The 112,085-nt window shown below is 75.3% G+C and carries 113 protein-coding genes and 4 tRNA genes (1 of these 117 running past the window's edge); 63 read left to right on the forward strand and 54 right to left on the reverse strand.

The window, feature by feature from the left end; genetic code table 11:
- Positions 1-617, forward strand: a 617-nt coding sequence (locus BM158_RS15855; RefSeq protein ID WP_207506687.1) for a cytochrome c oxidase subunit I, incomplete at its 5' end; no start/stop codon positions are given.
- Between the two features lie 85 nt (positions 618-702).
- Positions 703-1,929 (forward strand): phosphoserine phosphatase SerB, encoded by a 1,227-nt coding sequence (gene serB / locus BM158_RS15860; RefSeq protein ID WP_207506689.1) that lies wholly within the window; start codon positions 703-705, stop codon positions 1,927-1,929.
- A gap of 12 nt (positions 1,930-1,941) precedes the next feature.
- Here serB and BM158_RS15865 read toward each other — a convergent pair whose 3' ends face one another.
- Both BM158_RS15865 and BM158_RS15870 read right to left on the reverse strand, forming a co-directional pair.
- Positions 1,942-2,520, reverse strand: a complete 579-nt coding sequence (locus BM158_RS15865) for an isochorismatase family protein (RefSeq protein ID WP_091561467.1) — start codon at positions 2,518-2,520, stop codon at positions 1,942-1,944.
- 41 nt (positions 2,521-2,561) lie between these two features.
- A complete protein-coding gene (locus tag BM158_RS15870; RefSeq protein WP_229827850.1) occupies positions 2,562-3,839 on the reverse strand; it encodes a nicotinate phosphoribosyltransferase in 1,278 nt (425 codons plus the stop codon).
- 24 nt (positions 3,840-3,863) lie between these two features.
- On the opposite strand from BM158_RS15870, the gene clpS reads away from it, so the two are divergent.
- Positions 3,864-4,160: an ATP-dependent Clp protease adapter ClpS gene (clpS, locus tag BM158_RS15875; protein WP_091063156.1), complete on the forward strand. Its 297-nt coding sequence runs from the start codon at positions 3,864-3,866 to the stop codon at positions 4,158-4,160.
- Positions 4,157-4,636 carry a DUF2017 family protein gene (locus BM158_RS15880; RefSeq protein ID WP_091561468.1) on the forward strand — a complete coding sequence of 160 codons (480 nt, stop codon included), beginning with the start codon at positions 4,157-4,159 and terminating at the stop codon, positions 4,634-4,636. Before clpS ends, BM158_RS15880 begins: the two co-directional genes overlap by 4 nt.
- Here BM158_RS15880 and BM158_RS15885 read toward each other — a convergent pair.
- A complete protein-coding gene (locus BM158_RS15885; RefSeq protein WP_091561470.1) occupies positions 4,575-4,934 on the reverse strand; it encodes a hypothetical protein in 360 nt (119 codons plus the stop codon). The two genes, BM158_RS15880 and BM158_RS15885, sit on opposite strands and share 62 nt — an antisense overlap.
- Positions 4,935-5,022: 88 nt before the next feature.
- Between BM158_RS15885 and BM158_RS15890 the strand changes: the two genes are divergently transcribed.
- From BM158_RS15890 to BM158_RS15920, 7 genes are all read left to right on the forward strand, one after another.
- Complete coding sequence (locus tag BM158_RS15890) at positions 5,023-5,496, forward strand: M67 family metallopeptidase (protein WP_091561473.1); 474 nt, start codon at positions 5,023-5,025, stop codon at positions 5,494-5,496.
- 99 nt (positions 5,497-5,595) lie between these two features.
- Positions 5,596-5,871 (forward strand): MoaD/ThiS family protein, encoded by a 276-nt coding sequence (locus BM158_RS15895; RefSeq protein WP_091561476.1) that lies wholly within the window; start codon positions 5,596-5,598, stop codon positions 5,869-5,871.
- Between the two features lie 5 nt (positions 5,872-5,876).
- Entirely contained in the window at positions 5,877-6,827 is a 951-nt protein-coding gene (locus BM158_RS15900) for a PLP-dependent cysteine synthase family protein (RefSeq protein WP_091561479.1), read from the forward strand.
- The gene (locus BM158_RS15905; RefSeq protein WP_207506691.1) at positions 6,818-7,492 is read left to right on the forward strand and encodes an HAD-IA family hydrolase; all 675 of its coding nucleotides are present in this window, start codon (positions 6,818-6,820) and stop codon (positions 7,490-7,492) included. The genes BM158_RS15900 and BM158_RS15905 overlap by 10 nt, the downstream gene beginning before the upstream one ends.
- Before the next feature lie 11 nt (positions 7,493-7,503).
- A complete protein-coding gene (gene murI, locus BM158_RS15910) occupies positions 7,504-8,310 on the forward strand; it encodes a glutamate racemase (protein ID WP_091561482.1) in 807 nt (268 codons plus the stop codon).
- Complete coding sequence (locus tag BM158_RS15915) at positions 8,307-9,047, forward strand: MBL fold metallo-hydrolase (RefSeq protein WP_091561486.1); 741 nt, start codon at positions 8,307-8,309, stop codon at positions 9,045-9,047. The genes murI and BM158_RS15915 overlap by 4 nt, the downstream gene beginning before the upstream one ends.
- Entirely contained in the window at positions 9,047-9,979 is a 933-nt protein-coding gene (locus tag BM158_RS15920) for a DNA polymerase domain-containing protein (RefSeq protein WP_091561490.1), read from the forward strand. The genes BM158_RS15915 and BM158_RS15920 overlap by 1 nt, the downstream gene beginning before the upstream one ends.
- Before the next feature lie 129 nt (positions 9,980-10,108).
- Here BM158_RS15920 and BM158_RS15925 read toward each other — a convergent pair whose 3' ends face one another.
- Positions 10,109-10,651, reverse strand: a complete 543-nt coding sequence (locus BM158_RS15925) for a GNAT family N-acetyltransferase (RefSeq protein ID WP_091561493.1) — start codon at positions 10,649-10,651, stop codon at positions 10,109-10,111.
- 97 nt (positions 10,652-10,748) lie between these two features.
- On the opposite strand from BM158_RS15925, the gene BM158_RS15930 reads away from it, so the two are divergent.
- Positions 10,749-12,542 carry a DUF222 domain-containing protein gene (locus tag BM158_RS15930; RefSeq protein WP_091561497.1) on the forward strand — a complete coding sequence of 598 codons (1,794 nt, stop codon included), beginning with the start codon at positions 10,749-10,751 and terminating at the stop codon, positions 12,540-12,542.
- Between the two features lie 23 nt (positions 12,543-12,565).
- On the opposite strand, the gene gndA is transcribed toward BM158_RS15930, so the two are convergent.
- The 3 genes from gndA to BM158_RS15945 are packed head-to-tail and all read right to left on the reverse strand — an operon-like array spanning position 12,566 to position 14,965.
- Positions 12,566-14,002: an NADP-dependent phosphogluconate dehydrogenase gene (gene gndA, locus BM158_RS15935; RefSeq protein WP_091561501.1), complete on the reverse strand. Its 1,437-nt coding sequence runs from the start codon at positions 14,000-14,002 to the stop codon at positions 12,566-12,568.
- 30 nt (positions 14,003-14,032) lie between these two features.
- Positions 14,033-14,518 carry a thioredoxin-dependent thiol peroxidase gene (bcp, locus tag BM158_RS15940; RefSeq protein ID WP_091561503.1) on the reverse strand — a complete coding sequence of 162 codons (486 nt, stop codon included), beginning with the start codon at positions 14,516-14,518 and terminating at the stop codon, positions 14,033-14,035.
- A gap of 42 nt (positions 14,519-14,560) precedes the next feature.
- On the reverse strand, positions 14,561-14,965 hold the full coding sequence (locus BM158_RS15945; RefSeq protein WP_091561506.1) for a secondary thiamine-phosphate synthase enzyme YjbQ: 405 nt from the start codon (positions 14,963-14,965) through the stop codon (positions 14,561-14,563).
- A 36-nt stretch (positions 14,966-15,001) separates the two neighbouring features.
- On the opposite strand from BM158_RS15945, the gene rph reads away from it, so the two are divergent.
- A complete protein-coding gene (rph, locus tag BM158_RS15950; protein ID WP_091561510.1) occupies positions 15,002-15,724 on the forward strand; it encodes a ribonuclease PH in 723 nt (240 codons plus the stop codon).
- A complete protein-coding gene (rdgB, locus tag BM158_RS15955; RefSeq protein ID WP_091561513.1) occupies positions 15,721-16,338 on the forward strand; it encodes an RdgB/HAM1 family non-canonical purine NTP pyrophosphatase in 618 nt (205 codons plus the stop codon). Before rph ends, rdgB begins: the two co-directional genes overlap by 4 nt.
- Here rdgB and BM158_RS15960 read toward each other — a convergent pair.
- From BM158_RS15960 to BM158_RS15970, 3 genes are all read right to left on the reverse strand, one after another.
- Positions 16,316-16,804: a hypothetical protein gene (locus BM158_RS15960; RefSeq protein WP_091561518.1), complete on the reverse strand. Its 489-nt coding sequence runs from the start codon at positions 16,802-16,804 to the stop codon at positions 16,316-16,318. The genes rdgB and BM158_RS15960 overlap by 23 nt on opposite strands.
- Positions 16,801-19,038, reverse strand: coding sequence for a glycosyltransferase (locus tag BM158_RS15965; RefSeq protein WP_109504861.1), 2,238 nt, complete (start codon positions 19,036-19,038; stop codon positions 16,801-16,803). Before BM158_RS15965 ends, BM158_RS15960 begins: the two co-directional genes overlap by 4 nt.
- A 63-nt stretch (positions 19,039-19,101) precedes the next feature.
- Positions 19,102-19,182 (reverse strand) — tRNA-Leu (locus tag BM158_RS15970).
- Between the two features lie 55 nt (positions 19,183-19,237).
- Here BM158_RS15970 and BM158_RS15975 point away from each other — a divergent pair.
- The 5 genes from BM158_RS15975 (at position 19,238) to BM158_RS15995 (ending at position 22,775) form a co-directional block, all read left to right on the forward strand.
- A complete protein-coding gene (locus BM158_RS15975; protein WP_091563184.1) occupies positions 19,238-19,468 on the forward strand; it encodes a DUF3618 domain-containing protein in 231 nt (76 codons plus the stop codon).
- Between the two features lie 126 nt (positions 19,469-19,594).
- Positions 19,595-20,014, forward strand: a complete 420-nt coding sequence (locus BM158_RS15980) for a DUF427 domain-containing protein (protein ID WP_229827849.1) — start codon at positions 19,595-19,597, stop codon at positions 20,012-20,014.
- Positions 20,015-20,044: 30 nt separating this feature from the next.
- The gene (locus BM158_RS15985; protein ID WP_091561526.1) at positions 20,045-20,338 is read left to right on the forward strand and encodes a metal-sensitive transcriptional regulator; all 294 of its coding nucleotides are present in this window, start codon (positions 20,045-20,047) and stop codon (positions 20,336-20,338) included.
- 17 nt (positions 20,339-20,355) lie between these two features.
- Complete coding sequence (locus BM158_RS15990; RefSeq protein ID WP_091561528.1) at positions 20,356-20,562, forward strand: heavy-metal-associated domain-containing protein; 207 nt, start codon at positions 20,356-20,358, stop codon at positions 20,560-20,562.
- Positions 20,559-22,775, forward strand: a complete 2,217-nt coding sequence (locus tag BM158_RS15995) for a heavy metal translocating P-type ATPase (protein WP_091561531.1) — start codon at positions 20,559-20,561, stop codon at positions 22,773-22,775. Before BM158_RS15990 ends, BM158_RS15995 begins: the two co-directional genes overlap by 4 nt.
- Before the next feature lie 66 nt (positions 22,776-22,841).
- On the opposite strand, the gene BM158_RS16000 is transcribed toward BM158_RS15995, so the two are convergent.
- Positions 22,842-23,462 (reverse strand): TetR/AcrR family transcriptional regulator, encoded by a 621-nt coding sequence (locus BM158_RS16000; protein WP_091561534.1) that lies wholly within the window; start codon positions 23,460-23,462, stop codon positions 22,842-22,844.
- A gap of 146 nt (positions 23,463-23,608) precedes the next feature.
- Between BM158_RS16000 and BM158_RS16005 the strand changes: the two genes are divergently transcribed.
- Positions 23,609-24,688 (forward strand): EAL domain-containing protein, encoded by a 1,080-nt coding sequence (locus BM158_RS16005; RefSeq protein WP_229827848.1) that lies wholly within the window; start codon positions 23,609-23,611, stop codon positions 24,686-24,688.
- Here BM158_RS16005 and BM158_RS16010 read toward each other — a convergent pair.
- Complete coding sequence (locus BM158_RS16010) at positions 24,685-25,269, reverse strand: histidine phosphatase family protein (protein WP_091561539.1); 585 nt, start codon at positions 25,267-25,269, stop codon at positions 24,685-24,687. The genes BM158_RS16005 and BM158_RS16010 overlap by 4 nt on opposite strands.
- On the reverse strand, positions 25,262-26,470 hold the full coding sequence (locus BM158_RS16015; protein WP_091561543.1) for an MFS transporter: 1,209 nt from the start codon (positions 26,468-26,470) through the stop codon (positions 25,262-25,264). Before BM158_RS16015 ends, BM158_RS16010 begins: the two co-directional genes overlap by 8 nt.
- A gap of 61 nt (positions 26,471-26,531) precedes the next feature.
- On the opposite strand from BM158_RS16015, the gene BM158_RS16020 reads away from it, so the two are divergent.
- Genes BM158_RS16020 through BM158_RS16030 form a run of 3 tightly spaced genes read left to right on the forward strand, consistent with a single transcriptional unit; the run spans position 26,532 to position 29,241 of the window.
- Complete coding sequence (locus tag BM158_RS16020) at positions 26,532-27,389, forward strand: aldo/keto reductase (RefSeq protein ID WP_091561546.1); 858 nt, start codon at positions 26,532-26,534, stop codon at positions 27,387-27,389.
- A 27-nt stretch (positions 27,390-27,416) separates the two neighbouring features.
- Entirely contained in the window at positions 27,417-28,571 is a 1,155-nt protein-coding gene (locus BM158_RS16025; RefSeq protein ID WP_091561549.1) for an acyl-CoA dehydrogenase family protein, read from the forward strand.
- Complete coding sequence (locus BM158_RS16030; protein WP_091561553.1) at positions 28,564-29,241, forward strand: PaaI family thioesterase; 678 nt, start codon at positions 28,564-28,566, stop codon at positions 29,239-29,241. The genes BM158_RS16025 and BM158_RS16030 overlap by 8 nt, the downstream gene beginning before the upstream one ends.
- Here BM158_RS16030 and BM158_RS16035 read toward each other — a convergent pair.
- From BM158_RS16035 to BM158_RS16045, 3 genes are read right to left on the reverse strand one after another with little or no spacing between them, the layout of a single operon-like run.
- A complete protein-coding gene (locus BM158_RS16035; RefSeq protein WP_091561556.1) occupies positions 29,238-30,293 on the reverse strand; it encodes an NAD-dependent epimerase/dehydratase family protein in 1,056 nt (351 codons plus the stop codon). The genes BM158_RS16030 and BM158_RS16035 overlap by 4 nt on opposite strands.
- Before the next feature lie 17 nt (positions 30,294-30,310).
- A complete protein-coding gene (locus tag BM158_RS16040; protein WP_091561559.1) occupies positions 30,311-31,381 on the reverse strand; it encodes a winged helix DNA-binding domain-containing protein in 1,071 nt (356 codons plus the stop codon).
- The gene (locus BM158_RS16045; protein ID WP_229827847.1) at positions 31,378-32,289 is read right to left on the reverse strand and encodes an alpha/beta fold hydrolase; all 912 of its coding nucleotides are present in this window, start codon (positions 32,287-32,289) and stop codon (positions 31,378-31,380) included. Before BM158_RS16045 ends, BM158_RS16040 begins: the two co-directional genes overlap by 4 nt.
- Here BM158_RS16045 and BM158_RS16050 point away from each other — a divergent pair.
- Both BM158_RS16050 and BM158_RS16055 read left to right on the forward strand, forming a co-directional pair.
- Positions 32,288-32,683, forward strand: a complete 396-nt coding sequence (locus BM158_RS16050) for a VOC family protein (RefSeq protein WP_091561563.1) — start codon at positions 32,288-32,290, stop codon at positions 32,681-32,683. The genes BM158_RS16045 and BM158_RS16050 overlap by 2 nt on opposite strands.
- A gap of 40 nt (positions 32,684-32,723) precedes the next feature.
- Positions 32,724-33,437, forward strand: a complete 714-nt coding sequence (locus BM158_RS16055) for a uracil-DNA glycosylase (protein ID WP_229827846.1) — start codon at positions 32,724-32,726, stop codon at positions 33,435-33,437.
- Here the strand turns inward: BM158_RS16055 and paaZ are convergent.
- From paaZ to BM158_RS16075, 4 genes are all read right to left on the reverse strand, one after another.
- Entirely contained in the window at positions 33,434-35,479 is a 2,046-nt protein-coding gene (gene paaZ, locus BM158_RS16060) for a phenylacetic acid degradation bifunctional protein PaaZ (RefSeq protein ID WP_091561565.1), read from the reverse strand. The two genes, BM158_RS16055 and paaZ, sit on opposite strands and share 4 nt — an antisense overlap.
- Positions 35,476-36,093 carry a TetR/AcrR family transcriptional regulator gene (locus BM158_RS16065; RefSeq protein WP_091561568.1) on the reverse strand — a complete coding sequence of 206 codons (618 nt, stop codon included), beginning with the start codon at positions 36,091-36,093 and terminating at the stop codon, positions 35,476-35,478. The genes paaZ and BM158_RS16065 overlap by 4 nt, the downstream gene beginning before the upstream one ends.
- Entirely contained in the window at positions 36,090-37,421 is a 1,332-nt protein-coding gene (gene paaK, locus BM158_RS16070; protein ID WP_229827845.1) for a phenylacetate--CoA ligase PaaK, read from the reverse strand. Before paaK ends, BM158_RS16065 begins: the two co-directional genes overlap by 4 nt.
- 68 nt (positions 37,422-37,489) lie before the next feature.
- Entirely contained in the window at positions 37,490-38,104 is a 615-nt protein-coding gene (locus tag BM158_RS16075; RefSeq protein ID WP_091561575.1) for a dihydrofolate reductase family protein, read from the reverse strand.
- Between the two features lie 139 nt (positions 38,105-38,243).
- Between BM158_RS16075 and paaA the strand changes: the two genes are divergently transcribed.
- The 6 genes from paaA to idi all read left to right on the forward strand — a co-directional run bounded on the left by paaA (position 38,244) and on the right by idi (position 42,696).
- On the forward strand, positions 38,244-39,197 hold the full coding sequence (gene paaA, locus BM158_RS16080; protein WP_091561578.1) for a 1,2-phenylacetyl-CoA epoxidase subunit PaaA: 954 nt from the start codon (positions 38,244-38,246) through the stop codon (positions 39,195-39,197).
- Complete coding sequence (gene paaB / locus BM158_RS16085) at positions 39,194-39,568, forward strand: 1,2-phenylacetyl-CoA epoxidase subunit PaaB (RefSeq protein ID WP_091561582.1); 375 nt, start codon at positions 39,194-39,196, stop codon at positions 39,566-39,568. The genes paaA and paaB overlap by 4 nt, the downstream gene beginning before the upstream one ends.
- Before the next feature lie 92 nt (positions 39,569-39,660).
- On the forward strand, positions 39,661-40,572 hold the full coding sequence (paaC, locus tag BM158_RS16090; RefSeq protein ID WP_091561585.1) for a 1,2-phenylacetyl-CoA epoxidase subunit PaaC: 912 nt from the start codon (positions 39,661-39,663) through the stop codon (positions 40,570-40,572).
- Positions 40,569-41,066, forward strand: coding sequence for a 1,2-phenylacetyl-CoA epoxidase subunit PaaD (gene paaD, locus BM158_RS16095; RefSeq protein ID WP_229827844.1), 498 nt, complete (start codon positions 40,569-40,571; stop codon positions 41,064-41,066). Before paaC ends, paaD begins: the two co-directional genes overlap by 4 nt.
- Positions 41,066-42,142 carry a 1,2-phenylacetyl-CoA epoxidase subunit PaaE gene (gene paaE, locus BM158_RS16100; protein ID WP_207506699.1) on the forward strand — a complete coding sequence of 359 codons (1,077 nt, stop codon included), beginning with the start codon at positions 41,066-41,068 and terminating at the stop codon, positions 42,140-42,142. Before paaD ends, paaE begins: the two co-directional genes overlap by 1 nt.
- A 20-nt stretch (positions 42,143-42,162) precedes the next feature.
- Positions 42,163-42,696 (forward strand): isopentenyl-diphosphate Delta-isomerase, encoded by a 534-nt coding sequence (gene idi / locus BM158_RS16105; RefSeq protein WP_091561589.1) that lies wholly within the window; start codon positions 42,163-42,165, stop codon positions 42,694-42,696.
- Between the two features lie 6 nt (positions 42,697-42,702).
- On the opposite strand, the gene BM158_RS16110 is transcribed toward idi, so the two are convergent.
- Positions 42,703-43,683 carry an ATP-binding protein gene (locus BM158_RS16110; protein WP_165628977.1) on the reverse strand — a complete coding sequence of 327 codons (981 nt, stop codon included), beginning with the start codon at positions 43,681-43,683 and terminating at the stop codon, positions 42,703-42,705.
- A gap of 107 nt (positions 43,684-43,790) precedes the next feature.
- Here BM158_RS16110 and BM158_RS16115 point away from each other — a divergent pair, with 107 nt between their 5' ends.
- The 3 genes from BM158_RS16115 to BM158_RS16125 are packed head-to-tail and all read left to right on the forward strand — an operon-like array spanning position 43,791 to position 46,643.
- On the forward strand, positions 43,791-44,816 hold the full coding sequence (locus BM158_RS16115; protein ID WP_091561594.1) for a methylenetetrahydrofolate reductase C-terminal domain-containing protein: 1,026 nt from the start codon (positions 43,791-43,793) through the stop codon (positions 44,814-44,816).
- On the forward strand, positions 44,813-45,583 hold the full coding sequence (locus BM158_RS16120) for a class I SAM-dependent methyltransferase (RefSeq protein WP_229827843.1): 771 nt from the start codon (positions 44,813-44,815) through the stop codon (positions 45,581-45,583). The genes BM158_RS16115 and BM158_RS16120 overlap by 4 nt, the downstream gene beginning before the upstream one ends.
- A gap of 28 nt (positions 45,584-45,611) precedes the next feature.
- Positions 45,612-46,643 (forward strand): FAD-dependent oxidoreductase, encoded by a 1,032-nt coding sequence (locus tag BM158_RS16125; RefSeq protein WP_091561597.1) that lies wholly within the window; start codon positions 45,612-45,614, stop codon positions 46,641-46,643.
- A gap of 15 nt (positions 46,644-46,658) precedes the next feature.
- On the opposite strand, the gene BM158_RS16130 is transcribed toward BM158_RS16125, so the two are convergent.
- From BM158_RS16130 to BM158_RS16140, 3 genes are read right to left on the reverse strand one after another with little or no spacing between them, the layout of a single operon-like run.
- Positions 46,659-49,028: a SpoIIE family protein phosphatase gene (locus tag BM158_RS16130; RefSeq protein ID WP_091561600.1), complete on the reverse strand. Its 2,370-nt coding sequence runs from the start codon at positions 49,026-49,028 to the stop codon at positions 46,659-46,661.
- On the reverse strand, positions 49,025-49,690 hold the full coding sequence (locus BM158_RS16135; RefSeq protein ID WP_091563201.1) for a biliverdin-producing heme oxygenase: 666 nt from the start codon (positions 49,688-49,690) through the stop codon (positions 49,025-49,027). Before BM158_RS16135 ends, BM158_RS16130 begins: the two co-directional genes overlap by 4 nt.
- Complete coding sequence (locus BM158_RS16140) at positions 49,687-50,823, reverse strand: PucR family transcriptional regulator (RefSeq protein ID WP_091561604.1); 1,137 nt, start codon at positions 50,821-50,823, stop codon at positions 49,687-49,689. The genes BM158_RS16135 and BM158_RS16140 overlap by 4 nt, the downstream gene beginning before the upstream one ends.
- A 95-nt stretch (positions 50,824-50,918) precedes the next feature.
- Here BM158_RS16140 and BM158_RS16145 point away from each other — a divergent pair, with 95 nt between their 5' ends.
- Both BM158_RS16145 and pruA read left to right on the forward strand, forming a co-directional pair.
- Complete coding sequence (locus BM158_RS16145; protein ID WP_091561610.1) at positions 50,919-51,845, forward strand: proline dehydrogenase family protein; 927 nt, start codon at positions 50,919-50,921, stop codon at positions 51,843-51,845.
- Positions 51,846-51,858: 13 nt separating this feature from the next.
- A complete protein-coding gene (pruA, locus tag BM158_RS16150; RefSeq protein WP_091561613.1) occupies positions 51,859-53,484 on the forward strand; it encodes an L-glutamate gamma-semialdehyde dehydrogenase in 1,626 nt (541 codons plus the stop codon).
- On the opposite strand, the gene BM158_RS16155 is transcribed toward pruA, so the two are convergent.
- On the reverse strand, positions 53,472-54,014 hold the full coding sequence (locus tag BM158_RS16155; RefSeq protein WP_091561617.1) for a gluconokinase: 543 nt from the start codon (positions 54,012-54,014) through the stop codon (positions 53,472-53,474). The two genes, pruA and BM158_RS16155, sit on opposite strands and share 13 nt — an antisense overlap.
- Positions 54,015-54,054: 40 nt before the next feature.
- On the opposite strand from BM158_RS16155, the gene BM158_RS16160 reads away from it, so the two are divergent.
- Positions 54,055-55,209, forward strand: a complete 1,155-nt coding sequence (locus BM158_RS16160; RefSeq protein ID WP_091561623.1) for an MFS transporter — start codon at positions 54,055-54,057, stop codon at positions 55,207-55,209.
- On the opposite strand, the gene BM158_RS16165 is transcribed toward BM158_RS16160, so the two are convergent.
- Together BM158_RS16165 and BM158_RS16170 are read right to left on the reverse strand one after the other, a co-directional pair.
- Positions 55,196-55,552, reverse strand: a complete 357-nt coding sequence (locus BM158_RS16165; protein WP_091561632.1) for a hypothetical protein — start codon at positions 55,550-55,552, stop codon at positions 55,196-55,198. The genes BM158_RS16160 and BM158_RS16165 overlap by 14 nt on opposite strands.
- A 69-nt stretch (positions 55,553-55,621) precedes the next feature.
- Positions 55,622-55,694 (reverse strand) — tRNA-Lys (locus BM158_RS16170).
- Between the two features lie 156 nt (positions 55,695-55,850).
- Here BM158_RS16170 and BM158_RS16175 point away from each other — a divergent pair.
- Entirely contained in the window at positions 55,851-57,140 is a 1,290-nt protein-coding gene (locus BM158_RS16175; protein WP_229827842.1) for a L,D-transpeptidase, read from the forward strand.
- 55 nt (positions 57,141-57,195) lie between these two features.
- On the opposite strand, the gene BM158_RS16180 is transcribed toward BM158_RS16175, so the two are convergent.
- Together BM158_RS16180 and orn are read right to left on the reverse strand one after the other, a co-directional pair.
- Positions 57,196-57,271 (reverse strand) — tRNA-His (locus BM158_RS16180).
- Positions 57,272-57,340: 69 nt separating this feature from the next.
- The gene (orn, locus tag BM158_RS16185) at positions 57,341-57,985 is read right to left on the reverse strand and encodes an oligoribonuclease (protein ID WP_229827841.1); all 645 of its coding nucleotides are present in this window, start codon (positions 57,983-57,985) and stop codon (positions 57,341-57,343) included.
- Positions 57,986-58,121: 136 nt separating this feature from the next.
- Between orn and BM158_RS16190 the strand changes: the two genes are divergently transcribed.
- From BM158_RS16190 to budC, 3 genes are all read left to right on the forward strand, one after another.
- Positions 58,122-59,312, forward strand: coding sequence for a hypothetical protein (locus BM158_RS16190; RefSeq protein ID WP_091561645.1), 1,191 nt, complete (start codon positions 58,122-58,124; stop codon positions 59,310-59,312).
- A gap of 86 nt (positions 59,313-59,398) precedes the next feature.
- On the forward strand, positions 59,399-61,210 hold the full coding sequence (locus BM158_RS16195; protein ID WP_091561649.1) for a hypothetical protein: 1,812 nt from the start codon (positions 59,399-59,401) through the stop codon (positions 61,208-61,210).
- Positions 61,211-61,267: 57 nt separating this feature from the next.
- The gene (gene budC / locus BM158_RS16200; protein ID WP_091561652.1) at positions 61,268-62,041 is read left to right on the forward strand and encodes a meso-2,3-butanediol dehydrogenase; all 774 of its coding nucleotides are present in this window, start codon (positions 61,268-61,270) and stop codon (positions 62,039-62,041) included.
- Between the two features lie 3 nt (positions 62,042-62,044).
- On the opposite strand, the gene BM158_RS16205 is transcribed toward budC, so the two are convergent.
- On the reverse strand, positions 62,045-62,641 hold the full coding sequence (locus BM158_RS16205) for an SACE_7040 family transcriptional regulator (protein WP_191328737.1): 597 nt from the start codon (positions 62,639-62,641) through the stop codon (positions 62,045-62,047).
- Between the two features lie 68 nt (positions 62,642-62,709).
- Here BM158_RS16205 and BM158_RS16210 point away from each other — a divergent pair, with 68 nt between their 5' ends.
- On the forward strand, positions 62,710-64,323 hold the full coding sequence (locus BM158_RS16210) for a carboxyl transferase domain-containing protein (protein WP_091561655.1): 1,614 nt from the start codon (positions 62,710-62,712) through the stop codon (positions 64,321-64,323).
- Positions 64,324-64,330: 7 nt separating this feature from the next.
- Here BM158_RS16210 and BM158_RS16215 read toward each other — a convergent pair whose 3' ends face one another.
- Entirely contained in the window at positions 64,331-64,855 is a 525-nt protein-coding gene (locus tag BM158_RS16215) for a ferritin (protein ID WP_091561658.1), read from the reverse strand.
- 95 nt (positions 64,856-64,950) lie between these two features.
- Here BM158_RS16215 and BM158_RS21855 point away from each other — a divergent pair, with 95 nt between their 5' ends.
- From BM158_RS21855 to BM158_RS16225, 3 genes are read left to right on the forward strand one after another with little or no spacing between them, the layout of a single operon-like run.
- Complete coding sequence (locus BM158_RS21855) at positions 64,951-65,097, forward strand: hypothetical protein (protein ID WP_165628978.1); 147 nt, start codon at positions 64,951-64,953, stop codon at positions 65,095-65,097.
- Positions 65,098-65,118: 21 nt separating this feature from the next.
- On the forward strand, positions 65,119-67,140 hold the full coding sequence (locus BM158_RS16220; RefSeq protein ID WP_091561661.1) for an acetyl/propionyl/methylcrotonyl-CoA carboxylase subunit alpha: 2,022 nt from the start codon (positions 65,119-65,121) through the stop codon (positions 67,138-67,140).
- A gap of 3 nt (positions 67,141-67,143) precedes the next feature.
- A complete protein-coding gene (locus BM158_RS16225; RefSeq protein ID WP_229827840.1) occupies positions 67,144-68,304 on the forward strand; it encodes an acyl-CoA dehydrogenase family protein in 1,161 nt (386 codons plus the stop codon).
- 141 nt (positions 68,305-68,445) lie between these two features.
- Here the strand turns inward: BM158_RS16225 and BM158_RS16230 are convergent, their stop codons facing one another.
- The 6 genes from BM158_RS16230 to BM158_RS16255 all read right to left on the reverse strand — a co-directional run bounded on the left by BM158_RS16230 (position 68,446) and on the right by BM158_RS16255 (position 76,839).
- On the reverse strand, positions 68,446-69,456 hold the full coding sequence (locus BM158_RS16230; protein ID WP_091561664.1) for an NADPH:quinone reductase: 1,011 nt from the start codon (positions 69,454-69,456) through the stop codon (positions 68,446-68,448).
- Between the two features lie 149 nt (positions 69,457-69,605).
- On the reverse strand, positions 69,606-71,264 hold the full coding sequence (locus tag BM158_RS16235; RefSeq protein ID WP_091561666.1) for a DUF885 domain-containing protein: 1,659 nt from the start codon (positions 71,262-71,264) through the stop codon (positions 69,606-69,608).
- A gap of 34 nt (positions 71,265-71,298) precedes the next feature.
- Positions 71,299-72,780, reverse strand: a complete 1,482-nt coding sequence (locus tag BM158_RS16240; RefSeq protein WP_091561669.1) for a glycosyltransferase family 2 protein — start codon at positions 72,778-72,780, stop codon at positions 71,299-71,301.
- Positions 72,777-73,445 (reverse strand): hypothetical protein, encoded by a 669-nt coding sequence (locus BM158_RS16245; RefSeq protein WP_131802068.1) that lies wholly within the window; start codon positions 73,443-73,445, stop codon positions 72,777-72,779. The genes BM158_RS16240 and BM158_RS16245 overlap by 4 nt, the downstream gene beginning before the upstream one ends.
- Before the next feature lie 257 nt (positions 73,446-73,702).
- A complete protein-coding gene (locus BM158_RS16250) occupies positions 73,703-76,303 on the reverse strand; it encodes a bifunctional FO biosynthesis protein CofGH (RefSeq protein WP_091561674.1) in 2,601 nt (866 codons plus the stop codon).
- 17 nt (positions 76,304-76,320) lie between these two features.
- Positions 76,321-76,839 carry a flavin reductase family protein gene (locus tag BM158_RS16255; protein ID WP_091561677.1) on the reverse strand — a complete coding sequence of 173 codons (519 nt, stop codon included), beginning with the start codon at positions 76,837-76,839 and terminating at the stop codon, positions 76,321-76,323.
- Between the two features lie 34 nt (positions 76,840-76,873).
- On the opposite strand from BM158_RS16255, the gene BM158_RS16260 reads away from it, so the two are divergent.
- Positions 76,874-78,292: a dihydrolipoyl dehydrogenase family protein gene (locus tag BM158_RS16260; protein WP_229827839.1), complete on the forward strand. Its 1,419-nt coding sequence runs from the start codon at positions 76,874-76,876 to the stop codon at positions 78,290-78,292.
- 1 nt (position 78,293) lies between these two features.
- Here the strand turns inward: BM158_RS16260 and BM158_RS16265 are convergent, their stop codons facing one another.
- Positions 78,294-79,079, reverse strand: coding sequence for a transglutaminase-like domain-containing protein (locus BM158_RS16265; protein WP_091561685.1), 786 nt, complete (start codon positions 79,077-79,079; stop codon positions 78,294-78,296).
- Between the two features lie 43 nt (positions 79,080-79,122).
- Here BM158_RS16265 and BM158_RS16270 point away from each other — a divergent pair, with 43 nt between their 5' ends.
- Entirely contained in the window at positions 79,123-79,878 is a 756-nt protein-coding gene (locus BM158_RS16270) for an SGNH/GDSL hydrolase family protein (RefSeq protein WP_229827838.1), read from the forward strand.
- A gap of 3 nt (positions 79,879-79,881) precedes the next feature.
- On the opposite strand, the gene BM158_RS16275 is transcribed toward BM158_RS16270, so the two are convergent.
- Positions 79,882-81,615, reverse strand: a complete 1,734-nt coding sequence (locus BM158_RS16275) for a putative bifunctional diguanylate cyclase/phosphodiesterase (RefSeq protein ID WP_229827837.1) — start codon at positions 81,613-81,615, stop codon at positions 79,882-79,884.
- Positions 81,616-81,816: 201 nt separating this feature from the next.
- On the opposite strand from BM158_RS16275, the gene BM158_RS16280 reads away from it, so the two are divergent.
- Together BM158_RS16280 and BM158_RS16285 are read left to right on the forward strand one after the other, a co-directional pair.
- The gene (locus BM158_RS16280; RefSeq protein WP_091561693.1) at positions 81,817-82,893 is read left to right on the forward strand and encodes an alkene reductase; all 1,077 of its coding nucleotides are present in this window, start codon (positions 81,817-81,819) and stop codon (positions 82,891-82,893) included.
- A 107-nt stretch (positions 82,894-83,000) separates the two neighbouring features.
- Positions 83,001-84,020 carry an LLM class flavin-dependent oxidoreductase gene (locus BM158_RS16285; RefSeq protein WP_091561694.1) on the forward strand — a complete coding sequence of 340 codons (1,020 nt, stop codon included), beginning with the start codon at positions 83,001-83,003 and terminating at the stop codon, positions 84,018-84,020.
- Between the two features lie 43 nt (positions 84,021-84,063).
- On the opposite strand, the gene BM158_RS21860 is transcribed toward BM158_RS16285, so the two are convergent.
- Positions 84,064-84,363 (reverse strand): Fe-S cluster assembly protein HesB, encoded by a 300-nt coding sequence (locus BM158_RS21860; protein WP_165628979.1) that lies wholly within the window; start codon positions 84,361-84,363, stop codon positions 84,064-84,066.
- Between the two features lie 167 nt (positions 84,364-84,530).
- Positions 84,531-84,603: transfer RNA gene (locus BM158_RS16295), tRNA-Arg, on the reverse strand.
- Positions 84,604-84,776: 173 nt separating this feature from the next.
- Between BM158_RS16295 and BM158_RS16300 the strand changes: the two genes are divergently transcribed.
- Positions 84,777-85,241, forward strand: coding sequence for a single-stranded DNA-binding protein (locus BM158_RS16300; RefSeq protein ID WP_165628981.1), 465 nt, complete (start codon positions 84,777-84,779; stop codon positions 85,239-85,241).
- 152 nt (positions 85,242-85,393) lie between these two features.
- Positions 85,394-87,064: an energy-dependent translational throttle protein EttA gene (gene ettA / locus BM158_RS16305; protein ID WP_091561700.1), complete on the forward strand. Its 1,671-nt coding sequence runs from the start codon at positions 85,394-85,396 to the stop codon at positions 87,062-87,064.
- Positions 87,065-87,170: 106 nt separating this feature from the next.
- On the opposite strand, the gene BM158_RS16310 is transcribed toward ettA, so the two are convergent.
- Positions 87,171-87,584, reverse strand: a complete 414-nt coding sequence (locus tag BM158_RS16310; protein WP_091561703.1) for a protein-tyrosine phosphatase family protein — start codon at positions 87,582-87,584, stop codon at positions 87,171-87,173.
- 32 nt (positions 87,585-87,616) lie between these two features.
- Here BM158_RS16310 and BM158_RS16315 point away from each other — a divergent pair, with 32 nt between their 5' ends.
- The gene (locus tag BM158_RS16315; protein WP_091561705.1) at positions 87,617-88,039 is read left to right on the forward strand and encodes an acyl-CoA thioesterase; all 423 of its coding nucleotides are present in this window, start codon (positions 87,617-87,619) and stop codon (positions 88,037-88,039) included.
- Here the strand turns inward: BM158_RS16315 and BM158_RS16320 are convergent.
- The 3 genes from BM158_RS16320 to BM158_RS16330 are packed head-to-tail and all read right to left on the reverse strand — an operon-like array spanning position 87,975 to position 89,967.
- Positions 87,975-88,676: an energy-coupling factor transporter transmembrane component T family protein gene (locus tag BM158_RS16320; protein WP_091561709.1), complete on the reverse strand. Its 702-nt coding sequence runs from the start codon at positions 88,674-88,676 to the stop codon at positions 87,975-87,977. The two genes, BM158_RS16315 and BM158_RS16320, sit on opposite strands and share 65 nt — an antisense overlap.
- On the reverse strand, positions 88,673-89,407 hold the full coding sequence (locus tag BM158_RS16325) for an energy-coupling factor ABC transporter ATP-binding protein (protein WP_191328736.1): 735 nt from the start codon (positions 89,405-89,407) through the stop codon (positions 88,673-88,675). The genes BM158_RS16320 and BM158_RS16325 overlap by 4 nt, the downstream gene beginning before the upstream one ends.
- Positions 89,404-89,967: a biotin transporter BioY gene (locus BM158_RS16330; protein WP_091561713.1), complete on the reverse strand. Its 564-nt coding sequence runs from the start codon at positions 89,965-89,967 to the stop codon at positions 89,404-89,406. Before BM158_RS16330 ends, BM158_RS16325 begins: the two co-directional genes overlap by 4 nt.
- A gap of 357 nt (positions 89,968-90,324) precedes the next feature.
- Here BM158_RS16330 and BM158_RS16335 point away from each other — a divergent pair, with 357 nt between their 5' ends.
- Positions 90,325-90,693, forward strand: coding sequence for a hypothetical protein (locus BM158_RS16335; protein WP_091561715.1), 369 nt, complete (start codon positions 90,325-90,327; stop codon positions 90,691-90,693).
- A gap of 120 nt (positions 90,694-90,813) precedes the next feature.
- On the opposite strand, the gene BM158_RS16340 is transcribed toward BM158_RS16335, so the two are convergent.
- The 6 genes from BM158_RS16340 to BM158_RS16365 all read right to left on the reverse strand — a co-directional run bounded on the left by BM158_RS16340 (position 90,814) and on the right by BM158_RS16365 (position 98,972).
- Positions 90,814-92,370 (reverse strand): ATP-binding cassette domain-containing protein, encoded by a 1,557-nt coding sequence (locus BM158_RS16340; protein ID WP_091561719.1) that lies wholly within the window; start codon positions 92,368-92,370, stop codon positions 90,814-90,816.
- A gap of 113 nt (positions 92,371-92,483) precedes the next feature.
- The gene (locus BM158_RS16345; protein WP_191328734.1) at positions 92,484-94,046 is read right to left on the reverse strand and encodes a glycoside hydrolase family 13 protein; all 1,563 of its coding nucleotides are present in this window, start codon (positions 94,044-94,046) and stop codon (positions 92,484-92,486) included.
- A gap of 63 nt (positions 94,047-94,109) precedes the next feature.
- Positions 94,110-94,535, reverse strand: a complete 426-nt coding sequence (locus BM158_RS16350) for a globin (protein WP_091561725.1) — start codon at positions 94,533-94,535, stop codon at positions 94,110-94,112.
- Positions 94,532-95,755 carry an MFS transporter gene (locus BM158_RS16355; protein ID WP_091561728.1) on the reverse strand — a complete coding sequence of 408 codons (1,224 nt, stop codon included), beginning with the start codon at positions 95,753-95,755 and terminating at the stop codon, positions 94,532-94,534. Before BM158_RS16355 ends, BM158_RS16350 begins: the two co-directional genes overlap by 4 nt.
- Before the next feature lie 50 nt (positions 95,756-95,805).
- Positions 95,806-96,816: a mechanosensitive ion channel family protein gene (locus BM158_RS16360; protein WP_091561731.1), complete on the reverse strand. Its 1,011-nt coding sequence runs from the start codon at positions 96,814-96,816 to the stop codon at positions 95,806-95,808.
- A 74-nt stretch (positions 96,817-96,890) separates the two neighbouring features.
- On the reverse strand, positions 96,891-98,972 hold the full coding sequence (locus BM158_RS16365) for a prolyl oligopeptidase family serine peptidase (RefSeq protein ID WP_091561736.1): 2,082 nt from the start codon (positions 98,970-98,972) through the stop codon (positions 96,891-96,893).
- Between the two features lie 118 nt (positions 98,973-99,090).
- Here BM158_RS16365 and BM158_RS16370 point away from each other — a divergent pair, with 118 nt between their 5' ends.
- Positions 99,091-99,696: an HNH endonuclease gene (locus BM158_RS16370; protein WP_229827836.1), complete on the forward strand. Its 606-nt coding sequence runs from the start codon at positions 99,091-99,093 to the stop codon at positions 99,694-99,696.
- Positions 99,697-99,786: 90 nt separating this feature from the next.
- Here the strand turns inward: BM158_RS16370 and BM158_RS16375 are convergent, their stop codons facing one another.
- The gene (locus tag BM158_RS16375; RefSeq protein ID WP_091561739.1) at positions 99,787-101,052 is read right to left on the reverse strand and encodes a kynureninase; all 1,266 of its coding nucleotides are present in this window, start codon (positions 101,050-101,052) and stop codon (positions 99,787-99,789) included.
- A 32-nt stretch (positions 101,053-101,084) separates the two neighbouring features.
- Here BM158_RS16375 and BM158_RS16380 point away from each other — a divergent pair, with 32 nt between their 5' ends.
- Genes BM158_RS16380 through BM158_RS16390 form a run of 3 tightly spaced genes read left to right on the forward strand, consistent with a single transcriptional unit; the run spans position 101,085 to position 103,327 of the window.
- On the forward strand, positions 101,085-102,509 hold the full coding sequence (locus tag BM158_RS16380) for an amidase (protein ID WP_229827835.1): 1,425 nt from the start codon (positions 101,085-101,087) through the stop codon (positions 102,507-102,509).
- 34 nt (positions 102,510-102,543) lie between these two features.
- Complete coding sequence (gene ctaJ / locus BM158_RS16385; protein ID WP_091561742.1) at positions 102,544-102,849, forward strand: aa3-type cytochrome oxidase subunit CtaJ; 306 nt, start codon at positions 102,544-102,546, stop codon at positions 102,847-102,849.
- Between the two features lie 37 nt (positions 102,850-102,886).
- Positions 102,887-103,327, forward strand: a complete 441-nt coding sequence (locus BM158_RS16390) for a DUF5130 family protein (protein ID WP_091561744.1) — start codon at positions 102,887-102,889, stop codon at positions 103,325-103,327.
- Between the two features lie 52 nt (positions 103,328-103,379).
- Here BM158_RS16390 and pepN read toward each other — a convergent pair whose 3' ends face one another.
- Positions 103,380-105,935 carry an aminopeptidase N gene (gene pepN / locus BM158_RS16395; protein WP_091561747.1) on the reverse strand — a complete coding sequence of 852 codons (2,556 nt, stop codon included), beginning with the start codon at positions 105,933-105,935 and terminating at the stop codon, positions 103,380-103,382.
- A 136-nt stretch (positions 105,936-106,071) separates the two neighbouring features.
- Here pepN and BM158_RS16400 point away from each other — a divergent pair, with 136 nt between their 5' ends.
- Genes BM158_RS16400 through BM158_RS16415 form a run of 4 tightly spaced genes read left to right on the forward strand, consistent with a single transcriptional unit; the run spans position 106,072 to position 108,642 of the window.
- Complete coding sequence (locus BM158_RS16400; RefSeq protein WP_091561749.1) at positions 106,072-106,737, forward strand: mycothiol-dependent nitroreductase Rv2466c family protein; 666 nt, start codon at positions 106,072-106,074, stop codon at positions 106,735-106,737.
- Between the two features lie 26 nt (positions 106,738-106,763).
- Positions 106,764-107,525 (forward strand): SDR family oxidoreductase, encoded by a 762-nt coding sequence (locus tag BM158_RS16405; protein ID WP_091563214.1) that lies wholly within the window; start codon positions 106,764-106,766, stop codon positions 107,523-107,525.
- Between the two features lie 12 nt (positions 107,526-107,537).
- Complete coding sequence (locus BM158_RS16410) at positions 107,538-108,026, forward strand: ribose-5-phosphate isomerase (protein ID WP_091561753.1); 489 nt, start codon at positions 107,538-107,540, stop codon at positions 108,024-108,026.
- A 58-nt stretch (positions 108,027-108,084) separates the two neighbouring features.
- Complete coding sequence (locus BM158_RS16415; RefSeq protein ID WP_091561756.1) at positions 108,085-108,642, forward strand: hypothetical protein; 558 nt, start codon at positions 108,085-108,087, stop codon at positions 108,640-108,642.
- Between the two features lies 1 nt (position 108,643).
- Here the strand turns inward: BM158_RS16415 and BM158_RS16420 are convergent, their stop codons facing one another.
- Complete coding sequence (locus tag BM158_RS16420; protein WP_091561759.1) at positions 108,644-109,921, reverse strand: GNAT family N-acetyltransferase; 1,278 nt, start codon at positions 109,919-109,921, stop codon at positions 108,644-108,646.
- Positions 109,922-110,070: 149 nt separating this feature from the next.
- On the opposite strand from BM158_RS16420, the gene BM158_RS16425 reads away from it, so the two are divergent.
- On the forward strand, positions 110,071-111,564 hold the full coding sequence (locus BM158_RS16425) for a hypothetical protein (RefSeq protein ID WP_091561763.1): 1,494 nt from the start codon (positions 110,071-110,073) through the stop codon (positions 111,562-111,564).
- A gap of 7 nt (positions 111,565-111,571) precedes the next feature.
- On the forward strand, positions 111,572-112,085 hold the 5' portion of the coding sequence (locus tag BM158_RS16430; RefSeq protein WP_091561766.1) for a sigma-70 family RNA polymerase sigma factor. Its footprint extends 491 nt past the window's final position; the window shows 514 of its 1,005 coding nt (coding positions 1-514); its start codon is at positions 111,572-111,574; its stop codon lies beyond the right edge, outside the window.

Below are 112,085 nucleotides of genomic sequence, written 5' to 3' on the forward strand. Positions count from 1 at the left end.
CGCTGGACTGGCACCTGTCGGACTCCTACTTCGTGGTGGCGCACTTCCACTACGTGGTCTTCGGGACGGTGGTGTTCGCCGCCTACGCCGGCATCTACTTCTGGTTCCCCAAGATGTGCGGCCGGATGATGGACGAGCGGCTGGGCAAGGTGCACTTCTGGCTGACCTTCGTCGGGTTCCACGCCACGTTCCTGGTGCAGCACTGGCTGGGCAACGAGGGCATGCCGCGCCGCTACGCCGACTACCTGCCCACCGACACGTTCACCACGCTGAACACGATCTCCACGATCGGGTCGTTCGTGCTGGGGGCCTCCACCATCCCGTTCCTGTACAACGTGGTGAAGTCCTGGAAGTACGGGCAGCTGGCCCTGCGCGATGACCCCTGGGGCCACGGCAACTCCCTGGAGTGGGCCACCAGCTCACCCCCGCCGCGGCACAACTTCATCGAGATCCCCCGCATCCGCTCCGAGCGCCCGGCCTTCGAGCTGCACTACCCCCACCTGCGCGAGCGCCTGGAGGCCGAGGCCCACGCCGGCAAGAAGCACGGGCCGTACGCCAGCGAGCTGCTGGAGGGCACCGGCACCCGCGCCGGGGCCAACGACCCCGACCCGTTCTAGACCGCAGCACCACCCGAGCACCACCCAGGACGCCCCCTCGGCCCGGCCGAGGGGGCGTCCTGGCGTTGCGGCACCATGAGCACCCGTGACCGGCCCCGATCCCGAGACCGACGCCGTGCCGCACGCGGGCGCGCTGCTCACCGTCACCGGTGCCGACCGGCCCGGTGTCACCGCCCGGCTGTTCGCCGCGCTGGCCGGCGTCCCCGCCCTGGAGGTCGTCGACGTCGAGCAGGTGGTCGTGCACGGCCAGCTGGTGCTCGGCGTCGTCGTCCACGAGCACGGCGGCACCGCCGACGACGACCTGGTCGCCCGGCTGCAACCGCTGGCGTCCGAGGTCGGCGCGGCCAGCGGCGTGCAGGTCGTCGTCGAGCCGGCCTCGGGGGCGACCGGTCTCGGGGCGGACGGGGTGCGCCGCCACCACGTCATCGTGCTGGGCCGCCCGGTGCCCCCGGACGCGGTCGGCGGCGCGGCCCGGGCCATCGCCGACGTGGGCGGCAACATCGACGCCATCCGCCGGCTCTCGGACTACCCGGTGACCAGCTTCGAGCTCACCGTGTCCGGCGCCGAGGCCGGCCCGCTGCGCGCCGCCCTCGGTGCGGTCGCCGCCGCCACCGGGGCCGACGTCGCCGTGGAGCAGGTGGGACTGGCCCGGCGCAGCAAGCGGCTCATCGTGCTCGACGTGGACTCCACCCTGGTGCGCGGCGAGGTCATCGACGAGCTCGCCGCCCGCGCCGGCCGCGCCGCCGAGGTCGCCCGGATCACCGCGGCCGCGATGAACGGCGAGCTGGACTTCGAGCAGTCCCTGCGGGCCCGCGTCGCCGCCCTGGCCGGGCTGCCGGTCGGCGTCCTGGACGAGGTCCGCGAGCACCTGGTGCTCACCCCGGGCGCCCGCACGCTGATCCGCACCCTGCAACGGCTGGGCTTCCGCTGCGGCATCGTCTCCGGCGGGTTCAGCCAGATCACCGACCGGCTCGCCGACGACCTGGGCCTGGACTTCGCCGCCGCGAACACCCTGGAGGTGGCCGACGGCGTGCTCACCGGGGGACTGGTGGGCGAGATCGTCGACCGGCCCGGCAAGGCCCGCGCGCTGGCCCGCTTCGCCGCCGAGCACGGCATCCCGCTGGAGCAGACGGTCGCGGTCGGCGACGGCGCCAACGACCTGGACATGCTCACCACCGCCGGCCTGGGCATCGCGTTCAACGCCAAGCCCTTCGTCCGCGAGCAGGCGCACACCGCGCTGAACCAGCCCTACCTGGACGCCGTCCTGCAGGTGCTCGGCTTCACCCGGGACGAGGTCCTCGATGCGGTCTAGGGGCGCTGCGGTCTAGAACCGCTGGGGCTCGCCCTCCAGGTGCACGCCCGCCGTCCGCAGCTGGTCCAGCGCGGCGTCCGTCGTGCCCTCGGCGACGCCGGCGGTCAGCGGCAGCAGCACGTGGGTGGTGAACCCGGCACCCACGGCGTCCAGCGCGGTGGCCCGCACGCAGTGGTCGGTGGCGATGCCCACGACGTCGACCTCGTCGACGCCGTGCTGCCGCAGCCAGTCGGCCAGGCCGACGCCGTCGGCCGCGCCCTCGAAGCCGGAGTAGGCGGCGGCGTGCTCGCCCTTGTCGAACACCGCGCGCAGCAGCCCGCGGTCCAGCTCGGGGTGCAGCTCCACGCCCCCGGTGCCCACGACGCAGTGCCGCGGCCAGGTCTCCACGAAGTCGGGGGCGTCGGAGAAGTGGCCGCCCGGGTCGACGTGGTGGTCCCGGGTGGCGACGACGTGCGCGTACTCGCCCCGCTCCAGGCCCTGGCCGGCGTGCGCGGTCACCGCGCGGGCCACCGCGGCCCCTCCGGCGACCGCGAGGCTGCCACCCTCGCAGAAGTCGACCTGGACGTCCACCACGATCAGCGCCTTGCTCATGGCGTCATCCTGCCTCGGCTCATGGCCCCATCCTGCCGGGTTCAGGCAGTGAGCGTGTCGAGGGCCGGCTCGCCGCGGGACAGCGCCCACGCCTCCTGCGGCAGCGCGGCGCGCACCCGCTCGTGGTGCTCCCGGGCCGACCGCAGCCAGGCCGCGGGGTCCAGGTCGTGCACCGGCCGGCCGGCGCGCACCAGCGGGACGAGCAGGTCGCGGTCGCCCTCCTGCGGGGTGATCGGGCCCGGGACGACCACCTCGGCGGTCGCCGTCCCCGAGGCGTCGTGCCGGCGGACGGCGGACTTGCGCCCGCCGACCGACCGCTTGCCCTCGGCGTTCTTGGCCACCGGCACGCCGTCGCGCTCGACCAGCTTGTAGACCATCCCGGCCGTGGGGGCGCCCGAGCCGGTGACCAGCGAGGTGCCCACGCCGTAGCCGTCCACCGGCGCGGCGGCGAGCGCGGCGATGGCGTACTCGTCCAGGTCGCTGGTGACCGTCACCCGGGTGCGGTGCGCGCCGAGGGAGTCCAGCAGCGCGCGGGCCTGCCGGGCCAGGTCGGCCAGGTCGCCGGAGTCCAGCCGCACCGCACCCAGCTCGGTGCCGGCCACCTCGACCGCCGTCCGGATGCCCTGCATCGTGTCGTAGGTGTCCACCAGCAGCGTCGTCCCGGTGCCCAGCACCTCGACCTGCGCGCGGAAGGCGGCGGCCTCGTCGTCGTGCAGCAGGGTGAAGGCGTGCGCGCTGGTGCCCGCCGTCGGCACCCCGTAGCGGGCCCCGGCCGCCAGGTTCGACGTCGAGCCGAAGCCGACCAGGTGCGCGGCGCGGGCGGCGGCCACCGCGGCCTCCTCGTGGGTGCGCCGGGAGCCCATCTCGATGCACGGCCGGCCGCCGGCCGCGCCGACCATGCGGGCGGCGGCCGAGGCGATCGCGCTGTCGTGGTTCAGGATCGACAGGACCAGCGTCTCCAGCAGCACCGCCTGGCCGAACGGGGCGCGGACGGTCAGCACGGGGGAGCCGGGGAAGTAGACCTCGCCCTCGGCGTAGCCCTCGACGTCCCCGGTGAACTCGAACGCGGACAGGTGGTCCAGCAGGGCCGGGTCGGTGAGGCCCTGCGCGCGCAGCGCGGCCAGCTCGGCGTCGCCGAACCGGAAGTCGGCCAGCTGCTCGAGCAGCCGGCCGGTGCCGGCCAGCACCCCGTAGCGGCGACCGTGCGGGAGGCGGCGGGCGAACACCTCGAACACGCAGTCGCGGCCGGCGGTGCCGTCGGCGAGGGCAGCGGCGAGCATGGTGAGCTCGTACCGGTCGGTCAGCAGCGAGGGGCGCACGACCCCGGAGCCTAGAGTGGCCCGGTGGCCGCACCGCTCGCGCCGGAGATGACCCCCGGCACCGTCGTGCGGGAGGAGTCCGAGCTCGACCGGCCCTGGGTGACCGTCGTCTGGGACGACCCGGTCAACCTGATGACCTACGTGACCTTCGTGCTGCAGGAGCTGTTCGGCTACGACGAGGCCACCGCCACGAAGCTGATGCTGCAGGTGCACCACGAGGGGAAGGCGATCGTGAGCTCGGGCCCGCGCGAGCGGATGGAGCACGACACCAGCCGGCTGCACGCCTACGGCCTGTGGGCCAGCTACCAGCGCGACTCGTGAGGCCCTTCCGCCGCCGCGGCGACCAGGTCGTCGCCGGCCTGACCGACGCCGAGTCCGCCGTCGTCACCCTGCTGCTGGACCAGCTCGAGGAGCTGCTGGCCGAGGACGCCCCGGCCGACGACCCCGTCGTGGGCCGGCTGTTCCCCACCGGCCACGCCACCGACGCCGAGCTCGCCCGCGACTACCGCGAGCTGACCGGGGCCGCGCTGCGGCAGGGCAAGACCGAGGACCTGGCCACCGTGCGGGCCACCCTGCCGGAGCACGGCGGGGACGTCGCGCTGGCCGAGGACCAGGCGCGGGCCTGGCTGCGCACCACCAACGACCTGCGGCTGGCGCTGGGCACCCGGCTGGGCATCACCGCCGACGTCGACCACGAGGCGTCGACGTCGCAGGAGATGACCGTCTACTCGTGGCTCACCGCGGTGCAGGGGTCGCTCGTCGACGCGCTCGTGGCGGGCGGGGGGCGGCGGAGGTGAGCACCACCAGCGCCGCCAGCAGCAGGTCCAGCACGAAGGCGACGTAGACCAGGCTCGGCAGGTCGTCCAGGTCGCGGACCAGCGCGCCGACCGTGGCCACCAGCACCAGGGCCGACAGCAGGAGGATCAGCAGCAGACCCAGCAGCCGGCCCACCAGCACCACGACGAACTCCGACGTGCTGCCGCCCGGGCTGCGCAGGCTGCGGGGCCCGCGCCTGGTCAGCCGCCGGCTGCCGACGACGAGCGCGGGCAGGGCGAGGAGGACGACGCCGGCGGCCATCAGGACCTGGATCAGCACGCGCACACCACGATCCGGGACGCTACCGTCCCGGGGGCCCCGGTCGGCGCACTGCGTGCGGGTCCCGGGCCCCCCGTAGAGTGGGGCCGTGCTGCGCATCGACCGGGCGTCCTACGACGCGATCGTCGCGCACGCCCGTCGTGACCACCCCGACGAGGCCTGCGGCGTGGTGGCCGGGCCCGACGGCAGCGACCGGCCCGAGCGGTTCATCCCGATGCTCAACGCGGCCCGCTCGCCCACGTTCTACGAGTTCGACAGCGCCGACCTGCTCAGGCTCTACCGCGAGATGGACGACCGGGACGAGGTGCCGGTGGTCGTCTACCACTCGCACACCGCCACCGAGGCCTACCCCTCGCGCACCGACATCAGCTACGCGTCCGAGCCGTTCGCGCACTACGTGCTGGTGTCCACCCGCGAGCACGGCGACCAGACGGGCCTGGTCGGCGACGACGTCGAGTTCCGGAGCTTCCGGATCGTCGACGGCGAGGTGACCGAGGAGGACGTCGACGTCGTCGAGTCCTACCTGTTCGGGCACTCGCCCACCACCGTCGTCTACGACTGAGCGACGGAATCCCCGCCGCACCCGCGGCGTTCCCCCAGCACGAGACCACCCTCGCTGCGTGCTGCGCGAGGTGACCCCACCCCACGGAAGGCACTACCCATGGCCATCGAGGTCCGGATCCCGACCATCCTGCGCACCCACACCGGCGGCAACAAGACCGTCTCCGGCTCCGGTGCCACCCTCGGCGCGCTGGTCGACGACATCGACGGCCAGCACCCCGGCATCAAGGGCCGCCTGGTCACCGACGAGGGCAAGCTGCACCGCTTCGTCAACGTCTACGTCAACGACGAGGACGTCCGGTTCACCGGCGCCCTGGACACCGAGCTCAAGGACGGCGACTCGGTCACCATCCTGCCCGCGGTCGCCGGCGGCTGATCGCGATGGCCCGGTTCGCCTCCCTCGTCGACTCCCTCGGCGGCACGCCCCTGGTGGGGCTGCCGTCGCTGTCGCCGACCCCCGACGTCCGGCTGTGGGCCAAGCTCGAGGACCACAACCCGACCGGGTCGATCAAGGACCGGGCGGCCATCGCGATGGTCGAGGCCGCGGAGAAGGAGGGCCGGCTGCAGGCCGGCTCCACCATCCTCGAGCCCACCAGCGGCAACACCGGCATCTCGCTGGCCATGGTCGCCCGCCAGCGCGGCTACCGGCTGGTCTGCGTGATGCCGGAGAACACCTCGGTCGAGCGGCGGCAGCTGCTGGAGATGTACGGCGCGCAGATCATCAGCTCGCCGGCCGCGGGCGGCAGCAACGAGGCCGTGGCGGTGGCCAAGCGGCTGGCGGGGGAGAACCCGGACTGGGTGATGCTCTACCAGTACGGCAACCCGGCCAACGCCGAGGCGCACTACACCGGCACCGGCCCGGAGATCCTGGCCGACCTGCCGTCGATCACGCACTTCGTGGCGGGGCTGGGCACCACCGGCACGCTCATGGGCGTGGGGCGCTACCTGCGCGAGCACAAGCCCGGCGTCCAGGTGATCGCGGCCGAGCCGCGCTACGGCGAGCTGGTGTACGGCCTGCGCAACATCGACGAGGGCTTCATCCCCGAGCTGTACGACCCGGAGATGCTCGACAGCCGGTTCTCCGTGGGCCCCGACGACGCCGTGCACCGCACCCGCCAGCTGGTGGAGCGCGAGGGCATCTTCGCCGGGATCTCGACCGGCGCGATCCTGCACGCCGCGCTCGGCATCGCGGACAAGGAGGTGGCGGCCGGCCGCAGGGCCGACATCTGCTTCATCGTCTGCGACGGCGGGTGGAAGTACCTGTCCACCGGCGCCTACGCGGGCACGCTGGACGAGGCCACCGCCGCCCTGGAGGGCCAGCTGTGGGCCTGAGCCCCGACCTGCACGTCCCCGCCCGGGGCATCCTGTTCGACAACGACGGCGTGCTCGTGGACTCCCTCGCCTCGGTCGAGGGGTCGTGGACCCGCTGGGCGCAGGTGCACGGCATCGAGCCCGCCCGGGCGCTGGACATCGTGCACGGCCGCCGCGCCGCCGACACCGTCGCCCTGCTGGTCGCCGAGGACCAGCGGGCCGCCGCGGTCGACCTGATCGAGGCGATCGAGCTCGAGGACGCCGAGGTGTGCGCCGCGATGGCCGGCGTCCCCGCCCTGCTCGCCCAGCTCCCGCCCGGCGGGTGGGCCGTGGTCACCTCCGGCACCCGCCGGCTGGCCACCGCCCGGCTGCAGGCCGCCGGCATCCCGGTGCCCGAGGTCTTCGTCACCGCCGACGACGTCACGGCCGGCAAGCCCGACCCGGCCGGCTACCTCGCGGCGGCGTCCGGGCTGGGCCTGGCGCCGGCCGACGCGCTGGTCGTCGAGGACAGCCCGAGCGGCATCGCCGCAGGCCTGGCCGCCGGCTGCCCGGTGCTCGGGGTCGGCGAGGAGGCCCTGGCCACCGACGCCGCGGTCGTCGTCCGCGACCTCGCCGGTTCCCGCTGGGCCGGCGACGGGCTGCTGCTCCCGGCCGCCACCGTGCTGCGCGGGCCCACCCGGCACTAGCCTTCCCCCCGATGGGGAACGCAGCGAGCGCCGACGCACCGATCGGGGTGTTCGACTCCGGCGTGGGCGGGCTGACCGTCGTCCGGTCGATCCTGGACCAGCTGCCGCACGAGGCGGTGCGCTACGTCGGCGACACCCGGAACGGCCCCTACGGCCCGCTGCCCATCGCGCAGGTGCGCGCGCACTCCCTGGCCGTCATGGACGACCTGGTCGAGGCCGGCGTGAAGATGCTCGTGGTGGCCTGCAACTCGGCCAGCGCGGCGTGCCTGCGCGACGCCCGGGAGCGCTACGACGTCCCGGTGGTCGAGGTCGTGCTGCCCGCTGTCCGCCGGGCGACGGCGGCGACCCGCAACGGCCGGGTCGGGGTCATCGGCACCCAGGCCACCGTCACGTCGGGCGCCTACGCCGACGCCTTCGCCGCCGCGCCGCAGATCACCGTGACCAGCGCGGCGTGCCCGAGCTTCGTCGACTTCGTCGAGCGCGGGGTCACCAGCGGCCGGCAGCTGCTGGGCCTGGCGCAGTCCTACCTGGACCCGCTGCTGACGGCCGGCGTGGACACCGTGGTGCTCGGCTGCACGCACTACCCGCTGCTCACCGGCGTCCTGTCCCTGGTGCTCGGACCGGAGGTGACCCTGGTGTCCAGCGCCGAGGAGACCGCGCAGGACGTCTACCGGGTGCTCACCGGCGCCGACCTGCTGCGCCCCGACGACGCCCCGCCGCCGCGGCACGCCTTCCTGGCCACCGGCGACCCCGAGCCCTTCGCCCGGCTCGGCCGCCGGTTCCTCGGGCCCGAGGTGGAGACGGTGGTGCCGGCGTGAGGCTGACCGTGGTGGGCTGCTCCGGGTCCGGCCCGGGCCCGGACTCGCCGGCGTCCTGCTACCTCGTCGAGCACGAGGGCTACCGGCTGCTGCTGGACCTCGGCAGCGGGTCCTTCGGCGTGCTGCAGAAGGTGCTCCCGCCCGACGAGGTGGACGCCGTCCTGCTCTCGCACCTGCACGCCGACCACTGCCTGGACGTCGCCCCGTTCGTCGTGTGGCGGCGCTACTCGGGCCTGGCCACCCGCAACCCGCTGCCGCTCTACGCCCCGGTCGGCGCCGACCGCCGGCTGCGGCTGGCCTACGACCTCTCCGACGGGCCCATCGACGACGTCTTCGAGGTGTTCGGCATCGGCGCGGGCTCCTTCGACCTCGGCCCCTTCCACGTCGAGACGGCGCGCACCGCGCACCCGGTCGAGTGCTACGCCTCCCGGCTCACCGCGGGCGGGCGGTCGCTGGTCTACACCGGTGACACCGGCGCCTGCCCCGCCGTGGTCGAGCTGGCACGGGGGGCCGACGTCCTGCTGGCCGAGGCCGCGCACCCCGACGTCCCCGGCCTGCCGCCGGACCTGCACCTGACCGGCCGAGAGGCCGGGGAGCACGCCCGGGACGCCGGGGTGGGGCGGCTGCTGCTGACCCACGTGCCGGCGTGGGTCGACCCGGCGGCGCAGCTGTCCGCCGCCCGGTCGGTGTTCGGGGCCGCGGAGCTGGTCCGCCCGCTCGGGGTCTACGAGGTCTGATGGACGAGGTCCGCTTCTCCTCGCTGGACGACGAGCTCGGCGACGGGCTGGGGGTGACGAAGCGGGCGCTGGTGGAGCACTACGACGCCTTCGCCGACCGCCTGGTGCCGCTGCTGTCGGGCCGGCCGCTGACGATGGTCCGGATCCGGCCGGGGGCGGCGGCGTTCGTGCAGCGCGACATCCCCAAGGGCGCCCCGGACTGGGTGCGCACGGTGGCCACCTGGTCCGACCGCACGCGGCGCGAGGTGCACCAGGTGCTGGTGGAGGACCGCCGCACCCTGCTGTGGCTGGCCAACCAGCGGGCGGTCGAGCTGCACGTGCCGTTCTCCCCGGTGGTCGACGGCGCGTTCGCCGAGCCGACCGGTCTCGTGCTGGACCTCGACCCGCCCGAGGACGGCGACTTCGCGCAGGTCGTCGCGGTGGCGAGGCTCGCCCGCGAGGCACTGGCCGCGGCGGGGCTCGCGGGCGCGGTGAAGACCAGCGGGTCGAGCGGCCTGCACGTGGTGGTGCCGGTGTGCGGGTCCTCGCACGAGGACGTCGCCGCCGCGACCCGCGCGCTGGCCGCCCGCACGGCCGCGCTGGACCCGGCGGTGGCGACGACGGAGTACGTGGTGGCCGACCGCGGCGGCCGGGTGTTCGTCGACTCGACGCGCTCCGGTCGGGGGACGATCGCAGCGGCCTACTCCCCGCGCGCCCGCCCGGGGCTGCCGATCTCGGCACCGGTGGCCTGGGACGACCTGGACGGCGTCACCCCGCGCGGGGTGACCGTCGCCGACGCCGCTGCCCGCATCACCGGTGACCCCTGGGCCGATTCGATGCCCGCCCCGCAGGAGCTGCCCGCCGACCTGGTCGCCGAGGGCCACACCATCCCGGTGGCCCGGGTGGCCGCCATGCACGAGGGCAAGCGCCGCAGGAAGGCCGCCGAGGGCTGACCTGCTGCGGGGACCCTCGCTGCCCGGCGCCGTGCTGGTGGTGGCGCTGCTGACCGCCGGGGTGCACATCGGGCTGGTGGCGGTGGGCGCGGCCGGCTGCCACGGGGTGGCCGGGGTGCTTGCCCGCCGTCAGCGGACCGCGGCGTAGAGCACCATGTCCCGCCCGGTGCCGCCGATCTCGGTGTGGCTGCGGAGCAGCCCCTCGCGTGAGTAGCCGGCCGCCTCGGCGGTGCGCACCGACGCGGTGTTCCAGGGCTCGACGTGCAGCGCGACCCGGTGCAGGCCCGCGATCGTCCAGGCGAAGGCGGTCAGCGCGGTGAGGGCGGCTGCCGCGTACCCGTGCCCCCGCCGGGAGGGGAGGACGGCGTAGCCAGCCGTGGCCCGGCCCTCGCCGAGGTCCCGCAGGTGCAGCCCGACGGTGCCGACCATGCGGTCGTCGAGGTCGGTGGCGGCGACGGAGAACCCGGCGCCGGTGGTCCACCGGTCGTGCTGCCGGGTGATCCAGGCCCGGGCCTGCGCGTCGTCCGCGTGGGCGGGGAGGCTGCCGATCAGCGGGACGTAGAGGTCGGCGGCCAGCTCCCGGACGGCGGCCAGGTCGTCGTCCCGGAACGGCCGGAGGGCCACCGGGCCGCACCGTGGCGGCTCGGTGGGCCACGGCGGCAGCGGGGTCACGCGCCCACGGTCCCCCTCAGGGGCAGCTCGTGTCCACGGCGGCACGGGCCTGCTCAGAACTCCGAGAACTGTCGTACCCCTGTGGTGAGGTGCAGGTATGGCGTTGCAGGGGCGGTTCGGGGTCGAGGTGACCACCCGGTTCACCCCTGCCGGCTGGGCGCCGCCGGACCTGCCGCCGGCCGCCCCGCTGCCGCGGCTGACCGAGACGGCCGCGGCGTTCGATCTGACCGGCGCCGCCCTGGATGCCGAGATCGTGTCGGTGCGGGCCAAGCGGTCGGAGCTGGCCGCCTACGAGGCCGGGCTGATCGAGCGCAAGGCCACCCAGGGCGCCCAGCACGTGCTGCCGTTGCTGCCCGGCGCCCGCACCGACGTCGGTGGCGGGGAGGGCGAGGCGGAGCTGCAGGCGGCCGATGACTTCCTGCCCGACGAGGTGGCGGTGCTGCTGCGCTGCAGCGTCACCTCCGCCCGGCACCTGGTCGAGCACGCCCTGGTGCTGGTCCGCCAGCTCCCGGTGGTGTGGCACGCGCTGGCCGACGGCCGCATCGACGAGGCGCGGGCCCGGGTCGTCGTGCAGGAGCTGCGCTGGCAGGCGGCCTCGGTGGGCGGCCCGTTCGCCGACGAAGCCCTCGACGAGCTGGCCGCCCGGGCGGTCGGGTGGGCCGAGCGGGGCTGCCCGCCCACCACGCTGCGGGAGCGGCTGCAGGCCGGGCTGGTAGGCCTGGACCCCGAGGCCGCCGACCGGCGGCGGGAGCAGCGGGTGCGGGCCGGTGACGTGACCAGCGCTCCGACCGGTGACGGCACGTCCCAGCTGCGGGCCACCGGCGTGACGACCGAGCGGGCCGCGCTGATCCGAGCCCAGCTGACCGCCTACGCCCGCAAGCTCAAGGCCGACGGCGACCCCCGACCCCTAGGCGCGCTCCGCAACGCCGTCCTGGACGCGCTGATCACCCGCCCCTGGGAACGCCTCGACCCGGCCGTGGCGCACGTGACCATCACCGCCGACCTGGCCGACCTCATCGACCCCGACCAGCTCACCGCCCTGCGCGACCTCATCGCACCCCCTGACCAGTCCGCCGACGGGTCGCACGCCGGGGACCCGCCCGCCGAGGCCGACGCCGCAACCACCAAGCCGCACGACCCGGCCAAGAGCGACCCGGCCGAAGCCACGGCCAGCAGCAACCCGGCCGAAGCCACGGCCAGGAGCGACCCGGCCGAGGCCACGGCTCCCACGAGCAGCGCCGACGCCACTGCGCCGGGTGGCACCCCCGCCCCGAGCAGTAGCGCCGCTGCCCCGGACGGCTGCGCCGGTGGGGTGGGGGACGTCGGCGGCCAACCGGTCACCCCGGCTGCCGTCCGGGAGCTGCTGCGCCGCATCGACGCCCTCGGCCTGGTCGACCCGGCCTTCGGGGACCTCGGCCTCACCCTCACCGACCGCGGCCGCACCCTGGCCGTGGCCTCACCCGCCGAGCTGCTCACCACAGCCCGCACCGGGGCCGGGCTCGGCCCACCACCGCCGACCGCCGGCTACACCCCCACCGCCGCGCAGTACCGCTACCTACGCGCCCGCGACCGGCACTGCCGCTTCCCCGGCTGCCGCCGCACCGCCCAGGCCTGCGACGCCGACCACGTCATCCCCTACGACCACCACGACCCGGCTGCGGGCGGACCGACGTGCGTCCGCAACCTGGCCCTGCTGTGCCGGCACCACCACCGGCTCAAGACCCACGCCCCCCGCTGGGCCTTCCGCCTCGACCCCGACGGCACCCTGCACGTCACCACCCCCGGCGGCACGAGCCTCACCACCCAGCCACCCGGTGCCGACCAGGTCCTCGACCCCGGCCGGCCGGAACCGCCACCGCACGACCCCGTCGCCGACCCGGCACCGTTCTGAGGGCGCCGGGCCGGGCAACGGGATCAGGCAGAGACCTCGCGGCGGTCCTCGGACCACATCGTGTGGAACGAGCCCTCGGCGTCGACCCTGCGGTAGGTGTGCGAGCCGAAGCGGTCGCGCAGGCCCTGGATCAGCGCGGCGGGGGAGCGCTCGGCGCGCAGGCCGTCGTAGTAGGCCAGCGCGCTGGCGAACCCGGGTGCGGGCACCCCGTGCCGCGCGGCACCGGCCACCACCTGCCGCCAGCCCTCCTGCGCGTCGGCCACGGCGTCGCGGAAGTACTCGTTGGTCAGCAGCGTGGTCAGGTCCGGCTCGTCGGTGAACACCTGGCGCACCCGGTCCAGGAACGCCGCCCGGATGATGCAGCCGTCCCGCCAGATGGCCGCCAGCGCCGCCCGGTCGACGTCCCAGCCGTTGGCCTCCGCGCCCCGCGCGATCTGGTCGAAGCCCTGCGAGTAGGCGACCACCTTGGCCGCGTACAGCGCCTGGCGCACGCTCTCGACGAACCCGTCCCGGTCGGCGACCTGGTCGTCCCAGTCCCGCCCCGGCCCGGGCAGCACCTTCTGCGCCGCCTTCCGCTGGTCGACGTGCCCGGACAGCGCCCGCGCGAAGACCGCCTCCGCGATCCCGGACACCGGGGTCCCCAGGTCCAGCGCCGACTGCACCGTCCAGCGCCCGGTGCCCTTCTGCTCCGCCTCGTCGAGCACCACGTCGACGAACGGCTTCCCCGTCTTGCCGTCGGTGTGCCGCAGCACCTCCGCGGTGATCTCGATCAGGTAGGACTGGAGGTCGCCCTCGTTCCAGGTGGCGAACACGTCCCCGATCTCGGCCGGCGACAGCCCCAGCCCCTGGCGCAGCAGGTCGTAGGCCTCCGCGATCAGCTGCATGTCGGCGTACTCGATGCCGTTGTGCACCATCTTCACGAAGTGGCCCGCGCCGTCGGTGCCCACGTGCGTGCAGCACGGCTCGCCGTCCACGTGCGCGGAGATGTCCTCCAGCACCGGCCCGACGATCGCGTAGGCCTCGGCCGACCCGCCGGGCATGATGCTCGGCCCGTTGAGCGCGCCCTCCTCACCACCGCTGATGCCGCAGCCGACGAAGTGGACGCCCCGGCCCCCGAGCTCCTCGGTCCGCCGGATGGTGTCGGTGTAGCGGGCGTTGCCGCCGTCCACCAGCACGTCGCCCTCGGCCAGCAGCGGGGCGATCTCGGAGATGACGGCGTCCGTCGGGTCGCCCGCCGCGACCATGATGACCACCGTGCGCGGCTGCTCCAGCTTGTCGACCAGCTCCTGCGGGGAGTCGGCGCGGACGAAGTCGCCCTCGTCGCCGTGCGCCTCCAGCAGTGCGTCGGTCTTGGCCGCCGTGCGGTTGTGCACCACCACCTGGTGGCCGTGCCGTGCCAGGTTGCGGGCCAGGTTGGCCCCCATCGTCGCGAGGCCGGTGACCCCGATCTGTCCGCTCATGGGTTCGGTCGTGCCCGACCGAACCGGCGGCTAACCGAGACCGAGGTCTCGCCGCAGCTTGGCGACGTGACCGGTGGCCTTGACGTTGTAGGCGGCCCGCTCGACCTTGCCCTCGGCGTCGAGCACGAAGGTCGACCGGATCACGCCGACGACCTCCTTGCCGTACAGCTTCTTCGGCCCGTACGCCCCGAACGCGGCCAGCACCGACTTCTCCTCGTCCGAGACGAGGGTGATCGACAGCCCCTCCTTCTCCCGGAAGCGCATCAGCTTGTCGGGGGCGTCGGGGGAGATGCCGACGATGTCCAGCCCCGCCTCGGCGAACTCGCCCGCGGCCGCGGTGAAGTCGACCGCCTGCGTCGTGCAGCCCGGGGTCAGCGCAGCCGGGTAGCAGTAGACGACGACCCGCCGGCCCCGGTAGGAGGCCAGAGACACCGGGTTGCCCTCGGCGTCGGGCAGCGTGAAGTCCGGCGCCTGGTCGCCGGGGGACAGGCGCGTGGCGGTGGGGCTGTCGGTCATGCGGGCATGGTGGCAGACCCCACCGACGACCCGGGTCCGGGGTCAGCCGGCCAGGAAGCTCAGCCGCACGTGCCGCGTGGGGTTGTCGCCGTTGGTGTCCACGAAGCAGATCCGCTGCCACGTGCCCAGCGCCAACCGGCCCTCCAGCACCGGCACGGTCGCATGCGGCGGCACGAACGCCGGCAGCACGTGGTCCCGGCCGTGCCCGGGCGAACCGTGCCGGTGCCGCCACCGGTCGTCGGTGGGCAGCAGCTCGTCGAGCTGGGCGAGCAGGTCGTCGTCGCTGCCGGCGCCGGTCTCGATGATCGCCACCCCGGCGGTCGCGTGCGGCACGAACACCTGCAGCAGCCCGTCGGCCTCGCCGCGGACGAACTCGGCGCACTCGTCGGTCAGGTCGACGACGGCCGGGGTCCGTCCGGTGCGGACCTGGCGCAGTTCCGATCGCATGGGACCAGTCTTCCCCGCCCACTACCCTCGACCCACGTGACCCGCCCCGACGGCCGCAGCGCCGACCAGCTCCGCCCGGTGACCATCACCCGCAACTGGCTCGACCACGCCGAGGGCTCGGTGCTCGTCGAGTTCGGCCGCACCCGCGTGCTCTGCGCGGCCAGCGTCACCGAGGGTGTGCCCCGCTGGCGCCGCGGCTCGGGCCTGGGCTGGGTGACCGCCGAGTACGCGATGCTGCCGCGCGCCACCCACACCCGCAGCGACCGCGAGTCGGTCAAGGGCAAGGTCGGCGGCCGCACGCACGAGATCAGCCGGCTCATCGGCCGCTCGCTGCGCGCCTCGATCGACCTGGGCGCCCTCGGGGAGAACTCCATCGCCCTGGACTGCGACGTGCTGCAGGCCGACGGCGGTACCCGCACCGCCGCCATCACCGGTGCCTACGTGGCCCTCGCCGACGCCGTCGCCCACCTCGGTGCGCGCGGCAAGCTGGCGAAGAAGGAGCCGCTCGCGCAGTCGGTGGCCGCGGTCAGCGTCGGCGTCGTCGACGGCGAGCCCCGCCTGGACCTCGCCTACGAGGAGGACGTGCGGGCCGGCACCGACATGAACGTGGTGTGCACCGGCGACGGCGGGTTCGTCGAGGTGCAGGGGACGGCGGAGGGCGCGGTGTTCGACCGCGCGACCCTCGACCAGCTGCTCGACCTCGCCGTCGCGGGGTGCGCCGAGCTCACCCGCATCCAGGCCGAGGCACTGGGCCGATGAGCCGGCTCGTCCTCGCCACCCGCAACGCCGGCAAGCTCGCCGAGCTGCAGCGGCTGCTGACCGCCGCCGTCCCCGGTGTCGAGGTGCTCGGGCTGCGCGACGTCCCCGAGTACCCCGAGGCGCCCGAGACCGGTGCGACCTTCGCCGACAACGCGCTGCTCAAGGCGCGGGAGGCGGTCCGGTACACCGGGCTGCCCGCGGTCGCCGACGACTCCGGCATCACCGTCGACGCGCTCAACGGCATGCCCGGCATCCTGTCCGCCCGCTGGTCGGGCCGGCACGGCGACGACCCGGCGAACACCGCCCTGCTGCTGGGGCAGCTGGCCGACGTCCCCGACGAGCGGCGCGGGGCTGGCTTCGTCTGCGCGGCGGCCGTCGTCCTGCCCGACGGCACCGAGCGGGTGCTCGAGGCAACCTGGCGGGGCAGCGTGCTGCGCGAGCCGCGCGGCAGCAACGGCTTCGGCTACGACCCGGTGTTCCTGCCCGAGGGCCTGGACCGGACGTCGGCCGAGCTCGAGCCCGCGGAGAAGGACGCGCTCAGCCACCGCGGCCAGGCCTTCGCCGCGCTCGTCCCCGTGCTGGCCGAGCTGCTCAGCGGGTCGCCGTCCAGCTGACGAAGGCGACCGCGCCGGTGACGAACACGGGCGGGAAGGCCAGCACCAGGAACGCCGCGACCACCCGGTCGGTGCGCCACCGGGGGGCCGGCGCGGCCGGACCGGCCGACCGCGCGGCCTGCCAGGCCTCGACCCGGGCCCAGGCCGGGGCCACCCCGCAGAGCAGGGCGGCTCCCGCCGTCCCGGCGAGTACCAGCGGCAGGTGACCCGGCTCCAGCGCGGCGACGCCGGCGGTCGCGGCGCCGGCCGCGAAGCCCGAGACGGTGATCGCGCCGAGCACGAACACCGCCCCGAACACCAGCGCGGCGAGCAGGCACAGCCCGGGCCACAGCAGGGCCGCGGGGACGTCGGTGAGCAGCCCGACCCCGGCGGCGACGGCCAGGCCGGCGAGCACCAGCACCAGCACGACCGCCATCGGCAGCCGCACCGGCTCCCGGACGGCGACGGGCCCGGTGACGGTGCTCATGGCCGGTCCAGGGCCCACCCGAGCAGGCCGGTGGCGGGGGCCGGTGCCGCGGCGTGCCGGGCCCGGCGGGGGGACGGCGCGGGCACCGGCGGCGGCTCCTCGACCACCCGCGTGGGGGCCACCGGGGGCAGCGGACCGGTCCGGCGGACCACCCGCTCGGCCGGCGGCGGCACCGGCGGCAGCGCGCCCTCGGTGGGCCGCAGCGCCGGCACCGCGACGGCCGCCGGGGCCAGCTCGGCGATCAGGTCGTGCTCGTCGAGCGCCTCCAGGGCCGCCTGCAGGGCGGTCAGGTCGTCCAGGTGCAGCGGGGCCATCGGGTCCTCCGGGGTGTCGGGGGTCAGGGACGCGGGGGAGTGGCTGGTGAGCCCGTGCTGGGTCTTCTCCCAGTAGAAGGGCTTGGTGACCAGCTGCCAGGCGGCCTTGTAGGAGGCGACCGAGTGCAGCAGCCAGTAGAGGGGGGACAGCAGCGCGTAGCCGACCAGGCGGTAGCTGCGGCGCTTGAACCCGGCGAGCAGGCTGAGGTAGACGATCAGCCCGTTGCCCAGCAGCAGGTTGGCCAGGCTGACCACCTGCAGCCACGCCGGCAGCGGGGCGAACAGGTGCGGGAAGGCCAGCCACAGCCCGAACACCGCCCACAGCGGCGGGGTCAGCAGGAAGGTGGCCGGGGTGCCGCCGATGGTGAGCAGGAACCCCAGTGCCTGCCGCGGCCCGATCGCGCGGACCAGCCGCACCGGGTGCCGGCTGTGCACCAGGAAGGTCTGCATGTAGCCCTTGATCCAGCGGCTGCGCTGGCGGACCCAGTTGCCGAGGGCCATGTTGGCCTCCTCGTAGGTGGTCGAGTTGACCACCGCCACCCGCCCGCCGCGGGCCGAGGCGCGCACGCCGAGGTCGGCGTCCTCGGTGACGTTGAAGGGGTCCCAGCCGCCGAGCTCGCGGAGCATGCCGGCGCGGAAGTGGTTGCTGGTGCCGCCGAGCGGGGTCGGCAGCCGCAGCGCGTCCAGACCGGGCAGCGTGTAGTCGAACCACGAGCTGTACTCGAGGGTGAACATGCGGGTGAGCAGGTTCTCCTCGGCGTTGAAGTAGTTCAGCGCCGCCTGCACGCAGACCAGGTCGTCCCCGCCCTGGGCGAAGGCGACGACGGCCTTCTTCAGCTGGTCGGGGTCGGGCCGGTCCTCGGCGTCGTAGATGACCACCAGGTCGCCCCGGGCGAACGCCAGCCCGACGTTGCAGGCCCGCGGCTTGGTCTTGGGCATCGAGTGCGGCACGACCAGGATGCGGACGACGTCCGGCGGGGCGGCGGCCAGCGCGGCCTGCAGGGTCTCCGGGTCGTCCTCCTCCAGCAGGAGCAGGATCTCCAGCTTCTCCCGCGGGTAGTCCAGCCCGGCCAGGTTCTGCATGAGCAGCCCGACGATCCCCGCCTCGCGGTAGACGGGGACCAGGATCGTGTAGCGCGGCAGGTCGGCGTCGGCGAGCGCCGCGACGTCGGCCGCGGTCACCTGCTCGACGGTCTCCGACGCCGTCCCCACCGTGCTGATCAGTGCCTTCGCGCCCACGGCCAGGCCGATGACGACGTTGACCACCGCGAGCAGGACGACGACGGTCGCGGGTGCGTCCAGCACCAGCCCCACGGCGATGGCCAGGACGGCGACGACGGCGCAGGCGACCTGCGGCCAGGTGAAGACGGTGGACGCCGACTCCTCGGGCCGGCGCTCGGCCAGCCCGGACACCGCCTCGTGCACGACCTCCTCGCGCCACACGGTGCGCAGCGCCCGTTGCACGTCCCAGTCGGTGGTGACCAGCTGCTGCACCCGGGTGATGCCCGTGCGCTCGGCGACCACCTGCTGCACGTGCGCGCTGGGCCGGCCCGACGAGGCGACGACGACCTGCGGTTCGCCCTCCGGCCCGGTCTCCGTGCGCAGCGGCACCCACATCTCGCGGGCCAGCTCCGGGTAGGGGAACAGCCGGGCGAGGTCGGCGTCGACCTCGACCGGGTCGACGAAGGTCATCTCGGTGCCCCACACCTCGGCGAGGGCCAGGTACAGGCGGCGGCGGGTGATCCAGCCGCGGGCCAGCAGCACCGACCCCAGCGGTTCGCCCACCTCGCGGGAGGCCGTCAGCGCCTCCGCCAGCTGCCCGGGGGTGATCGAGCCGTCGCCGACCAGCACGTCGCCCAGCCGTCGCTCGACCGCCGGCCGCGGCGCGGCGGGGTCGGGTCGGCGAGCGGTGGTGGTCACCCCAGGGGCTTCGGCACCCGACCGCCGCGACCCCAGCGCGTTCACCCGTCCGGGTGGACACCGTGCGGGAGAGGGGAGTCGAACCCCTACGCCCGAAGGCACCAGGACCTAAACCTGGCGTGGCTGCCGTTACACCACTCCCGCGCTGCCCCGGAGTCTAGGAGCGGTGCGGGGGACCGGGACGTGGCACGCTGTGCGGGTGCCCCGCAGCCCCGAGCAGATCCAGCAGGAGATCGACGCCGCCCGCGAGTCCCTGGCGGCCACCCTGGACCAGCTGGTCCACCGGGGCAGCCCGCAGCGCCTGCAGGCCCAGGCGCAGGAGCGCATCAAGCACTGGCTGAGCACCCCCGCCGGGCAGGCGACCCTCGCCGCGGCCGGCCTGTTCGTCACCTTCGTCGTGGTGCAGAAGGTCCGGCACGCCCGGCGCTGACCGCGCACACTGGCGGGTGTGATGCACCCGCGCCCCGGCCGCCGCCCTGCCCCCGGACCCCACCCGGACCCCGTCGGCCCCGGCCAGGAGTCCGTCTGGGCCTACCCCCGCCCCCCGTCGGCCGAGGTGACGCCCCGCCGCGTCCAGGTCGTGCTGGGCGGGGTGGAGATCGCCAGCACGGACCGGGCGGCGCGGGTCTGCGAGACCAGCCACCCGCCGGTGTACTACGTCCCCCGCGAGGACGTCGCCGACGGCGTGCTCCAGCGCGGCGAGGGCGCGAGCTGGTGCGAGTGGAAGGGCGTGGCCACGTACTGGGACGCCGTGGTCGAGGGCACCCGGTACCCCGCCGTCGGCTGGTCCTACGAGGACCCGACCCCGGGCTACCGGCACCTGCGCGGGGCGGTGGCGTTCTACCCGTCCAAGCTCGACCGGGCCACGGTCGACGGCGAGGTCGTGCGCGCCCAGGCCGGTGACTTCTACGGCGGCTGGATCACCGACGAGGTGGTCGGCCCGTTCAAGGGCGAGCCCGGCACCCGCGGCTGGTAACCCCTACCCCCTAGGGGTACCCTCGACCGCATGGCCGGCTACGAGGGCAACAAGGAGCAGGTGCTCGCGCGGCTCAAGCGCGTCGAGGGCCAGGTGCGGGGCATCTCCCGGATGGTCGAGCAGGACACCTACTGCATCGACGTGCTGACCCAGGTGTCGGCCGCCACCAAGGCGCTGCAGGCCGTGGCCCTCGGGCTGCTCGACGACCACCTCGGGCACTGCGTCCGCCACGCGGTCGCCAGCAGCGCCGAGGACGACGGCGCGGCCGCCGACGCCAAGATCGCCGAGGCCTCCGCCGCCATCGCGCGGCTGGTCCGGTCCTGAGACGGGAGGAACCCCCCATGAGCACCCTCGACTTCACCGTCACCGGCATGACCTGCCAGCACTGCGTCGCCTCGGTCACCGAGGAGGTCTCCGAGGTCCCCGGCGTCTCCGCCGTCGACGTCGACCTGGCCAGCGGCGCGCTGCGGGTCACCGGTGAGGGCGTCGACGGCGACCAGGTGCGCGCGGCCGTGGCGGAGGCCGGCTACTCCGCCAGCGCGGCATGACCACCGCCGCCGGGCCCCGCGAGGAGGTCCGGCTCGACATCACCGGCATGACCTGCGCCAGCTGCGCCCACCGGATCGAGCGCAAGCTCAACAAGGTCGACGGCGTGCAGGCCAGCGTCAACTACGCCACCGAGGCCGCCACGGTCACCTACGACCCGGCCGCCGTGGACACCGACACCCTCCTGGCCACCGTCTCGGCCGCCGGCTACGCGGCGACGCTGCCCGCGCCCCCGGCCGCGGACGACGCCCCCACCCCGGACGACGAGCCCACCGAGGACCGCGACCTGCGGCAGCGGCTGGTCGTCTCGGCCGCCCTCGCGCTGCCGGTCCTGCTGCTGTCGATGGTGCCGCCGCTGCAGTTCGACAACTGGCAGTGGCTCGCGCTCACGCTGGCCAGCCCGGTCGCGGTGTGGGGCGCCTGGCCCTTCCACCGCGCCGCCGCGGTCAACGCCCGGCACGGCGCCAGCACCATGGACACCCTGGTCTCGATCGGCATCGTCGCGGCCTACCTGTGGTCGCTGTACGCGCTGTTCCTCGGCGGGGCCGGCGAGCCCGGCATGCGCATGCAGTTCCACCTGCTCGCCGAGCAGGGCGCCGGCAGCAGCGAGGTCTACCTCGAGGTGGCCAGTGCGGTCACCGTGTTCCTGCTGGCCGGCCGGTACGCCGAGTCCCGCGCCAAGCGCCGCTCCGGCGCCGCGCTGCGCGCGCTGCTGGCCCTGGGGGCCAAGGACGCCGCGGTGCTGCGCGACGGCGTCGAGGTCCGGGTGCCGGTCGACGCCCTCGCGGTCGGCGACCGGTTCGTCGTCCGGCCGGGGGAGAAGGTGGCCACCGACGGCGTGGTCGTGTCCGGCTCGTCGGCGGTCGACGTGTCGATGCTGACCGGTGAGTCCGTGCCGGTCGAGGTCGGCCCGGGCGACCGGGTCACCGGCGCCTCCGTCGTCGCCGGCGGCCGGCTGGTCGTCGAGGCCGACCGGGTGGGTGCGGCGACCACGCTGGCCGCGCTGGGCCGGCTGGTCACCGCCGCGCAGAGCGGCAAGGCGCCGGTGCAGCGGCTGGCCGACCGGGTGTCGGCGGTCTTCGTGCCCGTCGTCCTGGTGGTCGCCCTGGCCACCCTGCTCACCTGGCTCCTGGTCACCGGCGACGTCTCCGCCGCGTTCACCTCCGCGGTGGCCGTGCTGGTCATCGCCTGCCCCTGCGCGCTGGGCCTGGCCACCCCCACCGCCCTGCTGGTGGGCACCGGCCGCGGCGCGCAGCTGGGCATCGTCATCAAGGGCCCCGAGGTGCTGGAGTCCACCCGCACCGTCGACACCGTCGTGCTGGACAAGACCGGCACCGTCACCACCGGCGAGATGGCCCTGGTCGAGCAGGTCGGCGACGCCGGTGCGCTGCGGCTGGCCGCCGCGGTCGAGGCGGCGTCCGAGCACCCGGTCGCCCGGGCCGTCGTGGCCGGGGTCCCCGGCCCGCTGCCCGAGGTCGAGGGCTTCGCCAACCGGCCCGGGCTCGGCGTCACCGGCACCGTCGAGGGCCACCGCGTGCAGGTCGGCCGGGACGTCGAGGGCGACGTGCCCACCGAGCTCGCCGACGCCGCGTCGCGCGCGGCCGACGCGGGGCGGACCGCCGTCCTGGTGTCGGTGGACGGCGAGGTGCGCGGCCTGCTGGTCGTCGCCGACACCGTGCGGCCCACCAGCCGGGCCGCCGTCCGGGCGCTGCGCGACCTGGGGCTGTCCCCGGTGCTGCTCACCGGCGACGGCCCCGGCGCCGCGGCGGCCGTCGCCCGCGAGGTCGGGCTGGACCCGGCCACCGAGGTGGTCGCCGGCGTGCTGCCCGAGGGCAAGGTCGACGTCGTGCGCGACCTGCAGGGGCGCGGCCGGGTGGTGGCGATGGTCGGCGACGGCGTGAACGACGCCGCGGCGCTGGCCCAGGCCGACCTCGGGCTGGCGATGGGCACCGGGACCGACGTCGCGATCGAGGCCGGCGACATCACCCTGGTCCGCGCCGACCTGGCCGCCGCGGCCGACGCGGTGCGGCTGTCCCGCCGCACGCTGGCCACGATCAAGGTCAACCTGGTGTGGGCGTTCGCCTACAACGTGGCGCTGGTCCCGCTGGCCGCGCTGGGCTTCCTCAACCCGGTGCTGGCCGGGCTGGCGATGGCCGCGTCGTCGGTGCTGGTGGTGACCAACAGCCTGCGGCTGCGCCGCTTCGCCGCCGGCTGACCCCGCGCACGGCAACGGCCCGCCCTCCGGGGGGAGAGGACGGGCCGTTGGTCTCGGTGCCGCCGGTCAGGCGGGGGTGGCCGCCCGGGCCAGCGGGAGGACGACGGTCTCGAGCACGTCGTCGACGTAGGCGTCGTCCAGCGGCTCGCGGGTGATCAGCCAGCGCTGCACCAGCAGCGCGGACGCGGCCTGGGCGACCGCGGTGCGGCCGGTGCCCTCGGTGACCTCGCCGCGGGCCTCGGCCCGCTGCCACACCGTGGCCAGCGCGCTGCGCCAGCGGGTCAGCGGGCCGGTGCGGAAGGCCTCGGCCAGCTCGGGCTGGTGCGGCAGGGTGGACAGCAGGGACAGCGTCGCCGACCCGGTCGGGCCGTTGATCCGGTCGACCAGTGACCGCAGCAGCGCGCGCAGGTCACCGGCGAGGTCCCCGGTGTCGGGCACCTCGGCCTCGGCGTCCTGCATGCCGGTGATCGTGTCGACGACCAGGTCGGACTTGGTCCGCCAGCGGCGGTAGATGGTCGCCTTGCCGACGCCGGCCTCGGCGGCGACCGCGTCCATGGTCAGGGCGTTGTAGCCCACCTCGCCCAGCAGCCGCAGGATCGCGGCGCGGATGGCGCAGTCCCGGGAGGGGTCGCGCGGACGGCCACCGCGGTTGGGCAGGGCGGTCTCCTGGAGGGTGGGGGCTGACATGTTCCGAGACTTTAGACCGTTCAGTGATGTAGTTGCTCCACACCTGGGTGTGCACAACATGTGAGTTCCGGTACGTCGGGGGCCGATCGACCCCGTCCCCGCGCGCCTGGGACCGCTGGGCGCCGTCCTGGGCGATGCTCCCGGGCGTGGCCGGGGCGCGTCGGGAGGAGCAGCCGCGCTTCCCGCTGCCCGGCCGGGTGGGCCGCCTGCTGCTGGCCAGCCCGGTGCCGCACGTGCTGCCCCTCGTCGTCCGTGCGGCCACCGAGCTGGGCCTGAACGCCGAGACCGCGCCCGGGCTGGTCGACGTCGTCGACGACAGCAGCCCGCTGGACGCCACCCGCTTCGACCGGCTGCTCGCCCGGCTGGCCCGGGAGCTGACCACCGCCGAGGCCGACGTGGTCCGGGTGGCCTGCGACCCCGGGGACGACGACGGCGTCGCGGTCGCCGCGCAGCTGATGACCGCCCCGACGCTGTCGGTGGAGCTGGCCCGCCGCGGCATCACCGTCGAGGTCGGGCTGCTGGCCGAGGCCGAGCTGTACCCGGTCTACCAGCCGGTCGTGGACCTCGCCGACGGCCGGACCACCGGCTACGAGGCGCTGCTGCGCGGGCGGGTCGACGGCCGGGAGGTGGGCGGCGGCGACCTGTTCTTCCTCGCCGCGGCGGCCGGCTGGGGCGACCGGCTGGACCGCTGGGCCCGCGAGGCCGCCGTCACCGGTGCCGGGGCGTGGCTGGGCGGTGCCGACCTGTTCGTCAACTCGAGCCCGGAGGCCGTCGTCCGCCCCGAGGTGTGCCTGTCCGGGACGGCGGAGGCCGTGCGCGAGGCGGGCATCACCCCCGGTCAGCTGGTCTTCGAGGTCGTCGAGGCGCACGCCACCCGCGACCGCGGCCACCTGCTCGCCGTGCTGGAGCACCACCGCGCGCAGGGCTGGCGGGTGGCGCTGGACGACGTCGGCGTGGGCTGGTCCAGCCTCGCGCTGGTGTCGGCGCTGCGGCCGGACGTGGTCAAGCTGGACAAGGCGCTGGTCGCCCGGCTGGACACCGCGGCCGCCCGGGCCGTGGTGGGCGGCCTGGTGGAGGTCGCGCACTCCCTGGGCGCGGTCGTCGTCGCCGAGGGCGTGGAGACCCAGGCCCGCGCCGACCAGGCCCGTCAGCTGGGTGTCGACCTCGGCCAGGGCTGGCTCTTCGGCCGCCCGGCCCGCGTCGCCGACGAGTTGCTGGCCGGTTAGCCCGCCTGGTTCCAGCCGGACAGCACCGCGCGGTCGTGCTCGTGGCCCAGCGCGCCGAAGGACCCCGCGTGCAGCGCGAACAGCGCCCCCGCCGCCGGCTCGAGGCCCAGCCAGCGGGCGGTGAGGATGCGCAGCACGTGCCCGTGGGCGACCAGCGCGACGTCGCCGTCGGCCAGCCGGGGGCGGACCCGGTCCAGCACCCGGTCGCAGCGGGTGGCGACCTGCGCCAGCGTCTCGCCCGGGGTGTCCCCGGGCTCGGTGCCGTCGGTCCACAGCGACCAGGTGCGGCCGAGCTCCGCGGAGATGTCGGGGGTGGTGCGGCCCTCCCACCGGCCGTAGTCGACCTCGACCAGGTCCTCGTCGACGGTGTCGGTGGACAGCCCGGCCAGCTCGGCGGTGCGCCGGGCCCGCTCCCGGGGGCTCACCCGCACCTCGACGAAGGACCGGCCGGCCAGCGGCCCGCGCAGGGCCCGCGCCTGCTGCTCGCCCTCGGGGAGCAGCGGCAGGTCGGTGACCCCGGTGTGCTGCCCGGACAGGCTCCACTCCGTCTGGCCGTGCCGGACGACGACGATCTCACCCACGTGCACGCTCCTCCTGCTGCCGGCCCCCGGCGGAGAGCCCACCGGCCACGGCCATGACCACGATCGCACCCAGCACGAGCAGCATCGGCACCGTCCAGCCGCCCGTGAGGTCGTGCACCGAGCCGACGACCAGCGGGCCAGTGGCCGCCACCGCGTACCCGCCGCCCTGCACCATCGCCGAGGTCCGGCGGTTCTCCACCAGGTCCCGCGAGCGGGCCACGATCGCGATGAACACGACGGTGATGCCCCCGCCCTGCGCGACGCCGGCGACGGAGCACCACACCGGCCACAGGCCGGGGGCGGTCAGCAGCCCGACCGGCAGGAACGCCCAGGCGGCCGTGACGGCCAGCAGCACCGCGGCGGGCCGGCGCCACCACCGCACCAGCGCCGGGACGGCGAAGGCGCCGGCCACGGCGAAGACCTGGAACAGCGCGCTGCTCACCCCGGCGGTGCTGCGGGACAGGCCCTGCTCGTCGGCCAGCAGGGTCGGCAACCACGCGGTCACCCCGTAGTAGCTGAACGCCTGCGCGGCGAAGGCGACCGTGAGCCCCCACACCGCCGGCTGCCGCCACACCGGCCGCACCGGACCGGCCGGCGGGGGAGGGCCCGCGGAGCCGTCGGCCCGGGCGGCCTGCCGGCGCAGCCCCGCCGTCCAGACCAGGCACGCCAGCCCGACCAGCAGCCCCCAGGCGGCCAGCGCCCACCGCCAGCCCACGACGTCGGCGACCGGCGCGGTGAGCGTGGTGGTCAGCGTCGCGCCGACGTTCAGCGCCGCGGTGTAGGCCGCCGTCACCACGTTCGTCGCGCCGGGGAAGTCCCGGCCGATGACCACGGGCACGACGACGTTGCCCACCGTGATCGCCAGGCCGAGCACCACGGTGCCGGCCAGCGCGGTGCGCGCGTCGCCGACCGACCGCAGGACGGTGCCGGCCAGCACGCCGAGCATGGCCAGCAGCACCGCGCGGTGGGTGCCCGCCCGGGCGATCACCCACGACGCGACCGGCGCGGCCAGGCCGAACAGCAGCACCGGGATGGAGGTCAGCAGGCCCACGGTGCCGGCGCCCACCGCCAGGTCGCTGCGCAGCTCCCCGGCCACCGGTGCCACCGCCACCAGGGGGCCGCGCAGGTTCAGCGCCACCAGCAGCACCCCGGCCAGCAGCAGGCCCGGCACCGCCGTGCGTGCGCGCACCCCCGTCGTCATCGCGGGCCAGCTTCCTCCCCGGCCCGGGAACACCGCGCACCGGGAGGCTGCTGCACCCGGCATGACCTCCTCCACCACCCACCCCGACACGTTCGCCCTCGGCGGGGACCTCACCGTCCACCGCCTCGGCTACGGCGCCATGCAGATCACCGGCGACGGCGTCTGGGGTCCGCCGGCCGACCGCGAGGGCGCGCTGGCCGTGCTGCGCGCCGCGGTCGAGCAGGGCGTGGACTTCATCGACACCGCCGACTCCTACGGCCCGCAGGTCTCCGAGCAGCTCATCCACGACGCGCTGCACCCCTACGCCGACGGCCTGGTCGTCGCCACCAAGGCCGGGCTGACGCGCACCGGCCCCGGCGTCTGGCCCCCGGTGGGCCGGCCGGAGTACCTGAAGCAGCAGGTCGAGCTCTCCCTCCGCAACCTCGGCGTGGAGCGCATCGACCTCATCCAGCTGCACCGCATCGACCCGCAGGTGCCCCTCGCGGACTCCCTCGGCGCCTTCGTCGAGCTCAAGGAGCAGGGCAAGGTCCGGCACATCGGCGTCAGCGAGGTCTCCCTCGACGAGCTGCGCCAGGCGCAGCAGATCACCGAGATCGCCAGCGTGCAGAACCTCTACAACCTGACCAACCGGCAGTCCCAGGACGTGCTCGACCACGCCACCGCCGAGGGCATCGCGTTCATCCCCTGGTTCCCGATCGCCACCGGCGACCTGGCCAGGCCCGACAGCCCGGTGGCCGACATCGCCCGCGAGCTGGACGCCACCCCGTCGCAGGTGGCGCTGGCCTGGCTGCTGCAGACCTCGCCGGTCGTGCTGCCCATCCCCGGCACCAAGAGCGTCGACCACCTCACCGAGAACCTGGGGGCGGCGTCGCTGACCCTCTCGGCCGAGGACGTCGCGCGCCTGGACGCCCTGGCCTGACCTGCGCGGCCTGGTAGACCTGCGGGCATGGACGCCGACGTCTTCGCCCAGGTCCGCACCGCCGTCCGCGAGCTCGTCCGGGAACGGGTCGTGCCCCTCGAGGAGCGCATCGAGGAGACCGACGCCGTCCCGGACGAGCTGCGGGCCGCCGCCGCCGAGATGGGCCTGTTCGGCTACGCCCTGCCCGAGGAGTTCGGCGGCCTCGGCGTCACGATGGCCGAGGACGTGCAGCTGGCCTTCGAGTTCGGCTACACCTCGCCGGCCTTCCGGTCGCTGTTCGGCACCAACAACGGCATCGCCGGCCAGGTCATCGCCCGCTTCGGCAGCGACGAGCAGAAGAAGGCGTGGCTGCCCGGGCTGGCCGAGGGCGAGCTGATCGGCTCCTTCGCCCTCACCGAGGCCGAGGCCGGCTCCGACCCCGCCGGGCTGCGCACCAGCGCCCGACGCGACGGCGAGGACTGGGTGATCAACGGCGCCAAGCGGTACATCACCAACGCGCCCATCGCCGACCTGTTCGTCGTGTTCGCCCGCTCCGAGCCCGAGCAGACCGGCGGGCGCGGCATCTCCACCTTCCTGGTCCCGGCGAGCACGCCTGGGGTGACGGTCGGCCCGCACGACCGCAAGACCGGCCAGTCGGGGGCCTGGACCGCCGAGGTGTTCCTGGACGACGTCCGGGTGCCGGCCGACGCGCTGGTCGGCGAGCAGGGCCGGGGCTACAGCAAGGCGCTGACCGTGCTGTCCCGCGGCCGGCTGCACGTCGCGGCGCTGTGCGTGGGCATGGCGCAGCGGGTGCTGGACGAGTCGGTCGCGTACGCGGCCACCGCCAAGCAGGGCGGGGCGCCGATCGGGCGGTTCCAGCTGGTGCAGGCGCTGATCGCCGACATGCACACCGAGCTGCTGGCCGGCCGGGCGATGGTCACCGACGTCGCCGCCCGCTACGACTCCGGCGAGGACACCTCTGTCGGGCCGTCGGCGGCCAAGCTCTTCTGCTCGGAGATGGTCGGCCGGGCCACCGACCGCGCGGTGCAGGTGCACGGCGGGCTGGGCTACCTGCGCACCACCCCGGTCGAGCGGTTCTACCGCGACGCCCGGCTCTACCGGCTCTACGAGGGCACCAGCGAGGTGCAGCGGGTCATCGTGGGCTCGGGCCTGCTGCGGGCCGCGGGCATGGCGCGTGGCTGAGCTGCTCACCGGGGCCGCCCGCGACGAGCGGCGGGCCGCCGTCGCCGACCTGGGCGCCGCGCTGCGCGAGCTGGTGGACGCCGCGGTGCGCACCGAGGTCGCCGCACCCGACCTCGCCGCCGCCGCGGCCGCCGCCCGCCGGCTGGCCGCGGAGCTCCGCGCCGGCGGGCGGGGGCTGTTCGAGGTGGCCTCGGTCGACGACCCGGTGGCCGGCGAGCGCTGGTACTCCCCGGTCTACGGCCCCGGCAGCCCGGTCGCCCCGCCGCTGCTGGTGGAGAGCGAGGGCGGGGGCACGGTGACCGCCCGGGTCACCGTGCCCAAGGCGCTGGAGGGCCCGCCCGGGCTCGCGCACGGCGGGACCATCGCCACGCTGCTGGACCACGTGCTGGCCCGCGCGCTGCGCTCGGCCGGCCGCGGCGGGCTGACCGCGACGCTGACGGTGACCTACCGGCGGCCGGTGCGGCTGGGGGTCGAGCACCTGCTGCACGCCGAGGTCGCCGGCACCGAGGGACGGCGGTCGACGGCCCGGGCCCGGATCGTGGCCGCGGACGACCCGGGCACCGTGCTGGCCGAGGGCGAGGGCCTGTTCGTGGCGCTGCGCCCCGAGGCAGCGGCCGCCACCTTCGCCGGTGTGGACCACGCCCCCGAGGCCTGGACCGCCCGGTCCTAGGGCGCCAGCAGCGGGCCCTGGCCGCCCTCGCCGCGGCCCAGCGCGGCGACGAAGTCGGCGAGCAACCGGTCCCCGGGGTGCCGGGGCGACCACTCCAGCACCTCGCGGGCGCGGGTGGTGTCCAGTGCGGGCACACCCAGGCCGAGGTCCAGCCAGCCGGGCTCGGTCGGCACCAGCCGCGCGTGGAACGCCGCGGACAACCCGGCGCGCAGCACCGCCCGGGGCACCGGCACGCGGGTGGTGCCCAGCGCCGCGGCGAACCCGTCGGGGTCGAGCACCGGCTCGGCGGACAGGTTGAACGCGCCGTCGGCCCGCCGGTCGACGATCCGCAGCAGGGCGTCGGCGACGTCGTCGGCGTGCACGAAGCCCAGGTGCAGGTTGTCGGGCAGCGGCAGCGGCAGCTTCGACGCAACCGCGCCGGGGAGCGCGCGGGCGCCGCGCAGCAGCAGCGGGCCGAGGAAGTACCGGCCGATCTCGCTCGCCGCGTCGGGCTGCAGCACCAGGGTGGGGCGGACGACGCTGACGGCGACCTCGGGGTGGCTGGCGGCGAACTCGCGGGTGACCTGCTCGACGGCCACCTTGTCGCGGCTGTACTGGGAGCTGGGCACGCCGCTGGTCGGCCAGGTCTCGTCGACCCGGTCGGCCGGGTTGCCGGGCGCGTAGCTGCCGAGGGAGGACATCACCACGACGTGGTCCACCCCGGCGTCGGCCGCGGCCGACAGCACCCGGCGGGTGCCGTCGACGTTGACCTGGGCCAGCCGGTCGGGCTCGCGGCCGGGCTGCAGGGCCCAGGCCAGGTGCACCAGGGTGGTGGCCCGGTCGAGGAACCCCCGCAGCGGGCCGGCCGAGGCGGGGTCGCCGAGGTCGGCGTGGGTCCAGAAGACCGAGCTGTACGGGGCGGAGTCCGGGGGCTCGCGTCGGGACAGGCCGCGCACCTGGTGCACACCGGTGAGGAACAGCTGGCGCAGCAGCGCCGTCCCCAGGTTGCCGGTGGCGCCGGTGACGGCGACGGTCTGCCCGTCGAGGTGGCCGGGGGCGGCTGGTGAGGTCACCCCGTGGCCCTACCCGGTCAGGCCACGGTCACGCCGCCGGACCCGAGTCCGCGGGCGGCGGCCATCCGTGCGGCCTGCTCCTCGACCGCGGCGGTGTCGAACGGCCGCCACCGGGTGACGGCCAGGGCGAGCCGGCCGGCCTTGGTGGTGGGCCGCCAGGTGCCGGCGACCTCGCCGTCGACCAGCACCGCGCCGGGCCGCCCCAGCACCGGCCAGAGCTCCTTCGCCGGCCGGTCGGGCAGCAGCAGCTCGCGGTCGCGGACCTGCAGGTAGGGGTCGAAGGGCGCCAGCAGCCGGGTGGTGCGGGCCCTCTCCGGCGGCTGCGTCCCGGCCAGCACCCAGCGCTGCTCGCCGTCGACGTCGACCGGCTCGGCGTCCTCGGGCCAGTGGCGCCTGACCTCGGCCACGGTGGAGTCGACGTAGGTGGCGACCTGCTTCGGGGTCGCCGGTCCGGTCAGCCGCAGGTAGGCCCGCACGACGTCCAGCCGCTCGGGCACCGCGTCGGCGGGCTCGACACCGGTCTGCTCCAGGACCGGGGGAGAGGTGCCCGGCTGCAGCACCAGCCCGGCGTGCAGCGCGGCGAGGCGGAAGGTCTGCTCGTAGGCGTGCACGGCGTCGCAGGGGCGGCAGAACCGCAGGTAGGGCTCGGGCAGCCGGTCGCGCAGCGCACCGGAGACGTCGCCCTTGACCGTCGGCCGGGCGGCGACGGCGCGCATCTGCGCCCCGACGTGCTCGAGGGCGTCCAGGACCGGGATGCCCGCGGCCCGCAGTGGCCGGGCGCCGTCGAAGATGCGCTTGGCGGCGTCCGCCTCCGACCACGGCCAGGTGGCCGCGGCGACGCCGGCCAGGTCGGTGCGGCGGTAGGTGTGCGGGGCGCCGCGCAGCGTCCAGGCGGTGACCAGGTCGTCGTCCGGCGGGTCGGGCAGGCCGCGGACGGCCAGTGCCCAGCGGGCCGCGCCGGGCGGTCCGGTGTCCTGCACGCCGAGGTCCAGGACGGCGGTGCCGGCCACCGTGCCGCCGGCGTCGCGGTCCAGCTGCTGGGCCCGGACCCGGTAGGCCAGGACGTCGTCCCGGCTCCAGCCGCTCATCCCCGGACGTGGGCGGTGACCAGCTCGGCGAGCCGGTCACCGGCGGTCTCGGGCACCCAGTGCGTGACCCCGGGCAGCACCTCCAGGCGGTAGGGGCCGGTGACGTACTGCGCCGTGGCCTCGGTGCCGGCCCGGCCGAGGAACCCGTCGCGGTCGCTCCAGACGTGCAGCGTGCGCACCCGCACCCGGCCCACCGGGTCACTCGCCCCCAGCGGCAGCGCCCGGTACCAGTTCAGCGCCGCGGTGAGCGCCCCCGCCGGGCGCAGCCGGGCGACGGTCTCCTCGGCGTCGCCCCGGGGCAGCCCCGACCGCACCAGGGTGTCGCGCAGGAACGCGCCGTTGCCGCGGGTGAGCACCTTCTCCGGCACCCCGGGCAGCTGGAAGAACGCCATGTAGGCCGACTTGAGGCCCTGCGTGCTGGTCAGGAAGGACCTGGTGAACGCAGCGGGGTGCGGCACGGAGACCGCGGTCAGGCTGGACACCCGGTCGGGGTGCCAGGCGGCCAGCGCCCAGGCCACCATGGCGCCCCAGTCGTGGCCGACGACGTGCGCGCGCTCCAGACCGGCGGTGTCGAGCAGCGCGCGGACGTCGTCCACCAGGTCGCGGACGACGTAGGCGCGGCGGCCGGGAGGCCGGGCGGCGGGGGAGTAGCCGCGCTGGTCGGGGGCCAGCGTGCGCAGCCCGGCACCGTGCAGGCCGGGGGCGACGCGGTCCCAGCTGCCGGCGTGCTGCGGGAAGCCGTGCAGCAGCACGACCGGCTCGCCGTCGGCCGGGCCGGCGTCGCGCACGTCGAAGGTCAGGCCGGATCGGGTGAAGGAGTCCACCCGCCCAGCATGCCGGGCGGCCGGGACGGGTGCGTCGGCACGCATCCGGTTGAGCGCGGCCGGATCGGGCACCACCCCGGTCATGCCGATCACACCCACCGGGTACGCCCACGTCCGCCTGACCGTCACCGACATCGCGCGCTCCAAGCAGTTCTACGACCAGGTGTTCGGCCTGCCGGTCGCGGTCGACGGGCAGGACGGTGAGCCCGACTTCGCCTTCGGCGGGGTCATCTACGCCATCGACGACTCGACGCTGCTGGGTCTGCGCCCGGTGGCCGAGGACCGGTTCGACGAGGACCGCACCGGCCTGGACCACGTGAGCCTCAAGGTCACCTCCAAGGACGCCATCGACGACGCCGCCCGCCACCTCGACGCACTCGGCATCCCGCACGAGGGGGTCAAGGACATCGGGCAGGGCTACATCCTCGAGTTCCGGGACCCCGACAACGTCGCCCTGGAGCTCATGGCCCCCGCCTGACCGGCTGCCGACCCCCGGGACCCCTCGTAGGGTCCCGGGGGTGGGTGCGCTGAGCGGGCTGGTCGACCGGGGACTGATGGCGCCGGACTGGGCGGAGGCGATGGCCCCCGTCGAGGACCGGATCACCGCGCTCGGGCAGTTCCTGCGCGACGAGGTCGCCGCGGGCCGGCCCTACCTGCCGCACGGCGACCACGTGTTCCGCGCGTTCCAGGCGCCGCTGGCCGACGTCCGGGTGCTGGTCGTGGGCCAGGACCCCTACCCGACGCCGGGGCACCCGATCGGGCTGAGCTTCGCCGTGGACCGGCACGTCCGGCCGCTGCCGAAGTCGCTGGTCAACATCTACAGGGAGCTGCGCGACGACCTCGGGGTCGAGCCCGCGCAGCACGGCGACCTCACCCCGTGGCGCGACCGCGGGGTGATGCTGCTCAACCGCGCGCTCACGGTCCGCCCCGGTGCTCCTGCCTCGCACCGCGGCCAGGGCTGGGAGCACGTCACCGCGCACGCCATCGCGGTGCTGGTCGAGCGGGCCGCCGCGGGGCAGCCGGTGGCGGCGATCCTGTGGGGCAAGGACGCGCAGGGCCTGGAACCCCACCTGGGGTCGGTGCCCTTCGTCGCCTCGCCGCACCCGTCGCCGCTGTCGGCGTCCCGCGGCTTCTTCGGCTCCAAGCCGTTCAGCCGGGTGAACGGGCTGCTGGCCGAGCGGGGCGGGGAGCCGGTCGACTGGACCCTGCCCCCGCTCGACGAGCTGCCCTAGGCGGGGGGCCAGGTCTTGGCGACCATCGTCAGGACGTCGTAGGTCGCCACCGGGCTCCCCTGCGAGTCCACGACCACGGCGTCCCACCGCACCTCGCCGTGGTCGGCGCCGCCGCGCGGGGTGATCTGCTTGCACGTGAGCGTCACCGTCACCTGCTCGCCCGGCTTGACCGGGGTGAGGAACCGCAGGTCGTCCACCCCGTAGTTCGCCAGCACCGGGCCCGGGTCGGGGTCGACGAACAGGCCGGCGGCCCAGCTCAGGATCAGGTAGCCGTGCGCCACGCGGCCGCCGAACAGCGGGTTGGCCGCGGCGGCCTGCTCGTCCATGTGCGCGTAGAACGTGTCACCCGTGAAGTGCGCGAAGTGTTCCACGTCCGCGAGCGTGATCTCCCGCGGGCCCGCCGTCACCGAGTCCCCGATCCGCAGCTGAGCCAGCGACTTGCGGAAGGGGTGCACGCCGTCGTCGGCCCGCGTCGCGCCGGTGACCCAGCGCCGGCCGACGCCGGTCAGCACGTCGGGGGAGCCCTGGACGGCGGTGCGCTGCATGTGGTGCAGCACGCCGCGGACGCCGCCGAGCTCCTCGCCGCCGCCGGCCCGCCCCGGGCCGCCGTGCACCAGCACCGGCAGCGGTGACCCGTGGCCGGTGGACTCGCGGGCGTCGTCGCGGTCCAGCACGTGCACGCGGCCGTGCGCCGAGCCCGCACCCAGCACGAACTCCCGCGCGACGGCCGGGTCGTGGGTGACCAGCGAGGCCACCAGCGACCCCTGCCCGCGGCGGGCCAGCGCCACGGCGTCGGCCACGCCGTCGTAGGTCAGCACCGTCGACACGGGGCCGAAGGCCTCGACGTCGTGCGGCTCGGGGGCGGCCGGGTCGTCGCAGCGCAGCAGCATCGGCGGCAGGAAGGCGCCGCGCTCGCGGTCGGCGCCGACCACCGCGAAGTCGGCCGGGTCGCCGACCACCAGGTCGGCGTGGGTGCGCAGCCGCTCGACGGCCCGCAGGACCTCGTCGCGCTGGTCCCGCGAGGCCAGCGCGCCCATGGTCACGCCGTCCGCCCCGGGGGCGCCGACGACGACGTCCTCGAGCGCGGCCCGCAGCGCCTCGACGACGGCGTCGGCGTGCCGGCGGGGCACGATCGCGCGGCGGATCGCGGTGCACTTCTGGCCGGCCTTGACCGTCATCTCGGTGACCACGCCGTCGACGAACAGGTCGAACTCCGGGGTGCCGGGGCCGGCGTCGGGGCCGAGCACCGAGCAGTTGAGCGAGTCGGCCTCGGCGTTGAACCGGACGGCGCGCTCGGTCACCGCGGGGTGCGCGCGCAGCAGCGCGGCGGTGGACGCCGAGCCGGTGAACCCGACGAGGTCCTGGCCGTCGAGGTGGTCCAGCAGCCCCGACGCCGACCCGGCCAGCAGCTGCACCGACCCCTCGGGCAGCAGGCCGCTCTCCACGACCGCCCGGAACACCGCCTCGGTCAGGTAGGCGGTCTGCGAGGCGGGCTTGACGATGGTCGGCATGCCGGCGAGGAAGGCCGGGGCGAGCTTCTCGAGCATGCCCCAGACCGGGAAGTTGAAGGCGTTGATCTGCACCGCGACGCCGGTCAGCGAGGTGTACACGTGCTGGCCGAGGAAGGTGCCGCCGCGGCCCAGGGGCGTCGGCGGGCCGTCGAGCACCAGCACGTCGTCGGGCAGCTCGCGGCGGCCGGTGGAGGCGTAGGAGAGCACCGTCCCGAACCCGCCGTCGATGTCGACCAGGTTGTCGGCGTCGGTGGCGCCGGTGCGGTGGGACAGCGCCGCGAACTCGTCCTTGCGGCCCATCAGGTGCAGGCCCAGCGCCTTGAGCAGCGCGGCCCGCTGGTGGAAGGTCAGCTCCCGCAGCGCCGGGCCGCCGACGGTGCGGGCGTGGGTGACCATCGCGCCGACGTCCAGGCCGCGGCTGCCGATCCGGGCGACGGTCTCGCCGGTGACGGCGTCGGGCAGCGGGGTGCCCTCGTCGGCCGAGGCCCACCAGCGGCCGGCGACGTAGCTCTCGAGCAGCGGTGCGGTCACGGGGTGCTCCGTTGGGGTGGAGGGGCGGGTTGGTTGCGCAGTCCGGAGAACAGGGTGGTGACCAGGCCGTCGGCCAGGTCGTCGGCGGAGAGGCCGCCGTCGGGGCGGTACCACTCGGTGAGGGAGTTGACGGTGCCGAACAGCAACCGGCTGGTCAGGGCGGGGTCGACGTCCGGGCGGACCGACCCCTCGGCGACGCAGGCGCGGACCAGCTCGGTGACCGCCCGGTCGAACTCGCGGCGGCGCTGCAGGGCGCGGGACTCCACCTCGGAGTTGCCGCGCACCCGCAGCAGCAGGGTGACGAAGGGCAGCTCGCTGGTCAGCACCCGGACCGACCCGCGGACGACGGCCTCCAGCCGGTCGACGGCGGGGCCGGTGCCGGCGTCGGCCAGCACCGCGAACAGGCCGTCCAGCGCGCGGTCCAGGGCCAGCTCGAGCAGCTCGGTCTTGGAGCGGACGTGGTGGTAGATGGCGGACTTCGTGACCCCGAGCCGCTCGGCCAGGGCGTCCATCGAGGTCGCCTCGTAGCCGCGCTCGATGAACACCGCGACGGCGGTGTCCAGCAGCGAGTCGACCGAGTGGCCGGGCCGCCCCCGCCGGGCGGGTGCGGTCACCGGCTGCGCTTGTCGGTCAGCCGCTGCAGCTTGCCCATCGACCGGGGCAGCGTCTCGGGGTCGACCACGACCACCTCCACGCTGGTGCCGACGGTCTCCTTCAGGCCCACCTGCACCTCGCCGGCGGCGGGGGCGCGCCGGTCGGCCGGGCAGTCGGGGCGGGCCTCGACCGAGACGACCAGGTGGTCCATCCGGCCGCGGGTGGTCAGCTCGAGCGCGAAGTGCGGGGACAGCCCCGGGGTGCGCAGCACGACCTCCTCGATCTGGGTCGGGAACAGGTTCACCCCGCGCAGGATGATCATGTCGTCGGTGCGGCCGGTGACCTTCTGCATCCGGCGCATGCCCGGCCGCGCGGTGCCCGGCAGCAGCCGGGTCAGGTCGCGGGTGCGGTACCGGATGATCGGCAGCGCCTCCTTGGTCAGCGAGGTGAACAGCAGCTCGCCCTCCTCGCCGTCGGCCAGCGGGGCGGCGGTCACCGGGTCGACGACCTCGGGCAGGAAGTGGTCCTCCCAGACGTGCAGGCCGTCCTTGGTCTCCACGCACTCCTGGCTGACGCCGGGGCCCATCACCTCGGACAGGCCGTAGATGTCGACCGCGTGGATGTCCAGGCGGTCCTCGACCTCGCGGCGCATCTGCTCGGTCCAGGGCTCGGCGCCGAAGATGCCGATCTGCAGGGAGCTCGCCCGCGGGTCCAGGCCCTGCCGCTCGAACTCGTCGACAAGAGCCAACATGTAGCTGGGCGTGACCATGATGATGCGGGGCCCGAAGTCGCCGATGAGCTGCACCTGGCGCGGGGTCATGCCGCCCGAGACCGGGACGACGGTGCAGCCCAGCGCCTCGGCGCCGTAGTGGGCGCCCAGGCCGCCGGTGAACAGGCCGTAGCCGTAGGCGTTGTGCAGCACGTCCCCGCTGCGCCCGCCGGCGGCGCGGATGGAGCGGGCCATGACGGCGGCCCAGGTGTCGATGTCGTGCCGGGTGTAGCCGACCACGGTGGGCTTGCCGGTGGTGCCCGAGCTGGCGTGCACCCGGGCGACCTGGTCCTGCGGGACGGCGAACATGCCGAAGGGGTAGTTCTCCCGCAGGTCGGCCTTGGACGTCGTCGGGAACTTCGCGATGTCGGCGAGCTCGCGGCAGTCGTCGGGGTGCACGCCGTGGGCGTCGAAGGCCCGGCGGTAGTGCGGGACGTTCTCGTAGGCGTGCCGGAGCGTCCACTGCAGCCGGTCCAGCTGCAGGGCGCGCAGCTCGTCGGTGCCCATCCGCTCGGCCGGGTCGAGCAGGGCCGGGTCGGGGGCCTCGCCGAGGCGCTGCGCTGCGGACGTCGTCGTCACGTGGTCTCCCGGGGCTCGCGGATTACTGACCGTTCGGTCAGTCATGCAAGACCCGGCGACCTCGGCTGTCAACCCGCGGTCATGTCGCCCGTCGCGGGCGTGCCCTCGAGCAGGCCGTAGCGCAGCAGGACGCTGCCGGTCGGGGTGGCGGCCGCGGGCGGGTCGAGCAGGCGGAGAACTGTCGGCACGGTGCCGTCGGCGAACACCTTCTTGCCGGTGCCGAGGGTGATCGGGTGCAGCCACAGGTGCAGCTCGTCGAACAGCTTCTCCCGCAGCAGGGTCTGCACCAGGTCCAGGCTGCCGACCACCTTGACCACCTCGTGCCGCTCGCGCACCTCGCGGACGGCGGCCGGCAGGTCGGGGCCGAGCAGGGTGGACCCGGCCCAGGTCAGCTCCGGGTCGCGCCGGGAGGCCACGTACTTGGGGACGGCGTTGAACAGCTCGGCGAACGGGCCCTCCTGCAGGGGCCAGTACGCGGCGAAGACGTCGTAGGTCCGGCGGCCCAGCAGGAGGGCGTCGGTGCCCGCGTAGGACGCCTGCACCTGCGCGCCGCCCTCCTCGCTCATCAGCGGGGCCTGCCAGCCGCCGAAGGTGAACCCGCCGCCGGGGTCCTCGTCCGGCCCGCCCGGCGCCTGGCCGACGAGGTCGAGGGTGGCGAACAGCTCGAGGTGGATCTGGCCCATGGCGTGCTCCCGGGTGTCGGCGGTGTCGCCGGTGGGGACCGGCCGGCGCGCCCGGACTCATCGGGGTTGTGCGCCGTCGCCATCCGGGGCACACTCATTACCGACCGGATGGTCAGTAAATGCCGCAGGAGGTTCGCCGATGTCCGCACCGACCGCCGTCCGCCCGACCGAGGACGAGCTGCAGGCGCAGTTCGACGCCACCATCGCCGCCGACCGCCGGATCGAGCCGCGCGACTGGATGCCGGAGAAGTACCGCGCCGGCCTGGTGCGCCAGATCGCCCAGCACGCGCACTCCGAGATCATCGGCATGCAGCCCGAGGGCGACTGGCTGCTCAAGGCGCCGTCGCTGCGCCGCAAGGCCGTGCTGCTGGCCAAGGTGCAGGACGAGGCCGGCCACGGCATGTACCTCTACTCCGCGGCCGAGACCCTCGGCGCCGACCGCGCCGACCTGACCGACAAGCTGGTCAACGGCAAGCAGAAGTACTCCTCGATCTTCAACTACCCGACGCTCACCTACGCCGACTGCGGCGTCATCGGGTGGCTGGTCGACGGCGCGGCCATCTGCAACCAGGTGCCGCTGTGCCGGTCCAGCTACGGGCCCTACGCCCGCGCCATGATCCGGGTCTGCAAGGAGGAGTCCTTCCACCAGCGGCAGGGCTACGAGCTGCTCATGACGATGATGCGCGGCACCCCCGAGCAGCGGGCGATGGTGCAGGACGCCGTCGACCGCTGGTGGTGGCCCTCGCTCATGATGTTCGGGCCGCCCGACGACGACAGCCCCAACTCGGCGCAGTCGATGGCCTGGGGCGTGAAGCGGCACAGCAACGACGAGCTGCGCCAGCGCTTCGTCGACATGTCGGTCCCGCAGGCGCAGGCGCTGGGCGTCACGCTGCCCGACCCCGAGCTGGCGCTGGACGAGACCACCGGCCGGTACCGCTTCGGGCAGATCGACTGGACCGAGTTCAAGCAGGTCATCTCGGGCAACGGCCCGTGCAACGAGGAGCGGATCACCCGCCGCCGGGCCGCCCGCGACGACAACGCGTGGGTGACCGAGGCCGCCACGGCCTACGCCGCGAAGCACGCCGCCCGATGACCGAGACCACCGCCGAGGGGGGCCACGGCGCCGTCCCGACCGGCCCCGACGTCCCCAGCGGCGCGCACCCCTCGCCGTCGGGCGCGGCCCGCAGGGACTGGCCGCTCTACGAGTGCTTCGTGCGCGGCAAGCGCGGGCTCAACCACGTGCACGTCGGGTCGTTGCACGCCCCCGACGACGAGATGGCCGTGCACGCCGCCCGCGACCTGTTCACCCGCCGCAACGAGGGCGTGAGCATCTGGGTCGTGCGGGCCAGCGACATCACCGCGTCCAGCCCGGACGAGAAGGACCCGATGTTCGCCCCCGCCGGCGACAAGGTCTACCGCCACCCGACGTTCTACGAGATCCCCGAGAACGTCCCCCACATGTGAGGCAGCGCGGCCGTCATGTGACGGCTGCGCACCACTTCGTCTTGGTTCTGGTTCGTCAGCGTCATGTGACGCCGTGAGGGTGAGGGAGAACGTTGGCGCACGAGGAGACCGTCTACGACGCGCTGGACCACGCCCACGGCGGCGAGGGCCAGTGGGCGTTCGGCACCGGCTTCGACGACCCGCTGGCCGGCGTCGACACCACCGTCCCCGAGGGTGTGGACCCCGCCGACCTGGGCGCCTACTGCCTGATGCTCGGCGACGACGCCCTCGTGCTCTGCCAGCGGCTCACCGAGTGGGCCACCCGGGCACCCGAGCTCGAGGAGGAGGTCGCGATCGCCAACTGCGGCCTGGACCTGCTCGGCCAGGCCCGGTTGCTGCTCGCGCGCGCGGGCAGCTGCGGGGTGCTCGGCCGCAGCCGCGAGCACGCCACCGACTCGATCCCCGACGAGGACGCGCTGGCCTACTTCCGCGACCCCGACGAGTTCGTCAACCACCACCTCGCCGAGGCCGACGGCGGGGACTTCGCGCAGACGATGGTCCGGCTGCTGGTGGCCAGCACCGCCCGGCTCGCGCTCGTCGCCCACCTGCGCGGGTCCCGCGACCCGGTGCTCAGCGCGATCGCGGCCAAGGGCGTGCCCGAGCTGACCTACCACCGCGACCACGCCGCCCGCTGGGTGCTCCGGCTGGGCGACGGCACCGAGGAGTCCCACCGCCGGGCGCAGGCCGGCGTCGACGCGGTGTGGCCGCTGACCGCCGACCTGTTCACCGCCACCGACGTGGAGCGCCGGCTGGTGGAGCAGGGTGTCGCCGTCGACCCCGCGGACACCCGCGACGAGGTGCGCGACGTCCTCACCATGGTGGTCGAGCGGGCCACCCTGACCGTGCCGGACTGGCCGGCCGACCGGCCGTCGCCGGGCCGGGCGGGGGAGCACACCGACGAGCTAGCGCCCCTGCTGGCCACCCTGCAGGGCCTGGCCCGGGAGCACCCGGCGGCCACCTGGTGAGCACGCTGGCCGACCCGCGGGCGGTCGCCGAGACGGTCACCGACCCCGAGCTGCCGATGCTCACCCTCGCCGACCTCGGCGTGCTGCGCGACGTGCGCACCGAGGGCGACCAGGTGGTCGTGGAGATCACCCCCACCTACTCCGGCTGCCCGGCGATGGGCGTCATGCGCGCCGACCTCGTGCACGCGCTGCACCGGGCCGGGTTCGCCGACGTCGACGTCCGCACCGTGCTGTCCCCGCCGTGGTCCACCGACTGGATCAGCGAGGAGGGCCGCCGCAAGCTCGCCGCGGGCGGCATCGCCCCGCCCGGCGCCGCCCCGCGGCACACCGGCCCGATCCCGCTGAGCCTGGGCCCCACCCGCCGGACGGCGACCTGCCCGGAGTGCGGGTCGGCCGACACCGAGGAGCTCAGCGAGTTCAGCGGGACCGCCTGCAAGGCGCTGCGCCGCTGCCGCAGCTGCCGCGAACCCTTCGAGCACGTCAAGGAGATCTAGTGGCGCGCACCCGTCCGACCTTCCACCCGCTCACGGTGGCCCGGGTCGAGCAGCTCACCGACGACGCCGTCGCGGTCACCTTCGACGTGCCCGACGCCCTCGCCGAGGACTACGCCTTCGCCCCCGGCCAGGCGCTGACCCTGCGCCGGGTGGACGGCGACCGCGACGAGCGCCGGTCCTACTCCATCTGCGCGCCGGTCGGCGACGCCCCTCGGGTCGGGGTCCGCGAGGTGCCCGGCGGCTACTTCTCCTCGTGGCTGGTCAACGAGGTGCGCCCGGGCCAGGTCATCGACGTCCTGCCGCCCTCGGGCACCTTCACCGCCGACGTGTCCACCCCGGCCGACCACGTGTTCGTCGTCGCCGGGTCCGGGGTCACCCCGGCGCTGAGCCTGGCGGGCACCGTGCTGCGCGACGGCGAGTCGACGGTGACGGTGTTCTACGGCAACCGGCGCACCAGCACGGTGATGTTCGCCGACGAGCTGGCCGACCTCAAGGACCGCTACGGGTCCCGGCTGCAGCTGGTGCACGTGCTCTCCCGCGAGCCCCGCGACGCCGAGGTCACCAGTGGCCGGCTGGACGGCGAGCGGCTGCGCACCCTGGTCGGCGCGCTGGTCGACGTCCCCGAGGTCGACCACTGGTGGCTGTGCGGCCCGCACGGCATGGTCACCGAGGCCCGCGACCTGCTCGCCGAGCTGGGCGTGCCGCGCGAGCGGGTGCACCAGGAGCTGTTCTTCGTCGACGAGGGGGACGGGGCCCCGCCGGAGCCGGTGCGCGGTGACGAGCAGACCGTCGACGGGCCGTCCAGCCAGGTGACGATCGTGCTCGACGGCCGGTCCACCACGCTGGCGCTGGAGCAGGGCGTGCCGGTGCTCGACAGCGCGCAGCGGGTGCGGTCGGACCTGCCCTTCGCCTGCAAGGGCGGGGTGTGCGGCACCTGTCGGGCCAAGGTCACCGCCGGCGAGGTCGAGATGCGGCGCAACTACGCGCTGGACCCCGACGAGGTGGCCAGGGGCTACGTGCTCACCTGCCAGACCGTGCCGGTGTCCGCCGAGGTCACCGTCGACTTCGACGCCTGACCACCGCCTAACCTGATCCCATGCCCGAAGAGCTGATCGTGCTGCTGGACGACGACGGCACCGAGATCGGGACCATGCCCAAGCGGCTGGTGCACCACGGGGACACCCCGCTGCACCGCGCGTTCTCCGCCTACCTGTTCGCCGACGACGGCCGGCTGCTGGTCACCCGCCGCGCGCTGTCCAAGCAGACCTTCCCCGGGCTGTGGACCAACACCGTCTGCGGCCACCCCGGCCCCGGCGAGGACGACGCCGGCGCCATCGCCCGCCGCGCCTCCGACGAGCTGGGCCTGCGGGTGGACCGGCTGGCCCCGGTGCTGCCGGACTACCGGTACCGCGCGGAGTTCCAGGGCGTCGTGGAGAACGAGATCTGCCCGGTCTACACCGGCGTCTTCCGCGGCGACCCCGCCCCGGCGGCCGCCGAGGTCGAGGAGTGGGAGCTGCTGGACTGGGGCGCCTTCCGGGCCCGGCAGGACAACGAGGGCGACGCCTGGTCGCCCTGGTGCCGCGAGCAGGCGCGGCTCATCGAGGCGAGCGGGCTGCTGCCGGCGGCCTGAGCCGGGTCAGTCCTCCTGGCGGGGGTCCACGACCAGCCGGACGACGCAGCCGTCGCCGTCGGCCAACGGGGCGGTGGTCATCCGGTCCACCGCGCGGCGGGCCAGCCACAGGCCCATCCCGCCCACGGACAGGTCGTCGCCGTGCGCCGGGCCGTAGCCGGCCAGCGGCTCGTCGAAGCCGTGGCCGCGGTCGGCCACCGCGCACAGCACCCGCTGCTCGGTGACCCACAGGCGCACGTCGACCGGCGGGACGCCGTGCTCGGCGGCGTTGGCCACCACCTCGTCGATGGCCAGCACCAGGTCCTCGGCCTCGTCGGGGTCCAGCGGCCCGTCGGACAGGCTGGCGGTGAGCTCGCGGCGCAGCTGGCGCAGGCTGCCGACGTCCTCGACCTCGAGGGTCGGGGGCGTGGCCTCCAGCGGGTCGGGGCCCGGCGCCGACCACAGCGACCGCAGCACCTCCGCCGGGTCCTTGCGACCGGGGTTGGGCACCACGCCGTCGGCGGTCAGGGACCACGGGTGGCAGGACAGGGCCCGGTCGGTGTCGGCGCCGAGGTGGCCGGGGTCGACCACGCAGTAGTGCGCCACCGAGCGGCCGGCGAGCACGTGGTTGAGCAGCGCCTCGGTCTGCAACCACGCCGGGACGCCGAGGGAGGTGCGGCCGCTGTCGGTGACCAGGTGCAGCCGGGTGCCGTCGGTCGTCAGCTTGTCGACCAGCGATGTGTGGCCCGCGATGGCGTCGGGCGCCCGGCCGCCGAGCTCGTCGGGGTCCACGACGTGCACCGCGTCGGCGCCCAGCCGGTCCAGCAGCGGGGCGCGCAGGTCGGGGGCGCAGGCGAGCACGACGGTGCCGCCGTCGGCGAGGGCCTGCTGCAGCCAGGGGGCGAGCAGCTCCGCCGACCGCGGGCCGGGCGTGCCGAGCTGGGCGACGTGCACGTAGCCGGCGGGGACGGCACCCGCCGACCCGAGGACGCCCGCTGTTTCCGACACGCCGCACTGGGTGCCCGGGATCCCCGGCCGCACACATGCTGCGTCCGATTGCACACCGCGGGGTCGGTGCGCGGTTCAGCCTCCCCGGCGGCGGGCAGCGGTCCGGGATGACGACGGCCGCCGCGCAGGAGCGCGCCGGGTGCCCGAAGCGGATGGTCTTCGGCCCCTGCGGCGGGGTGCGCGACGACGCCCGCTGCGAGCTCGCCGACCACCCCTGCCCCTTCGTGGCGGCACCGGCGCCGGCCTGGCCGGACCCGCTGCCGGTCCCGGCACCCCGCCCCGGTGGGCTGCTGGACCGCGCGGCGGCCGGCCCGGTCGTGCTGGCCGACCTCACCGTGACCCCGTTCGACCCCGCCTCGGTGCGGGCGGTCGTCGGCGCGCTGGCCGGTGCCGTGGACGCGGTGCTGGTGGGGGAGCACCAGAACCGGCCCGACCTCCCGCCGGTGCTGCTGGCCCAGGAGGTGCTCGGCGCCGGCGGGCTGCCGTGGACGACGCTGGCCTGCCGGGACCGCAACCGGCTGGTGCTGGAGCAGGAGCTGGTCGGGCTGGCCCGGGTCGGGGTGGACGGCGTGCTGTGCGTGACCGGCGACGGCCGCGGGCCGGGGGTGCGGCCCGGGGTGACCCAGGTGTTCGACCTCGACGGGGTGCGGCTGACCGCGCTGGCGGCGGCGGCCGGGCTGGCGGCGGCCGTGCCGGAGTCGCCGGAGGCGGTGCCGGTGGCCGACCGGCCGGGGCGGGTGGCGCTCAAGCAGCGGGCCGGGGCGGCGGTGTGCGTGCTCAACCACGTCTCGACGCCGGCCCGGGTGGCCGGTTTCGTCGCGGCCGCCCGCGCGGCCGGCGCGACGCTGCCGTTCGTCGCCGGGGTCGCGGTCTACACCGACGAGCGGTCGGCCCGGGTGCTGCAGGCCTTCCCGGGGCTGCACCTGGACGACGCCGCGGTCACCCGGGTGCTGGCCGCCCCCGACCCGGTCGAGGCCGGGGTCGCGGCCGCGGTGGCCGAGGCGCGGGCGCTGCTGGCGGTGCCCGGCGTGGTGGGGGTGGACCTGTCCGGCCTGGCGTCGGACCGCGGCGTGCTGGCCGGGGCCCGGGTCAAGGCCGAGGTGGCCCGACGGATCCAGGAGGGGGAGCGGTGAGCGAGCTGGACAGCGAGGCGATGGAGGACGAGTTCGGCGTCGCGGCGGCGTGGACCGAGGAGGCCGCCCGCGCACTCGGCCCGGGGCACGCGGTCCCGGCGGGGTGCCGCGGGTCGGGCAGCGTCGGGTCGCTGCGCTGGCTGGCCGACCGGCTGGAGCTGGCCCCCGGCGACCTGCTGGTCGACAGCGGCGCCGGCGTGGGCGGCCCGGCCCGGTGGGTGGCCGGCGAGCGCGAGGTCGCGCCGGTGTGCCTGGAACCGATGGTCGGCGCCGTGCACGCCTCCCGCCGGCTGTTCGGCCTCCCCTCGGCCGTCGCCCTCGCCCAGGCGCTGCCGCTGCGCGACCGGGTCACCGGCGCCGCGTGGAGCCTCGGCGTGCTGTGCACGACCGCGGACAAGGCCGGGGCGCTCGCCGAGCTGCACCGGGTGCTCCGGCCCGGTGGCCGGCTCGGCCTGCTGGTGTTCGCGCAGGTCGTGGACGAGCTGCCCGCGCCGCCACCGGACGGCAACACCTTCCCGACGCCGGCCGAGCTCACCGCGCTGCTCGACGGCGCCGGCTTCGACGTCGTCGACCGGGCGACGGCGGACCTGCACGACAACCCGCCCGGGTGGCAGGACGCCGCCGACGCGGTGGACGCCGAGGTCGCCCGCCGGCACGGGGAGGACCCGCGGTACCGGCACTCGCTGCAGCAGGCGCAGCGGATGGGCGCGCTGCTGTCGGCGGGCGCGCTGTCGCCGGAGCTGGTGGTCGCGGCCCGCCGGGCATGAGGCCGGGCCCGCCCGCGTTGGGGCGGGCGTGCACGCGGAGGTGGTCGTCGTCGGGGCCGGGCAGGCCGGGTTGTCCGCGGCCTACCAGCTGCGCCGCGAGGGCGCCGACTTCGTCGTGCTGGACGCCGACGCGGCACCCGGCGGGGCGTGGCAGCACCGGTGGGCCTCGCTGCGGCTGGACCGCGCCAACGGCATCGCCGACCTGCCCGGGATGCCGCTGGCCGGCGACCCCGCCGAGCGCGCCTCGGTGGCCATGGCCCGCTACTTCGCCGACTACGAGCGGACCTTCGACCTGCCGGTGCGCCGCCCCGTGGCGGTCCGCCGGGTGACCCGCACGCACGACGGGTTCGCCCTGGCCACGACCGGGGGCACCTGGACCGCCCGCGGGCTGGTCAACGCCACCGGCACCTGGTCGCGGCCGTTCTGGCCCGCCTACCCGGGCCGGGAGACCTTCCGCGGCCGGCAGCTGCACGCCGCCCAGTTCACCGAGGCCGCCGACTTCGCCGGGCAGCACGTGCTCGTCGTCGGCGGTGGCATCTCCGCGCTGCAGCTGCTGGTGGAGGTCGCCGAGGTCACCCGGACCACCTGGGTCACCCGCCGGCCCCCGGTCTGGCGCACCGAGGACTTCGACGCCGACGCCGGCCGGGCCGCCGTCGCGATGGTCGAGGAACGGGTCCGGGCGGGGTTGCCGCCGGGCAGCGTGGTGGGCGTGACCGGGCTGCCGGTCACCGAGGAGGTCCGCCGGGCCCGGGAGCGCGGCGTGCTCGACCGGCGGCCGGCGTTCGACCGGATGACGCCGACCGGGGTGGCGTGGGACGACCCGGCCGGGGAGCTGGCCGTCGACGTGGTGCTGTGGGCGACCGGGTTCCGGGCGGCGCTGGACCACCTGGCACCGCTGCACCTGCGGGCCCCCGGCGGCGGGATCGTCGTCGAGGGCACCCGGGTGGTCGCCGAGCCCCGGCTGCACCTGGTCGGCTACGGCCCCTCGGCCAGCACGATCGGCGCCAACCGCGCCGGCCGGTCCGCGGTCCGGGAGCTGCTGGCCACCCTGCGCGGCTGACCCGACGGCCGGGCCTCAGCGGTCGGGTCGGGGCCGGTCCTGCGCGTGCAGCCGGACGGCGACCAGCGCGACGTCGTCCTCGGCCCGCTCGGGCAGCAGCTCACCCAGCAGGGTGTCGGCGAGCTGCTCCACCGGACGGTCGGGCAGCCGGCCCAGCAGGCCCATCAGCACGTCGATGCCCTCGTCGAACACCTGGTCGCGGCGCTCGACGAGGCCGTCGGTGTAGAGCAGCACCGTCGACCCGCGCTCGAGCACGGCCTCGTGCTCGCGCCGGGGTGCACCCGGGTCCACGCCCAGCAGCAGGTCGGCCCGGCCGCCGCCCCCGAGCAGCCGGGTGCCGCCGTCCGCGGTCAGCACGACCGGCGGCAGGTGACCGGCGTTGGACCAGACCAGCCGGGTCACCCCTTCGTCGAACTCGTCGGGGGTCTGCTCCAGCCGCGCCACCAGCACCGAGGCGATGGCCTCCATGCGGAGGCCGTCGACCGCGGCGTCCAGCCGGCGCAGCACGTCGGCCGGGCCCAGGCCGCTGTCGAAGGCGATGCCGCGCAGCAGGCCGCGCAGCTGACCCATGACCGCGGCGGCCTCGGTGTCGTGGCCGACGACGTCGCCGATGACCAGCACCGTGGCGCCGTCGGGCTGCACGAACGCGTCGTACCAGTCACCGCCGACCTGGGCCTCGCGCGCGGCCGGCACGTAGCGCACCGCCATCTGCAGGTGGTCGGGCTGCGGCGGGTCGGACAGCATGCTGCGCTGCAGCGTCTCCGCGGCCCGGGCCACCCGGCGGGTGCGGGCGTAGAGCGCCTCGAGCAGGTTGGTGCGCAGCTCGGTGGCCTCGGCGACCTCGGCCGCCGTCCACGGCTCGGACCGGCCGTGCACCGTCTCCGACCACCGGTCGAAGGACTGCCGCGGCGAGATGCGCACGCCGTCGCCCTCGGGGACGACGGTCGCCTGGTGGTGCGGGTCGCCGCCCCAGTCGATGGAGCGCACCTTCTCCTGGCGCAGCCACACCACGGACTGGCCCTCGGGCAGCGGCACGACGAGCGCACCGCAGGCCAGCTCCACCGGCACGTCCAGCTCGGGGGCGTCGGTCGGCAGGGACTCGGTGGACACCACGTCGCTGCGCCGGCCGGCCGCCCACTCGGCGACCTGGGCGGCGAGGGCCTCGGGCACCGGCGCGCCGCGGACGGCGGCGTGCCCCTCCAGGTGCACCACCACGCTGTCGGCGGGCACCAGGTCGAGCAGGTCGGGGGTGCCCAGCAGCGACTCGGCCAGCGGCCGGTCCTGGTCGAGGGTGGCCGCGGTCAGCCAGGCCAGGGTCGAGCGGGCCCGCAGCGCGCGGCGGACCTCCTCCTCGGCGGCCCGGTCGACCAGCCGCAGCGACAGCGTCGAGCCCAGGAACTCGGCCGCGGCGCGGGTGGCGTAGGGCGGGGCGTGCGGTCCGGCGTAGTGGTGGCAGGCGATCAGGCCCCACAGCTTGTCCTCGCGCAGCAGCGAGATCGACATCGAGGCCGCCACGCCCATGTTGCCCAGGTACTCGACGTGGATGGGCGAGACGCTGCGCAGCGTGGAGTACGTCAGGTCCAGCGGGGCGCCGGTGGCCGGGTGGTCGACCGGCTGCAGCAGGGCGGGGGTGTAGGGCGCCTCGGAGATGAGGCGGACCCAGTTCTTCTCGTACAGCGCCCGCGCCTGGGCGGGGATGTCCGACGCCGGGTAGTGCAGGCCGAGGAAGCTGGGCAGCCCGCCGTGCTGGGCCTCGGCGACGACCTCGCCGTTGTACTCGTCGTCGTAGCGGTAGAGCATCACCCGGTCGAAACCGGTCAGGTTGCGCACCGCGGTGACCGTGACGTCGTAGAGCTCCTGCAGGTCCGTGGCCCGGTTCAGCTCGGCGATGCTGCTGCGCACGGCCTGGTAGGTGTTCGGGAAGCTGAACGGCCGGGGGCCGAAGGCCGGCTCCAGCTCGACCACCAGCGAGCTCGCACCGCGGCGCTCGCCGTCGTCGAGGCGGCCGGGGCCGGACCCGCCGTGCACGATGCGGTGCAGGATCGCGTCGACCGGCACCGGGGTGCCGTCGAGGTCCAGGGTGAGCTCGACCGGGTTGCGCTCGCGCAGGTCGCCGAACGCCGCCGCGCTGCGGGCCACGGCCTGCGCGGGCACGGTGCCGAGGACCTCGGCCAGCGGCCGGCCGAGCGCGCGCTCCCACGCCACCCCGACGACGTCGGCCAGGTTCTCCGACACCTGCTCCACGACCAGGTCGGGCTCGCTGACCGAGATCAGCACGCCGCGGGGCTGGATGCTGCCCGGGACGTGGATGGGCTCGCGCGCGCAGTTGGTCAGGTCCACCGGCGTACCGGGGGCCAGCCACTCCACGGGCTGGGTGTCGGTCACGCAGCAGCACCTCGACGTCGGGTCGTGGGTTCGGAGGGCGGCGACGCAGGCTGCTCGACGTCGGCGCACCACTGGGCCATCAGGACGAAGGTACGGCGTGCCGCCCCGACCACCGCGTCGGCGTCACCCCCGCGGGTCACGTGCTCGCGGGTGGCCCGCCGGAACGCGGCCCACCGCGCGCCGGTGGCCTCGCCGTACGGGCTGAAGGCCCGGACCGTCGCGACACCGGCCAGCGCGGGCAGCGCGGCCAGGTGGCGGTCGATGAACTGCCCGCCCAGGGTCGAGCCCTCGAGCACGTACATCGCACCCAGCGCCTCGTCGGTGGAGGCCGGTGCGGGCACCGCGGGCAGCGGGTCGGTCGTGGGGACGGCGTCCAGGGCGGTCAGGTCGGCGGCGAACAGGTGCGCCCGGCGCCGGGCGGACCAGTCCAGGCCCTCGGCGACCGCCGGGTGGTCGGCGGCCCAGGCGTCCAGGCCGGTCTCGGCGGCGACCCAGAACGCGTGCATCCGCTGCAGCACCGCGGCCAGGCGGGGGACGGTGAGGTCGGCGTCCATCAGGTCGAGGGTGTCCTCGAGCTGCTGGTGCTCGGCCGCGGTGGCCGTGCGCAGCGCCCGCATCACGTCGGGAGCGGACTGCTCGTCGGTACCGGCGTCCGTGCTCATGAGGCCCACGACCCTAGAGCACCCCGCCCGGGGGCGGCCGCCAGCCGGGCCGAGCGGACGGCCAGGTGCAGTGCCAGCCGGTCGCCGCCGTCGGACAGGTCCAGGCCGGTGAGCTCGGCGATCCGGCCGAGCCGGTAGTACAGCGTCTGCCGGTGCACCACGAGCTCGGCGGCGGCCCGCTGCGGCGAGGCGGCCCGGTCCAGCCACACCTCGGCGGTGCGGGTGAGCACGGGGTCGGCGAGCAGGGCCGCGAAGGCCGGGTCCGGGCCGTCGAGCCGGACCACCTGGCGCCAGGCGCCGAGCTCGGCCCAGGACGCGACCGGGGCCAGCGCCGGGTCGACCGCGGCCACCCGGGCGGCGTCGGAGGCCTCGGACCACTGCCGCCGCAGCTCGCCGCACCCGGTGCGGGCGGCGGCCACGCCGGCGGTGCTCCCGGCGGGCAGCCGCTGCAGGGCCGCGGCGGACAGCGCGACCGCCGGGCGGGTGTCGCCGCGGTGCGGCAGGGGGACCAGGGCGGCCACCGCATCGCCCACGACCGCGGCGACCGCGCCGGCGCCGGGCGCGGCCCAGCCGGCGGGCAGGCCGGGGTCGGCCGGGTGCAGCGCGACCAGGGCGACCGGGGTGCGCGCGCCCAGCGCGGCGCCCAGCCGGCCGGCGGCGGTGTCGTCCCCGGCGAGCGCGGCGGCGAGGTCCGCGGACGGGTCGCCGGCGGCCGGCCGGGTGGCCAGCAGCGCACCGGCCCGGTCGGCCAGCGCGACGGCCGCGGCCAGGCCCGGCGGGTCGGCGGCGTCGAGGTCGGTGCGGCCCTCGTCCAGCAGCCACAGCCAGCCGTGCAACCGGCCGCGGTGGCGCACCGGCAGGCACAGCCGGGTCAGGATCCCGGCCGCCGGGTCGGCCGGGGTGCGCAGCGGGGCGGTGGCCCGGTCGATGCCGAAGTCGGTGAACCAGCGGCGGGTCGCCGCGGGGGAGCCCCGGGTCAGGATCGAGCGGGTGCGCACGGCGTCCAGGCCGGTCAGCGCGCCCTCGCCCTGGGCGCAGAAGGCCAGCAGGGTGAAGTCCGGGTCCTCCAGGGTCGCGGGCGCGCCGAGCAGCCGGGACACCTCGTCCACGATGTCCTGCAGGTCGTCGCGCACCAGACGATCGTACGAACGAGTCCCGACAGCTGTCCGTGGTGACGGCGACGACCTCACTCCTAGGTTGCAGTCACCCACTGCTGCTGGAGGTCCCCGTGCTCGGTCAGGCCCTGCTCGTCGCGTCCCGCCGCCCCGGCCTGCGCCGCGCCGTCGTCGGCACCCCGGTCACCCGCCGGGTGGTCGACCGGTTCGTCGCGGGGGAGCAGCTGCCCGACGCGCTGGCCGCCGTCCGGTCGCTGCAGGCCGACGGGGTCGCCGTCACCCTGGACCACCTGGGCGAGGACATCACCACCCGCGCCGAGGCCGTCGCCTCCCGCGACGCCTACCTCGCGCTGCTCGACGGCCTGGCGCCGCTGCAGCTGGGGCCGGCCGCCGAGGTGTCGGTCAAGCTGTCGGCCTTCGGCCAGGCGCTGCCCGGCGGGCACGACCTGGCCCTCGAGCTGGTCCGCCCGGTCGCCGAGGCCGCCACGGCGCTGGGCACCACGGTCACCCTGGACATGGAGGACCACACCACGGTCGACTCCACGCTCGCCGTCCTGGCCGAGCTGCGCCGCGACCACCCGGGCACCGGCGCGGTGCTGCAGTCGGCGCTGCACCGCACCGAGGCCGACGCGGCCGACCTGGCCGTCGCCGGGTCCCGGGTGCGGCTGGTCAAGGGTGCCTACGCCGAGCCCCGCACCGTCGCCTTCACCGACAAGGCCGAGGTGGACGCCGCCTACCTCCGCTGCCTGGACGTGCTGTTCCGCGGCGCGGGCTACCCGATGGCCGGCACGCACGACCCCGCGATGATCGCCCGGGTGCTGGAGCTGGTCCGCGAGACGGGCCGGGCGGCCGACAGCTACGAGTTCCAGCTGCTCTACGGCATCCGCACCGGCGAGCAGCAGCGGCTGGCCCGCGAGGGGCACACCGTGCGCGCCTACGTGCCCTACGGCGCCGACTGGTACGGCTACTTCATGCGCCGCCTGGCCGAGCGCCCGGCCAACCTGCAGTTCTTCCTCCGCTCCCTCGTCACCACCAGCTAAGGAGCTGACCCCCGTGGACGGCATCACCCAGGTCCCCGCCCCGCGCAACGAGCCGGTGCTCGACTACGCCCCCGGCTCGCCCGAGCGCGCGCAGCTGCAGGCCGAGCTCGGCCGCCTCGCCGGCTCCCCGGAGGAGCTGACCGCCACCATCGGCGGCCGGCAGCGGATGGCCCGCGGCGCGTCCTTCGACGTCGTCGCGCCGCACGCGCACGCCCAGGTCCTGGGGACGTCGGCGCACGCCACCGCCGACGACGCCCGCGACGCACTGGACGCCGCGAAGGCCGCCGCCCCCGGCTGGGCCGAGCTCTCCCAGGACGACCGCGCCGCGGTGTTCCTCAAGGCCGCCGACCTGCTCGCCGGCCCGTGGCGGCAGACGCTCAACGCCGCGACGATGCTCGGGCAGTCCAAGACCGCGCAGCAGGCCGAGATCGACAGCGCCTGCGAGCTGGCCGACTTCTGGCGCTACAACGTGCACTTCGCCCGGCAGATCCACACCGAGCAGCCGGTCAGCTCGCCCGGCGTGTGGAACCGGGTCGACCACCGCCCGCTGGAGGGCGTGGTCTACGCGATCACCCCGTTCAACTTCACCGCCATCGCCGGCAACCTGCCCACCGCGCCCGCGCTGATGGGCAACACGGTGGTCTGGAAGCCCTCGCCCACCCAGCAGTTCGCCGCCCACCAGCTCATGCGGCTGCTCGAGGCGGCCGGCCTGCCCGACGGCGTCGTGAACATGCTGCCCGGCGACGGCGTGGCGGTGTCCGACGTCGTCCTCGCCGACCGCGACCTGGCCGGCATCCACTTCACCGGCTCGACCGCGGTGTTCCAGCACCTGTGGCGCACGGTGGGGCAGAACATCGCCGACTACCGCACCTACCCGCGCATCGTCGGGGAGACCGGCGGCAAGGACTTCGTCTTCGCCCACCCGTCGGCCGACCTGGAGGTGCTGCGGACGGCGCTGGTGCGCGGCGCCTTCGAGTACCAGGGCCAGAAGTGCTCGGCGGCCTCGCGCGCCTACGTGCCGCGCTCGCTGTGGACCGAGCTGCGCGACGACCTCGCCGGGCTGGTCGACTCCCTGCCGATGGGGCCGGTCACCGACTTCGGCAACTTCATGGGCGCGGTCATCGACGGGAGGTCCTTCTCCCGGCTCTCCGGCGTCCTCGACCGGGCCCGCACCGACGACGCGCTGACCGTGGTCGCCGGCGGCACCGCCGACGACTCCGAGGGCTGGTTCGTGCGGCCCACGGTGCTGGAGGGCAGCGACCCCGAGCACGACGTGTTCCGCACCGAGTTCTTCGGCCCGGTGCTCGCGGTGCACGTCTACGAGGACGCCGACCACGACGCCGTCCTCGCCCAGATGGAGTCGGTGGCGCCCTACGCCCTCACCGGCGCGGTCATCGCCCAGGACCGGGCCGCGATCGCGCACGCCCAGCGGGTGCTGCGCAACGCGGCCGGCAACTTCTACGTCAACGACAAGCCCACCGGCGCCGTCGTCGGCCAGCAGCCCTTCGGCGGGGCCCGGGCCTCGGGCACCAACGACAAGGCCGGCGCCGCGCAGAACCTGCAGCGCTGGACCTCCACGCGGGTGGTCAAGGAGACCTTCGCGCCCCCGCGCGACCACCGGTACCCCTACATGGGCTGAGGGCGCTCCGCGCGCAGCTCGCGGACCAGGGCCTCCACCGTCTGCTCGGGGGAGCCCTGGCCCGAGTAGGCGTGGCCGGGCTCGTCGTCGGCCAGCGGCTCCAGGGTGGCCAGCTGGCTGTCCAGCAGCGAGCCCGGCATGTAGTGGCCGGTGCGCCTGCGCAGCCGCTCGACCAGCACGTCGTGCGGGGTGTCGATGTGGGCGAACCACACCGACGGGTGCTGCTCCCGCAGCAGGTCCCGGTAGGCGCGCTTGAGCGCCGAGCAGGTGATCACCAGGTCGGTGCCGGCGGCCTCGTGCTCGCCGACCCGGGCGGCGACCGCGCGCAGCCACGGCCAGCGGTCCTCGTCGTCCAGCGGGGTGCCCGAGCGCATCTTCTCCACGTTGGCCGGCGGGTGCAGGTCGTCGCCCTCGACGAAGTCGCAGCCCAGCGTCTGCGCGATGCCCACGCCGACGGTGGACTTGCCGGTGCCCGACACGCCCATCACGACGACGGAGACGGTGGTCGGCGGGGCGTCGGTGTCGGCCATGGCCCGACCGTATCGGCGGCAGGGCAGGATCGCGGGGGCGATGAGCGAGGAGACGGTGCAGCAGACGGGGCCGGTGTGGCGGGTCCCCGCCGTCCGGGCCCTGCTGGCGGCCTCGCTGCTGGGGTTCACCAGCTACGCGGTGACGCTGGCCGCGCTGCCCTCCTACGCCGTCCGCGGCGGGGCCGGCGTGGCCGCGGCCGGCCTGGTCACCACCGTCTTCCTGGCCGCCACGGTGCTCACCCAGCTGGCCGTGCCGGGCCTGGTCGGCCGGTTCGGCCTCGGCCCGGTGCTGGCCGGCGGGCTGCTGGCCATCGGCGGGCCCTCACCGCTGTACCTGCTCGGGGACGGCGTGGGGTGGCTGTGCGCGGTGTCGGCGGTGCGGGGCACCGGCTTCGGCGTGCTGACCGTGCTGGGCGCGACCATCGCCGCCCGGGTGGTGCCGCCGTCCCGCCGCGGGGAGTCCCTCGGCCTCTACGGCCTGGCGCTCGGACTGCCCACGCTGGCCGCCACGCCGGGCGGGGTGGCACTGGTGCTGTCCGACCGGTTCCCGCTGGTGGTGCTGGTGGCGACCCTCCCGCTGCTGGGGCTGCTGGCGGTGCCGCGGCTGGTCCGCGCGGTGCCCAGCGCGGTGACCGCGCCGTCCGGGGACCCGGTGGGCCCGGCGGTGCGCGCGTCCGCGACGCCGTCGGCGGTGCTGCTCGTGGTCACCCTGGCCGGGGCCGGGGTGGTCACCTTCCTGCCGATCGCGCGCCCGGACGGCGTCGTGGCCACCGTCGCGCTGCTGGTGTTCGGGGCCACCGGGGCGCTGTGCCGCTGGGCCGGCGGCGTGCTCACCGACCGGTTCGGCACCCGGGTGCTGCTGCCGGTCGCGCTGGCGCTCGGCGTCCTCGGGCTGGTGCTGCTGGCCGTGGGCCTGGACTCCGACGCCGCGGTCTACGCCGGCGCCGCGGTCTTCGGCGTGGCCTACGGCGGCTCGCAGAACACCACGCTGGTCGTCGCGATGGCGCGGGCGGGGGAGCGGGGGACGACGACGGCCAGCGCGGTGTGGAACGCCGCCTTCGACGCCGGCACGGGGCTCGGTGCCCTCGCGGTCGGGCTGGTCGCCGCCGCGGTCGGTCTCGAGGCGTCCTACGCGGTGCTGGCCGTGCTGGTCGCGCTCGTGGTGCCCGTGGCGGTGCGGGTCACCCGTCGCTGACGGTGCCGTCGCGGCGGGCGGCGGCCAGGGACTGCATGTGCCGCACCAGCGCCGCCTCGCGGGCGAGCGCGTGCAGCCACGGCCGCAGCGCCTGCGGGTCGCGGCCGGCGGCGTCGCGCTGGGCGGCCAGCCGCATGTGCCGGCCGGTGGCCTGGGCGCGCTGGGCGGGGGAGAGCTCGCGGGCACCGCCGCGGGAGATCGCGGTGAAGGCGGCGCCCAGGTAGGTGACCTCGGCCAGCCCGGAGGCCTGCTCGAGCACGGCGTCGGCGTCGTCCTGGCGGCCCTGCGCGACCAGGTCGAGGTGCTCCTCGGCGCGGCGTCGTCCCTCGTCGGCGGTGCTCAACCGGCCCTCCCGGGGTCGTGACAGCAGAACGGCCCCGTCCTGGGTGGACGGGGCCGGCTGGGTGGTGGGTGCGCCATCAGGGACTTGAACCCCGAACCCGCTGATTAAGAGTCAGCTGCTCTGCCAATTGAGCTAATGGCGCGGCGTCACTGCGTGGCAGCGACCGGGAGAACGGTACACGGCCCCGGGCGCGGCCCGCGACCCGGGGTGGCGTGGCCTGCGTGACAGCGAACTGTCAGCACCGGGGAGCACACTGGGTCCCGGACGCACCGCTGTCCTGACGAGGGGGATGTCGCACGTGGCTCTGCTGATCAACCGCCGCTCCGCGCTCGCGCTGGGCGCCACCGCCGTGCTGGTGGCGCTGGCCGGCTGCGGGCCCGATGCCACCGGCGGCGGGGGGAGCGCGGCGGGCACCACCGCGGCGGCCGACCCGGCGGTGGTCAGCCTCTCGGTCGCCGACGGCGCCACCGACGTCTCCCCGGCCAGGCCGCTGCAGGCCACCGTCACCGGCGGCTCGATCACCGACGTCACGGTGACCGACGCGGCCGGCGCGCCGGTGCAGGGCACGCTGAGCGAGGTCCCGGCCGCCGAGGCCGCGCCGGCTGCGTCGTCCTCGGCGCCCGCCTCCTCGGCCGCGTCGTCCTCGGGCGCACCGTCGGGCGAGGCCGCGGCAGGCACCACCAGCCTCTGGACGCCGGCCGCCCCGCTGGCCTACGGCACGTCCTACACCGTGACGGCCACCGCGCAGAACGCCGACGGCGCCTCCAGCGACGCCAGCGGCTCGTTCACCACGGTCGCCCCGGCGTCGGTCACCACGCCCTCGATCGGCCCGCTCGACGGCACCACCGTCGGGGTCGGCATGCCCATCCGGGTGTTCTTCGACCAGCCGGTCACCAACAAGGCCGAGGTCGAGCGCAACCTGGTGGTCACCAGCTCCACGCCCACCGACGGCCGGTGGAGCTGGATGAGCGACACCGAGGTGCACTTCCGGCCCTCCACCTACTGGCCGGCCGACACCCAGGTCACCCTCGACGCGAACCTCTACGGCGTCGACCTCGGCGACGGCGTGTGGGGCGAGAAGGACCGCACGGTGTCCTTCACGGTCGGCGAGAAGCACGTGTCGGTGGCCGACGCCGGCACGCACACCCTCACCGTCTACTCCGGCGACCAGGTCGTGCAGACCTACCCGATGAGCGCGGGCAGCAACGCCAACCCGACCCGCAACGGCGCGCACGTGGTGCTGGAGAAGTTCGCCGACATCACGATGGACTCCTCCACCTTCGGCCTGGCCGTCGACGCGCCGGGCGGCTACCGCACCGACGTGCAGTACGCGACGCGCATCTCCAACAACGGCGAGTTCGTGCACGCCGCGCCGTGGTCGGTGGGCCAGCAGGGCTCGTCGAACGTGTCGCACGGCTGCATCAACCTGTCGACCGACCGCGCGCAGTGGTTCTACCAGTTCTCCCAGCCCGGCGACGTGGTCGAGGTGGTGAACTCGATCGGCCCGACGCTGTCGCGCGCCGACGGCGACATCTACGACTGGGCCATCCCGTGGGACCAGTGGGTGGCCGGCAGCGCCCTGGGCTGAGCCGCAGACGCACGAGGCCCCCGATCCGGTGCGGATCGGGGGCCTCTGCGCGCTGTGGGGTGAGTGACGGGACTCGAACCCGCGACATCCAGGATCACAACCTGGCGCTCTACCAGCTGAGCTACACCCACCGTCGCCCGCGAGCGGGCAGTCGGTGCGGCCCGAGGTGAGGCGGGCCGTCGAGAAGAGTACCGGAGGCCTCAGCCCTGCTGCGGCGGGGTCAGCAGCGGGGCGTAGGTGTCGGTGGCGGCGGCCGCGGCGGCCTGCGCCTGCTCGGTGGTCGGCCCCGGCGCGGGCACGAAGACCGCGCCGCGGTAGTAGGCCAGCTCCCGGATCGACTCCAGGATGTCGGCCAGCGCGCGGTGCGCCAGGCCCTTGGGCGGCTGGTTGAAGTACACCCGGGGGAACCAGCGGCGGGCCAGCTCCTTGACCGAGGACACGTCGACCATCCGGTAGTGCAGGTGGTCGTCCAGGGCGGGCATGTCGCGGGCGAGGAAGCCGCGGTCGGTGCCGATGGAGTTGCCGCACAGCGGGGCGGTGCGGCGCTCGGGCACGAACCGCTTCACGTAGGCCAGCACCTGCTGCTCGGCCTCGGCGAGGCTCACCGTGGAGGCGCGCACCGCCTCGGTCAGCCCCGACTTGGCGTGCATGGCGACCACCACGTCGGCCATCCCGGCCAGGTCCTCGTCCTCGGCGTGGATGATCACGTCCAGGCCCTCGTCGAGCACGTTCAGCTCGGAGTCGGTGACCACGACGGCGATCTCGATGAGCTTGTCGCTGCCCAGGTCCAGCCCGGTCATCTCGCAGTCGATCCAGACCAGGTTGTGCGCTCCGTTGCCTGCCACGGGAGGCGACAGTACGCACCCGTCCCGGCGCAGCAGCCGCCTTACGACAGAAGTCCCGTTCCCGCCACTCGAAAGGGCTGACCCGGGGCCCCGGGGTCGGTACGCTGCTGGCTCGCCTGCCGCAGGAGCCGCTCCCATGACCCTGGACACCCGCACGGTCGAGGTCCCCCGTCCCGCCCCCGTTTCGGTGCGTGCCGCCCTGCGGCACCCCGTCGCCGCGCTGCGGTGGCTGTGGGCCTACGCCATGACCCCCGGGCGCCCCGGCCGCACGACCACGGAGCCCGAGCTGCGCTGGCTCTACGGCGGCTGGCTGCTGGCCTTCGGGCTGAAGATGCTGGGGTCCTCCTGGGACGTCTCCTGGCACTTCAAGTGGCTGCGCGACGACCTGGCGCCCCCGCACCTGCTCAACTCCGCCGGCACCGTGCTCGTCGTCGCCCTGGTGGTGGTGCACAGCTACTCCGGTCGCGGCGTCGACCGCCGGGCGCTGCGCTGGATGCAGGCCGGCACGGCGACCTTCCTGGTCGCGGTGCCGATCGACATCATCAACCACCGCATCAACGGGCTGGACATCACCAGCTGGAGCCCCAGCCACGTGCTCCTGTACGTCGGCACCGCGATCATGCTCGCCGGCGCCCTGCGCGGCTGGTGGCTGTACGCGGCGCCGGGCCCGGTGCGCACCGCCGTCCACCTCGGCCTGTGGTTCTTCTTCCTGGAGAACGTGCTGTTCCCCAACCAGCACCAGGAGTACGGGGTGCTGTCGCTGGCCGACTACCAGGCCGGGCACACCACCGCCGAGCCCCAGCTGCTGGACTTCGCCGCCGCGCAGGGCTCCTCGCCGACCAGCTTCATGCTGCCCGTGCCGCCGTGGGTGCACCCGGCCTGGCTGATCGGCGCCGGGCTGCTGACCCTGGTCGTGGCCCGCAAGGTCACCGGGTTCCGCTGGACGGCGACCCTGCTCACCGCCGCCTACCTGGGCTACCGCGCGGTCACCTGGGGCCTGCTGGTGGCCACCGGCTTCCCGCCGTCGGTGCTGCCGGTGATGCTGCTGACCGGCGCGGTGCTGGTCGACCTCGCGGTGCGGTGGCGGGTGCCGGGCTGGCTCGCCGGCGTCCCGGTCGCCGCCACGGTGTTCCTCGCCGCCTTCGTGCAGGAGTTCGTCGCGGTCATCCCGCCCTGGGACTGGCACGTGGCGCCCGTCGTGTGCCTGGGGTTCGCCCTGCTGTGGGCCGTGGTCGACCGCACCGCGACGTCGCGCCGCTGGGCGCGGTGGCGTGCCCCGTCGGTGGCCGGCGTCCCGGTGGCCGCAGGCGGCGCGTCCGCACCGTGAGTCCCGGACCCGCCGCGTCGATGTCGTAACGTCGGGTCGATGACCGAGAAGGGCCGGATACGGGCGCAGGGCGGCGGCGCAGCGCAGTGCTGATCCTCACCCCCTCCGGGCTCGAGACCCCCGCCGAGCGGGCGTTCTTCGCCGAACTGGCCAGCTGGGACACCGGTGGGTCGGTTCGCGGGGCGCTGGTGGCCTCCCTGGCGCTGTCCGACGGCCCGATGGACCGCCGGATCTGCGACGCCGTCGTGCTGGTGCCCGAGGGCGTCGCGGTGGTCCGGGTGGTGGAGGTGGTGCGGCAGTCCGGCGTGGTCACGGTGCTGCCCGAGGGCTCCTGGACCATCGGCCCCGGCGCCGGACCGGGCGACGTGCTCCGGCTGGCCGGCGGCGGGTCCACCCCGCTGGACGGCCTCATGCGGGCCGGCATGGAGGCCGCGACCCGGCTGCGCCGGGCGGGCCTGGAGCCCGGCCGCATCGCCCGGCTGAGCGTGCTGCACGGCGAGCTGAGCGGTCTGGTGCCCGCCGACGGCGACCTCGGCGAGGGCGACCAGGTCGCGCTGCTGGAGTCCCGCTCGCTGCTGCTCGGCATCGCCCGCGCCGCCCGCTACGCCGGCACCGGCAACCCCAGGCTGTGGACCACCGCCGACGTCCGCGCCGCGCTCGAGGCGCTCGGCGTGGGTGGCCGCAGCCCCGCCGTCGAGGAGCTCAACGGCGAGGGCTTCCCGTACTCGCCCTACGTGCTGCGCCGCCGCGAGCTGCTCGCCCCGGCCGGGTTCGCCGACCAGCCCACGAGCCACCCGGCGGGCCCGACCGCCACCCCGCCGGCCACCCGCACCGACTGGCCGGCCACGGGCCCCGGCTCCTCGGGTGCGCCCGTCGGCTCGCCCGGCGGCCCCCTCGTCGACCCGGCCGCCGCGGCGGCCCTCGCCGCGGCGGCCGCGGCGCAGCAGACCCCCGAGCCGCGTACCGGCGGCGACACCGTCTCCCTGCCCGGCGGCTCGGCGGCGCCCTCGGGACCCTCGGCGCCCGCGCCCCAGGCCCCGGCCGAGCCGTCGTGGCACGAGACCCAGGCCATCGTCCCGCGACCGGCCCCGGAGGCCCAGCAGGCCCCGCGGACCGCGTGGTCCCCGCAGCCGGTGCAGCAGCCGGCGCCCGTCGACGAGACCGGCGGGATCGGTGGGATCTTCGCCGAGCCGACCCGCACCGGCGAGGCCGCCGACCCGCCGACCCGGGGCCGCCCGCCCGCGCCCGCCGGCGGCCCGGACCGGCCGGGGCGGTCCCGGCGCGGCCTGCTGGTCGTGCTGGCCGGCGTCCTCCTGGTGGTCCTGCTCGGCCTCGGGGGCCTGTGGCTGACCCGGGGCGGGTCCGACGAGGACGCCTCCGGTCCGGCGCCGACGTCCACCGCGGCGCCCACCAGCACCGGCCCGAGCACCCCCGCGGCCCTCCCGGTCGGGACCGTGCAGTCCCTGGGCGAGACCGACTACACGCTGCAGGTCGTGGAGTACGACACCACCTGCCGCGACCACGCCTACGGCGCGATCAGCGGTTTCTTCGGGACGACGGACTGCCTGGGCCTGTCCCGCGCGCTGTGGTCGGCCGAGGTGGACGGCGTCCCGGCGGTGGTGTCGGTGTCGCGGGTGACCATGCCCGACGCCGCCCGGGCCACCGCCCTGCTGTCGCTGACCGACGTGTCGGGCACCGGCAACGTCTCGGACCTGCTGCGCGAGGGCGCCCGCTACCCGGGCGGCCCCGAGGAGCTGCGCAGTGCCGACTACGCCAGCACGACCGTCGACGACGTCGCGGTCATCGTGGAGACATCCTGGACCGGTCAGGCCGGCCCGGCCGCCGGGCTGCAGCAGCTGGCCGACGACGCCCTGGACCTGGTCGCCACCCAGGACTGACCGCGGCGGGGGCCGGGTAGCGGGGGCGGGTCCCCGACCCGAGCAGGAAGGCCCCCCGTGCAGCACGCGAGCTTCGACTTCACCGACACCGTCGTCCTGGTCACCGGGGGTGGCACGGGCATCGGACGGGCCATCACCGACGCCTTCCTGGACGCCGGGGCCACGGTGGTCATCACCGGACGACGCCGGGAGCGCCTGGAGCAGGCGCTCGAGGGCCGGCCCGCCGACCGGGCGGTGGCCGTGCCGGCCGACGTGTCCGACGGGGCGGCCGTGGCCGCGCTCGTCGAGCAGGTCGTGGAGCGGTTCGGGCGGCTGGACGTGGTGGTCCCCAACGCCGCGGGCTACGAGTCCGGGCCGCTGACCGAGCTGTCGGACGAGGCCTGGGCCGCGCTGCGGGCCACCAACGTCGACGGCTTCTTCCACCTGGCCAAGGCGGTGCTGCCGCACCTGGCCGCCTCGGGCGGCAACCTGGTCGCGGTGTCGAGCGTGTCCGGCGACCGCGGCGACTGGGGCCAGGCGGCCTACAACGCGACCAAGGCGGCGATCAGCAACTTCGTGCGCTCGCTGGCGCTGGACTGGGGCGCCGAGGGCGTGCGGCTGAACGCGGTGGCCCCCGCCTTCACCCTCACCGAGCTGACCGAGGGCATGGGCCGCGACGAGGAGTCGCTGGCCCCGTTCGTCGACCGGATCGCGCTGGGCCGGCCCGGCGAGCCCGAGGACGTCGCCCCGGCGGTGCTGTTCCTGGCCAGCGACGCCGCGCGCTACGTCACCGGCGCCGTGCTCGCGGTGGACGGGGGGACCAGCGCCTCGACGGGCCAGCCGCACCTGTAGCGGTCAGGTGGTCGCGGCGGCGGTGGCCATCGCGGTGAGCAGCGAGGCCATCGCCGACCGCGACACCCGGCCGGCGCTGTGCGGGGTGGAGTTGATCAGCCCGAACAGGGCGTGCGCGCGGGCCCGGCAGGCGGCGGTCGACGCCTCGGGGTGCAGCGCGCCCAGCACCGCGACCCACTGCTCGACGTAGCGGCGCTGCAGCCGGCGGACCTGGCGGGCGTCGTCGTCGGACAGCGCGCCGAGGTCGCGGTCCTGCACGGTGATCAGCGCCGGGTTGTCCAGCGCGAAGTCGACCTGGAAGGCGACCAGGGCGGCCAGCTGCGCCGCGGGGTCGCTGCCGGCGTCGGCGACCACGTGCTCGGCGCCGGTGTGCAGCCGCTCGCTGATCCGCAGCAGCATCTCGGCCAGCATGGCGTCCTTGCTGGCGAAGTGCCGGTAGATGGCCGGGCCGGTCACCCCCACCGCGGCGCCGACGTCGTCGACCCCGACGCTGCGCGACCCGCGCTCGGCGAACAGCCGGGCCGCGGCCTGCAGGATCTGCTCCCGGCGGGACGGGCGCGCGGCGTCGGCGTGCAGCGCGCTGTCGGGCTCCGCGGTCATGCCGAGATGTTAACCCGCGTTCACCCCGCGCTGGACCGGCGACGTGAACGGTGGTTAACATCCCGGACGTGGACGCACCGGTGCTGAGCAGCTCCCCGCCGGCCGACCCGGGTGCCGCAGCCGGGTGGGCGCAGCGGCACCGCGAGCTGGCCGCCGACCTGGCCGACCAGCTGGCGGCCGTCGCGCAGGGCGGGGGCGAGCGCGCGCGCACCCGGCACACCGACCGCGGCAAGCTGCTGCCCCGCGACCGGGTCGACACCCTGCTCGACCCGGGCAGCCCGTTCCTCGAGCTCTCCCCGCTGGCCGCGCACGGCCTCTACGACGGCGACGCCCCCGCCGCCGGGATCATCACCGGCGTCGGGCGGGTGGCCGGTCGCGAGGTCGTGGTGGTGGCCAACGACGCCACCGTCAAGGGCGGCACGTACTACCCGATGACGGTCAAGAAGCACCTGCGCGCGCAGGAGGTGGCGCTGCAGAACGAGCTGCCCTGCCTCTACCTGGTCGACTCCGGCGGGGCCTTCCTGCCCCGCCAGGACGAGGTCTTCCCCGACCGCGAGCACTTCGGCCGGATCTTCTACAACCAGGCGCAGATGTCCCGCCGCGGCATCCCGCAGCTGGCCGCCGTCCTGGGGTCCTGCACCGCGGGCGGTGCCTACGTGCCGGCGATGAGCGACGAGGCCGTCATCGTCCGCGAGCAGGGCACGATCTTCCTGGGCGGCCCGCCGCTGGTGAAGGCCGCCACCGGCGAGGTGGTCACCGCCGAGGAGCTCGGCGGCGGGGACCTGCACAGCCGCACCAGCGGGGTCACCGACCACCTGGCCGAGGACGACGAGCACGCGCTGCAGGTCCTGCGCCGGATCGTCGGCACGCTGGGCCCGGTCGCCCCGGCCCCGTGGGACGTGCGCCCCACCGAGGAGCCCGCCTACCCCGCCGAGACCCTCTACGACGTCGTCCCCCCGGACTCCCGCACGCCCTACGACGTCCGCGAGGTCATCGCCCGGCTCGTCGACGGCAGCCGGTTCCAGGAGTTCAAGGCCCTCTACGGGCAGACCCTGGTCACCGGGTTCGCCCGCATCCACGGCCACCCGGTAGGCATCGTCGCCAACAACGGCATCCTGTTCGGCGAATCCGCGGTGAAGGGCGCGCACTTCGTGGAGCTGTGCGACAAGCGGAAGGTCCCGCTGCTGTTCCTGCAGAACATCAGCGGGTTCATGGTGGGCCGCGACTACGAGGCCGGCGGCATCGCCAAGCACGGCGCCAAGATGGTCACCGCCGTCGCCTGCGCCCGGGTGCCCAAGCTGACCGTGGTCATCGGGGGCTCGTTCGGTGCCGGCAACTACTCGATGTGCGGCCGGGCCTACTCGCCCCGGTTCCTGTGGACCTGGCCCAACGCCCGCATCTCCGTCATGGGCGGGGAGCAGGCCGCGGGCGTGCTGGCCACCGTCCGCCGCGACGGCCTGGAGGCCCGCGGCGAGGAGTGGTCGGCCGAGGACGAGGAGGCCTTCAAGGCCCCCGTCCGCGAGCAGTACGAGCGGCAGGGCCACCCGTACTACGCGACCGCCCGGCTCTGGGACGACGGGGTCATCGACCCCGCCGACACCCGCACCGTGCTCGGCCTGGCGCTGTCGGCCGTCTCGCACGCCCCCCTGGAGGAGGTCGGCTATGGCGTCTTCCGGATGTGAGCCGGCCTCAGACGCCCGCGATGCGCGGCGCGGTGGGGTCGACGCCCTCGGCGACGTGCTCCCGCTGCACGTAGTCCTCGATCTGCTCCACGTCGTGCGCGCTGCGCTTGGCGACGGCGAGCAGGTCGCTCATCGTGGAGACCTCCTCGACCTGCTCCTTGATGAACCACTGCATGAACTGGTCGGAGGCGAAGTCGTTCTCCCGGCGCGCGATCGCGGTCAGCTCGTTGATCTGCGCGGTGACGCGCTTCTCCTGCTCCAGGGCCAGCGCGATCGGCGCCACGACGTCGGCGAAGTCGCAGACCGGGGCCGGCAGGGCGGGGATGCGCACCTCGGCGTCGGCGTCGAGCAGGTAGCGCACCATCATCATCGCGTGGCTGCGCTCCTCGGCGGCCTGGTCGAAGAACAGCTGCGCGGTCTGCTGCATCGTCTGCTGGTCGAAGTAGACGGCGCAGGCGACGTACTGCTGGTGCGCGGCGAACTCGTTGCCGATCTGCACGTTGAGCTGGTTCACGAAGGCTTCGGCGGCCACGGGGTCTCCTCGTCGGTGCTGGACGTCGACCGCACGGTACCGGCCGCCCCGGTCCGTCCCTTCCCGCGCGAGGCAGGTATGGCTAACCTCACCGCATGGCCAAGCAGCGCATGCCGAAGAAGAAGTGCTGCGTCGACAAGCCGCGCTGCGGCCGCTGCCCCCTGCGCGCGCTCGCCGAGGGCACGCTGCCGCCGGGCTACACGGTCAAGAAGCGCCGGCTGGTCAAGCTCGCCAAGGCCTGACGCCGCGGCGGTGGCGGGCTGATGTTCAGCACCGTCCTGGTCGCCAACCGCGGCGAGATCGCGGTCCGCGTCATCCGCACGCTGCGCTCGATGGGCATCCGCTCGGTCGCCGTGCACAGCGAGGCCGACGCCGGCGCCCTGCACACCCGGGTCGCCGACCTCGCCGTCCCCATCGGGCCGGCCCCGGCCACCCAGAGCTACCTGTCGGTCGAGCGGGTGCTGGCCGCCTGCCGGGCCACCGGCGCGGAGGCCGTGCACCCCGGCTACGGCTTCCTGTCCGAGAACGTCGAGTTCGCCCGGGCGCTGGAGGCCGCGGGCATCGCCTTCATCGGCCCGCCGGTCGCCGCCATCGAGGCGATGGGCGACAAGATCCGGGCCAAGGCCACCGTCGCCGCGGCCGGCGTCCCCGTCGTCCCCGGGTCCTCGCAGCCGGGCATGGACGACGCCGCGGTGGCCGCGGCCGCGGTCGCCGCGGGGTTCCCGGTGCTGCTCAAGCCGTCGGCGGGCGGGGGCGGCAAGGGCATGCGGGTGGTGCGCGAGGAGTCCGAGCTGGCCGAGCAGATCGCCGGCGCCCGCCGCGAGGCCCGCTCCTCCTTCGGCGACGACACGCTGCTGGTCGAGCGGTACGTCGGCAACAGCCGGCACATCGAGGTGCAGGTCATGGCCGACACCCACGGCACCGTCGTCCACCTGGGCGAGCGCGAGTGCTCCCTGCAGCGGCGGCACCAGAAGGTCGTCGAGGAGGCCCCGTCGCCGCTGCTGTCGGCGCGGATGCGGGCCACCATGGGCCAGGCCGCCGTCGACGCCGCGGCCGCGGTCGGCTACACCGGCGCCGGCACGGTGGAGTTCATCGTGGACGCCGACAACCCGCGCGACTTCTTCTTCCTGGAGATGAACACCCGGCTGCAGGTCGAGCACCCGGTCACCGAGGCGGTCACCGGCCTGGACCTGGTCGAGCTGCAGGTGCGGGTGGCCGCGGGGGAGCAGCTGCCCTTCGAGCAGGCCGACGTCTCCCTGGACGGGCACGCCATCGAGGCCCGCGTGTACGCCGAGGACCCCGCCCGGGGCTTCCTGCCGCAGGCCGGCCGGGTCGTGTCGCTGACCGAGGCGTCCGGCGAGGGTGTCCGGGTGGACAGCTCGCTGGTCGAGGGCGGCGTCGTCGGCTCGGACTACGACCCGATGCTGGCCAAGGTGATCGCCTGGGGGCCGACCCGGGAGACCGCGCGGGGCCGGCTGGTCGCCGCGCTGGGCCGCACCGCCGTCCTGGGCGTCACCACCAACGTGCCCTTCCTGCGGGCGCTGCTCACCGACCCCGACGTCGTCGCCGGCGACCTGGACACCGGGCTGATCGAGCGGCGCGGCGAGCAGCTGACCCGCGCCGAGGACCCGCCGCCCGGGGCGTACGCCGCCGCGGCGCTGGCGCTGCTGCTGGACGACGAGCCGACCGGGACGGGCGGGGTCCGGGGGCAGGGTGGGGCGACGGTCGTCGACCCGTGGACGGTGCCCGGCGGCTGGCGGGTCGGCGAGCACGCCTGGACCACCCGCACGCTCGTCGTCCCGGGGGGCGACCCGGTGCCGGTGCGCACCCGCGGCCGCGCCGCCGACGGCGAGGTCCGCGTCGGCGAGGGTGCGCCGCAGCGGGCCCGCGCGTGGCGGGACGGCGACCGCCTCGCGGTGGCGCTGGACGACGTGACCACGTGGTACGCCGCGGCCCGCGACGGGTCGACGGTGCACCTGGGGATCGAGGGCTTCGCGGCGGCGTTCCGGCTGGTCGAGCGGGCGACGGGTGCGGGAGCGGCCGCGGCGGGCGACGGGGTGGTGACCGCCCCCATGCCGGGGACGGTGACGCTCGTGCGCGCCGCGGTCGGCGACGAGGTGGTGGCGGGGACCCCGCTGCTGGTCGTCGAGGCGATGAAGATGGAGCACGTGCTGACCGCGCCGGTCGACGGCGTCGTCACCGAGCTCCCCGTGACCGCCGGCCACCAGGTCCGGCTGGACGAGCAGGTGGCCGTGGTGACCCCACGGGCGACCGAGGGGGACTGAGCGATGGTGCTGGACTACCGGCTGGACACCGAGACCGAGGCCTTGCGGACGATGGTCCGCGAGTTCGCCAACGAGGTGGTGCGCCCGCAGATCGGGGCGTTCTACGAGGCCGACGAGTTCCCGACGGCCATCGTGCGCCAGATGGGCGAGCTCGGGCTGTTCGGGCTGCCCTTCCCCGAGGAGCACGGCGGCTCCGGCGGGGACTACTTCACCCTCTGCGTGGCGCTGGAGGAGCTGGCCCGCGTCGACTCCTCGGTCGCCATCACGCTGGAGGCCGGGGTGTCGCTGGGCGCGATGCCGATCTTCCGGTTCGGCACCGAGGAGCAGAAGAAGGAGTGGCTGCCCCGGCTGTGCGCCGGCGAGGCGCTGGGTGCCTTCGGGCTCACCGAGGCCGGCGGCGGCTCGGACGCCGGGTCCACCCGGACGACGGCGCGCCTGGAGGACGGGCACTGGGTCATCAACGGGTCCAAGGCCTTCATCACCAACTCCGGCACCGACCTCACCGAGCTGGTCACGGTCACCGCGGTCACCGGCACCAAGCCCGACGGCGGCAAGGAGATCTCGGCGATCATCGTGCCGTCGGGGACGCCCGGGTTCACCGTGGGTCAGCGGTACTCGAAGGTCGGCTGGAACGCCTCGGACACCCGCGAGCTGAGCTTCACCGACGTCCGGGTGCCCGAGGAGAACCTGGTGGGGGAGCGGGGCCGCGGCTACGCCCAGTTCTTGTCCATCCTCGACGAGGGCCGCATCGCCATCGCCGCGCTCGCCGTCGGGCTGGCGCAGGGCTGCGTGGACGAGAGCGTGGCGTACGCCGCGCAGCGGGAGGCCTTCGGGACGCCGATCGGCCGCAACCAGGCCATCCAGTTCATGATCGCCGACATGGAGGTCCGGGCCTCCACCGCGCGGCTGGCCTACTACCGCGCCGCGGAGAAGATGCTGCGCGGCGAGCCGTTCAAGCGCGAGGCCGCGATCGCCAAGCTGTACAGCTCGGAGATGGCCATGGAGAACGCCCGCTACGCCACCCAGGTGCACGGCGGGTACGGGTTCATGAACGAGTTCCCGGTGGCCCGCTTCTACCGGGACGCGAAGATCCTGGAGATCGGCGAGGGCACCAGCGAGGTGCAGCGGATGCTCATCGCCCGCTCCCTCGGCGTCGGCGCCTGACCCCCCTCCTGCGCAGCGTCGATCAGGGGGGTTGATCGACGTCCGTCCTCCTGCAGGAGATCTGGTGCAGGAGGACGGACTCCGGTGCAGGAGGACCCGCCGCGGGGACGCCTGCCCCGCGCCCCCGCGGCGGACCTGGCTCTAGGCGGTGACGTCGACGAGCACCTTGCCGACGGCGGCGTCCTGCACAGCCTGGTGCGCGGCCGCCGTCGCGTCCAGCGGGTAGGTGTGCAGTGGCAGCCCGGCGTCCTCGCCGACCCGGATCGCGCCGGCGGCCAGCGCGGTGGTGATGTCGGCGACCGCCTGCGCCTTGGCCTCGGCCGGCGCGGTGTAGACCAGCACGAACTGGAACCGGGTGTTCAGCGCCATGAAGGCCCGGGTGGGCGCGCTGAACTCGGGGCCGCCGTCGTCGGCGTAGATCGCGATCGAGGCGTGCTGCGCGACGACCTCGGTGTCGACCTCCGCGTTGGCCCGGATGGACACCTCGACCACCGCCTGCACGCCGTCCGGGGCGATCTCGCGGACCCGCGCGGCGACGTCCTCCTTCTTGTAGTCCACGACGTGCTGGGCGCCGGCCGCCCGGGCCAGCGCGGCCTTCTCCGGCGAGCTGACGGTGGTGACGACCGTGGCGCCGGCCCAGCGGGCGAGCTGGATCGCGGCGTTCCCCACCGCGCCCGCGCCGCCCTGCACCAGCACGGTGCGGCCGGCCAGCGCGCCGGGCTCCAGCCGCCGGGGCAGGTGCTCGGCGACGGTGAGGCAGCGGTGCGCGGTCATGAACGGGATGCCCAGGGCCGCGCCGAGCTCGAACGGGTGGTCACCGAGCGGCACGGCCTGCTCGGCCCGGACGACGGTGTGCTCGGCCGCGGTGCCCCAGCGCCGCTCCCAGGCCGCCTCCCACACCCACACCCGCTCGCCGACCCGCGCGGGGTCCACGCCCTCGCCGACCGCGTCCACGGTGCCCGCGCCGTCCTGGTTCGGGGTCTGCGGCTCGTCGCCGGGGGCGGCGGTGCTGCGCCGCTTCCAGTCGGTCGGGTTCACCCCCGAGAAGGCGAGCGCGACGCGCACCTCACCCGGGCCGGGCTCGGGGACCGGCTGGTCGGTCAGCTGCAGGACCTCGGGGCCGCCGGACTCGCGGTAGGTGATCGCGCGCACGGGGTCTGCCTACCCGGTCGCACCCGTCCCCGCATCCCCGGACGACGGCCCCGTCTCCCTGGTGATCATCGTCAGGTGCAGCTCGGACACGCCGGGGCCCGCGTGTCGCCACCTGCGGATGCCCATGATCAATCGCAGGTGGGTAGGGGCTAGAGGCGGTCGAGCTCGTCGGCGAGGGGGCCCAGGCCCAGCGGGCCGAGGTCGAGGACGGCGCGGTGCCACTCCTTCAGGTCGAACGAGGCGCCGTGCCGGGCGCGGGCGGACTCGCGGCCGGCGAGGAACACCCGCTCGCCCACCTTGTAGACCGGTGCCTGACCGGGCCAGCCGAGGTAGCGGTGCAGCTCGTCGACCAGCATCTGGTCCTCCATCGACACGTGGTCGCGGAGGAACTGCAGGGCCACCTCGTAGCTCCACCGGTCGGCGTCGACGCCGTGGCCGGCCGGGATCGGCAGGTCCAGGTGCACGCCGATGTCGAGCACCACGCGGGCGGCGCGCAGCTCCTGGGCGTCGAGCATGCCCAGCCGGTCGCCGGCGTCGTCGAGGAAGCCCAGCTCGCCCATCAGCCGCTCGGAGTACAGCGCCCAGCCCTCGGCGTGCGCGGAGCAGGCCAGCAGCACCCGCTGCCAGCGGTTCAGCGCGGCCCGGTTGTGCACCGTCCAGCCGATCTGCAGGTGGTGGCCCGGCACGCCCTCGTGGAAGACGGTGGTGGTCTCGCGCCAGGTGGTCATGTCGTCCACGCCGTCGGGCAGCGACCACCACATGCGGCCGGGACGGCTGAAGTCCTCGGTCGGGCCGGAGTAGTAGACGCCGGCACCCGACGTCGGGGTCAGCCGGCCCTCGATGCGCCGGACGGGCCCGGGGACGTCGAAGTGCACGCCGTCCAGCGCGGCGACGGCCCGGTCGGCGGTGTCCTGCAGCCACTGCTGCAGCGCGGCGCGCCCGCGGACCTGGCGGGCCGGGTCGGCGTCCAGCACGGCCATCGCGCCGGCGACGCCCTGCCCGGGCGCGATGGTCTCGGCGACGGCGGCCTTCTCGGCGACGACGCGGGCCAGCTCGGTCCAGCCCCAGGCGTAGGTCTCCTCGAGGTCCAGGTCGGCGCCGGTGTGGAACCGCGACTCCAGCGCGTACCGCTCCCGGCCCACCGCGTCCGCCGCGGGCGCACGGGGGAGCAGGGACCGCTCGACGTGGTCGGCGAAGCGCAGGAACGCGTCGTGCGCGCCGTCGGCGGCCGGGACCAGGCGGTCGGCCAGCTCGGCGGGGGCGCCGGCGACGAAGGTGGTGAAGAAGCCAGGGACGTGCGGGGTGCCGGCCCACCGGCGGGCCAGCGCCGCGGCGAGCCGCACCTGCCGCGCGGCGGCCACCCTGCCGGCACCGGCCGCGGCGTCCAGCCCGGCGAGGTAGCCGTCGACGGCCTCCGGCAGGGCCTCGAGCCGGGCGGCGATCGTCGTCCAGTCCTCGACGGTGTCCACGGCCATGTAGTCGAACGTCTCGCGGAAGGCCTGCAGCGGGCACTCGATGGAGTTCAGGTCGGCGTCGACCCACCCGGCGTCGTGCCGGGCCAGCTCGGCCGAGAGCCGCTCCACCATCGCCGCGCGGGCGACCTCCTCGCGGTGGTCGACCGGCGCGGTGGCCTCGACCTGGGCGACCGTGCGGCGCAGCAGGTCGGCGACCGCGGCGTTGCCGGCCGGGGAGTGGTCGGGCCACCGGTGGTCGTGGCCGCGGACGCCGATGTAGGTCGCCGTGGTGGGGACGGCGGCGGCGTACTCCTCGACGAAGCGGTCGGCCAGCTGCTCGAGCGCGGTGGTCACCGGCCCACCGTAGGGGTGGGCCGGTGACCGGCGGTCAGACGGTGAAGCCGCGCTGGCGACGGACCAGCTTCTTGATCATGAACAGCGTCTGCAGCACGGTGATCAGGTAGAGCACCGGCCAGCCGATGGACAGGATCGCCGACTGCACGCCCACGCTCTGCTGGCTCCAGGCGAAGATCAGCACGAGGAACGTGGCGACCGCGCAGATCAGCGGCATCACGTACTGCGAGCCACGGCCGCGCTCGGCGGCGGCCTGGGCGGCCCAGTTGTCCTTGTCCGACCGGGCGAAGAACTGCACCCACGCCGTCACGAAGTGCCCCATCCGGATCCACATGTACAGCTCGGCGGGGGCCACCAGCAGTGCGTAGAAGAAGTCCGACGCGCTCTTGTCGTGCATGGAGGTCGCGATCCGCAGGTTGAGCAGGGTGGCGACCGCCGGCGGGATCAGCCAGACCGGGTTGAACACGAACGCGTCGATGGACAGCGCGGCCGACAGCAGCAGCAGGAAGGCCATGCGGGTGGTGATGTTGAAGACCATCGAGATGTTCTCGTACCACCGCAGCCGGAGGTTCGGGTGCATCGGCTGGCCCTTGGTGTCCCCGCGCTGGCCGGGCCAGAGCAGGTCGATGCCGCCGAAGTTCCACTTGACCTGCTGGCCGTGCAGCGCGCGCAGCGTGGTCATCGGACCCACGAACGCCCGGGCCCGGGCGCTGATCTTGGTGCTGAAGCCGGCGTCCTTGATCTGCAGCGAGAGCTTGGAGTCCTCGACCTCCGAGTCGCGCACCCACGGCGCGGACTGGTGGTTCATGTACATGACCCGTTCCAGCGCGCGGACGCTGAACAGCGAGCACTGCCCGCCCAGCACCGCCATGTTCCGGCCGCGGACCAGGTTGTCCATGTTGAACCCGGCGAACTGCGCCCGCTGGCCGGCGACCAGGAACTTCGCCATGGGACCTGCGACCGCGCCCTTGTCGAAGGTGTAGATCGCCGACAGACCACCGATGCGCTGGTCGGTGACCATCTCCTTCTCCAGCCACTCGACGCATCGGCGCTCCAGCGTGGTGTCGCCGTCGACGCCCAGGATGTAGTCGTAGCCGCGGCTGACGTAGTAGCCGAAGTTGAGCGCGCCGACCTTCTTGTCGGGGTTCTCGCCGATGTCGTGCACGTAGACGCGGGTCGTGTAGGTCTCGCCCTTGACCACCCGCTGGTGCTCGCCGACGTACGGCGCCACCACCTCGGGGGTGTCGTCGTCGGTGTTGTTGATGACCACGTGCACGGCGTCCGGTGGCCGGGTCTGGGTGAGGATCGAGGTGAGGACGGCGCCGATCGTCGACTCCTCGTTGTAGGCCGGGATGACGCAGCTGATGGTGGCGTGCCTGCGCTGCTCGTCGGAGTGCCGGCCGCCGAACTCCGCCGGCACCAGCAGGCTGATGTCGGGGACGGCGTCGCCGCTGCGGGCGAGCAGGTTGACGCGGTCGGTCGACCGGCGCATGTGGTTGACGACGAGCTCGGTCACCGGTCGGTCTCCTGGGTCAGCAGCGGCAGCTCGAGGGTGTCGATGACGGTCTGCCGGTAGTAGCGGTCGGTGTTGCGTCCGGTCTCGACGAGCAGGTCGAACTGGACGGTGACGGTGACGGCGTCCACCGCCGGGTCGGTGGGGGGCAGCTCGACGGCGGTCCCGTAGGTGAAGGGCGGCTGCAGGGCGAACTCGCCGCGGTCGTCGACGACGGTGGTGCGGGTGGTGCCGTCGTCGAGGACGGCGGAGAACCGGGTGACCAGCACCTCGATGCTGGTGGCGGTGGCCTCCTCGCCCTCCAGGTGCGCGGACAGCTGGATCGACTTGGTGTCGGCCGGCGTCCAGTCGACCGCCTGCTGGGTGGTCCAGTAGTCGATGACCAGGTCGCGGTCGCCGGCCGGCTGCACGTGGGTGACGGAGCCGGCGTCCAGGTCGCCCGACGGGCGGTCGGCGGTCGCGGCGGCCGGCTCGGCGGCGGACGTCGCGGACGTCGCGGTGGGTGCGGACGTGCTCGACGCGGTCGCGGAGGCGCCCTGGACGTCGGGGCTCATGCTGACGTCGGGCAGCCAGCAGCCGCTGAGCAGGGTGAGCGAGAGGGGTAGGGCCACCAGCCCGGCGAGGGCCCGGGTGGCGTGGGGGTCGGGTCGGCGGGATGCTCTCCGCACGCGTGCGTCTCCTTCGGCGACGGCGGGTGCCGTGTCAGGGAACGGGGGCGCACCGGTCTCGACGTCCCCGGACGTGCGGGAGCTGCGCTGCCACGTCCACACGTCGCGGAGACGATGTGACTCAGCGTCACCGCTGTCAATGGGGTCCCGCGCGCCTCGACGGCGCCGTCGCTCAGCGCTGTCGAGTGGTGCTGCAGCGTTCAACTACGACGCGGTGCCAACCAAATCGGTGACGCTGAGTAGTGGAGCGGTGTCGGTCAGACCGGGGTGATCTGCAGGGTGAGCGCGCGGCGGCCGGCGTCGGAGCGGGCGGTGGCCAGCCGTTCGGCGCTCGGCGTCCCGTAGTCGGTGGTGCGCTGCCGGGCCGGGCGGCCGATGGCCGCGGCCATCGCCTCGAGCTCGGCGATGGTCTTCAGCGAGCCGTTCTCGCTGCCGGCCATCCGGCTGATGGTCTCCTCCATCAGCGTGCCGCCGAGGTCGTCCGCGCCGCCCTGCAGGACCACCTGGGTGCCGGCGTCGCCGAGCTTGACCCACGAGGTCTGGATGTGGGGGATGCGCCCGTGCAGCAGCAGCCGGGCGACGGCGTGCACCGCCCGGTTCTCCCGCGTCGTCGGGCCGGGACGGGCGACGCCGGCGAGGTAGACCGGCGAGTTGTGGTGCACGAAGGGCAGCAGCACGAACTCCCGGAACCCGCCGGTGCGGTCCTGCAGCGCGGCCAGGGTGCGCAGGTGGCCGACCCAGTGGTGCGGGGCGTCGACGTGGCCGTACATCATCGTCGAGGTCGAGGGGATGCCGACCTCGTGCGCGGTGGCCACGATCTCCAGCCAGGTCGCGGTCGGCAGCTTGCCCTTGGTGAGCACCCAGCGGACGTCGTCGTCGAGGATCTCCGCGGCCGTGCCGGGGATGGAGTCCAGCCCGGCCTCCTTGGCCGCGAGCAGGAACTCCCGGAACGACAGGCCGGTGCGCGCGGCCCCGTTGACGATCTCCATCGGCGAGTAGGCGTGCAGGTGGATGCCGGGCTGCCGCCGCTTCACCTCGCGGGCCAGGTCGAGGTAGGCGGTGCCGGGCAGGTCGGGGTGGATGCCGCCCTGCATGCAGATCTCGGTGGCCCCGCCGGCCCAGGCCTCGTCGACCCGGTCGCCGACCTGCTCCAGGGACAGGGTGTAGGCGTCGGCGTCGGTGCGCCGCTGGGCGAAGGCGCAGAACCGGCAGCCGGTGTAGCAGACGTTGGTGAAGTTGATGTTCCGGTTCACCACGTAGGTGACGTCGTCGCCCACGGTGTCCCGGCGGACGGCGTCGGCCAGCGCGGCCAGCGCCTCGAGGTCGGTGCCGTCGGCGCCGAGGAGGGCCAGGTACTGCGCGTCGGTGAGGCCGGCGGGGTCGGCCTCGGCGCGGGCGAGGGCGGCGTGCACCTCACGGTCGCCGGTGGGCAGCGCCGTGGACCCCGCCTCCCGCGCACCGGTGGTCCGGGTGCGCAGCTCGGACCAGTCGCCGTAGACGGCGTCGAAGTCGCTGCGCCGGTCGCTGCTGCGGCCCTCGGTGTCGATGGCGGTGTGCAGGTCGACCCGCCCGGAGGACCCCCAGGTCTCGTCCGGCTCCTGCCACGGCAGACCGGTCGGCGTGCGGCCCTCGAGGGCCAGCCCGTCGGGCCCGGCCAGGGCCGACACGTGCGGTCGCACCCGGGGGTCCAGCCACGGCTCGGGCTGCACCACGTACGGCGGCTGGGCGGCCAGTCGCTCGCGCAGGGTGAACCCGGCCTCGGCGGTGAGCGCGGCCAGGGTGTCGATGTGCGGCCACGGCCGCTCGGGGTTGACGTGGTCCGGCGTCAGCGGGGAGACCCCGCCCCAGTCGTCGACGCCGGCCCGCAGCAGCAGCCCCAGCTCGGCCCGGTCGGTGAGGTTCGGCGGCGCCTGCACCCGGTGCCTCGGCCCGAGCAGCAGGCGGGTGACGGCCACCGCGGCCAGGTAGGTCTGCAGCCCCAGGTCCTCGGTGGCGGCCATCGCCGTCCGCCGCTTGGCCCGGAAGTTCTGCACGATCACCTCCTGCACGTGCCCGTGCCGCTGCGCGGACTCCCGGATGCGCAGCACGGCGTCCACCCGCTCCGCGGGGGTCTCGCCGATGCCCAGCAGCACGCCGGTGGTGAAGGGGACGGCGGAGCGGCCGGCGTCCTCCAGCACCCGCAGCCGGACGGCGGGGTCCTTGTCCGGCGAGCCGAAGTGGGGGCCGCCGGGCTCGCTGAACAGCCGGGTCGCCGTGGTCTCCAGCATCATGCCCATCGACGCCGACACCGGCTTGAGGCGCTGGATCTCCTCCCAGGACAGGACGCCGGGGTTGAGGTGCGGCAGCAGCCCGGTCTCCTCCAGCACCCGGACCGCCATCGCCCGCAGGTAGCCCAGCGTGGACTCGTAGCCGTGCGCCTCCAGCCACTCCGCCGCCACCGGCCAGCGGTCCTCGGGCCGGTCGCCCAGGGTGAACAGCGCCTCCTTGCAACCCAGCGCGGCGCCGTCGCGGGCGACCTGCAGCACCTCGTCGGGGGACAGGAAGGGGGCCTTGCCCTCGGCGCGCAGCTGCCCGGGCGTGGTGACGAACGTGCAGTAGTGGCAGCGGTCCCGGCACAGGTGGGTCAGCGGGATGAACACCTTGCGGCTGTAGGTGACCACCCCGGCCCGGCCGGCCGAGGCCAGGCCCGCGTCGCGCACCCGGCCCGCCGCGGTGAGCAACCGGTCCAGCGGCTCGCCCTCGCCCAGACCGCGGGCGGACAGCAGCACCTCGGCCTCCACCGCGTCGAGGGTGCTGCCGCGCTCGGCGCGGACCAGGGCCCGGCGGACGGCGGACTCGGAGAACGGTGCGTCGGTCATCGACGCCCAGTGAACCCCTACGAGCGGCGGAAGGTGCGGCCGGTGCCGTCGGTCCAGCGACCGCGCAGGCGCAGCAGGGGCTCCCGGGTCTCCTCGAGCACCGGGACGGCGAGCACCTCCAGCAGCACCACGGTGTGGTCGCCGGCCTCGACCAGCCGGTCGACCCGGCAGTCCAGCGCCGCCACCCCGCGCTCCAGCACGATGCCGCCGCTGTGCTCGGCCCGCCGCCAGGGAACCGTCTCCAGCAGGTGCCGCGCGCTGGGCCGGCCGGCGGAGGCGAACCGGCTGGCCACGATCTCGTGCTCGGCGGCCAGGAAGGTCAGCGCGCCCGAGCCGACGCCCGCCAGCACCTCCAGCGGGTAGCCGTCGGTGGTCAGCGCCAGGGCCACCAGCGGCGGGTCGGCCGAGACGCTCATGACCGAGGTGACCGTCGTCCCCACGTCGTCGATGTCGTCGCGCACGCACAGCAGCGCGACCCCGGCCGCGTACTGGCGCAGGGCGGCGCTGAAATCCCACGAGGCGGACTCGACCGGCATGCGGCCAGTCGACCACACCACGAGACTGGCGCAGGTGAGCGCAGAGCAGACCTTCGACGTGATCGTGATCGGGGCCGGCTCGACCGGCGAGAACGTGGCCGACATCGTGGTGCGGGGCGGCCTGAGCGCCGCGCTGGTGGAGAGCGAGCTGGTCGGCGGCGAGTGCTCCTACTGGGCCTGCATGCCCAGCAAGGCGCTGCTGCGCGGCACCGAGGTGCTCGAGGAGGCCCGCGCGGTGTCCGGCGCCGCCGCGGCCGTCACCGGCGGGCAGGACGTCCGGGCCACCCTCGAGCGGCGGAACTCCTTCACCAGCAACTGGGACGACTCCGGTCAGGCGCAGTGGGTCGACGGCGCCGGCATCACCCTGGTCCGTGGCGAGGGCCGCCTGGACGGCGAGAAGCGGGTCGTCGTCCGCGCCGCCGACGGCACCGAGACCGTGCTGACCGCGAACCACGCGGTGGCGGTGTGCACCGGCTCGGCGGCCGCGGTCCCGCCCCTGGAGGGCATCGACTCCGTCGACGTCTGGACCGCCCGCGAGGCGACCAGCGCCCAGGAGGCCCCCGGCCGGCTGGTGATCCTGGGCGGCGGCGTGGTCGGCGTGGAGATGGCCACCGCCTGGTCGGCGCTGGGCTCGCAGGTCACCCTGCTGCAGCGCGGCGACCGGCTGCTGGCCGGCCAGGAGCCCGAGGCCGGCGACCTGGTCGCGGAGTCGCTGCGCGGGCGCGGGGTCGACGTCCGGCTGGGCACGTCGGTCTCGGCGGTGCGCAGGGACGGTGACGACGTCGTCGTGGTCACCGACGCCGGCGAGGTGCGCGGCGACCGCTTCCTCGTCGCCGCCGGCCGCCGGGCACGCACCGAGGGCATCGGCGTGGAGACCGTGGGGCTGACCGCGGGGGAGTACCTCGACGTCGACGACTCGCTGCGGGTGCGCGGGGTCGACTGGCTCTACGGCATCGGCGACGTCAACGGCCGCCGGCAGCTCACCCACATGGGCAAGTACCAGGCACGGCAGGGCGGTGCGGCGATCGTGGCCCGGGCGAAGGGTGACCAGGTCTCGCTGGCCGACTGGTCGCCGTTCGTGGCCACCGCCGACAGCGCGGCCACCCCGCAGGTCACCTTCTCCACCCCGCAGGTCGCCTCGGTCGGCATCACCGCCGCGCAGGCGCAGGAGCAGGGCCTGCCGCACACCGTCGTCCGCTACGAGCTGGGGAGCGTGGCCGGGGCGGCCCTGTTCGCCGACGGCTACACCGGGAAGGCCGTCGCCGTCGTCGACACCGAGCGCGACGTCCTGCTCGGGGTCACCTTCGTCGGGCCGGGGGTCTCGGAGATGCTGCAGGCGGCCACCATCGCCGTGGTCGGCGAGGTGCCGATCAGCCGGCTCTGGCACGCCGTCCCGGCCTACCCGACGATGAACGAGGTCTGGCTGCGCCTGCTGGAGACCTACCGGGGCTGACTCAGGGCAGGGGGAACGGCTCGTCGGAGGGGGCGGGGAGGTCGCCGTCCACCGTGGCGGTGACCGACATCCGGCCCAGCGTCGCCCGGCCGCCGAACAGAGACAGGAACGCCGTGTCGGCGGCGTCGCGGCCGTGGCAGATCCGCACCAGGGACGACGTCGGGGCCAGCCGGGTCGGGTCGACGGTCTTCCACACGCCGTCGACGTCGGCCTCCACGACGGCGTGGAAGTCCATCGGCGCCAGGCCCGGCGCGTAGACCGCGACGAGCCGGGCCGGCACCTCCAGCGCACGCAGCAGCATCACCGTCAGGTGCGTGTAGTCCCGGCACACGCCCGACCCGGCCAGCAGCGTGTCGATGGCGGTGTCCACCGGGCGGCTGGCCCCGGCGACGTAGACCAGCCGGTCGGTCACCCACTGGGCGACCTGCCGCACCAGCTCGCCCCGGTCGATCTCCTGGTCGAACTCGCGGGCGGCGTAGCCCTCCACCTGGTCGGAGGGGCAGTACCGGGAGGGCCGCACGTACTCGGCGCGGTCGGCCGCGGTCACCTCCAGCGGGCTGCCGCCGGACTGCACGCTGGCGGTGTAGGCGATCGACGTCTCGCCGGCGGCCAGCTCGACCTCGTGCACCCGGGCGCCGAGGACCTGGGTCTCCAGCGGGGTGCGCGGCGTGCCCCCCGACACGATCGTGAGCTCCTCGGTGTCCGGTGCCGCCACGGCGACCTGCAGCAGCGCGCGGGCGGGGACCGGGCTGGACACGGTCAGGGTGCAGGCGACGTCGGTGCGCATGGGTGCCGATCATCCCGGGTGGGGCGGGGGAGAGGATGCACCGGTGGCGTGGCAGCGGTTCGTGGCGGTCGGGGACTCCTTCACCGAGGGCGTGGGCGACCCCGGGCCCGACGGCGGGCTGGTCGGGTGGGCCGACCGGCTGGCCGCGCTGCTGTCGGCCGCGCAGGGCGGGGTGGAGTACGCCAACCTCGCCGTCCGGGGTCGGCTGCTCGGCCAGGTCGTCGACGAGCAGCTCCCCGCGGCCCTCGCACTGGCGCCGGACCTGGTCAGCGTGGTGGCCGGCGGCAACGACCTGCTGCGGCCCGGTGCCGACCCCGACGCGCTCGCCGCGGTGATGGAGGACGCCGTCGTCCGCCTCCGCGCCGGCGGCGCCGACGTGCTGCTGGCCACCGGGGTGGACCCCCGGGCCACGCCGCTGATCGGCCGGACCCGCGGCCGGTCGGCCACCTACAACGCCCACCTGTGGTCCATCGCGGCCCGGCACGGCGCGCACGTGCTCGACCAGTGGGGCGCAGCGTGGGTGCAGGACGCCCGGATGTGGGACGTCGACCGGCTGCACCTGGCGCCGGAGGGGCACCGGCGCACCGCCTTGGCCGCCGCGGCCGCCCTGGGCCTGTCCGTCGACCCGGCGTGGGCGGTGCCGCTGGACCCGGCGCCCCCGCTGGCCCGCCGCGAGCGGGTGGCCGGCGAGGTGGCGTGGGTGCGGTCCTTCGTCGTCCCCTGGGTCGGCCGGCGGCTGCGCGGCCGCTCCTCGGGGGACGGCCGGACGGCGAAGCGCCCCGTGCCGACCCCCGTCTGAGGATCAGACCGAGGCGGCCTCGGGCGTGGCCGGCAGCGGGGCGGGCCGGCCGAAGGCGTAGCCCTGGGCCATCGTGCAGCCGTGCTCGCGCAGCCAGGTGGCCTGGTCCTCGTCCTCGATGCCCTCCGCGATGACCTCCAGGCCCATGCCCTGGCCCAGCTGCAGCAGGCCCTGCACCAGCGCGGCGGTCGAGGGCTCGGTGACCACGTCGGCGACGAAGGACCGGTCGATCTTCACCGTGTGGATGGGCAGCCGGTGCAGCGCGGTGATCGCGGAGTAGCCGGTGCCGAAGTCGTCCAGGGCGAGGGTGACGCCGCTGGCGGTCACCTCCGACACCGAGCGCAGGGTCGCCTCGGCGGCGAACAGCGCGGTGGACTCGGTGATCTCCAGCTCCAGCCGGCCGGACTCCAGCCCGGACTCCTCCAGCGCCGCGGCGACCAGCTCGGAGAAGCCGGGCTCGGCCAGGTGCCGGGCGGAGATGTTCACGTGCACCCGCAGGCCGGGGTCCCAGCCCGCCGCGTCGGTGCAGGCCTGGCGCAGCACCCAGGCGCCGAGCTTGGAGGTCAGCCGGTTGTTCTCCGCGGCCTCGAGGAAGGCGCCGGGCGGCAGCAGCCCGCGGGTGGGGTGCTGCCAGCGGATGAGCGCCTCGTAGCCCAGCAGCGTCTCGTCCGACAGCGCCACGATGGGTTGGTAGAACAGCCGCAGCTCGCCGGCGTCCACGGCGTGCCGCAGGTCGCTCTCCAGCTGCAGCTGGTCGACGTCGCCGTCGGCGAGGGCCTCGTCGTGCACCTCGACCCGGCCGCGGCCGCCGCCGGCCTTGGCGCGGGTGAGCGCACCGTGCGCCTGCTTGAGCAGCGCGTCGGGTGCGGCGTCCAGGCCGAGGGTCAGGCCCATGCTGGCCGACAGCACGATCTCGCGGTCGTTGACGTGGAAGGGGTCGTCGAGCACCCGCATCAGCCGCTCGGCGAGCGTGCGCAGGCCCTCGATGTCGTCGACCTCCTCGGCGAGCACCAGGAACTCGTCGGCACCCAGCCGGACGGCGGTGTCCTCGACCCGGGTGGACCAGCGCAGCCGGTCGGCGACCTGGCACAGCAGCTGGTCGCCGGCCTCGTGGCCGAGGGAGTCGTTGACCGCCTTGAACCGGTCCAGGTCCAGGTAGACCAGCCCGACCGGTCCGCCGCGGCGGCGGGAGAGGTTCAGCGCGTGCTGCAGCCGGTCGGTGAGCGAGCGCCGGTTGGGCAGCCCGGTCAGCGGGTCGGTGAGCGCCCGGCGGACCAGGTCCTCCTCGGCGCGCCGCCGGTCGGTGACGTCGACCAGGGACAGGACGACGAAGTGCGGGTCGCCGTTGGTGCGGAACACCAGCTCCCGGGCCTGCTGCACCCAGATGGTGCTGCCGTCCGCGCGCCGCAGCCGGCGCTCGCCGAGCACCTCCAGGTGCGGGTCGAGGGGGGTGGCGCCGGGCACCGCGGTGCCGGGCTCCCCGGTCAGCGGGATGTCGTCGGGGTGGGCGAGCAGGTCCAGGTGGCGGCCGATGAGCTCCTCGGCGGTGCGCCCGGTCAGGGCGCACAGCGCGGGGTTCACCACGAGCAGCCGGCCCTCGACGTCGACGACGGCCTTGCCGATCGGGGCAGAGAGGAACAGTGCCCGGAACAGCTGCCCGCGGTCGGCGAGCAGGGTGTCGACCGCCCGCGGCCCGGTGGGGGAGCCCGACGGACCGGGCACGGCGGAGAGGCTCACCGGCACACTGTGGCGCATCGGGCGGGTTCCGTGGTGCAGGTTCCCCGGGTGCGTCGCGACCGAGCCGCCGTGTTCCGTCACTGTCTGTGCTGTGAGTGACCCTCTGTGGCAGATGTGGTGCTCGGGGTGCGGCGCCGTGGTGTGGCACGGCTCGCACCGTGTGGCCGGAATCGTCGGGCCGCCGGGGCCGCTGCCCCCGGCATGGATCTGTTCTCCCCCGTGCAGCTCGGCGACCTCGAGCTCGCCAACCGTGTCGTGATGGCCCCGCTGACCCGCATGCGCTCCGGCGCCGAGGGCGTCCCCGGCGACCTGGTCGTCGAGCACTACGCCCAGCGCGCCGGCCTCGGCCTGATCATCACCGAGGGCACCTACCCCAGCCACGAGTCGCGGTCCTACCCCGGCCAGCCCGGCATCGTCACCGACGAGCAGGCCGCCGGCTGGGCCCGGGTGGCCGACGCCGTGCACGCCCGCGGCGGCAAGGTGTTCATGCAGGTCATGAACGGCGGCCGGGTCTCCCACACCGCGATCACCGGCACCGAGCGGATCGTCGCGCCCTCGGCGATCGCCGTCCCCGGCGAGGCGCACACGCCCCAGGGGAAGCTGCCCTACCCGGTGCCGCACGCGCTGACCACCGAGGAGGCCGTCGCGGTCAAGGCCGAGTTCGTCGCCGCGGCCCGCCGGGCGGTGGACGCAGGCCTGGACGGCGTGGAGCTGCACGCGGCCAACGGCTACCTGCTGCACGAGTTCCTCGGCGCGGACTCCAACACCCGCACCGACGTCTACGGCGGCAGCCCGGAGGCCCGGGCGCGCTTCGTCGTCGAGGTCGTCACCGAGGTGGTCGCCGAGGTCGGCGCCGGCCGGGTCGGCGTCCGCATCTCTCCCCAGCACGGCGTGCAGGGCATCCAGGAGGCCGACACCGCCGACGTCGAGGCCACCTACGGCGCGCTCGTCGACGCCGTCGCCCCGCTGGGCCTGGCCTACCTCTCGGTGCTGCACCGCGAGCCCGCGGGCGAGCTGGTGCAGGACCTGCGCCGCCGCTTCGGCGGGACCTTCATGGTCAACACCGGGTTCGCCACCCCGACCGAGCGCGACGAGGCGATCTCCTACGTCGCCGACGGCCTGGCCGACGTCGTCGCCGTGGGCCGGGCGGTCATCGCCAACCCCGACCTGGTCGAGCGCTGGGTGGGTGGCCACCCGGAGAACACCCCGGACGCCTCGACGTTCTACGGCCCGGGCGCGAAGGGGTACGTCGACTACCCGACGCTCGCGCAGGTCTGACCCACCTCGCCGGGGCCCGGTCGCACACCGTGCGGCCGGGCCCCGGTGCTGTACGGGAACACGCCCAGATGGTTGAGTGTTCAAGCGGGTGGATCGAGGAGGTCAGCATGGACAAGAAGATCGGTTTCCTGAGCTTCGGGAACTGGAACCCCGGCCACGGCTCGCAGGTGCGCACCGGCCGCGAGGCGCTGGTGCAGAGCGTCGAGCTGGCGGTCGCCGCCGAGGAGCTCGGCCTGGACGGGGCGTTCTTCCGGGTGCACCACTTCGCCCGGCAGCTGGCCGCACCGTTCCCGCTGCTGGCCGCCGTCGCCGCCCGCACCTCGCGGATCGAGATCGGCACCGGCGTCATCGACATGCGCTACGAGAACCCGCTGTACATGGCGGAGGAGGCGGCCATCACCGACCTGCTCTCCGACGGCCGGCTGCAGCTGGGCATCAGCCGGGGGTCACCGGAGACCGCGCTGCGCGGCGCGTCGGCGTTCGGCTACCGCTTCGACGACGACGGCGGCGCGATGGCCCGGCAGCACACCGAGCTGTTCCGCGCCGCGATCGACGGCGCCGGGGTGGCCGACGCCGACCCGCGGATGACCGGCGGCGTCACCGGCCGGCTGGGCATCCAGCCGCGGTCCGAGGGGCTCGCGGACCGCATCTGGTGGGGGTCGGGCACCCGCGACACGGCGGTGTGGACCGGCCAGCAGGGCATGAACCTGATGAGCTCCACGCTGCTCACCGAGGACACCGGCATCCCCTTCGACGAGCTGCAGGCCGAGCAGATCGCCCGCTTCCGCGCCGCGTTCGCCGACGCCGGCTGGGACCGCGAGCCCCGCGTCTCGGTCAGCCGCAGCGTCATGCCGGTGACCACCGACGAGGACCGGATGTACTTCGGTGACCGGTCCGGCGAGGACCAGGTCGGCATCCTGGACGGCATGCGGTCGCGGTTCGGCAAGACCTACGCCGGCCCGCCGGACCAGCTGGCCGAGGAGCTGGCCAAGGACGCCGCGGTCCGCGAGGCCGACACCCTGCTGCTCACGGTCCCGAACATGCTGGGCGTGGACTACAACGCCCGGCTGCTGGAGACCGTCGTCCGCGAGGTCGCCCCCGCCATCGGCTGGACGCGCACGCACTGACCACGACGGTGCGGGGACCCCGGCCGGGGTCCCCGCACCCGTGTCAGGGCTGCTCGCGCAGCCCGAACTGCAGCCGGCCCTCGCCGTCGGCGCCGGCGTCCAGGGTCCTGCCGGACGGCGCAGCCGAGGCCGTGCCGTCCAGGAAGACGCGCGCGCCGCGGCCGTCCGCGCCGGGTGCCTCGACCACGTCGTCGGCGGGCTCCGGGGCGGCCGCCAGGGCCAGCTCCAGCGCGGGGCCGGGCTCGGCGGAGTCGCTGATCCGCAGGCCCGCGTCGGCGGGTGCCTGCGCGCCCTCCACCAGGGTCGCGATGGCGGTGGCGGCGTTCTCGGTCAGGGTGAGCACGGGGGTCTCCTCGTCGTCCGGTCGGTCGTGCGGGACGACCCGACCGTGCCAGCCGCCCGGGGGGTCCGTCGAACCGCGACCGGCCGCGCGCGACCGACGTCGGGCAGGTGGGGCGGCCGCCACGCCTGCTCCGGCGGAGGTGCGCCCGGGCGTGTCCCCGGGATGGGTGCGCCCGGCAGGAATCGAACCTGCGACCAAGGGATTAGAAGGCCCCTGCTCTATCCGCTGAGCTACGGGCGCCCGGCGGCGCCGATCATCCCATCCGCCCTACCGGGTCCGGCGGCACCGTGCTCGCCGCCGTCCACATCCGGGGTGCCCGTCCACAGATCCGCGCGGACCGCCCCGCAGGGCGGGTCGGGGGACGACGGTCGCGGTGCCCGGCAACCGTGGCCGGCCCACCCAGGAGGAGCACCGTGAGCAGCACCCAGATCACCGTCGTCGGCAACGTCGTCGACTCGCCCGTCCGCCGCCGCGCCGGGAACGGGGAGGTGACGAAGTTCCGGCTCGCCGCCACTGACCGCCGCCTCGACGCGGCGACCGGCCAGTGGGTCGACGGCGACACCTTCTTCGTCGACGTCGACTCCTGGAACGTGCTCGGCGGCCACGTGTCCTCGTGCGTGGTCAAGGGCGACCCGGTCGTCGTGGTCGGCCGCATCACCACCTCGGAGTACGAGGTCGAGGGCGCCAAGCGCAGCCGCACGGTCATCAAGGCGACCACCGTCGGCCACGACCTCAGCCGGGGCAGCGCGGTCTTCAAGCGCACCCCGCGCGCGGTCGTCGAGGTCCCCGCCGGCGGGGCCGGGGACCTGCTCGACCCGCCGCCGGCCGACGACGCCGTGCCCGAGGACGCCGCGATGGCCGAGGTCGCCCCGTTCTGACCCGCGTGCGCCGGGGCCGGGCGAACCGGCCGGTCCCGGCGCCCACGGGCTTGCCCGGGGCTGGGAGACTGGCGTGCAGGCGTGTCGCGGCGACCGGGTGTTGCCCCCGCCGACCAGCCCAGCTCGATCCCCGAAGACGACGGAAGGCTCCCGTGGCCCAGTACATCTACTCCATGGTGCGTGCGCGCAAGGCGCACGGCGACAAGGTCATCCTCGACGACGTCACCCTGGCGTTCCTGCCCGGCGCCAAGATCGGCGTCGTCGGCCCCAACGGCGCCGGCAAGTCGACCGTCCTGAAGATCATGGCCGGTCTGGAGCACGCCTCCAACGGCGACACCGTGCTCGCCCCCGACGCCACCGTCGGGATGCTGCAGCAGGAGCCGCCGCTGAACGAGGAGCTCGACGTGCGCGGCAACGTCGAGGAGGCCGTCAAGGACCTCCGCGCGGCGCTGACCCGCTTCGAGGAGGTCAGCGCGGCCATGGGCGAGCCCGACGCCGACTTCGACTCCCTCCTCGCCGAGCAGGGCGAGCTCATGGAGGTCATCGAGAACGGCGACGGCTGGGAGCTCGACAACCGCATCGAGCAGGCCATGGACGCGCTGCGCTGCCCGCCCGGCGACGCCGACGTGAAGGTGCTCTCCGGCGGTGAGCGCCGCCGCGTGGCGCTGTGCAAGCTGCTGCTCGAGGCCCCCGACCTGCTGCTGCTCGACGAGCCCACCAACCACCTCGACGCCGAGTCGGTGGCCTGGCTGGAGGCGCACCTGGAGAAGTACGCCGGCACCGTCGTCGCCGTCACCCACGACCGGTACTTCCTGGACAACGTGGCCCAGTGGATCCTCGAGCTCGACCGCGGCCGGGCCTACCCCTACGAGGGCAACTACTCCACCTACCTGGAGACCAAGGCCGCCCGCCTGAAGGTCGAGGGCGCGAAGGACGCCAAGCGCGCCAAGCGCCTCAAGGACGAGCTGGAGTGGGTGCGCTCGGGCGCCAAGGCCCGCCAGGCCAAGAGCAAGGCCCGCCTGGCCCGCTACGAGGAGATGGCCGCGGAGGCCGACAAGTTCCGCAAGCTCGACTTCGAGGAGATCCAGATCCCGCCGGGCCCCCGGCTGGGCAACGTGGTCATCGAGACCGAGAAGCTGGTCAAGGGGTTCGGCGACCGCATCCTCATCGACGGGCTGACCTTCTCCCTGCCCCGCAACGGCATCGTCGGCGTCGTCGGGCCCAACGGCGTCGGCAAGACCACGCTGTTCAAGATGCTGGTCGACCAGGAGGAGCCCGACGGCGGCGAGATCAAGGTCGGCGAGACGGTCAAGATCAGCTACGTCGAGCAGAACCGCAGCGGCATCGACCCGGCCAAGAGCCTCTGGGAGGTCGTCTCCGACGGCCTCGACCACATCAAGGTCGGCAACGTGGAGATGCCCTCCCGCGCCTACGTGTCGGCGTTCGGGTTCAAGGGCCCGGACCAGCAGAAGAAGGCCGGCGTCCTCTCCGGCGGTGAGCGCAACCGGCTGAACCTGGCCCTGACGCTCAAGCAGGGCGGCAACCTGCTGCTGCTCGACGAGCCCACCAACGACCTGGACACCGAGACGCTCACCAGCCTGGAGAGCGCGCTGCTGGAGTTCCCCGGCTGCGCCGTCGTGGTCAGCCACGACCGGTGGTTCCTCGACCGGGTGGCCACCCACATCCTCGCCTACGAGGGCGACTCGAAGTGGTTCTGGTTCGAGGGCAACTTCGAGGACTACGAGAAGAACAAGGTCGAGCGGCTCGGCCCCGACGCGGCACGTCCGCACCGGGCCACCTACCGCAAGCTCACCCGCGACTGAGGAAGGACCCCGCCGCACCCCACCACGCGCTCCGCGCGCGGCGGGCCCCTGCGGCGGGGCCGTTCCAGCCCCTCACCATCCGGCACCGGGGGCGCCCCCTCCGCGTTCAGCGGGTCCAGCGGGTGACGAACCGGCGCTGCGCCGGCGTCTCGACCGCCCGCGGCCGGTAGTGGGCCCGCACCCAGGCCACCGCGTGCCCGGGAGGGACGCCGTCGAGCACGGCGAGGCAGGCCAGCGCGGTTCCGGTGCGCCCCGTGCCGCCCGCGCACGCCAGCTCCACCCGCTCGCTGCCGGCCCGGTCCAGCAGCTCGCCCAGCGCCGCGCGCAGGTCGTCGGGGGAGCGGGGCAGCCGGAAGTCCGGCCACGCCACCCACCGGTGCGGCCACGGCACCGGACGGTCGCGCCCCAGCAGCACCAGCCCGTGGTCGGGGGCGGGCAGGTCCTGCCGCAGCCCCCGGCCGCGCACCCGCCGGCCCGAGGGCAGCTCGACCACGCCCGGGGCGCCCACCGGCCAGGTCACGGCGTCACCGTAGGCCGGTACGGTGCGGCCCCGTGAGGTTCACGGTGCAGGTCCCGATGCGCTGGTCGGACATGGACGCCTACCAGCACGTCAACAACGTGGCGTTCCTCGGCTACTTCGAGACCGCCCGCGTGGCGCTGTTCTTCGACCAGCCCACCCACGACGAGAGGACCGGCATGCGCCGGGGCCTGGTCGTGCACTCCCACCAGATCGCCTACCGCCGCCCGGTCGTCTACGACGCCGAGCCGCTCACCGTGCAGATCTGGGTCTCCGGCGTCCGTGCGGCCTCCCTGACCTGCCACTACGAGCTGTTCGACCACGGGGTGCTGGCCGTCACCGGCAGCACCGTGCTGGTGCCCTTCGACTTCGCCCTCGAGCGCCCCCGGCGCATCACGGCCGAGGAGAAGGAGTTCCTGGCCCGCTGGCACGACGACGAGGGGGACGGCGCCGCCTGACGGGCTCGGCCGGGGCGTCGGCACCGCGGGCGTCCAGCGCCTCGGCGAGGGTGTGCGCCAGAACCAGCAGCTGCACCAGCAGGGGCACCGCCGTGCGGGCCAGCGCGCGGGGACCCCGGGTGGCCCCGCCCCGCGCCGCCTGCGCCTCCCGGATGCGAGCGGCCCGCTCGCCCAGCACCGGCACGAACCGCAGCGCCAGCGCCACGAGCAGCCCGATGCGGGCCGGCCGGACGCCGAGCACCCGCAGCGGTGCGCACACCGTCTCCACCACCGCGACCATCTCCGAGACCCGGCAGGTGGCGGTGACGACCGCGGCGGCCAGCACCAGCACCAGCAGCCGGACGACGGTCAGGCCGCCCTCGACGAGGCCGACCCGCCACCCCTCGACCAGCACGCGCACGACGAGCACCGCCGCCAGGAACCACACGACCGCACGGGCCTGGGCCACCAGCACCGCGGCGGGCAGCCGGGCCACGCCCAGGCCGACCACCAGGACCAGGGCCAGACCGCCCAGCACGACCGGCCAGGACGACAGCACGAACAGCAGCACGCTGCCCGCGGCGAGGACGAGCAGCTCCAGCCAGGCCGGCGCGCGGTGCACGGGGCTGGCGCGCGGCACGTACAGGGCCAGCGTCACGTCCGGGCGGCCATCAGCTCGCGGTAGTGGGCCAGCGCCGGGGCGGGCGCGTCGTCGGCGACCACCGTGCCGCCGTCCACGACGAGCACCCGGTCGAAGTCGGCGAGCAGGTCCAGGTCGTGGCTGACCACGAGCACCTGCTCCTCCAGCGACGCGACCAGCCGGGCCACCCGGCGGGTGTTCACCAGGTCCAGCAGGGTGGTGGGCTCGTCGAAGACCACCCGGGCCGGGCGCATCACCAGCACCCCGGCGATGGCCAGCAGCTGCTTCTGCCCACCCGAGAGCAGGTGCGCGGGGTGGTCGGCGTGCCCGGCCAGGCCGAAGCGCTCCAGCGCGACCCGTACCCGCTCGTCCCGCTCGGCGGCCGGCACGCCCTGGTTGACCAGCCCGAAGGCGACGTCCTCGGCGACCGTGGGGTGCACGATCTGGGCGTCGGGGTCCTGGAACACGAACCCCACCCGGCGGCGGACGGCGCTCAGCTGCGTGGCGGTCGACAGCCCGTCGACGAGCACCTCGCCCTCCGACGGCAGCACCAGGCCGTTGAGCAGCCGGGCGAAGGTCGACTTGCCCGAGCCGTTGGCGCCGACCACGCCGATGCGCGGCTCGGTCAGCACCAGGTCCAGGTCGTGCAGCACCGCACGCTGGGCGTAGGCGTGGCCCACGCCGCGCAGCTCGATGCCCCGGGCGGGGTCGGCGACCGCCGCGGCTGCGGCCGACCGCCGTCCCCTCACGGGGCGGTGACCGCCCGGCGCGGGCGCTCGATGACCGGGTAGGCCCGGCGCACCTGGACGGCGACCACGGAGGCGATGACGACCTTGACGGCGTCGCCGACCAGGAAGGGGGCCGCGCCGGTGCTCAGCGCGACACCGGGGGAGAGGTCCAGGACGAGGGCCAGCACGGGCACGCCGACGGCGTAGACCACGAGGATGCCGCCGACGACGTTCGCCAGCACCGCCCACGCCAGGTTGTAGCGGCCCCAGGTCCACTCCGTGATCGCACCGGTCACCGCGGCGGCGAACGGCCAGGCGAGGAGGTAGCCGGCGGTCGGGCCGGCGAAGACCGCCAGACCCCCACCGCCGCCGGGCAGCACCGGCAGGCCGACCGCGACCAGCACGAGGAACAGGGCGAGGGCCAGGAAGCCCCGGCGGGCACCGAGGACCGAGCCGGCCAGCATGACGCCCAGCGTCTGGGCGGTGATCGGCACCGGCCCCACGTTGATCGCCGGGACGAGCCCGAGGACGGCGGTGAGGGCGGCGAACAGCGCGACGTAGGCGAGGTCGCGGGTCTTCATGGGGTCCTCCGGCGTGCAGCGGCGTCGACCGCGGAAGGTAGCCGGTGCACCACCGGTCCCTCGTCGCGGGCCTCGCGGCGGCCCGACCTGGGGGTTACCCAGCTGGGTTGCCCGAGCGCGCAGGGTGAGGTTGTCTGGGTGCCACGGGGTCCGCGACGGAACGGCGAAGAGGGAATGGCGTCGGCATGGTGGTCCTCCTGGTGGCAGCGCGTGCGGGCCGTGGACCGCCCCCCGACCGACCACCCACCTCCTCGGCACCCCGCTCCCGGACCACCGGCGGCACCGCCCGCCGACGTCCCCCCACCCCGCGCCGCCCCTGAGCGGCGCGACCACCCAGAGACGACAGGAGTCCACCTCATGGCACAGCTCGACACCGTCATCGCCTCGCTGCTCGAGATCGACGGGGCCAACGGCGCCGCGATCGTCGACGCCGACAGCGGCATGGCCCTCGCGGCCGGCGGCAGCCCTGGCTTCGACCTCAACGTCGCCGCGGCCGGCAACTCCAACGTGGTGCGCGCCAAGCTGCGCACGATCTCCGACCTCGAGCTCAACGACGAGATCGAGGACATCCTGATCACGCTCAAGGGCCAGTACCACCTGATCAACGTGCTGCAGGGCGCCGGCAACGCGGGCCTGTTCATCTACCTGGTGCTCAACCGCGCCACCGCGAACCTGGCGCTGGCCCGGCACAAGCTGCGCGCGGTCGCCAAGGACGTCAACGTCTGACCCGCCGCCGCCCCGGCGATGACCAGGGGGGTTGATCGAAGTCCGTCCTCCTGCACGAGATCTGGTGCAGGAGGACGGACGACGATCAACCCCCTGATCCGTGCTGCGGGGGAGCCGGCCTCAGGCGGGGGTGGCGACGGCGCCGAGGATGGCGGCCCGGACGTCGGCGGCCGACATCTCGTGGGTGTCCAGCCACTCGTCGACCCGGCCGTCGGAGACCACGCCGATGCGGTCGCACACCTCGGCGAGCTCGTCGGGGTCCACCGACACCACCACGACCGAGCGGCCGTGCGCGGTGGCGTCGTCCAGCAGCCGCCGCACCTCCCGGCGCGAGCGCAGGTCCAGGCCGCGGGTGGGCTCGTGCACGACCACCACGTCGCCGTCCGCGGCGGCCATCCAGCGGGCCAGGGCCAGCTTGTGCTGGTCGCCGCCGGACAGCGCCCCGAACACCGTGCGGATGCTCATGGTGCGCACGTTCATCCGGTGCACGGTGTCGATCACCCCGCGCAGGGTGGCGATCTCGGTGCGCAGGTCCTCCGGGCGCCCCCACTCGGCGTCGCTGAGGGTGCGCGCGATGGTCTCCCGCGGGTCCATGCCGTAGGCGTCGTCGTCGGGCCGGTAGGCGGCCAGCCGCAGCGGCGCCGCACCCGGGTCGGTGGTCACCGGCCGCTGCTCGCCGCGCACCGACACCGCGTCGACCTGGGCCGGGATCTCCCCGGTCAGCGCGCCGGCGATCTCCTGCAGGCCCGAGCGCCGCCGCCCGGTCAGCCCGAGGACCTCGCCGCGGCGCAGCGTCAGGTCCAGGCCGGCCGCGCTGCCGGGCACCCGCAGGTTGCGCACCTCCAGCGCCACGTCGGCCGAGGGTTCGGGGCGGGGTGCGGGCGCCTCCGGCGCGGTGCGGGCGGCCGGGATGAGCACCGGCGCGGCGGTGGTGCCCCAGGGCAGCGCCTCCGGCCGCGCGGCGGGCACGGCGCCGTCCAGGGTGGCCACGGCCAGCCCGGCCGGCTCCAGGCCCTCGGCGGGGGCGTCCAGGGCGATGCGGCCCTCGCGCAGCACGAGGACCCGGTCGACGACGTCGAGCATCTCCGGCAGCCGGTGGCTGATGTAGAGCACGCCGCGGCCCTGCGAGCGCAGCCGCCGGGCGATGGCGTGCAGCCCCTCGACCTCGGTCGGGGTGAGCGCGGCGGAGACCTCGTCCATGACCACCAGCCGGGTGTCCTCCGCGAGCACCCGCGCCGCCTCGACGAGGCCGTGCACGAACCGGGGGACGTCGGCCACCAGCTGGTCGGGGTCCAGGTCGAGACCGACGTCGGCGAGCACCGCCCGGGCCCGCGCGCGCACCCGGGCGTCGGGGGCGTCGGCGAGGTCGGTGTCCCGGAAGACCGCCCGGGCGACGGTCATCCCCGGGTCCAGCCGCACCAGCTGCTCGACCGCGCCGACCCCCAGGTGCCGGGCGTCGGAGGCGGACAGGGGGGCGTAGGCGTGCCCGGCGACGGTCATCAGGCCGGCGTCGGGGGCGTACCGGCCGGCCACGATGTCGCCCAGCGTGGACTTGCCCGCCCCGTTGGCGCCGACCAGCCCCACGACCTCGCCCTCGGCCACCGAGAAGGTGACGTCGCGCAGCACGCGACGGGAGCCGTAGGCCTTCGCGAGGCCCTCCACCTGGAGCAGGTCCATGGGTGCAGGCCTCCCGGAAGGGGACCGGCGAACCGGGCCCGTCGTCGTTCCCCGTGACGGTGAGTGGTCGTCCGGATGCTACCCGCCGAAGCCGGAACCCTCCCGTCTGGAGGTCAGGCCTGCAGCCACACCGCGGCGTCGTGCGGCAGGCCTGCGGAGACGTCCGCACTGGCCAGCAGCACCTCGCCCTCGGGCAGCGGCACCGCGGCCCCGGACAGGTTGAGCAGCAGCACCAGACCGCTGCCCCGGCGGAAGGCCAGGCAGCCCTCGGGCGCGGGCAGCCAGGTCAGGTCACCCGACGCACCGCGCCGCAGCCGCAGTGCCGCCCGGTACAGCGACAGCACCGAACCGGGGTCGCCGTCCTGGGCCTGCGCGGTGAGGCCGGCCCAGCCCTCGGGCATCGGCAGCCACGTCGTGGGGCCGGTGGTGAACCCGTAGGGCGGCTCCGCGCCGCTCCAGGGAACCGGGATGCGGCAGGCGTCCCGGCCGCGCTCGGTGTGCCCGGAGCGGGTCCAGACCGGGTCGGTGAGCGCCTCGTCGGGCAGGTCCACGTCGGGCATGCCGAGCTCGTCGCCGTTGTAGACGAACGCCATGCCCGGCAGGGCCAGCTGCAGCAGCGCCGCGGCCCGGGCCCGGCGGGTGCCCAGCTCGCCACCGCCGTAGCGGGTGACGTGCCGGGGCCGGTCGTGGTTGGACAGCACCCAGCAGGCCGGCGCCGGGGTGGCGGCCACGGCGTCCAGGGAGTCGACGACGGCCGCGCGCAGGTCCTCGAGGGTCCAGTCGGCGGTGAGCAGGCGGAAGTTGAACGCCGAGTGCAGCTCGTCCGGGCGCAGGTACCGGGCCAGCCGCTCCTCGCTGGACACCCACACCTCGCCGACGGTCATCGTGCCCGGGTAGGCGTCCATGACCCGCCGGACCAGCCGGTGCACGTCGTGCACGCCGTCCTGGTCCAGCCGCGGGTCGTCGGGGCCGTGGTCGTCGAAGAGCCCGGTCTCCTCGTCGAAGTCGACGTCGGGCAGGCCGGGCGCCTTGACCATGCCGTGGGCGACGTCGATGCGGAAGCCGTCGACGCCCCGGTCCAGCCAGAAGCGCAGCGTCTCCTCGAGGTCGGCCAGCACCTCGGGGTGGGTGAAGTCCAGGTCGGGCTGCTCGGGGGCGAACAGGTGCAGGTACCACTGGCCGTCGGGCACCCGGGTCCAGGCCGGCCCGCCGAAGATCGACGGCCAGTTGTTCGGGGGCTCGTCGCCGTCCGGCCCGCGGCCGTCGCGGAAGAGGTACCGGGCCCGCTCGGGCGAGCCGGGGCCGGCGGCGAGCGCCTGCCGGAACCAGTCGCGCTGGTCGGAGGTGTGGTTGGGGACCAGGTCGATGGTCACCCGGATGCCGAGCGCGTGGGCCTCGGTGAGCATGCGGTCGAACTCGGCGAGGTCGCCGAAGACCGGCTCGACGTCGCGGGGGTCGGCGACGTCGTAGCCGTGGTCGGCCATGGGGGAGGGGAAGAACGGGTTGATCCACAGCGCGTCGACACCGAGCCGGGCCAGCTCGGGCAGCCGGGCGCGCAGGCCGGCGAGGTCACCGACTCCGTCGTCCCCGCCGTCGGCGAAGGACCGGATGTAGACCTGGTAGAAGACCGCGTCCCGCCACCAGTCGGCGGCGGGCGTGGGGAGGGTGCTGGTCACGGGGTGCTCCTGGGAGGTCGCGAGGGGCACGCCGACGACGCTGTCAGCGGGTGGGCAGGGGGCTCAGGGAGCCAGGTCGGTGGGTTCGTCCCACCGGTTCTGCATGCTGCGGGCGGCCATCTCCAGGTAGCCCCAGAGCGCCGCGTCCTGCTCGGGCGTCAGCTGCAGGGAGTCCACGGCGGCGCGCATGTGCTCCAGCCACGCGTCGCGCTCGCGGCCGCCGATGGCGAAGGGGGCGTGCCGCATCCGCAGCCGCGGGTGCCCCCGCTGCTCCGAGTACGTGGTCGGCCCGCCCCAGTACTGCTCGAGGAAGCGACGCAGCCGCTCCTCGGCGCCGTCCCAGTCGTCCTGGGGGTACAGCGGGGCCAGCACGGGGTCGGACCGGACGCCGGCGTAGAAGTGCGCGACCAGCGCCCGGAAGGTGGGTTCGCCCCCGACCTCGGCGTAGAACGTGCGTGCCGAGGGCAGCGGGCGGCTCGACTCGCTCATGCCCCCGATGGTCCCGCAACCACGCCCACCGCGGGCGGGCGGGTGCGGAGCAGGCCGACGAGGGGGACGGCCACGAGCGGCAGGCCGACCAGCCCGACGAGCAGGACGACGTCGGTGGGCGCGGTCCCGCTGGCCGCGGCCCCGGCGATGAGCGCGCCGAGCCCCTGGACGGCGGACATCCCGGCGATGGCCACCCCGAAGGCCCGGCCCCGCACCGCCGCCGGCACCGCCTGCACGAAGGCCACGTTCAGCGGGATGGTCCAGGCGTTGCCGAAGCCCGCCACGGCCAGCAGGGCCACCACGGCGACGGCGGCGGTGTCGCCGTCCAGCACCCGCGGGGCCAGCCCGGCCACCGCGAGTGCGCCGACGGAGACCAGCACCAGCGGGGTGACCAGCCGCTCGCGCAGGGACGGCGGGCAGAACCGGCCGACCAGCACCCCGCCGACGACCGCGCCGGCGGGGTGCGCGGCGAGCAGGACGCCGACCAGGGCCTGGCCGCCGACGAGCTGGTCCGACAGCGCCGGGCCGATGCCCTCGTGCGCGTTGGTGACCAGCACCCCCACCCAGAGGAGCCCGACGATGGCCAGCAGCCGTGGCGTGGTCAGCACCAGCCGCAGCCCGGTCAGCACGTCGGCCCACAGCGTGGCGGCGTCCTCCCCGTCCCGGTCGGGGGCGGGCCGGTGCTGCAACCCGACCCCCAGCCACAGGCCCGCGGCGGCGAACGTGGCCGCGGTGACCAGCAGCCCCAGCGAGGGCGACACCGCGGTCACCAGGACCCCGCCGAGCAGGAAACCGATGACCTGGGCCAGCTGCTGCACCACCCCGGTCAGCGACGTGGCCACCGCGTACCGGTCGTCGGTGAGCACGTCGGCGGTCAGCGCCGAGCGGGCGGCCTCGTAGGGCGGGCTGCCCAGCGACACCAGCAGCAGGAGCAGCAGCAGGGCGGGCAGCGGCGTGCCCGGCACCGCCATGAGCGCGACCAGCGCGGCCCGGGCCAGGTCGCTGACCACCATCACCCGCTTGCGGGGCAGCCGGTCGGCCAGCGCAGCCAGCAGCGGGCCGCCCACCACCCAGGGCAGGTAGCTGATCGCGAAGGTGAGCGCGCCGAGCAGCGGCGAGCCGGTGCGCTCGTAGACCAGCACGGTGAGCGCGAGCCGGGCGAGGAAGTCCCCGACGGTGGCCAGCACGTAGGAGCCGAACAGCGGCCGGAACTCGGCCACGGCGAAGACCGACCGGTAGGTGGCCGGTCGGTCCTGGGCGGCTCGGTGGCTCAGCTGGGACCCGCCGCGGTCGCGGTGGTCAGCGGGGCGACCGGGATGCGGATGCCCTCGGCGGCGAACCGCTCCTGCAACCGCATCCGCAGTTCCCGACCGACCCGCCATTGGTCGGCGTTGGTGGTGCGCACCTGCAACCGCATGACGATGGCCTGCGGGGTGATCGACTCGACCCCGAGCGACTCGGGCTCGCCCAGGATGACCTCCGCCCACTCCTCCTCGGCGTAGACGGCGTCGCCGACCTCCTGCATGACCTCCCGGCAGCGCTCGAGGTCGGTGTCGTGGGTGACCGGCATGTCGATGACCACCTGGGCGTAGCCCTGGCTCTTGTTGCCCACCCGGAGCACCTCGCCGTTGCGGGCGTACCAGACCACGCCGTTCACGTCGCGCAGCCGGGTGATCCGCAGGCCCACGGCCTCGACGGTGCCGCTGGCCTCGCCGAGGTCGACGACGTCCCCGACGCCGTACTGGTCCTCGAGGATGATCCCGATCCCGGCGATGAAGTCCTTGATCAGGTTCTGCGCGCCGAAGCCCAGCGCGACGCCGACCACCCCGGCCGAGGCCACGATCGGGGCCAGGTTGATGCCCAGCTCGCCGAGCACCAGCACGACGGCGATGAAGAAGATGACGATCGAGGCGAAGCTGCGCAGCACCGAGCCGATGGCCTCGGCCCGCTGGGTGCGCCGGGCGGCGACCTGCTCGACGACCTGCTGGTGGTCCACGCCCTTGGTGCGGCGGGGCTTGAGGATGGTGGGCACCTGGCCGGACGCCGTGCGCTCGGTCAGCCGCCGGATGCCCCGGTTCACCAGCAGCCGGGCCACCACCGCGATGACCACGATCAGCAGGATCCGCAGCGGGGTGGCCACCAGGGCCTGCGCGTTGGCGGCCAGCCAGTCCAGGCCGAACCAGCTGTACAGCCGGGCGCACAGGGAGCCGGGGTCGGTGGACACGCAGTCGGGCACGACGGCGTCGGACGCCGCGGCGGTGACGGACAGTGCGGTGCTCATCACGGAGGAGTCTCCCAGGGTGCTCGAGAGGCAGGGTTCAGGGCATCCCGACCAGGCCGGCCCGGTGGGGCGGCTCAGCGCACGTCGAGCCCGGTGGCGTGGGCGAGGAAGGCGAGCTGGTCGGCGGCCAGCCCCACGGTACGGCTGACCGCCCGCGCGCCGTGGCCCACCGCCACCTCGCGCCGCAGCACCACCGGCGCCCCCGACGAGGTCGCGTGCTGCAGCGCCGCGGCCAGCTTCCGGGCGTGCAGCGGGTCGACCCGGGTGTCGGACTCGAAGGTCGTGAACAGCACCGCCGGGTACGCCGTCCCCTCGACCACGTGGTGGTAGGGCGAGTAGCCCAGCAGCCAGCCCAGCTCCTCGGGGTCGGCCGCGGTGCCGTACTCGTCGTTCCAGGTGCGGCCCAGGCCGAACAGCTCGTAGCGGACCATGTCCAGCAGCGGGGCGCTGCAGACCACCGCGGCGACCAGGTCCGGCCGCTGGGTCGTCGTGGTGCCCACCAGCAGCCCGCCGTTGGAGCCGCCGAGCACGCCCAGCCGGTCGGGCGCCGTCCAGCCCTGCGCCACCAGGTGCTCCCCGGCGGCGGCGAAGTCGTCGAACACGTTCTGCTTGCGCTCGCGCATGCCGGCGCGGTGCCACTCCTCGCCGTGCTCGGACCCGCCGCGCAGGTTGGCCACCGCCCACACGCCGCCGGCGGCCACCCAGGCCAGCGCCTGCGCGCTGTAGCCGGGGGTCAGCGGCACGCCGAACCCGCCGTAGCCGTAGAGCACGGTCGGCCGCGGACCGCTGGGTGCGGCCTCGAGCGACAGCACGAACAGGTGCACCGGGGTGCCGTCGGCCGAGGTCGCGTGCGTCTCGGTTACCACCACCGGAGGGACCGCGCCGGCCACCGGCGCCTGCTCCCACGGCGCCAGCTCGCCGGGCCGGGCGGCGTCCCACACCAGCACGGACGGCGGGGTGGCGTGGTCGGTGAACCCGACCCACGCCGTCGTCCCGCCCTCGGGCGGTGCGCTGACCCCGGCGACCGAGCCCGGCGGGACGGTGACGTCGGACAGCCGGCCCGACCCGTCGGCGGCCCACACCGACAGCCGGTCGGTGGCGTCGACGGCGTGCACGGCCAGCACCCGGTGCCCGCCGTCGGGGGCGTCGACCAGCGCGACGTCGGAGAGCACCGCGCCGTCGGACTCGGGCACCACGTCCTGCCACCGCTCCGGCGCCCAGCTGTCCGGGTCGGCCGGGTCGGCGACGGCCAGCCGGCCGCGCGGGGCGTCCCGGTCGGTGAACAGCCACAGCCGGCCGTCGCGGGCCACCCAGGCCGAGGTCTGCGCGTCCACGCCCACCTGCAGCGGCCGCAGCACGCCGTCGCAGGCCAGGTCGGCCACCCAGACGTCGTCGCGCGGTGCGGTCCCGGCCGAGGCGGACACGACCAGCCAGCGGCCGTCGGCGGACACCCGGACGCCGTAGTAGTTGGTGGGGTCCAGTCCCTCGCCGTGCACCAGGACGTCGGTGGCCGGGTCGGCGCCCACCCGGTGCCGGAACACCCGGCGGTGGAACTGCTCCTCCCCGGCGGGCACCTGGTCGGGCGCGAGGCGGCGCACGTAGAACAGCTCCTCGCCGCCCGGCAGCCAGGCGACCGGGGAGTAGCGGCACCGGTCGACCGGGCCGTCGAGCAGCTCGCCGGTGACGACGTCGAGCACGTGCAGCAGCGACTCCTCGTCGCCGCCGACGGAGACCTGGTAGGCCAGCCGGGTGCCCTCCCAGGACGGCGACCAGGCGTCCAGGGTGGTGGTGCCCGCGGCGTCCAGCGCCATGGGGTCGACCAGCACGCGCTGGGTGCCGTCGGCCTCGCGCACCCGCAGCACGGCGTGCTCCTGACCGGGGTCGCGGCGGGTGGAGAACGCGCGGCCGGCCCGCCAGACCGGGATGCCCACCGCGCCGGAGCGCACCAGCTCGCCCAGCCGGTCGGCGAACGCGGCCCGGGCGGGGAGGTCGGCGAGCACCTCGTCGGCGTAGCGGTCCTGGTCGGCGGCCCAGGCCTGCGTGCGCGGGTCGGCCGGGTCCTCCAGCCAGCGGTAGGGGTCGGCGACCAGGTGGCCGTGCAGGTCCTCGACCAGGTCGAGACGCGGGGCGAGGGCGGGGTCGGGCCGGGTGCTCACCGGGCGACCGTAACCAGACCGACGGAAAGGGTTTGCCCGCAGCGGGCCGGATCGGGGCAGACTGGGGGTGCCCGTGGGTCGCAGCACCCCGGCGGTCCGGGGCGAACGGAGGTGCCCCGTGCCGCTGACCGCGCTGGGGTCGTCGTCCGCGTCGGGCCCGCCGGGCCCGCGGCGCGACCCACGTCCTGGACCCGCCGCGCCCGCGGCACCGGTCGCCACCACGGCCGCCTGCCTGCTGCTCAACGCCACGTACGAGCCGCTGTGCGTGGTGTCCAGCCGCCGGGCGATCGTGCTGGTGCTGGCCGCCAAGGCCGAGCCGGTCGACGTCTCGGAGGTGCTCTGCCACGCCGAGCTGGTCGCGCTGCCGGTGCCGGTGGTCATCCGGCTGACCCGGTACGTGCGGGTGCCCTACCCGGCGCAGGTGCCGCTGTCCCGGCGGGCGGTGTTCACCCGCGACGGCTCGACCTGCGTCTACTGCGGGGCGGCGGCCACCAGCATCGACCACGTCTGGCCGCGCAGCCGCGGCGGGACGCACACCTGGGACAACGTGGTCGCGGCCTGCCGGCGCTGCAACCACACCAAGGCCGACCGCTCGCTGGCCGAGCTGGGCTGGTCGCTGCCGCAGCCGCCGCGGGCGCCGTCCGGGTCGGCCTGGCGGCTGCTGGGGCACCGGGCGGTCGACCCGCGCTGGCGGACCTGGCTCGGCCTCCCCGACGTCGCCTGATCAGGTCACGCGCGAGCGCGTGGCCGGCGGAAGGACCCCGTCGCCCCCCACGGCAGGCTCCGCCGGCCGCGGGCCCCTGCGACGGGGCCGTCAGGTCACGCGCGAGCGCGTGGCCGGGTACTGGAGGTGGGCGTCGGTGGCGAGGACGTCGGCCAGCCGGTCGACGGCGTCCCCCAGGTCCACGAACCGGGTGCACAGCGGCGCCGGGCCGAAGCGCACCCGGTCCGGCATCCGGTAGTCCGGCACCACGCCGCGGTCGACCAGTGCCTGGGTGAGCTGCCAGGCCTGCGGGTGCTCGACCACCACGTGCGCACCCCGCGCCCGGGCGTCCCGCGGCGACGCCAGCCGCACCTGCGGCACCCGCTCGTCCAGCAGCTGCACCAGCACGTCGGTCAGCGCCCGCCCCTTGGCGGCCACCGCGGCGATCCCGGCCTCGGCGGTGATGCCGGCCCCGACCTCCACCGCCGCGGTGGCCAGCACCGGCGGGGTGCCGACGGCGAAGCGGTCGACGCCGTCGGCCGGGACGTACCCCGGGCCCATGTCGAACTGGTCGCGCTGGCCGAACCAGCCCTGGATCGGCTGGCGCATGGACTCCTGCAGCTCGCGGCGCACGTACAGGAACGCCGGCGCCCCCGGCCCGCCGTTGAGGTGCTTGTAGGTGCAGCCGACCGCGAGGTCGGCGGCCGACAGGTCCACCTCGACGGCGCCCACGGCGTGGCTGAGGTCCCACAGCACCAGTGCGCCGTGCTCGCGGGCGGCCGCGGTCACCGCGGCGAGGTCCAGCAGCGCCCCCGACCGGTAGGCCACCAGCGACAGCACCACGACGGCGACCCGGTCGTCCAGCGCCGCGGCCAGGACGGCGGGGTCCAGGCCGCTGTCGATGTCGGCCTCGACCTCCCGCACGGTCAGGCCGCGCTCCCGGGCCACGCCGGACACGACGTACCGGTCGGTCGGGAACTCGTCGGCGGTGGTGACCAGCACGTCGCGGCCGGGCCGGGCGTCGACGCCGGCCCGCAGCAGCTTGTAGAGGTTCACCGAGGTGGAGTCGCTGACCAGCACCTCGCCCGGCCGGGCCCCCAGCACCCCGGCGGCCAGCTGGTCGCCGACCCGGCCGGCCTGGGACACCCAGTGCGACCAGGACCCGACCAGGCCCCGGCCCCACTCCTGCTCGACCACCCGGGCCAGCGCGGCCGGGGTGGCCCGGGGCAGCCGGCCCAGCGAGTTGCCGTCGAGGTAGATCCGCCGCTGCGGCCCGTCGTCCCAGGTCCCGTCGGGCCCGTCGCCGGTGAAGAGCTCCCGGGAGCCGGCAAGGGGGTCGTCGGCGTCGCGCTGCTGGAGGTCGTCCCGTGTGAGCACGCCCCCATGGTCCACGGCTAGCGTCGCCGACCGTGACCGAGCTGCACGAGCTGACCGCGCTGGGGATGGCCGCCGCCGTCCGGGCGGGGGAGACCAGCCCCACCGAGCTGGTCCGCCACCACCTGGCCCGTATCGAGGCCCTCGACGCGGGCATCGGCGCCTTCCTGACCGTCACGCCGGAGCGGGCACTGACGGCCGCGGCCGAGGCCGAGCGCCGGCTGGCCGCCGGCGACCCCGCGCCGCTGCTGGGCGTGCCGACCGCGATCAAGGACCTGAACCTGACCGCCGGGGTGCGCACCACGTTCGGGTCGGCGGCGATGGCCGACCACGTCCCCGACGTGGACGACCACGTGGTGACCGCGCTGGCCGCCGCGGGCACGATCAGCCTGGGCAAGACCAGCACGCCGGAGTTCGGGTTCCCCTGCTACACCGACAACGACCTGGTCGGCCCCACCCGCTGCCCCTGGGACACCACGCGGCTGGCCGGCGGCTCCAGCGGCGGCGCGGCCGCGGCCGTGGCGCTGGGCATGCTCCCGTTCGCGCAGGGCTCCGACGGCGGCGGCTCCATCCGCATCCCCGCCGGCATCAACGGCCTGGTCGGCATCAAGCCCGCCCGCGGCCGGGTGAGCAGCGCACCGCTGGGTGCGGAGATCACCGGCCTGGGCGTCCAGGGCCCGCTGGCCCGCACCGTCCGCGACGCCGCCGCGGTGCTGGACGCGATGGCCGGGCCCGTCGTCGGCGACCCCAGCTGGGCGCCCCCGCCCGCGGAGTCCTTCCTCGCCGCGGCCGACCGCCCGGTGGGCCGCCTGCGGATCGGCCGGCACCGCACGTCGCTGGTGCCCGGCGCGGAGCTGGCCCCCGAGGTGGCCACCGCCTTCGACGACGCCACCGAGCTGCTCGCCGGGCTCGGCCACGAGGTGGTCGACCTGCCCGCCGCGCCGCTGGCCGACGAGGTGCTCGCCGCCTTCGAGGACGTCTGGTCCCTCACCGGCGCCACCCTCCCGGTGACCGAGGACCAGGTGCACCTGCTGCGGCCGCTCACCCGGTACCTGCGCGAGCGGGGCCTGGCGCTGTCCGCCCGCCGGGCGATGGAGGCGCTGACCACCCTGCGGGTGTTCAGCCGCCGGTTCGTGCAGGCCACCGACGCCGTCGACGTCCTGCTCGCCCCGATCTGCACCGACGTGCCCCGGCCGGTCGGCTTCTTCGACACCCAGGACGGTCGGCCGGTGGACGGCGCGGAGGACTTCGAGCGGCAGAAGCGCTACGCCGCCTTCCCCGCGCTGTTCAACGTCACCGGCCAGCCGGCGGTCAGCGTCCCGCTGCACTGGACGCCGGACGGTCTGCCCGTCGGCACCATGCTGGTCGGGCGCCCCGCCGACGAGGCCACCCTGGTCGCGCTCGCGGCGCAGCTCGAGCAGGCCCGGCCGTGGGCGCACCGGCACCCGCCGGGCTGGTGAGCTGGGCGGCGGCACCCCCGGTAGATTCCCCGAGGTGACCGTCGTCGAGACCCTCCTCGTCTTCCTGGTGGCCCCGTTGGCGGTGGTGCTGCTGGCCTACGCGCTGGTGATGCTGCCGACGCTGAAGAGCCGCAAGCGCTACAAGCCCGGCGAGCCCTGGGGCCACGGGGCCGTCTGGTACGAGCCGCACCGCCCCGGTGGCGGCGGGCACGGGGCCGGCCACGGCGCCGACCACGACGAGCACCCCGCGCTGGGCAAGCAGGCCGCGGCGCTGGCCATCGGCGAGACCGCCGGCCACCCCAGGCGCACCGCGGCCGGTGGCGCCCGCGGCACCTGGTGACCCCCCGACCCGCGCAGGAACAGAGAGGCGACCACTGATGGCCATCGAGCTCGAGGACACCCGCGAGCCCGTCGTCGACGACCAGGAGGGCCCGAAGGCGTCGCCGTTCAGCCCGTCGGAGCTGCTCCGGCTGGACGAGGCGCTGACCATGTCCTCCCGCGAGACCGGGCTGCGGTTCACCCTCTACATCGGTGACCTGCCCGCCGACACCCGCGCCGGCGCGGAGGAGCTGCACGCCCGCTCCGGGGGCGACCCCGCCGAGTCGGTGCTCATCGCGATCGCCCCCGACCAGCGGGTGCTGGAGATCGTCACCGGTTCGGCCGCGGCCCGCCGGCTCCCCGACCGGGCCTGCGCGCTGGCCGTGCTGACCATGACCGGGCGCTTCGGCTCCGGCGACCTGGTCGGCGGCATCGTCAACGGCCTGCGCCAGCTCTCCGACCAGGCCGGGCACCCCGCCGCCCACCGCCCGCGGCACTGAACCGACCAGGAGGGGCCCCCACCGTCCGCGGTGGGGGCCCCTTCTGCGTGCGTCAGCCGCCGGCGGCCTGGCGGTCGCGCTGCTGGGCGCGCAGCGAGCGGGCCACGCCGTCGCGGCCCTCGCTGACCAGCCGGCGCAGCGGAGCCGGGTGCGACGCGTCGGCCAGCCACGCATCGGCCGCGGCCACCGTCTGCTCGGCGACCTGCTTGGGGAACAGGTACTCGACGGTGTTCTTGGCGATCTCGCCCGGCCGGCGCTCCCACAGCGGCGCGACGTCGGCGAAGTAGCGCTCGACGTAGGGCGCGGTGAGCTCGCGCTGGGCGGGGTGCCAGAACCCGGCGACCATCGCCTCGTGGATCGAGTTGGCGATCGACTCGTCGTGGAAGGCCCGCTGCCAGGTGTCGGCCTTGGACTCGGCCGTGGGGCGCAGCGCGCGGGCGGTGGCCGCCCGGCGGGCGCCGGTCGCCGTCGCGTCGCGCTCGGACTCCGCGTCGATCTCGGCGTCGCCCGCCGCGCCCACGGCGACCAGGCCGTGCAGGAACGCCCACCGCGCCTCGGCGTCGACCACCAGACCGGGCACCTCGAGCGACCCGTCGAGCAGCCCGCGCAGCGCGGCGACCTGCTCGTCGGTGCGGGCCGCGGAGGCCAGCGTGCGCGACCACTGCAGCTGGGCGTCCGAGCCCGGCTCGGCGGCGTGCAGCGCGGCCAGCGCCGTGTCGCCCAGCGCCGTCCAGCCCTCGGCCGCCCAGCCCGGGTCCGCGTAGTTGGCCAGCGCCGCCTGCACCCGGGCCAGCAGCGACTGCACGACCGAGATCTCGTCCTCGGCGTCGACCCCGGCCAGCACCAGGGCCACCCAGTCGCGGGCGGCCAGCTCGGCGTCGCGGGTCATGTCCCACGCCGCCGACCAGCACAGCGCCCGCGGCAGCGACTCGGTGAGGTCGCCGATCCGGGAGCGCAGCGTGGCCAGCGACCGGTCGTCGAGCCGGATCTTGGCGTAGGTCAGGTCGTCGTCGTTGACCAGCACCAGGTCGGCGGCCGGGTGACCGGCCAGCTCGGCGACCTCGGTGCGCGCCCCGGAGACGTCGAGCTCCACGCGGTGGGTGCGGGTCAGGCCCTCCGGGCCGGCGCTGTAGAGGCCCACGGCCAGCCGGTGGTCGCGCAGCACCGGGTGCTCGGGCACCGCCGTCTGCTCGATGGCGAAGCTGCGGTAGCGGCCGTCGTCGTCGACCTCGACGACCGGGCGCAGGGTGTTCACCTGGCTGGTCTGCAGCCACTGCTGCGCCCAGGCCGACAGGTCGCGGCCGGTGGCCTCCGACAGCGGGCCGAGCAGGTCGGCCAGCGTGGTGTTGCCGTACTCGTGGGTGCGGAAGTAGCGGCGCACGCCGGCCAGGAACGCGTCCTGCCCGACGTAGGCGACCAGCTGCTTGAGCACCGAGGCGCCCTTGGCGTAGGTGATGCCGTCGAAGTTCACCTCGACCGCCGCGACATCGACCATGTCGGCCGCGATGGGGTGGGTGGAGGGCAGCTGGTCCTGGGCGTAGGCCCAGCTCTTCTCGGTGTTGGCGAACGTCGTCCAGGCGGTCGTGTACTCGGTGGCCTCGGCCTGGCACAGCGTGGAGATGTAGGTGGCGAAGGACTCGTTGAGCCACAGGTCGTCCCACCAGCGCATGGTCACCAGGTCGCCGAACCACATGTGCGCCAGCTCGTGCAGGATCGTCTCGGCGCGCCGCTCGTAGCGGGCGCGGCTGGTGCGCGAGCGGAAGACGTAGTCCTCCAGGAAGGTCACGCAGCCGGCGTTCTCCATGGCCCCGGCGTTGAACTCGGGCACGAAGAGCTGGTCGTACTTGTCGAACGGGTACGGGTAGTCGAAGACCCGGTGGTAGAAGTCGAAGCCCTGCTTGGTGACGGCGAAGATCGCGTCGGCGTCCAGGTGCTGGGCCAGCGAGGCGCGGCAGTAGATGCCCAGCGGCAGGCCCTCGTGGGAGTCGGTGACCTTGGCGTACGGGCCGGCGACCAGCGCGACCAGGTAGGTCGAGATGCGCTTGGTCGGCTCGAAGTGCACCAGCTGGGAGCCCGCCTCGCCGGCCTCGATGGTGCGCCCGCCGGTGTTGGAGACGACCTGCCAGTCGAAGGGCGCGGTCACGTGCACCGCGAAGGTGGCCTTGAGGTCGGGCTGGTCGAAGCAGGCGAACATCCGCTTGGCCTCGGCCGGCTCGAAGTGCGAGTACAGGTACACCGCGCCGTCCTCGGGGTCGAGGAAGCGGTGCAGGCCCTCGCCGGTGCGGCTGTAGCGGCACTCGGCGTCGACCACCAGCTCGTTGGTGGCGGCCAGGCCGGGAAGCGGCAGGCCGCCCTCCTCGGTGTAGCCGGAGACGTCGAGGGCGGTGCCGTTCAGCGTGGCCGAGTGCACCCGGTCGGCGACCAGGTCGATGAAGGTGTCGGCGCCGGGGGTGGCCGCGTCGAAGCGGACCGTCGTGGTCGACCGGAACGTCTCCGCGCCGGGGTGGCCGGCGCCGTCGGTGACGTCGAGCTGCAGGTCGTACTCGTGGACGGCGAGGAGCTGGGCGCGGGCGGCCGCGGCGTCGCGGGTCAGGTTGGGAACAGCCACGCCGCGCAGCTTCCCACGTGGGTCCGACAGGGCCGGGGGGACGGGGGACAGGTGTGGACCACCGGGTCGGCTGGGAACAACGGGGCCGCCCGCGCCCTTGGACGGCGGCGAGCAACCGCGAACACGAGGAGATGGCATGACCGAGGCCGTGCAGACCGCCCCCACCAGCGCGAAGGTCGACGTCTGGGTCGACCCGCTGTGCCCGTGGGCCTGGCTGACCAGCCGCTGGGTGATCGAGGCGTCGAAGGTGCGCGACCTGGACGTGCACTGGCACGTGATGAGCCTGGCCGTGCTCAACGACGGCCGGGACCTCCCCGAGCAGTACGTCGAGATGATGAAGCAGGCGTGGGGCCCGGTGCGGGTGCTGATCGCCGCGCAGCAGCAGCACGGCGACGAGGTGGTCGGTGACCTCTACACCGCGATGGGCACGCTGCGGCACCAGGAGGGCAAGGAGCTGTCGGAGATCATCGCCCCGGCGCTGGAGAAGGTCGGCCTGCCGGCCTCCCTCGCCGACGCCGCGACCTCCACCGAGCACGACGAGGCGCTGCGGAAGAGCCACCACGAGGGCATGGACCCGGTCGGCGAGGACGTCGGCACCCCCGTCCTGCACGTGGACGGCGTCGCGTTCTTCGGCCCGGTCATCAGCCGGGTGCCCACCGGCGAGGACGCCGGCAAGGCCTTCGACGGCGCGGTCCTGCTGGCCAACCTGCCCGGCTTCTGGGAGCTCAAGCGCACCCGCACCGAGGAGCCGGACTTCTCCACCGTCCCCGCTTCGGCGCTGGAGATCACCCACCGCGGGTGAGCCGCGGGTGCGGCATGCTCGCGGGCATGCCGCACCCCCGCCGCCAGCGCATCGTCATCACCGGGGCCAGCTCCGGGCTCGGCGAGGGCATGGCCCGCCGCTGGGCCGCCGCCGGGCACGACCTGGCGCTGCTGGCCCGCCGCACCGACCGGCTCGAGCGGCTGCGCGACGAGCTGGCGGTGCACGGCCGCACCGTGCTGGTCGCCCCGCTGGACATCGACGACCCGGACGCGGTCGCCGGGACGGTGCCCCGGGTCGCCGGCGAGCTGGGCGGGGTGGACCGCTTCGTCGCCAACGCCGGGCTCGGCAAGGGCGTGCCGGTGGGCACCGGCGGGGCGCGGCCGAACCGGGCGGTGCTGACGACCAACGTGCTGGGCACGCACGCCACCTGCGAGGCCGCCGTCGCGCTGTTCCGCGCGCAGGGGCACGGCCACCTGGTGGTCATCTCCTCCGTCGCCGGCGTGCGCGGGATGGGCGGCACCCGGACCGCCTACGCCACCTCGAAGGCCGCCGACGCGGTCCTGGCCGAGGGCATCCGGGCCGACCTGCTGTCCTCCCGCGCCACCCGCCGCATCCGGGTCAGCACCATCCACCCCGGCTTCATCGAGACCGACATCAACACCGGCCGCCGCGGCCCCTTCACCGTCGACCTGGACACCGGGGTGGACGCGCTGGTCGCCGCGATCGACCGCGAGCCGGTGCGGGCCTACGTGCCCGAGTGGCCGTGGCGGGCCGTCGCCGGGCTGCTGCGGGCCCTGCCCCTGCCGGTCGCCGCCCGGCTGTCCTGACAGACTCACGCCATGCGCGTCTTCCTCGGGACCGACCACGCCGGCCTGGAGCTCAAGGCCCACCTGCTGGAGGCCGTCGCGGCCGCCGGGCACGAGCCGGTCGACTGCGGCGCCTTCGACTACGACCCCGACGACGACTACCCGCCGTTCTGCATCGAGGTCGGCGAGCGCGTCGTCGTCGAGCCCGGCTCGCTGGGCGTGGTCATCGGCGGCTCGGGCAACGGCGAGCAGATCGCGGCCAACAAGGTCCCCGGCGTCCGCGCCGCGCTGGTGTGGAACACCTCCACCGCCGAGCTCGCCCGCCAGCACAACGACGCCAACGTCGTCGCCGTCGGCGGCCGGCAGCACAGCGTCGAGGAGGCCACCGAGCTGGTGCTGACCTTCCTGCGCACCCCGTTCTCCGGCGACGAGCGGCACGTCCGCCGGATCGGCCTGGTGGCGGCCTACGAGCAGGAGCGCCACCACCCCGCCGGGGGCGGGCCGGCCGAGCGCGCGCGGTGACCCCGGTGGCCGACGTCGCCGCCGGGATGGCCACGAGCACGGTCGCCGGAGGCTGAGCGTGGACGGGGACGACGTCCGGGCCGCGGTCGAGGAGGCCGTCGGGTTCCTGGTCCGCGTCCCCGACCCGGCCGCCCCGGTGCTCGACACCGACGTCGCGGGCGTCGTCTGGCACATCGGCACCTGCCTGCACTGGTACGGCCACGACCTGGTCATGGGCCGGGTCGACCTGACCGCCGGCCGGTGGGAGCCCGACCCCGACGCCGGCTACGGCCGGCTGGTCACCGGCCTGGCCAGCTGGGGCGAGGTGCTGGCCCGGGTGCTGGAGGCCGCCGACCCCGCCGAGCGCGGCTTCCACCCGTGGGGCGCGCCCGACCCGGCCGGGTTCGCCGCGATGGCCTGCGCCGAGGTGCTGGTGCACACCGGCGACGTCGCCGAGGCCCTCGACCTGCCGTGGGCGCCGCCGCCGGACCTCGCGGCCGCCGTCCTGGCCCGGTTGTTCCCCGGTGCCCCGGCCGACCAGGACCCGGCGACCACCCTGCGGTGGGCGACCGGCCGGGCCGACCTGCCCGGCCGGCCCCGGCCGGCGTCGTGGTCCTACGCGGCCGCCGCCGACTGACTCAGAACGGGTCCGGGCTCTGCGGGGCGACCGGCCAGGAGAAGGACGTCGACGCCAGCGCCACCGCACCGGGGCTGACCTCGGTGACCCGCCCGGCCCGGTGGAGCGTGCCCAGCGAGACCCCGCCGAGGTAGACCGCGGCGAGGTCCTCCACGCCCAGCACCAGGTCGGGGTCGCGGTCGGTGCGGCCGCAGTACCCGCCGGCCGGGTGCCCGGTCAGCCGCCAGCGGCCGTCGTTCCACGGGCAGAAGGCGTCGCGCACCTCCAGCACCAGGTCGATCGGCGCGGGGTAGCGGCGGGCGGCCAGGGCCCGGCCGACGTCCACGAGCCGCAGCCACAGCGCGTCGGACGGCGTGGTGGCCACGGAGCGGGGGTCGGCGACCATCGCGCGCAGCGGGTCCTCGCTGCCCAGCGTCCACGACGACAGCTCCCGCACCAGGTCGTGGCCGAGCAGGAAGCGCCACAGCGCCGTGCGGGTGGGCGCGTCGGCGGCGACCAGGTCGACCACCTGGAGCTTGCCCTCGGGCTCGTAGCGGGGGGACCAGCCCTCCTTCTGCCGGTAGCTGGCGTACCCGGTCACCGTGCCGTCGGGGGCGGTGTGCAGCACGTACCGCCGCTCGGTGAACCCGTCGCGGTCGTCCTTGTCGTCGCGCAGCTTGCGGTCCCACCAGCGGGAGTCGCGGGCGAGGTTGCCGGGCAGCTCGCGGCGCAGCCGCTCGTACAGCGGGACGGCGGCCGCGCGGTAGTCGTCGAGGTCGACCAGCGTGGTCCGGCCGTCGGACACCGGCAGGTCGGCGCGCAGCCGGGCCCGGCTGGGGTCCAGCGCGACGCCGCCGCGCCAGACGGCGGGCGCGTAGCCGAAGCGGCCGTAGATGCCGCCCTCGGCGGCCCACAGCGCCGCCAGCGGCTCGGTGCCGGCGGCGTGCACCTCGTCGAGCTGGCGGCGCATCACTGCGGTGAGGACGCCGCGGCGGCGGTGGGTGGGGGAGACGGTGATCCAGGTGATGCCGGCCGTGGGGACGACGCCACCGGGCACGGTGAGCTCCAGGCTGTAGATGCCGGCGGTGGCCGCGACGAAGCCGTCCTCCACCAGGGCCAGCGAGCGGTCCAGCTCCGCGGTGGGCCGGGGCACGTCGACGTAGGGGCCGGTGGGGTCCTCGCCGAAGACACGGCTCATCGCCCGGCCGAAGGCCGGCCACTCCTCGGCGGTGGTGGGCCGCAGGGCGGCGACGAGGTCGGGGTCGGCGGCGGGGACGGCGGGCGGCGGTGCGTCGGTCACCGGTCCTGCCTACCGCCCGCCGCGCACCCCGGCGACCGGGTTTCCCGGTGCCGCGTCACGGGACGGTGACGTCGGACCGGGATCGGGACCGTCCGGGAGCCGTTAGGGTCGGCAACGGCCCGCCCCCGGGCCACGTCGAGTGGAGGTCCATGCAATCCCGCCGTGCCCACGTCCGCGGCGCCGCAGCCCTGGCCGGGCTGGCGCTGGTCGCGTCCTGCTCCAGCGGGCCCGACGGCGGCGGCACCGCCGAGGCCCCCGGGGCGGAGCAGCCCGCGCTGAGCGCGCCCCAGGCCGGGGTCACGCTGGTGGCCGACGCCGACCCCGCCGCCGCGGCGGTCTCGGCCAGCCGCGCGCTGTACGCCTCCGCCCCCGTCGTGGTGGTCGCCCCGGCGGCCGACCCGCTGCCCGAGGACGCCGTCGAGGCCGCCGAGGCGCTGCACGTGCCGCTGCTGCTGGCCGGCGACGACCCGGGGGTGCTGGCCGGCGAGCTCGACCGGCTCGGTGCCGAGCAGGTCCTGCTGGCCGACGGTGCCGACCCCGGCGACGTGGGGGAGCGGGACACCGAGCCGCTCGGGGAGGACCTGCCCGACGTCCCCGCCCCCGACCCGCTCACCGACGTCGTCGCCCTCTCCAGCGGCGCGCCCGAGACCGCGGCCGCGGCGGTGACCGCCCGCGCGGCCGGCGCGACCGTCGTCGACACCGCCGGGCAGGCCGACCCCCGCGCCTCGGCCGACGCCGTCGACGCCCTCGCCGGCGCCCGGCCCACCGCCGTCCTCGCGCTGGGCACCGCCTTCGACGGCGTGGCCGGGCTGGACTGGAAGACCGCGACCGCCGCCTCGGGCGAGCAGCTGCCCGGCGGCGGGCAGCTGCTGTTCCCCGAGCACTTCCTCGTCGCCATGTACGGCTCGACCGAGGGCCCGGCCCTGGGCGTGCTGGGGGAGCAGGGCCTGGACGCCTCGATCGCGCGCGCGGGGGACTTCGCGGCGCCCTACGCCGGGCTGCTGCCCGACCGCACCGTCGTCCCCACCTTCGAGATCATCGTGACCGTCGCGTCCGGCTCGGCCGGCCCCGACGGGAACTACTCGAGCGAGCTCGACCCCGAGGCGCTGCGGCCCTACGTCGAGGCGGCCGGCGCCGCCGGGCTCTACGTCATCCTGGACCTGCAGCCCGGGCGCACCGACTTCCTGACCCAGGCCCAGCAGTACCGGTCCCTGCTCGAGCTGCCCTACGTCGGCCTGGCGCTGGACCCGGAGTGGCGGCTGGGCCCCGACGAGGTGCACCTGCGCCAGATCGGGTCGGTGGGCGTCGACGAGGTCAACGCCGTGGTGACCTGGCTGGCCGACCTCACCCGGGCGAACGCGCTGCCGCAGAAGCTGCTCGTGCTGCACCAGTTCCGGCTGAGCATGATCACCGACCGGGAACGGCTGGACACCAGCCGCGACGAGCTGGCCCTGCTGATCCACGTCGACGGCCAGGGCAGCCAGCCGGACAAGCAGGGCACGTGGAACGCCCTTCACCAGGGGGCCCCTTCTCCGGTCTACTGGGGGTGGAAGAACTTCATCGACGAGGACGTGCCGATGCTCACCCCCGAGCAGACGGTGCAGCAGGCGCAGCCCCTGCCTGAGCTCGTCACCTACCAGTGAGGACCCCATGACCGAGCTGCTCGACGCCACCGAGGTCGTCGACCGCCCCGAGCTCGAGGCCCGGATCGCCACGCACCGGCGGGAGCTGACCGGCTACTGCTACCGGATGCTGGGCTCGTCCTTCGACGCCGAGGACGCCGTCCAGGAGACGATGGTCCGGGCCTGGCGGTCGCTGGACAAGCTGCAGGGGCCCGGTGCGCTCCGGTCGTGGCTGTACCGCATCGCCACCAACGTCTGCCTGGACGCCCTCGACGGCCGCAAGCGGCGGGCGCTGCCGGTGGACATGTCCGACGAGCCCTACGCACCGGTCGAGGCGTCGCTGGCGGAGACGCTGCCCGACGGCGCGTGGGTGGAGCCGGCGCTGACCGGCTCGGTGCTCGGCGGCGACCCGGCGGAGACCGCCGTCCTGCGGGACTCCGTGCGGCTGGCCTTCGTCGCCGCGCTGCAGGTGCTCCCGCCGCGGCAGCGCGCCGTCCTGGTGCTGCGGGAGGTGCTGCGCTGGCGGGCCGAGGAGGTCGCCG

This window comes from Klenkia taihuensis (assembly GCF_900112525.1).
Lineage (GTDB): Bacteria > Actinomycetota > Actinomycetes > Mycobacteriales > Geodermatophilaceae > Klenkia > Klenkia taihuensis.

What these genes read in the sequence shown, in the direction of transcription:
- BM158_RS15865 (WP_091561467.1), bottom strand. Translation starts at nt 2,520, where the DNA reads ATGAGCAAGGCGCTGATCGTGGTGGACGTCCAGGTCGACTTCTGCGAG.
- BM158_RS15895 (WP_091561476.1), top strand. Translation starts at nt 5,596, where the DNA reads ATGGCCATCGAGGTCCGGATCCCGACCATCCTGCGCACCCACACCGGC.
- BM158_RS15900 (WP_091561479.1), top strand. Translation starts at nt 5,877, where the DNA reads ATGGCCCGGTTCGCCTCCCTCGTCGACTCCCTCGGCGGCACGCCCCTG.
- murI (WP_091561482.1), top strand. Translation starts at nt 7,504, where the DNA reads ATGGGGAACGCAGCGAGCGCCGACGCACCGATCGGGGTGTTCGACTCC.
- BM158_RS15920 (WP_091561490.1), top strand. Translation starts at nt 9,047, where the DNA reads ATGGACGAGGTCCGCTTCTCCTCGCTGGACGACGAGCTCGGCGACGGG.
- BM158_RS15930 (WP_091561497.1), top strand. Translation starts at nt 10,749, where the DNA reads ATGGCGTTGCAGGGGCGGTTCGGGGTCGAGGTGACCACCCGGTTCACC.
- gndA (WP_091561501.1), bottom strand. Translation starts at nt 14,002, where the DNA reads ATGAGCGGACAGATCGGGGTCACCGGCCTCGCGACGATGGGGGCCAAC.
- bcp (WP_091561503.1), bottom strand. Translation starts at nt 14,518, where the DNA reads ATGACCGACAGCCCCACCGCCACGCGCCTGTCCCCCGGCGACCAGGCG.
- BM158_RS15945 (WP_091561506.1), bottom strand. Translation starts at nt 14,965, where the DNA reads ATGCGATCGGAACTGCGCCAGGTCCGCACCGGACGGACCCCGGCCGTC.
- rdgB (WP_091561513.1), top strand. Translation starts at nt 15,721, where the DNA reads ATGAGCCGGCTCGTCCTCGCCACCCGCAACGCCGGCAAGCTCGCCGAG.
- BM158_RS15960 (WP_091561518.1), bottom strand. Translation starts at nt 16,804, where the DNA reads ATGAGCACCGTCACCGGGCCCGTCGCCGTCCGGGAGCCGGTGCGGCTG.
- BM158_RS15985 (WP_091561526.1), top strand. Translation starts at nt 20,045, where the DNA reads ATGGCCGGCTACGAGGGCAACAAGGAGCAGGTGCTCGCGCGGCTCAAG.
- BM158_RS15990 (WP_091561528.1), top strand. Translation starts at nt 20,356, where the DNA reads ATGAGCACCCTCGACTTCACCGTCACCGGCATGACCTGCCAGCACTGC.
- BM158_RS15995 (WP_091561531.1), top strand. Translation starts at nt 20,559, where the DNA reads ATGACCACCGCCGCCGGGCCCCGCGAGGAGGTCCGGCTCGACATCACC.
- BM158_RS16000 (WP_091561534.1), bottom strand. Translation starts at nt 23,462, where the DNA reads ATGTCAGCCCCCACCCTCCAGGAGACCGCCCTGCCCAACCGCGGTGGC.
- BM158_RS16015 (WP_091561543.1), bottom strand. Translation starts at nt 26,470, where the DNA reads ATGACGACGGGGGTGCGCGCACGCACGGCGGTGCCGGGCCTGCTGCTG.
- BM158_RS16020 (WP_091561546.1), top strand. Translation starts at nt 26,532, where the DNA reads ATGACCTCCTCCACCACCCACCCCGACACGTTCGCCCTCGGCGGGGAC.
- BM158_RS16025 (WP_091561549.1), top strand. Translation starts at nt 27,417, where the DNA reads ATGGACGCCGACGTCTTCGCCCAGGTCCGCACCGCCGTCCGCGAGCTC.
- BM158_RS16040 (WP_091561559.1), bottom strand. Translation starts at nt 31,381, where the DNA reads ATGAGCGGCTGGAGCCGGGACGACGTCCTGGCCTACCGGGTCCGGGCC.
- BM158_RS16050 (WP_091561563.1), top strand. Translation starts at nt 32,288, where the DNA reads ATGCCGATCACACCCACCGGGTACGCCCACGTCCGCCTGACCGTCACC.
- BM158_RS16045 (WP_229827847.1), bottom strand. Translation starts at nt 32,289, where the DNA reads ATGACCGGGGTGGTGCCCGATCCGGCCGCGCTCAACCGGATGCGTGCC.
- BM158_RS16075 (WP_091561575.1), bottom strand. Translation starts at nt 38,104, where the DNA reads ATGGGCCAGATCCACCTCGAGCTGTTCGCCACCCTCGACCTCGTCGGC.
- paaA (WP_091561578.1), top strand. Translation starts at nt 38,244, where the DNA reads ATGTCCGCACCGACCGCCGTCCGCCCGACCGAGGACGAGCTGCAGGCG.
- paaB (WP_091561582.1), top strand. Translation starts at nt 39,194, where the DNA reads ATGACCGAGACCACCGCCGAGGGGGGCCACGGCGCCGTCCCGACCGGC.
- idi (WP_091561589.1), top strand. Translation starts at nt 42,163, where the DNA reads ATGCCCGAAGAGCTGATCGTGCTGCTGGACGACGACGGCACCGAGATC.
- BM158_RS16115 (WP_091561594.1), top strand. Translation starts at nt 43,791, where the DNA reads ATGACGACGGCCGCCGCGCAGGAGCGCGCCGGGTGCCCGAAGCGGATG.
- BM158_RS16135 (WP_091563201.1), bottom strand. Translation starts at nt 49,690, where the DNA reads ATGAGCACGGACGCCGGTACCGACGAGCAGTCCGCTCCCGACGTGATG.
- BM158_RS16155 (WP_091561617.1), bottom strand. Translation starts at nt 54,014, where the DNA reads ATGGCCGACACCGACGCCCCGCCGACCACCGTCTCCGTCGTCGTGATG.
- BM158_RS16160 (WP_091561623.1), top strand. Translation starts at nt 54,055, where the DNA reads ATGAGCGAGGAGACGGTGCAGCAGACGGGGCCGGTGTGGCGGGTCCCC.
- BM158_RS16190 (WP_091561645.1), top strand. Translation starts at nt 58,122, where the DNA reads ATGACCCTGGACACCCGCACGGTCGAGGTCCCCCGTCCCGCCCCCGTT.
- BM158_RS16205 (WP_191328737.1), bottom strand. Translation starts at nt 62,641, where the DNA reads ATGACCGCGGAGCCCGACAGCGCGCTGCACGCCGACGCCGCGCGCCCG.
- BM158_RS21855 (WP_165628978.1), top strand. Translation starts at nt 64,951, where the DNA reads ATGGCCAAGCAGCGCATGCCGAAGAAGAAGTGCTGCGTCGACAAGCCG.
- BM158_RS16220 (WP_091561661.1), top strand. Translation starts at nt 65,119, where the DNA reads ATGTTCAGCACCGTCCTGGTCGCCAACCGCGGCGAGATCGCGGTCCGC.
- BM158_RS16225 (WP_229827840.1), top strand. Translation starts at nt 67,144, where the DNA reads ATGGTGCTGGACTACCGGCTGGACACCGAGACCGAGGCCTTGCGGACG.
- BM158_RS16250 (WP_091561674.1), bottom strand. Translation starts at nt 76,303, where the DNA reads ATGACCGACGCACCGTTCTCCGAGTCCGCCGTCCGCCGGGCCCTGGTC.
- BM158_RS16255 (WP_091561677.1), bottom strand. Translation starts at nt 76,839, where the DNA reads ATGCCGGTCGAGTCCGCCTCGTGGGATTTCAGCGCCGCCCTGCGCCAG.
- BM158_RS16265 (WP_091561685.1), bottom strand. Translation starts at nt 79,079, where the DNA reads ATGCGCACCGACGTCGCCTGCACCCTGACCGTGTCCAGCCCGGTCCCC.
- BM158_RS16280 (WP_091561693.1), top strand. Translation starts at nt 81,817, where the DNA reads ATGGATCTGTTCTCCCCCGTGCAGCTCGGCGACCTCGAGCTCGCCAAC.
- BM158_RS16285 (WP_091561694.1), top strand. Translation starts at nt 83,001, where the DNA reads ATGGACAAGAAGATCGGTTTCCTGAGCTTCGGGAACTGGAACCCCGGC.
- BM158_RS16330 (WP_091561713.1), bottom strand. Translation starts at nt 89,967, where the DNA reads ATGAAGACCCGCGACCTCGCCTACGTCGCGCTGTTCGCCGCCCTCACC.
- BM158_RS16335 (WP_091561715.1), top strand. Translation starts at nt 90,325, where the DNA reads ATGGCACAGCTCGACACCGTCATCGCCTCGCTGCTCGAGATCGACGGG.
- BM158_RS16340 (WP_091561719.1), bottom strand. Translation starts at nt 92,370, where the DNA reads ATGGACCTGCTCCAGGTGGAGGGCCTCGCGAAGGCCTACGGCTCCCGT.
- BM158_RS16350 (WP_091561725.1), bottom strand. Translation starts at nt 94,535, where the DNA reads ATGAGCGAGTCGAGCCGCCCGCTGCCCTCGGCACGCACGTTCTACGCC.
- BM158_RS16360 (WP_091561731.1), bottom strand. Translation starts at nt 96,816, where the DNA reads ATGAGCACCGCACTGTCCGTCACCGCCGCGGCGTCCGACGCCGTCGTG.
- BM158_RS16390 (WP_091561744.1), top strand. Translation starts at nt 102,887, where the DNA reads ATGGCCATCGAGCTCGAGGACACCCGCGAGCCCGTCGTCGACGACCAG.
- BM158_RS16400 (WP_091561749.1), top strand. Translation starts at nt 106,072, where the DNA reads ATGACCGAGGCCGTGCAGACCGCCCCCACCAGCGCGAAGGTCGACGTC.
- BM158_RS16405 (WP_091563214.1), top strand. Translation starts at nt 106,764, where the DNA reads ATGCCGCACCCCCGCCGCCAGCGCATCGTCATCACCGGGGCCAGCTCC.
- BM158_RS16410 (WP_091561753.1), top strand. Translation starts at nt 107,538, where the DNA reads ATGCGCGTCTTCCTCGGGACCGACCACGCCGGCCTGGAGCTCAAGGCC.
- BM158_RS16425 (WP_091561763.1), top strand. Translation starts at nt 110,071, where the DNA reads ATGCAATCCCGCCGTGCCCACGTCCGCGGCGCCGCAGCCCTGGCCGGG.